Origin of the sequence: uncultured Maribacter sp. (assembly GCF_947500985.1) — a bacterium.
GTDB lineage: Bacteria > Bacteroidota > Bacteroidia > Flavobacteriales > Flavobacteriaceae > Maribacter.
The window spans coordinates 634,384-749,726 of record NZ_CANMTX010000001.1 but is presented as its reverse complement, the minus strand read 5'-3'; the positions used below and the strand labels follow the sequence as shown (position 1 = coordinate 749,726).

Here is a 115,343-nt window from a genome sequence, read left to right as displayed (position 1 = left end):
CATCGCCAATATCCAACAGGTTCGCAGCCAGAATTATATAGCGTTCCTGTAAACGGTGGGCGAGTGGGTCAAGTATTGACCGTGCCTGTAGAAGCTGTACAAGTAAATACCGATGGTAGCAAGATGGTGTATCACGATAAAAAGGGATATGAAGACGAGTTTAGAAAGCATCACACATCTTCCGTAACAAGAGATATTTGGTCGTTTGAGCCATCCACAGGTAAGCATACAAAATTAACTAGTTTTAAGGGAGAAGATCGCAATCCCGTGTTTTCAATAGATGGTACTGTTATTTATTATTTAAGTGAGCAAGAGGGTACTTTTAATGTCTTTTCAATGGCTGAAGAAAATGGTGCTCAACCTAAGAAACTGACCGATTTTAAAACGCATCCGGTACGTTCATTAAGTATTGGTAACAACAAACTGGCATTTGGTTATGATGGTGAAATTTATACCTTATCAGAAGGGGAAACGGCGAAAAAAGTTGATATTATCGTTAGAACACAAGAAGACAGTAACCCTATAGAATATGTGTCCGTTAACGGTGGAGTTCAAGAAATGGATGTTGCACCTAACGGTAAAGAAATCGCTTTTATTAGTAGAGGAGAGGTCTTTGTAACATCGGTAGATGGTTCGTTGACAAAACGTATAACCAATACCCCAGAACAAGAACGTTTTGTAAAGTTTATGCCAGATGGTAAATCGGTCGCCTACTCCAGTGAACGCAATGGTAAATGGAGCATTTTCAAATCATCTAAAGTGCGAAAAGAAGAACCTTATTTCTTTGCGGCAACAGTATTCAAAGAAGATACTTTAGTGACCTCGAAAGAAGATATTTATTTGCCAGAATTCTCACCAGATAGCACCTATGTCGCCTATGTAGAAGGTAGAAGAACTATAAAGGTGAAGAACTTGAAGACGAAAGAAATTACCACCTTAATGACGCCCGATAACGTGATACATATGCGAGACGGTGATCAATATTATCAGTGGAGTCCCGATAGTAAGTGGTTATTGGTAGACTGGAGCGTCTCGTTGAATAATACGGAATTACTTTTGGTCTCTAAAGACGGAAAACAGCGTAAAAACTTGACCCAAAGCGGCTATTACGATTTTTCGCCGAAATGGGTGAATGATGGTAGCCAGATTATCTATTTCTCGAATCGCGACGGACTAAAAAGTTACGCGACCAGTGGTTCTTTTGAAACAGATGTGTATACCATGTTCTTGAACCAAGAGTCGTGGGATAAGTTCAATAATACAAAAGAGGAATACGATTTGTTGAAAATGATTGAAGAGGCAGCCAAAGAAAAAAAGGACGAAGCCAAATCTGAAGATAAAAAGAAGAAAGACGATAAAAAGGAAGAAGCAGCAGTAAAAACTTTAAAATTCGATTTGGAGGATGTAGAGCGTAGAAAAGCACGTTTAACCATACACTCTTCTAAACTGTCGGATGCCGTACTTTCTAAAGACGGAGAAAAACTGTATTACCTAACCAGATTTGAAAAAGGATTGAACCTTTGGGAAACCGAAATACGTACCAAAAGCACCAAAATGCTCATAGCCTTAGATGCGAAATCGGGAAGTTTGCAGTGGGATGACAAAAAGGAGCATCTGTTCTTATTATCCGACGGTAGCATATCTAAAGTTGATGTTGCTACTAGTAAGACAGAACCAGTAAAAGTAAAGGCAGAAATGGTTTTAGATGCCGACGCAGAGCGCAAGTATATGTTCGATCATATTTGGTTGCGTACCAACGGTATTTTCTATACTTCTAGTTTTCACGGTATAGAGTGGAAAGCCATGCGTACCGAATATGAGAAGTATTTACCGCATATCGGTAATGGTTTTGAATTTTCTGAAATGGTTTCAGAAATGTTAGGCGAATTGAATGTGAGTCACGCAGGTGGTCGCTATTCAGACGCTATTGAAAACGGAGACCAAACAGCTTCGCTAGGTGTTTTTATAGATTACAAGCACAAAGGTGCCGGATTAAAAATTACGGAAGTCATTAAAGGCGGACCCTTAGACAAAGCAGGATTCAATATTCAACCAGGTACAATAATTGAGAAAATTAACGGAGTAACCATAGGAGAGTCTACCGATGCCGCTTTCTACTTAAACCGTATTGCGGGCGATTTTACATTGCTAGATATTGTCGATGAAAAAGGCAAGAGAAAACAGCTAACCGTTAAACCTATTTCTTTGCGTGTAGAAAACGGATTGCTATATGACCGTTGGGTGAAAAATAATGAAAAAGAAGTATTGGCAAAAAGTAACGGCACATTGGGTTATGTACACATACCAGGCATGAGCGACGGTCCATACCGTACTATTTATGAAGAAATGCTTGGTAAATTCAATGATAAAAAAGGAGTTATTGTAGATACCCGTTTTAATGGCGGTGGAGACCTGGTAGCAGATTTGGCTATGTTCTTTACCGGTATACCATTTTTATCTTATGAAACAGAAGCTAGGGTAGTAGGTGGCGAACCAACCTCTCGATGGACGAAGCCAACCTTGGCAATGTTCAACGAATCTATGTACAGCGATGGTTCTTGTTTTGCAAGCGGCTATGTAGATTTAAAAATTGGTAAAACCGTAGGTATGCCCGTACCAGGTACCTGTAGCTTTGCTGGTTGGGAGCGTTTACCGAATGGTGGTGTTTGGGGTGTTGTACCTGTTAGTGCTAAAAACAAAGTAGGCGAGTGGATGGAAAACAACGAAACCAACCCCGAAATTATCATTAAAAATCAGCCGGAAGTGATTGCAAAAGGCATTGATGAGCAATTGGAGAAATCTATTGAGGTGTTGATGAAGGAGGTGGAGTAGAAATGCTTTTTTAAAAAAATATAAATATAGAATTAGGATATAGTCGCTGGTGACTATATTCCATTGTTAGGTGCAAATTTTGACTAAACTAATTACCTATTAGAATAATGAAGTTTAATATTAAAAATTGGAAGAAATATACATTTGAATTTATTTCAATATTTATTGCAGTTGTTTCTGCATTTGCACTTAATAATTGGAACGATAATCGTCGAGACCAAAAAGCAGAAACAAAAATATTGAAAGAAATGTCGAGCGGTTTATTGAAGGATATAGCGGATATTGAAAATAATGTAAGCGGGCATGAAACAGGTATAAAAGCATGTAATTATTGGCGTAGAATAATTAATGAACAGGAAAAAAACTTAGATACCTTGTCAGTCTACTACGTTACTTTAACAAGAACTTTTTTTCCAGTTCAGAATAAAGCAGGATATGAAACATTAAAATCTAAGGGGTTGGAATTGATAAAAAACGATTCTTTAAGATTTCAGATAATATCACTTTATGAATATGATTACTATGTATTAAAACGATTAGAAGAGGATTCTCCTGAAATGCAGTTTGAAGACAAATATTCTGAAGAGATAAATAAAATATTATCAAAGAATTTTCAATTTTCCGTAAATGGAGATATTGAAAATTTAAACTTACCATTAAAGTTGACCGATGAAGAAAAACAGTTGTTTTCAACCTACTTGTGGCAAATTCAAATTAATCGAGAGTCTATGATAAATTACTATGATGGTGTCAATAGTAAAATTGAATTACTTAGAAACAAAATTGAAGAAGAGTTAAAACAATAAGAAGTTAAAATTATATGTAATTTCTAGGAATTTTATTCAGATAATTACACTCGAAAGCAATAGTTGTTTTAATGGATTTAGCAAAATTGTAAAATCGAAAAGTGCCAAAAACAAAGCTGACGAGAGTGGATAGAAAACGACGAAACTAACCCAGAAATTATCATTAAAAATCAGCCAGAGGTTATTGTAAAATTCATTGATGAGCAATGGGAGAAGTCAATTGAGGTGTTGATGAAAGAGGTGGAGTAGAATTACTATTTGAATTAAACTTTAATAGCATCTGCAATTAAATCAAACTTATAGTTAAAAGGATATGACAATAGAATATTGGAATGAATTAGCTAAACAAACTATTTTGATAAGCTCGTTACTCAGTGGTTTTTCAATAACGGTAGTAGCGAATATATTAGTTTCAGATAAAAATGATAAACTGACTAATAGAATTTTAAAATCTGCAACATTGTCTGCTGGCTGTTTTCTAGTCTCTGTATTTGCTATGATTCAAATATCAATGATAACAACACCTGGTGGTTACATAAAAGACGTTGTAGCTGACGATTTTTTGGTAGCTAGAATTATCGGAATGATAACATTTATGGTTGGATTATTTTCGTTAACTGCTATGATTTCATTATCCGGATGGACTAAATCAAAAAAAATTGGAATATTTACGACAACTGTGGGAATATTGACATTATTATTGATTTTCATAACAATGACGAGAATAAGCACCTAGAAACTAATTCTAAAGATTTGTGTTTCTTAAGCGCTATGACTTAAAATTTCGTAGCAGAAAGCAAAATCCAATTACGCTCTGTATAATTAGTAAAATAGCAGCTTGCAATACTTTAAAAAAACAAATAGAATGACCACAACCGACCTTTTCAGAGTAATAATTAAAATCTTTGGAATATACTGTTTTACAACTTTAATGTATCGATTACAGCCAAGAATGACGGTCAATTTTGGATTTGTTTTTTTCGACTTTATAATTAATGTAATTTACATGGTTGTTATGGGATTAATTGTTTTCCTTTTTCTGTTCAAAACGGACAGGTTAATTAAACTCTTTAGACTTAATAAGGGGTTTGATTCCCAAATAATTAATATAAAAAATCTAAACGAGGTTGGACTTTTTAAATTTGGAATAATAATAATTGGACTTTTAATGATTGTTGACAATATTGCTCCCTTTTTAAACTTTTGTTATTTAGAGTTTAAAAAGCAAGTTTCAACAAACGGAACTGACGAAAGTTCAGCGATAAACTTGGGCTTATTTATTGACTATAATTGGTGGTTTACCTATGGGCTTAATATTTTTATTGGAATTATATTTTTAACCGCTAACAATAGAATTTCAAAATTATTAATGAAAAAGGAGAAAAACGTTGGGTAAGAATGCCTATTGCAAGAAGAGCTTAAAGGTTTAAATTTAAAATTGGTAATAGGTTTCGCAATTGGTTTTATAATTTATGATGCCTTTGCAAAAGATGAAATCGACTGGGTTAAAGCAATTGTAGTGGCTATTCTGTCAGTGGTTATAATGTTGGTTATTGAGCGGGTAAAAAAATAAAACTATGATTGCCAACTAAGTAGACTAATATTTTAGCTCTGTTCTTTAATAGAAAAGAAGAATTTCTTGTCTCTTAAAAATGCTTAGCTCAATTGTTGGTTGTTATTATAAAATAAATAAATTTTTAATTAAAAGATTATTACAAATTTGATATTCTTTTAATAACAGCTTAAATATATTATCATGAAGAATCTTCAACTTATTAGTTCATTGCTTATTTTAATTTTTCTAAACTCCGCATTTGGGCATACAGTTGAAAAAAAATATAGTTCAAATCCTATTATAGAGCCAATATGTAATAACAAATCGTTGGCTAATTTTAAGACTTTAAGTTCGGGTTTTTCATGTCACAATTTAAAAAATATAGATAATGCTTATATAGTTTCAAATCAACAAGAACTGATTGATGCAAAAGGAATTGTATTAAATATCGAAAACGGCTTAGCGATTCCAAATGCGGAAATTACATTTTTAAAAAATAATAGAAATATTCTCTCTAATCAAAATGGAGAATTTGAGATTTCATTATCAAAAGATTTTATTGATGACAAAATTGTTATATCTGCAATGGGCTTCATAAATGATACCATTAGCATTGAAGAATTAGCAAAAGCTCCAAAAAAAATTCATGAAATTTGGTTACAAACTCAAAGTTTTAATCAAATAAATCTTGATGGAGTTACCGTGACTGCAAGCAACATTAATCTTACAGCAGAAGAGATTATTCAAAAAGCTAGAAAAAATGTTTCATTCAATTATACTCAAAACCCCTACAATCAAAAGTTTTTCTATAACTATATCAAATCTATTGATTCCGATTCAGTATACGGTCTTAAAGCAATTGTAGAAACCTTCAATTCTAAGGGAATGAAGAAATCGTTTAGGACAAGTAAAAATTTATACGGTGAAATAGAACAATTTAAAACGATTGGTAAGAAACAGAATTTAAAAGATAACGAAACCAATTTTGTCGAAATGACAGAGATGTTTAATTGGGATTTATTATTAAGTAAATCAAATGTTTTATATAGAACTAAGTCTTATTCTCTTACTAAGGTGGGAGTTATTGATTATAATAATAAAGAAGTTTATAAAATTAGGTTTGTAGAGAAATCCCCAAATAACCTGGCATCTTATCGCGGTCATTCAGCAATCAAAGAATCTTCAGGATTAATTTACATTGACAAAGGTAATTATGCAGTATTAAGGTATGAACATTGCATTAAAAAAGAGCCTTCAGAATTAAATAACTATCCTGGTAAAATAGTAGAGCAAAATCAGAAAATACTTTTTTCTTGTAAACAAAAGGCAGATAAATCGCATTATATTAGGCATGGTCAGGTGATTGAAGAAATAATTTTAACGTCAAAGAATGATGATGCCATTAAAAATCAAATTATAACAAAACAAGAGATATTATCAATTCATTATAAGCCTTCAAATATTACAAAAATAAAACAACCTCTTTCTTCTATTTCGGTATTAGAAAATTCTAAAAGGAGTTCTAATTTTTGGAGGCGTAACCCTTTCATTCTTCAAGAGAAAAAATTAATTTTTGGAACATGTATGTAATTGATAATATTTTATATACTGAAAGAGCAACAGTATTCTTGAAATTTTGCTATATTTTATAAAAATTAAAGTTACAAGTATTTAAAGGTTTTACCACCCAACCTATAAACAATAAGTACTTATACCTTACTCGAAGATTTGTGTGTGATTAGAATAGTACAAAATCTTTGTGATTTTGCTTTGATAAAAGCAATATCCAAAAGATAGCCCTACGTGCGTGGCGAAAAGCAAATAACAGTGTGCTATCGAACTATGCATTTTTAGCCTTTAGGTGTTAATTATAAAAATAGAAATGACAATTAGAGAAGCTCATAGAAATGAATATACCATTTCAACAGATAAGGATAAGCTAGATATTCTGAGCATTCACAAATTCCTTGCAAATGAAACCGATTGGGCAAATGGAATTCCTATCCATACCTTGAAAACATCAATTGATAACTCATTGAACTTTGGGCTTTATCATAATAACAAGCAAATTGGTTTTGCTAGAATAATTTCAGACTATTCAACTATTGCATATCTAGGAGATGTTTATGTTTTAAATGAATATAGAGGAAAGGGGTTAAGTAAATTGCTAATGAATGAAATTATGGAGCATCCAAATCTTCAGGGGTTAAGGCGCTGGATTTTATTAACTGATACAGCTGAATGGTTGTATAAAAAGTTTGGCTTTACAGAATTACCAAATCCTAAATTTTATATGGAGAAACATAACCCAAATGTATATAAGTTGAAATAATGAAAGAATATCAGTTGGAGATTTTTGCAGATTATTTTCAATTTCATCTTCATGATGAAAATATGATACCCAATTTTGGAGATGCATGGGACCAGTATTCATTTGATAATTTTCTTGCGTATACTAGTGATGGAATCGGAATTGGAACTGTTCGAAATATGGACGTCCCAGTAACTCTTAAAATATATGAATCAGAACCAAAAATAAAAGAAAACTTAAAACAAGTTTTTCAAATTAATGAAGCTGATTTATCTATAATATCTGGAAAGTTGGTGGTAATTGGATGTACAGAATATTTTCCTGATGCAAAACGGATTGAAATAGACAATGGTATCTATAGAGTAAGAGTATATTATTCCAATTTAGATAAACGCTCAGAAGATGGACTTGATGGAGAAGACTATTATGAACTTGATATTTGGAAGACTGACAATGTTCAAGAGTCCAAATTTAACCGATTAAAACCTGTAAGCTAAGCAGCGTATTAAAACGCATTACAAAAGAACGTAAAAATAATAAGTTAGGGACCTAAGACGAATTTATAGAGACTAAATTATCTTTTAAAACATATAGTAATGTAAAAAAATGGAAATGATAATAATACAAACTCCGCTAACTACAGTGTGCATGATTATCAAATTCTAATCAATTGAAATTATTGTTACACGTAAATTTATAAGTAATGAATGATAAAGTATTCAAATATAAAAGCAAGTTTTCGTACTGGGTATTCAATTAACGTATTCTAAAGAAATTATCTATTTAAAAAATAATAAAGTGCTTTCAACATTAGAATTTTCTACGTTTAAATTATACTCCGAAGTATTTAAGCTAATTAAGAAAAAGTGTAAAAAAGCAAAAGCTATGAAAGAAGGGAAGGTATTAAAACCTAATTTTTGGAAAAGCGAATTAGCAATTGTAGAAGTTAATAGTAATGTCAATTTGAAGAACAACAATATAATTTTAGTTTAAATAAACAGTTATATCACCTCATTTGACCGTAAAAGTTCATTTTATACTTGTGGTTTTGAAAATTGCAGATTACCATGAACAACATACTTAAAAAGCTAATTTGGTTATTACTTTATTTACTGTTCAACACGGTATTATTTTTCATTGAAGTAAGTATTTTATTTGATACCAACGACTCAAGTAATAGTGGAGTTTCTGGATTTGATTAAATAGATGCTCTATTGGAAGGTTTTAATGCTTTTTTTGATGTTTTGCAAGGCATGGCACTAATGTTCTTTTTCTATGCATCTATAGCCTCGGCTATTTTTGCTTTACTACTATTTATTCCCGTACAGCTATATTTTATAAATCGGAAATTTAAAAACCATAACAGGAAGTTTTTATACAGTTTATTGGCTTCCTTTGCTTTAGTGATATTGTTAAAATTGCCAAAGTATATTTTTATGTTTATAGAAATGACTTATTCGTAAAACTACTTCAGATTGTTTTTTAGTTTAACTTGTTAGCTAGATAATATTCGTACTTATAAATTACATAGTAATGAACATCACTCAAGACTGGAAGAAGATAAGAACACATTTCAATAAGAGTTTTAGTTCAAATTTTCATATTTCCGTTGCCTCTGTAGATGTAGAGAATAATCCGACTGTTACACCAATTGGTTCTTTGTTTCTAAATGATAATCAGTCCGGATTTTATTTCGAAAAGTTTCCAAAGAAATTACCGTTACATGCAAAAATGAATAAGAATGTATGTCTGCTTGGTGTAAATGGTAGTAGGTTCTTTTGGCTTAGAGCATTGTTCAAAGAAAAATTTTCAGACTATCCCGCAATAAAATTATACGGTGAGCTTGGCGAAAGAAGATTAGCGACCGAACAAGAAACAAAACGACTCAACCGCAGAATGCGAATAACCAAAGGACTTAAAGGGAATGCCTATTTATGGGGCAAGATGGAGTATGTACGCGATATTAACTTCACCAAAGCAGAGAAGATTAATTTAGGAAAAATGACAGCCAGTTTATGATAACCATTTTAAGGGTAGTAAATTAGGACAATCATCAACCAAACAAGAAACCATGGGAAAGAAATTAGATGCTATCACTCCCGCATTACAAGAATTCATAGAAAACCAGAAGATATTTTTTGTAGGCACAGCAGCTGTTGAAGGCAATGTAAATGTCTCGCCCAAAGGCACAGATTCTTTTAGGGTGATTAATCAGAGTAAAATTGTTTGGTTAAATCTTACGGGTAGTGGTAATGAAACTGCAGCTCATTTGTTGAAGAATAATAGAATGACCATCATGTTCTGTGCTTTTGAAGGTAAGCCCATGATTTTAAGATTATATGGCGAAGCCAAAATATATCATAAACGTGACAGTGTTTTTAATCACTTTTCTCAACTGTTTCCTGAAAATATAGGGGCAAGGCAAATTATTGAAATGCAAGTAGATTTGGTTCAGACCTCGTGTGGTTTTGCAGTTCCGTTCATGGATTTTAAAGAAGAGCGAACAACCTTAAATAATTGGTATAAAAAGCAAGGAGAGGATAAGATTGAAGCATATTGGAAAAATAAAAACATCAAAAGTATTGACGGATTTGAAACTAATATTCTTGAAGATTAATGCTTCTATTCGTAATCAATCTATAATTATATAATCCCTAGTTTATAGAACTCCTCTAATTGAGAATTACAGCTAAAATTTACCTCTAAATCTTTTACAATTCCTGTACCTACACCATATACCCAGCCATGTAAAAATAATTCTTGACCTCTTTCCCATGCGTTTTGTACAATAGAAGTTTTAGCAAGATTATAAACCTGTTCCATAGCATTGAACTCAACAAAACGGTCAAAGAGTTGCTCTTCATTTACTATGTCTCCGAGCTCTTTTTGATGTTGTCTGTAGACATCTCTAATATGCCGGATCCAGTTATCTGCTAATCCGTAAGATTTACTTCCCATGGCAGCTTTTACACCACCGCACCCATAATGACCACACACAATAATGTGTTTAATTTTAAGCACATTTACCGCGTAATCTAAAACACTAAGCATATTCATGTCTGAGTGTACCACCATGTTGGCTATGTTTCTATGTACAAAAACCTCTCCTGGTTTACCTCCAATTATTTCGTTGGCAGGTACCCGACTATCAGAACAACCGATCCATAACAAAGGTGGTTGTTGACCTTTCTCTAGTTTCTTAAAAAAATCTGGGTCATCATCTAATTTAGATTCGACCCATTTTTTATTATTTTCAATTAAGCTTTTATAAAAATCTAATTTCATATTCTTTTCTTTGTCCTATTAATGCTCTAAATGGAATACTTGGTATTCGAAATACTTTCTAAAACTTTCCTATTCAGAAATTGTATTCAATATTAATATCACCTTTTTAAGGTGATGATCCTTCTCATAGAAACTTAATTATTAAAGGTAAGCTCTTCTATAGAATTAATATGAAAAATAAACACTGAGTAAAAATGCTAATTCACCAATAATTCATGAGATGGATAATAAGCGGAAAACAAAACTCCAGGTATCCAATAAAACCAGTTTACATCGATAACTAATTTATAAGCGGTATTTTTAATATCCATAAAATAAGAATACTTTGAAACAGACCATAGCACGAGTAGCATTAGTAGTCGGTGATTACGATAAAGCCATTGAATTTTACACCAAGAAATTAGATTTTAACCTTATCGAAGATACCGACTTGGGCGATGGTAAACGTTGGGTAATAGTAGCTCCGCCAGGTTCAAAAGAATGTTCGTTGGTATTGGCAGAAGCAGCTAACGAAAAGCAAATGGCAAGTGTTGGTAACCAGACGGGCGGTCGTGTTTTTCTGTTTCTATACACCGATGATTTTTGGAGGGACTATTACAAAATGATGGAACGTAAAATTAAATTTGTGCGTTCACCAGAAAAAATGCCTTATGGTATGGTAGCAGTTTTTGAGGATTTATACGGCAACATGTGGGATTTACTTCAGCCTATTGAAAATCTAAAACAACAGCAGCAACAGCAACAATAAGTTGGTCATTTTATCACTGCGGAAAGATGTGTAAATCTCTTAAAAAAATATTCAATTTCAAGTATAAAAAACCCTTATCGGATTCTAGTAGTTCATTGAATCTTTTTAATACTAAAAACTTATTATGCGGTATCGGTAAATCTGAAATACGAGAAAGTGAAATTGTAATTACCGACTATCCTTTTGAACCATCGATTGCCTATTCTAAAACACTAATTTCTGCAAGTGATATCGAAGGTATGTCGGTTGATTTCGGAGTGTGTAAAGTCTATACTGAAAGCGATATCATATTTGTTTCGTCAGAACATAAACAAAGATTGAAGCAGTTTTATAAAAGTAACAATATTAGACTTATACCTCAAAGTTGGAACTGGGATTGGATTCTAGAGCCTTATCTAGATACCGAATTTACCAAAGAAAGCGAAGAACGTTGTTTGGCTAGACTCATAGAAAATGGATTTACATCTCTAGAGGTAGATACTATTAGGGCAGAAGTAAAAGACCAGATGTATGCCTATAATTTTGATACTATGTTGTGGGATTGGTGCAGCTTAGGTTTGTCTGATGTTCTTTCTGCTATGCGCGCTAAATATTCTGAAAAGGAGTTTAGAATATTTTATAAAAGAGCATTGGAGATTGAAAAGCGCTCTAAAATAAGTAAGTAGATTTTTTGTAATTAATCTTTATCTTTAAAGAGACTAATTACAGATCATGCAAATTCCTGAAATCCCCAATTTAATTCACTACGCCATTCCGTTTTTTACGGTGACCGTAATTCTAGAAGTTATTCTATCGGTTAAAGTGAAACTCCATGATTATGAGTTTAAAGACGCCGGTACTTCTATTCTTATGGGTTTGGGCAATGTGGCAATTGGTTTGGTAACCAAAGGCATTGCGCTAGGCTTCTTTTATTTGTTATATAACTTTTATCACATGTTTGAAATTCCCTTTGCCTGGTGGTCTTGGTTGATTTTACTTTTTGCAGAAGATTTATGTTATTACTGGTTTCATAGAACTAGCCATGTCAGCCGTTTTTTTTGGGCGAGCCATGTGGTGCATCATTCCTCTAAAAATTATAATTTAAGCACTGCATTACGACAGTCATGGTCTGGCGGATTTTATACCTTCATATTTTGGACTCCGTTAGTGCTTATCGGTTTTCACCCAGTGATGATTTTGGTGCAGATGTCAGTCAGTCTAATCTATCAATATTGGATACATACCGAGTTCATTACTAAAATGCCCAAGTGGTTCGAAGCCATTTTTAATACACCAAGCCATCACAGGGTACACCATGCTACCAATCCGCAGTATTTAGATAGAAATCATGCCGGAGTATTTATTATTTGGGATAGGTTGTTAGGCACCTTCGAGCCAGAAGATGAAAAGCCTGTTTATGGTTTAGTAGCGAATATTAATACCTATAATCCTATTAAAATTGCCTTTGCAGAATGGTACAAGATGCTAGGAGATTTCTTCACATCAAAAACATCATTGGTAAATAGGTTCAAATACCTAACAAAACCACCAGGCTGGAAACATGATGGTACCAGTATTCTTTCTACAGATTTAAGAAGAGAGTGGGAAGAGCATAAAAAGGTAGAAGTATAATTTTTGTGTAACATAAAGGTCTTTTGAGCGTCATATAAAAACCAACCACCAGAAGAATGACCAATAAACTAGTAGCATACATAGGAATTTTAGGAGTAAGTTTATTTGCGATAGCCGCCATCGTTGGTCCATTATTAATAGAAGACTACAGTGTGGTAAGTCAGTACATAAGTGAATCTTTTGCGTCTAATACTGAATATGGTCAGTATTTACAGTACTTCGGATATGTGCCTAGCGGAATTCTCATTACTATCTTTTGCTTTAGTGTTCCTAAATATTTTCCAAGTTCCAAATTGATAGTAGCCGGGTTTTTCGGATTGGCATTATTCTACGGATTGGGTACTGTATTAGTCGGATTTTTTCCGTGTGATGCAGGCTGCCCAACAGATGTCATAGATTCTAGCCTTGCACAACTTATACATAATGCAGTGGCTTCTTTAACTTATATCTTTTTTCCAATTTGTTTAATAGGTATAGGATTAGGGTTAAAGAAGTTTGAAAACTACGAGCGTTTATCTCAAATTGCAATGATCACAGGAATTATAAGTGGCATTTTCATATTCTCCCTATTTTCCGACCCCAATTCAGGTTACCGAGGAGTTCTACAGCGAGTTATAGAAATCTCGTTTATCACTTTTATGGTTTCTAGTGCCTTGCGAATTAATAAGTGTGTGGATTAATACGAAGTACAAAGTAATCTGTAGAAGATATTAAATTTAAAGGTCACTGAGCGTAGCCGAAGTGACCGTGTCTCGAAAAACCAACAACCAACAACTACTCCTTATAAACCACACCATCTTTCATTACAAAAGACACATTTTTCACAGAAGAGATATCTTTTACGGGATTCCCTTTTACTGCAATAATATCAGCTAAAAACCCCTCTTTTAAGCTTCCTAATTGATTTAAATGAAACATACTGGCATTACCAGAGGTAGCAGATTTTAAGACCGCTAAAGGCTTCATTCCGTAATCTACCATCAATTCCATTTCACGATAATTTTCTCCGTGGGTAAAAACACCCACATCACCACCAAATACAATTTGTACACCAGAATCTAACGCCATTTTAAAAGACTTGCGTTTCTGTTTAATACGCTCAGGTTCTAGGTCTGTAGCTTTGTTCCAACCTCGGTATTGCGTAATGGCATCGCCAGCAGCAAGAGTAGGGCATAGACCGATACCTTTATCCTTCATCATCTTAAAAATTTCAGGTGTACCGCCATCACCATGTTCAATAGTTTCAACGCCACCGAGAATGGCTCTTTTCATTCCTTCGGGAGTACCGGCATGTGCGACTACATATTTTCCTGCAGTAGTAGCGGTCGCAACCATTGCATTAATTTCTTCCTGTAAAAATGTCGCCTTAGAATCGGCACCTGGTGTCCAACGATAATCGGCATATATTTTTATTAAATCGGCACCGTTACCCATTTGTCTACGAACGGTTTCAATACACTGATCAACTCCGCTTGCAGCTTCGGCACCTAAGGGCACAGTTACACCGTCGTGAAATCCTTTTGGTCCGTATGCTCCTGTAGCTACAATTGCAGGTCCCGCAACCAATAAACGTGGTCCATCTATAATTCCCTTATCAATAGTTTTCTTTAAATAAACATCCGTATAACCGGCACCTTCAGCGCCCAAATCTCGCATGGTGGTTACACCTGCCATTAAAGAATTCTTTACATGAACGGTACCTCTAACTGCACGTTCAACAGGCGATTCTTTAAGTACCTGATCATTCCAATCGGTTTCGTTGTATGGGTGTAATAAAACATGGGAGTGACCTTCAATAATTCCAGGCATTAAAGTACTGCCAGTCAAATCTATTTCTGTGGTGTTGTTCGGTAGATTTATTCCGTTCGCATTTCCTGCATACGTAATTTGATTTCCTTCGACTAACACCACCCAATTTGTATGTAATTCACTACCGTCGAATACTTGGTCTGGTTTTAAGAGTGTTTGAGCAGAACATAGACTTACAGATAATAGAAATAAAAATAATATTGATTTCATAAAGGTAGTTTGTTTAGTTGGCAATAGCAGAGGTTAATAAGTTGTCTAAGTCAGTTTTGGAATGTTGATTTCGGTTAGAAATTACCATAAAGATGTCTTTGGTACTTTTAATATCTTCTAACGGGTTACTGTTCAGTAAAACGATATCAGCAATTTTACCTTCAGAAATAGTTCCGTAATCAGCATCTTGTTTTAAAAATTTAGCACCATTATAAGCAGATGATTTAAGTGCATCTAAAGGAGAAATTCCGGTAGCGACCATGGCTTCCATTTCTTTATGTAATGATATACCGGGATACGTATAACTGTTATATGCTCCGCTATCTGATCCAGCCAAAAGAGATACTCCGTTTTCATTCAGTTTATAAGCAAGTTTACCGAAAAAAGTATCAAGTGCTTTACGGTCTGTCACTTGCTTTACGGTTGCATTTTTTACACGGTCAATTCTACCTTTATAGGTTTGCTGAATTCCGAAGCTCATATACTTTAAATAGGCATCATTCGTATGATCAACTTCATCTAAATAGCTAAGCACTCCGCCAATATGTAGTGTAGGTACTACAAATACGTCATTCGATTTTAAATGCTCGAATGTTTTTAAAGCGGTGGAGTCAGAAAATGAAGATTGGAGTAGGGGCATGGCATCCCAAAATCCGATTTCTTTATTAATCAATTGTTGTGTGATTTCTTTCTCATAGCTAGAACACCCTTTCATGATATAGTACAAATGTTCTACCGCATCAATGCCAGCATCAATAGTAGCGTCAAGCTCCACTGTAAAAGGCATATGCCCCGATGTAATTAAATTTCGTTTCTCGGCTTCTTGAATCACCTTTAAATAATTCTCTCCCGAAATACGGCTATCATAAATTTTTACAAAGTCAGATGGTATAGCTTGCAAAGAGTCCAAAGCCTTAGAAATATCTTCATCAGTATCTACTTCTAAAGAACCGGCCCAAGTACCACCTGGTCCGTCAATTTTTGGTCCAGATGTAAAAATTGTAGGTCCAACAAGTTCATTTTTTGCAATAGCTTTTCGCCATTCTAAAACAGACGAGGTAAGATCGCCACCCGCATCACGAACTGTGGTAATTCCATTTGCCATAAAGAGTTTCAAGAAGTTCTTATTTGCATTGATTAATGAATCTCCACCTCTAAAATGTGTGTGATTGTCCCAAAAGCCTGGTACTATAAATTTACCTTTTGCATCAATTATAGTTTCAGCTTGAATGTAGGTTAAGTCAGAATCAGATATGATTTTTGTGATTCTATTGTCATTAATAAGAATATTTGAAATTGAAACAGAACCATCTTCTAGATGAATAAGATTACCATTTTTTATGATTACATCGTAGGTTGTTTGCGGTTCAGATTTACATGATAAAAGCATTGTTAAACAGCATAAGACTAGACAAGACTGTTTTAATATAATTGAAATATTCATGTTGTTTTTTTGGTTGGATTAGAAAGGTAAAAATAATTACTTATTTAATAATTGTCTGATTAAGATAAAAACAAAAATTAGTAGGCTATACCCTATGAAAAAGGGAATTATATAGGCTTTTAAACCCAATACTAAAAAGAGCCCAATGAGCAGTAATTGAAAGCCCAGCCCAAAAGTAGAGACTGCGGTCATTAACCATTTGGGTTGATATATTCCTTTAATGGCATTCTTATCAAGACCATAAATAATACGATCATAAGGACCATAACAAAATGAGTAAATGCGATATAGTAAGTCTACAGTTTGTTGATTTTCTCCGCTGAGGGCTTTGGGTGTTTTATTTTCAAATACCCTACTTGTGGTATCACCATCATACTTATTTCTCAAAATTACATAGTAATAATTATAGAGTGTGCCTTGTAATTGTAGTCCTACGAAAGCCACCAATGCAAAGAAAATAGTACTATCATTTATGTACCAAATTGAAAGTATGAATAACAAATTAAGTATGAAATCTGAAATAGAATCAAAGTATCGACCAATATGCGAAGGTATTTTCTTAATACGTGCCAGCTCGCCATCTGCAGCGTCAAGAATAGATTTTAAAACTAGAAAAAGTAAAGCTGACCAATAAAACCCTTCTAAGATAAAGCCAATAGCTAGAAGTCCGCAGACCGTAAATGCCAGCGTAACGTGAATTGGTGTAAAAATGGTTGTTTTTAAACGGTTGGCAATTATAAAGGCAAAAGGGCGACCGTAATCAGATAAATCTAAGAACTGATGTTCTTTAGGTAATTTAGACATTTAATACATCTTCGGGAAAACCAATAACGGAAACACGTTGGCTTGGTACACCACAAAAGCGAATGTAAAAATAAGGTTTAATTGATAATTAGCTAACGTATTAATCGATTGCAGTTTAAATGTTTTTTTCTATTTTATCGTCCGCCACCATTTCTATATTTTATGTTTTCAGCGCAGTGGCATATAATTTCATTTATTCTTTTATTGCGTGTATCTAATCGTTTTGCTTGATTTAACCAATAGAGGTAGCCTTTACGTTGGCTATGGGTAAAGTTCTTAAAGTTGCTAAATGCATCGGGGTTTTTATCGAAAGCAAGTTGTAATTCTTCAGGTATTACTCCGTTTTCCACATCATCTAGAGAAGTCCAAGATCCATTTTCTTTAGCAATTTTAATTGCAGCTAACCCAGCGGCTTGCATTCTGCTATTAGCTTTGAGCTCTTTTATATAGTTCTTATTTACTTTACTCCAAACACTTTTAGGTTTCCTTGGGCAGAAGTACTGTCTTCGTTTACCATTGCCTAAGCTTTTAACCGTACTATCTATCCATCCATAACAAAGTGCTACTTGTACAGCTTCTTCCCATCGCATACTTTCGTTTTCATGTGCTACAGCGTAGAAAATGAGATGAACTCCCGTATGATCAGAATGATTATAGTGTAACCAATTTTTGAATTCACTATCATTTTTAAAATATAACTCGGGTTTGTTTATCATAAATCTATTATAGGGGTATAAATTTATCATAAATGTACAATGATTAACACAGAAAGTATTGGTTAATACAGATGCGCACCCTATTTTTATGCTTTCTAAAATCAACTAAACAACAACAATTTACGTATGAAAAAAATCTTCATTGCGCTGCTTTTGGGTTTTGCGCTTATTATTGTCTCATGTGGTGGCAATAAACGAGAAGGAGAACCTAAAGTTTTAGTTTTCTCAAAAACTATGGGTTTTAAGCATGGGTCAATACCTGCGGGCGTTGCAGCCATTCAAAAGTTAGGAACAGAAAACGGATTTGCAGTCGATACTACCAAGAATGCAGATTTATTTACAGATGAAAACCTAAAACAATATTCAACTATTATATTTTTAAGTACTACTGGTAATGTATTAGATCAGTATCAAGAAGCTGCTTTTGAGCGTTATATTCAAGCTGGTGGTGGTTATGTTGGTGTACATGCTGCGGCAGATACCGAATATGATTGGGGTTGGTACAATGACCTGGCAGGAGCACAATTTTTGAGTCACCCAAAGGGCATGCCAACAGCTGATTTCATCATTAAGGACAAGAACTTTAAGGCTACACAGTTTTTTACCGACTCTGTATGGACTAGAAAAGATGAATTGTATAACTACAAAAACATCAATCCAGATATAAATGTTCTGATGACCTTAGATGAGTCTACCTATGAGGGTGGTGCTAACGGAGATTTTCATCCTATAGCATGGTTTCATGATTTCGATGGCGGACGCGCATTTTATACTGGCGGTGGACATGGAGATGAAAGTTATTCTGAAGATTTATTTTTAAAGCATTTGTTAGGTGGAATTCAATATGCCATAGGTGAGAATTTAAATTTAGATTATTCTAAAGTAACTTCTCAAATACCACCAGATGCAGATCGTTTTGCAAAAGTTACTTTAAGTGAAGGTCAGTTTTTTGAACCTACTGAAATGACTGTTTTGCCTAACGGAAATGTTTTGGTAGCTCAGCGTAGGGGAGAGGTTATGTTATATAATAATGAGACCAAAGAAATTAGTGAAGTATTAAAGCTTGATGTATACAGCAAAACATTGAATACACCGGGTGTAAATGCAGAAGAAGGAATAATGGGTTTACAAAAAGACCCTGATTTTGCCGATAACCATTGGATCTACGTATACTACTCACCAACAGGTGATGAATGGGTAAATCGTTTGTCAAGATTCAAATTTGAGGATGATAAGTTTGATGTAGCTTCTGAGCAGGTAATTATGGATGTAGATAGCCAGAGAGAGATTTGCTGTCATACCGGTGGTTCCATAGCTTTTGGTCCAGATAACTTACTATATCTTTCAACAGGTGATAACTCAACGCCGTTTAATGAGAAAGAAGTAAAATATGTAAATAACGGATTTGCACCTTTGAATGATATACCAGGTCATGAGCAGTACGATGCTCGTCGTTCTTCAGGTAATACGAATGATTTACGAGGTAAAATACTTAGAATTAAAGTAAGGGAAGATGGTACGTATGACATACCCGAAGGAAATTTATTCCCAGTAGGTACAGATAAAACGAGACCAGAAATTTATACTATGGGTCATAGAAATCCGTATAGAATATCTATAGATATGAAGAGAGGGTATTTGTATTGGGGCGACGTTGGTCCTGATGCAAGAGCAGATAGTTTAAGCACTAGAGGTCCAAGAGGATATGATGAAATGAACCAGGCTAAAAAAGCAGGTAATTTTGGATGGCCATTATTTATAGGTAACAATTTTGCTTATAATGCATACGACTATGAAACAGGTAAAACAGGTGCAGCATTTGATCCTAAAAAACCTATAAATAACTCTCGTAATAATACAGGGCTAACAGAATTGCCACCTGCAATGCCAGCATATGTGTATTATCCGTATGACGATTCTCAAGATTTTCCACAAACAGCAACTGGTGGTAGAAATGCAATGGCAGGACCTACTTATTACTCAGATATGTACCAAGGAGATGAGAAACTACCAAGTTACTATGATGGTAAAGTGATTATTTATGATTGGATGCGTGGATGGATGTTCGCCGTACATTTAGATAAAAACGGAGATTTCAGTAAAATGGAACCGTTTGCACCCGAGGTTAATGTCAATAGTTTAATTGATATGGAAGTTGGACCAAATGGTAAAATCTATCTTTTAGAATATGGTAGTGGCTGGTTTTCACAAAACGCAAATTCAGCATTAGGTTATATAGAATATAATGGCGGTAATAGACCACCTGTAATAAGTTCTGTAACCACTAGTGAAACCAATGGTAAGACACCCTTAAAAGTTAGCGCTAAAATAGAAGCAGATGATCGAGATAATGATACTGTTTCTTATTTATGGGATTTTGGTAATGGTGAAAGCAAAGAGACAACAGCACCTTCTGTTGATTATACCTATCTAGATGCAGGGGCTTTTAAATTAAAAGTAACAGTATTTGATAATAAAGGAGCAGAAACAATTAGTGAGGGTACTAGTATTATTGCTGGTAATACTGCACCAGAGGTAAGTATTTCTCTCGCAGATGGTGTTCCTGAATTTTATGTACCTGGACAAAAAATCAAATATGATGTTTCTGTGACCGATGCTGATGGAACTGTCATTGACCCTAGTAATATTTTTGTAAGTGTTGATTATTTGGAGGGAATGGATGAGGTAGCTATGAATTTAGGACATCAACAGGTTTCTGCAGCGGTTACTGGTAAAGCATTAACCCAAGCAATGGATTGTAAAGTGTGCCATAAAGAGGCTGCAGCTTCTATAGGGCCAAATTATAAAGATGTGGCAGCAAAGTATAAAGAGCGTAAAGATGCTTTAAAGTACTTACAGGGTAAAATTAAAACAGGTGGTAATGGTGTTTGGGGAGAAGTTACTATGCCAGCGCATCCTAATGTAACCTCAGATGAAACTAGACAAATAGGATTATACATTCTTTCCTTGAACGGTGATGATAAGAAAGAAAAATCGCTACCATCAAAAGGGGTTATTACTGCAGCAGCATCAGCTCCTGATCATGTAATGGTTATTACAGCAAGTTATACTGATGCAGGTGCTGAAGGTACAATACCTTTAACGGGTTCTAAATCTGTAGTGATACCAGGTAAGTCCAATAAATAAAATAACGATTAATTTGAATTGAAAAGCCCGCGATATAGCGGGCTTTTTTTATTTACATAAGCTAAATAATTAGATCAATTTTTTGCTTATCAATTCACTAATTTCCATTAGTAAATCCATTTCAGGTGCTGTAAAATCATAAGGTACAGGTTTAGCGATACCTATAGTTCCAAAAAGCTTTTCATTGTATAATAATGGTGCGGCTAATGAACCTTCTACTTTTGTATCTTTTGCTGAAGGTCTAGCTACGCCAGAATCATCCGTTTGTAGATTACACATTTCAACAGGTTTTCTACGTTCTGCAGCAATACCCGCCATACCTTTACCGATAGGGATAGTAGACAACTTCGGAATCAAAAACTCAGGAATACCTACTTGCGATTGAAGCTGTAATAAATCGTCTTTATCTAAAAAGTGTAAGGTGCCGGTAGAACAGTCAAAATGCTCTATAACTGTTTTTAAAAGGCTATCCCAATTTGGGGAATCCTTTGATAATTGAGTATGTATAGCTGCTATAATTTCTTTAGAGTTGTTCATTTTATTTCTTTTCTAAGAATTTTTCAATTCAAAATTAATGATTTCGCTGATTTCATTTGCTCGGTCAACTATCATAAAGTGTTCGCCACCCTCAATTAGCTTCATTTTTGTAGTCCCTCTAGGGGGAATCAATTTATCTTTTGTGCCATTAATCTTAATAACGTTTGCTGATTGCTTTAAATTCTGCCAAGTAGTAAATTCTTGTAAAGCCCATTTCACAAAGTTTAAATCGGTATCATCTAATATCTCATAAAATAGTTTAGCGTTATTGGCTCCGATGATATACCTCGCAGGAAACCTTGGTGGATTGAAAAGAGAAGCAGGTACAAGCTTTAAAATTCTTGATTTGCCTACCCATTTATAAATGGGTCTTAATTCACGTTTTGTTTGTGCAGAAGAAATAAGAATTACTTTTTTCGGATGAAGTATTTGATTGATTTCTGTGGCAATTAATCCGCCGAAACTAACTCCGATTAAGCAGAACTCTTCATTGGTGTCTATAACTGCGCTAAGCCTTCTCGAATATTCTTTAATAGATTCGTTGTGGTGGGGAGTAATCCAATCTATAGCTATTAGCTCAAAATCTAGAGTTAAATGATTAAAAACTCTTTGGTCAGCACCTAATCCACTAATAGCGTATATTTTCAAAATAAACTTTTATAGAAATGACTATAATCTCACAAAGCAATAATTTGGAAGATGAAAAATCTAATGATAAAGATACGTTTAATCTCTTTTTTAAAGTAATCTACATTATACTACATTGTCTTTGCCAGGTAGTTCTCTATAGGCATAATATGCCAGAACAGCATAGATAGCTTTTTCTATGGCAATTCTTATCGGAAACAATTCTTCTCCTAAAGATTCATCTATGGAGCGCAGTTGCATATAGTAATTACTAATAAGCGGATATTTTTTATTAGCTGCAATATGAGCATTGGCATTATTAAAAGCTTCTGTTTTTTGTTCCTTAATAGGTTTACAGGTAACCAGAGTAGGAGTTTTGTTCTTGTGTAGCATGGCAGAAAACCCAAATAGTCTACAAATAAGGCCACGGTGTGCATATTCTGAGCAAAAGCCTTTAGAACCCGGAGCAATAACTTTGTTCAAAACAGGACAGAGTTTATCCTCAGTATTATTTTGCAATTGCGCTAACCATTGTTCTGTTTCGCCATTTAGTAAAAGATGATAGGCTAGTGGTAAAAATTCTAATGCAGTAGCGTTGATGTCCGGTTTTAAACAACATAGTCCGCAATTGGCAACACAACTAAGTCCTGTAGATTGTTGAAAGGAGCCTAACTCCTTATCCAATTGGTTGAAAATACGATCTACCGCTTGAACTTTTTGATATATGGTCACTTATGTATTTAAGGTTGTACGAAGGTAGACTATGTTTTAATGCGGTAAACAATTTAAAAAATTAAATAACTAGTTATAATTATAGACTCTAATTTAGAAGTTAACGTTTTGAAATTGAATAATTTAATATGTTGTTATCAACTTAAAACTTTGTTGTCTTCAGACGCAAAGGTTCTTGGTCTGTTTTAAGGTTAATATGAAAACCAATAACACCTAATACCTGTTCTTCTTCAGTAAGTACTTGTACTTCCCATTCACCCGGCATCACATTGGTCTTGTAGGTGTAACCTCTAAATCCGCCATCTCTACCACCTGTAATATCATAACCGATATCATCTACAGTTACCCATTCTTTGGTTTTGTCATTATATCTTCTCCATCGATGAAAAATGGACTTTTTTAAATCTGTAGGAGCGAAGATTGAAGAAAATATATACACCCTTTGGTCTGGAGTATAGTTATATTCTAGTTTGTGTTTTCTCCAAAAAATGAACGATTCTTCAGATTCGTAGGTTACCTCATAGTTACCATTCTTTAATACAACATCATGAGCAACAATACCTTTATCTAATGCTAATGGAACGGGTGGTATTAATCTTAGAAAATAGAATAGATTAATAATGCCATAAATAGCTAAAATTATGACAATCATTTTACCCAGTTTAATTTCTTTACGAGTACTAGGACTTTTTCCATAGATAAAGGTGAGAAGCACTAAGGTACTTACTAGGCTAACCGCACCGGAGATTAAGAATATCGTGGTGTTTAATTCCTTTAAGAAAACAGGAATCATAAACGTGAAAAAAGTAAAACTTATAAAGTAGTACACTCCAAATTGAAGGTATTTATTAGAAATCCTTTTTTTTAAAAACTCATTGGCAATCAACAATAGAACAAGAATTATAAAGAACGATGCTGTTTTAGATAAAGAAACACTTCTAGAGAAGTAGATTACATAAGCACTAGATAATCCGCCGAAAAAGAACTGAATAGCTAAAGGCAAATATTCTTCATACCGTGCTAAAAACGTATTTTTCCATTTGCCATCATCAGCTAAATTATAGAGGTATAGCGCAATAGATAAAGAGGTCATGTGTAGACATAAAACCGTAAGGTCATACGTACGGTCAATACGACCTAAAGTTAAGGTATCAAAAATGAATCCTCCAATAAAGAACAGTATTGGCGCATATTTAGAATGCCTTCGAATAAAACTTCTGAAGGCACTATTTCTATATCTGGCAAGCGTTTTTTTCATGGAGACCTATCAAATAGATGCGGTAAAAATACCATAATTTAAAAAGGAAATTAATCCTATTTAATTTATGATGAACGCTAAAAATTAATATGTTGTAAAGTGAATTTTAAGGGTTAGTCTCAATATAGAAATTTGGATCTACACGTAAGTTTTCAAAGCTGCCTTTCATTTTTTCCGATTGCCATTCGTTACTAGGTTCTAGCCAAACAGGGATTTCATCGATATATACTTTTATGGGCAGGGTGAAGTTCTCTACAGTATTAGTAAAACGATAAGATAGCTTTTTGCCTTTCACTTTATACTCAAAAACAGGAATCTTGGTCGTTCTTAAGTATTGATCAAAAAAGGGTTTTAAATCGCGGTTCATTTCTATACCGATTACCTTCTCAATTTCGTCAGTAGTAACTGTTTTATGATAGAATTCTGAATTTAGACCACGTAAAATAGTCTGCCATTTTCTATCATCATTTACCACCTGGCGTAACGTATGAAGAATATTAGAGCCTTTATAATACATATCGCTACTACCTTCGTGATTTACATTGTAGATACCGATAATGGGCTTATCGTTTTTAATATTATTTCGAATACCTTGTACATATGCATTTGCCGCCTCTGTACCATAATGATAGTCTAAAAACAAACTTTCAGAATAACAGGTGAACCCTTCGTGGATCCACATATCTGCGGCATCTTTATAAGTAATATTATTTGCAAACCATTCGTGCCCAGCTTCATGAATAATAATAAAATCGAATTTTAATCCCCAACCGGTTCCCGATAAATCTCTACCTAAATATCCTTTCTGATATTGATTGCCATACGTAACAGAGCTTTGGTGTTCCATACCTAAATAGGGGACTTCGACCAGTTTAAATGAGTCTTCATAAAAAGGGTAGGGTCCGAACCAATATTCAAAGGCTTGCATCATTTTGGGAGCATCTTTAAAATGGGGCTTTGCTTTCTCTAGATTATCTTTTAAAACATAATAATCCATATCAAGTGCACCTTTTTCTCCTTGATATATTTCATCAAAATGTACATAATCACCGATATTGACATTAACACCATAGTTATTGATTGGGTTAGAAACAAACCAATTGTAGGTATTTGTCTCTTTGTCAACACTTCTAAGGCGACCATTAGAGACATTCATTAATCCTTTTGGTGCTTTTACACTGATTAACATACTATCTACTTCGTCGTACATGTGATCTTTGTTCGGCCACCAAACGCTAGCCCCTAAACCTTGGCAAGAAGTAGCAACGAAATCGTTATCATTAGCATCTTTTTTCCAAGAGAATCCACCATCCCAAGGAGCTTTAACCGCTTCTTTTGGGTGGCCAGAATACGTGACAACAACCTCATTAAAATCACCTACTTGCTGAGGTTTGGTTAATTGTATAAAATGGGCATTAATGTTATGCGTCAATTTAAGTTCGACCCCGTCTTGTGTCACTTTTTTAATTTGCAATGGTGGTTGCAAATCTACCTGTAGAACTTGATGAGGTTTCAGTACTTTGTAGCGAATTGTATTGCTTCCGTTTATAAATTTATCATCAGGATTAACATCAATATCTAAGTGATAATAGTTAAGGTCCCACCATTCACGTTCAGGGGTAATACTACCTCTAAGCGTATCTTGCTCAGTAAAAGTTTGAGCTTGTGAAAAAGTAAATATTCCAAGGGTAAAAGCAACAAGTAATTTGTTCATGTCTAATATGGATTATGCCTATCTAAAAATTCCGTTAGGAAAAACAACCGGACTCTCAAATCCGTTTTCGCCAACAGCAGAAACACCGAAGAAAAAATTATCGATAACGATGCCTTTCAATAAGAATTCAGAAACGTCACCAACATATCTGCTATAATCCCAAGTGGGAGATGTAGTATCTCTCCAGTATATTTTATATCCTTTTGCTCCATCAACCTTGCTCCATTGAAATTTTGCGGCAGGTTCCACAATACCACCTATTTTAACCGTTTCTGGTGCAGGCGGTGCCCAAGCTATAGATGCCAAGTTTATAGCGTTTACAGCAGTTAATTTAGCTGCATACTCAAAGTTTACATGTTCTAGAACATCGCCATAGGCAATACCATCTTCAACACGAATATCTTGATGTTGTTGTGTGTAGTTCTCATGAGCTTCCATAATACGAATACCAGGAAAACCGGCATCGTTAAAAGGTCTATGGTGTCCACCACGACCAAAACGATCCAAACGATAAATCATCATTGGGTTCATTTCTGGCATGTACTGCTTCACGTTTTTATGTACATAACGCGCCAGTTGTCTAGAAATTCCGTCCACTTCACCACCATAAAAACGTCTTGCTTTTCGTTGTTTTTCAGTTTCTGTTGGTGGTACAGGTTCAGAGAAAATTCTAAAATCTACATTACTTACAGTACCATCCACACCAGTAATATTACCGATCATGTCATTATTGAAAATACCAATAACTTCCCAGCCTTTATCTTTAGCGTATTGCGCAATACCGCCACCACCAAAAAGACCTTGTTCTTCACCTGAAAGACCCATATAGATAATGCTGTTCTCGAATTTATATTTTGACAGTACGCGAGCAGCTTCTATGGTACCTGCCATTCCGCTAGCGTTATCATTCGCACCCGGAGAATCATCTGTGAAATTGGTTGGATCGCTTACACGAGAATCGATATCGCCACTCATAATTATATAGCGATTAGGATATTTTGTCCCTTTTTGAATAGCAAGTACATTAACTACTTCTACATCTTTTACAATACGATCGTTTGCACCTTTTTTAACTAAGTCTTTTTGAAAGAAAACATTTAAACACCCATTACATTCAGTAGATGTTTTTTCGAATTCATTTTTGATCCAACGTCTTGCAGCACCAATACCCCTTGTGGTTGAAACCGTATCGCTTAAGGTATGTCTAGTACCAAAATTGACAAGTTTAGTAACATCGTTTTCTATTCGTTCAGCAGAAACCGCATCAATAATATCATAAATACGTTGGTCGGTTTGCGCAGTTAACGTAATGGCTGAGGTTAAAAAGGTAAACAGTAAAATTTTTTTCATTTCAATTTTTTTATGAGTAAAGCTAGTGTGGTTAATACAATTCTAAAATTAAGTAAAATATAGGGTTGAGCATAATTTCAGGCACAAAAGTATAGAAGCATATACTATAGTATTAATAGGATAATAAAGAGATTTCTTTATAAGCAGGACTTATCATCGTCTTTTAATCAATAAATAGTATACACCAAGCAACGGACCTATAGCTAAAGGAATAAATAAAAGATCAATAGAGATGATCGATTGAAGTGATCCTAGAAGTTGAATACTTATAATAGTAATGGCAAAACCAATACAATTTACTAGAGTTAGAGCAGTACCTTTTAATTCGGGTGCTACGGCTGATGCCACCAAGTTTGAGAATTGAGGAGAATCTGCGGTAACGGCAATGCCCCATAAACACCAACCTACCAAGAATAAATAAATAGGGAGAGAAAATAGAAGTGGAGAAATTAAACATAGAAAACCCGATGCTATTAAAGCTATCAATGCTACTTTCTTACTGCCAATGCGTTGCGAAAGAATACCTCCATAGGCACAAGATAATCCGCCAAGGGCAATAACGATTCCTGACCAAAGTGAGACCGAAATATCACTACCTGATTGAATCGCAAAATATTGAATGGCAATAGGTGTAAAAGCCCAAAAGGCATAGAGTTCCCACATGTGACCAAAATACCCAAATGCAGCTTTTTTAAATTCGAAATTTTTGAAAAGCTTCGGTCCCGCATCAAATTTTAAAGTAGTACTTGCCACTCGATAAGGACCGTTTGGCACTAGTAAAAAAAGTATGAGTCCGCCAAAAGCAGTAATGCCAGAAGTTAACATAATAACCTTGTCTGGATGACTTGCTAAAGGGCTTCCTTTAATTAAAAAAGGAAAAGCGGTGCCTAGAACTAATGCTCCGACTAAAAATCCCAATGCTTTTCCGAGTCCTTTTTCGTAATAATCTGCTGCTATTTTCATTCCTACGGGATAAATACCTGCTAAAAAGAAACCTGTACTAAATCTAGCCAATAGTAAACCACCTACGTTTAAATTTGGATAAATTAATGTCAGATTGGAAACGGATGCTAGAAAGGCACAAATCATAAATACTCTCGAAGGAGAAAACCGATCTGCAATCATTAAAACGCCGAATATTAGGGTCCCGATAATGAATCCGAATTGTACTGAAGAAATGACATGGCTTACAATGTCTGCACCAAAATCTAATTTTTTAGTTAGCGATTCTAATATTGCATTCCCAGCAAACCATGTAGAAGTGCAGGCAAATTGCGAGAGAATAATGATGGGGAGAATATGTAGCTTTTGTTTCAATAAATTAGTTAACAAATGTTACTTTAACAATCTCATTATTTTCAACTTCATAAATAGCTACGCCTTTAAAAGTTTTACCATTTGCGGTAATTGATTCTTCGTCTATAACTTTATTTCCGATGACAATTCTGTTAATTATCTCACAATGTAAATCAGGGGCAGAATTAAAGAAGTCAGTGTAGCCTGTTCTTAATGCATCTAAACCATCTGACTGCAATGTTCCTGAATAACTATAAATTTTAGTTTGTTTAGAATACGTGGCCAAAAATCCTTCGATATCTCTATTGTTATAAGCTTCAAGTTGCCTTTGAACAATGACCTCTGGGTCAAAAGTTGTTTTTTCATCTCTAATAAAAGTCATGCTTTTTATGAGTCCGTCAACTTCATAAATAGCCACTTGCTGTTTTTGTTTATCTCCAATAGAAACAAATTCTTGGTCAATTACAGCAGAACCAATTATAATTCTTGAAGAGACTTTAACTTCTACAGCAGGTGTTCTTTTATAAAATGCTTCATAGCCCTCTTTTAATTGTTCCCTGCCAACGGATATGGTATCCTTTGAGAAATTTTTTACTAAGACATCTTCTGAATAACAATTTGCGAACGCTTCTAAATCACGAGCATTGAAGGTTTCTACCTGTTTTTGAACAATCTTATGCGGAGCATCTTTAGAAACGAACGAAATAAACTTTCCGTTAGGACTAATTGCTAGTCTTGATAAGCCATGAATATCAGTTTGTTGAAATTTGAATAATGAATTCCATTCTTTGTCAAGTGATGGCTTGAAGGTTAAAAGGTCACTATTATTAGCAGTTATTAAGCTTCCATCAGCAGTCCAACAAACATCTTCGGTTTCTCCTAAAATTGTAATAATCTTATTTATTTCTCTAGTGCTAGGGTTTAGTGATTTTATAATACTCTTATCTATATCTTTTGAAATAAAACTAATAAGTTTAGAATTCAGAATTTTGTGCAATGACCTACCTACATTTTTCTGAGCGGTGTAGTAGGTATTTTCTTTTAGATTATACACCACTAAATCCATTCGGTTTTCAATTAAAACCGTGCAAACAATAATGTCATTAGAATACCAAACATGGTAGCCTACTTTAAGATTTGGTATTAAAACTTTTGAGTCACCAGTTTTTAAATCATACTCGTATAAACGTTGCAAACCATCTTCGTCTAAACGAACTGAAGAAATGGCATCTCTACCTGGAATTTTCAGAGGAGAATATTCACTACCATTTGGTGTATTTGAAAGCCAAGTTGTTGTTTTATCGTTTATATCATAGAGGGTTATATCGGTTTGCCTATTTCTTGTTGATGCGAATAGAATTTTATCATCAGAAAAAAATGAAGGTTGATTGTCATAACCTTCATTTTGAGATATGTTTATAACTCCATTAATTTTCAAACTGTCATTATTCAAATCTAAATTTGCTAAATAAACTTCTGTGCCATGTTGGGCAAAAGTTGTTAGGCAGCAAAAAACACCTACAAATACAAGGTTGTAAATTTGTTTCATATTGAATAGTTTGTGAGTAACATTATTCTTTGTCGGCAAATCTCTTTAAAATTGCACGAACATTTTTCGTGTTATCAACGAAGTACCTTGCTTGTGTTTTTTGGCGCCCTACTTTTACTGTAATAGATTCCTCTGGAAGTTCTTGAAACATAAATTCATCGGTCCAGTCATCACCAATAGCAAACACAAAATCGTAATCATGTTCAGAATACACGCGCATAGAAGCTCTACCTTTATTCACGTTACTACTTTTAATTTCCATCACCTTGTTGCCATTTAAAACACTGAGGTCATCATTTGCAATAAGGCTTGTTAGTACCGTATTCAGTTCAACAGAACGTTTTTGACCAAAGTCGGGATCTGTTTTTCTGTAATGCCATGCTAAAGAATAATTTTTCTCTTCAATAAAACTACCAGGGGTACGGTCAACAAAAGATTCTAACACTGGTAAAATCTTCTCCATCCAGTCTTTCTTAACGTTTTCTAACATTCTAAATTCTTCACCACCTTGAGAGATCCATACGCCGTGTTCAACGATCATATTATATTTTTTGGGCAAGAACCATTTGGTGAATGTTTCTTTATCTCGTCCGCTAATTAAATACATATCTGTATTTGGTTGAGAAGAAATGGCATCTAACAGTTTATACAGTTCTTCGTCTGGCGATGCTTTTTGAGGATCAGCATGAAAACCTGCCAACGTGCCGTCATAGTCCAAGAATACTAATCTTCTTTTGGCTTTTTTATAGCTATCCATCACTGTATTCATGATGTCTACTGAAAATTTTCTAGACTTATAAGTTTGGTCTTTTTCTTTTTGACCCACTAACGAAGTCATAAAATCATTCGCCCATTTTTCAACGTTATAACGCTCTAATCTCTTTTGTAATAGCGTGTTTCTGGCAATCTGTTCTTCCTTTGGCATATTAATAGCTTCATTCAAAGCATCCGCAATTTGTTCAAAATTGTTAGGGTTGATCAATAGCGATTCGTTCATTTCATTGGCAGAACCCGCCATTTCACTAAGTATTAAAACCCCTGTTTTATCAGTTCTAGTGGCAATATATTCTTTGGCTACCAAATTCATACCATCTCTAATTGGTGTCAACCAAGCAATGTCAGAAGACGTATATAGGTCAATTAGGTTTTCAAAAGGCATAGATCTGTAGAAATACCAAATAGGTGTCCAGCTTACGGTTGAAAGTTCTCCATTAATGCGACCAACTAATTCATCAACTTCACGTTTTAGTAATTGATATTGCGGTACATTGGAGCGCGAAGGCACGGCAAGTATAATAAGTCTAACTTTCTCTTTATACTGCGGGTATTTATTTAAGAAATATTCAAAAGCATTAAGTCGTTTCGCAATACCTTTTGTGTAATCTAAACGGTCAATAGATAAAAAGAACTTAGCATCTGGAGCTGATTTTTTATGAGTATCTAATCGTTTTTGCAATTCAGACTTTTCATCTTCACTTCGTTGTGAATGTTCTTTAGCTGCTTCGCTGAATTTCTTATAATCGATTCCCATGGGGAAAGAGTCAACTTTAATAACTCTATCATCTAAGTAAATATCATTAAAACTAACCTCTAAGCCCAATAGTCTGCGCACAGAGCTTAAAAAGTGACGTTCATAGTCATAGGTATGAAAACCAATTAAATCTGAGCCTAATAAGCCTTGTAATACTTCTTGTCGCCAAGGTAGTGTTCTAAATATTTCATACGATGGAAAAGGAATGTGTAAAAAGAAACCGATTGAAATATCAGGTCTTTGGGCACGAACCATTTGTGGTACTAGCATTAATTGGTAATCGTGTATCCAAATCGTATAATCATTATCAGCTTTTTCAAGAATAGCATCTGCAAATTTCTGATTAACAGCCTTGTAAACTTCCCAACTTTCAAGCTCAAATTCAGAGTATTCTAAAAAATAGTGGAATAAAGGCCATATGGTTCTATTGCTAAATCCGTAATAAAAACCATCAACTTCTTTTTCTGTAAGATTTACTTTAGAAGATCCATGTTCCGCTAGTGCCTTATCAATTTTAGGGATTAACTCTTCTGGTATTTCTTCATCTGTCAATCCGCTCCAGCCAATCCATAGGCTATCTCCACCCGAGTGTACAGATTTCATTCCGGTTGCTAAACCACCAACACTTGGTACCGCAGTAATGTCTCCATTGCTAATTTGTAATTGTACAGGTAGTCTATTTGAGATAATGATAGTTTTCGCCATAAAAGAGATTTTTTTGCTACTTCTTGATAATTATTTCTCTAAATTTCGGGAAAAAGGAGGGTATTACCAATTGAAACCTCATATGAATTAAGATTTTTATTGAATGGATAATTTAGACTACGGAATAATAGGGAATTGTAGAAGTGCAGCATTAATTTCAAAGACAGGAAGCATCGAATGGTGCTGCTTACCAGAATTTGATAGTCCATCTATTTTTGCAAAATTATTAGATGAAGAAATTGGAGGCAGTTTTGAAATTAATGTGGATGACAGTTATATAATTACCCAAAAATATGAGCAATTCACGAATATATTAATCACTTCTTTTAAATCTGGCGACGACCATTTTGAGATTAATGATTTCATGCCACGTTATAGAAAAGAAGGCAATGCTTACCATGCACCACCAGAGTTGATTAGATATTTTAAACATATATCTGGTGCTCCAAAATTTTCGGTAGTATATGACCCCAAGCTTGAGTATGCTATGGGTAAAACAGAATCATTTATAAAAAAAGATTTTATAGCGAGTCTTACACATGACGTAAAATTCGATACTATATTCTTATATTCTTCTTTTGATAAACAGACTATTATAGATAGTGGTGAAATTGAATTAAAAGAAGATGGTTATATTTTGGTAGGTTACAATGAAAAATTATTGCTGCCTACTACAGATAGGGCTTACTTAGATTTACAAAATACAAAAGTATATTGGTTGAATTGGTCTAATTTGACACCTACCTACAAGAAATTTAACGAAGAAATCTCTAGAAGTGCACTTACTTTAAAGCTATTAAGTTATGACAAGACAGGTGCTGTTTTAGCGGCAGCGACCACATCATTACCAGAAACAATAGGCGAAGTACGTAATTGGGATTACCGATTCTGTTGGATCCGCGATGCATCTATGGTAATTAAGGTAGTATCAGAATTGGGTCATAAGAACGTTGCAAGACGTTATTTACAGTTCATTATAGATTTGATACCAGATAAGGCAGAGAAGCTTCAAATCATGTACGGTATTAATAAAGAAAAGAAGTTGACCGAAGTAACCTTAGAACACCTAGCGGGCTATAAAGGTTCTAAGCCAGTAAGAATAGGTAATGCAGCTTATCACCAAAAGCAAAACGATATCTATGGTATACTTATGGATGTTATCTACGAACAGATGGCGAAATTTAGTGTAGATATCGATAATGGTGAAGACTTATGGGCGATTACAAAAGGAATCGTTTGGATTGTAAGTAATAATTGGAAAGATGCCGATAAAGGTATTTGGGAGTTCAGAACAGAGGATAGACATTTTACATTCTCAAAAGTGTTATGTTGGACAGCTTTGGATCGTGCAATCAAGGTTGCCGAGATGTTAGATAAGAAGCACAAAATTGAGAAATGGGAGCCTATTAGAGCAGAAATCTGGAAAGATATATATGACAATGCTTGGAATGAAGAAGTAGGCGCATACACGCAATCTTACGGATCTAAAGAGTTAGATGCATCTGTATTGTTAATGGAGTCCTATGGCTGTATAAAAGCTAAAGACGAAAGATACATAAGTACAGTACATGCCATAGGGAAGGAGTTAAATAATGACGGATTACTTTATCGATATAAAAACGAGGATGATTTTGGTTTGCCTTCATCATCATTTACAGTATGTACATTTTGGTATATAAATAGCTTATTTAAAATAGGAGAACGTAAAAAAGCGTTGGAGTATTTTGAGCGATTATTGAGCTATAGTAATCATTTAGGTCTCTTTAGTGAAGATATTGATTTTAAGACAAAAAGATTATTAGGGAACTTTCCACAAGCCTATTCGCATTTAGCGTTAATAGAGTGTGCAATCAACTTTTCTAAGAAAGAAAGTGAAGATCAAATGCTAGAGTCTTTAAGGGAATAATCAGCGAGTAGCAAGGGACTTAATCTTATTGATTAAGGCTTTAAAATGTTGATCAGTTGTAAACGGATTCATCACCGTTATACGCATGTAATGTGTACCTTTTAATTTCGTTTGTACAATATAAAATTCGCCATCTTCTAAAAGGGATTGGCGAATTTTTACATTAAGAGCATTTATATGTTCTTCATCCATATCAGCAGGGCAAAACCTAAAACAAATTATATTGGACATCGGTTGGAGTGCTAATTCAAAATTATCCTCTTGTTCAATAAGTTTAGCGAATAATGCGCCCGTATCATAAAGTTGGGTAACATTAGCATCAAATACTTCTTCGCCGTATAATTTTAGCAGTGTAAACCAATGGATAGCCATCATATTTTTGGTGCATTCAAACGTACGTTTACCAGAGTTATACCAATCTTCATGTTCAGAATCTGTAAGTAGGTAATCTGCTTTTTGGCTAAAAGTGACGTTAGCATTTTTATCATCTTTATAGAGTAGGGCAGTGGTCAGCGCTGGCATTAGCATCATCTTATGTCCGTCGATAACAACTGAATCAGCCAATTCAATGCCTTTTAGGGTGTGCTTGTATTTTTTGGAGAAAATTCCAGCTCCGCCATGTGCTCCATCAACATGAAACCAAATATTTTGTTTTTTAGCAAATTCTCCAATCACTTCTAAGTCATCAAAAATACCGGTAGCAGTAGAAGGAGCACTACCAATAATAGCGAATATTTCAATTCCCTTTTCCTTTGCTTCTTTAAATTTTGACACCATTAAATCAGTATCCATTCTAAAATCTTTGGTTACAGGGACCTTAATAATTCCTTGATCTCCCAATCCCATTATTCTTGCAGCACGATCAACGCAATAATGCGCTTCTTCACTTACCATAATACCTAATTGATTTTGGTTGCCCTCGTTCCAAATATCTCTTTTGGTAATTGCTTTTCGTGCACTTAATAACGCAGTTAAATTTGCAAGTGTTCCGCCTGAGGTTAAGAATCCTCCAGAAGAGTCATCAAAACCAATTTTCTTGCAAATCAATTCTATAATAATGCGTTCAATAGCATTAGAAGACATACCCATCTCATAAACTGCAGTGCCATTATTTAATAATGAACTAATTAATCCAGTGAGTGCAGTAATTGGGGCTGGCGGACTTACTTGATGTCCCATATACTTAGGATGGTGAACGTAGGTGGTACGTTTTATTATTTCTGGAAAAAGGTCTGTTTCAATACCATCAGCTAAAAATTTCTTCCAGAATTCTAGTTCCTCTTCAGGTTCTTTCCAATTGATTGTATTACGAGAAGAAGCATTCAGTTTATCCTCTAAGTGAGAAGTCAATTGGTCGATTAGAATATGACCATTCGAATTAAATTCGGGAGTATTATAAACCTGTTCAAGTAATTTTTTATGCATGGTTTAAAAGTAGTCGCAATATCAATATTTACCAAACAAAAAAACCGCCCCAATTGGGACGGTTTAGTATTCAAGTTACCAAACAACAAAAGGTAATCTGAATTAGTCAAACGTATAACCGTTATCTGCAGCAACCTTATCGGCAATTTGTGTGCGTAAGGCAACTACATTAGGGTAGTTTGTATATTTAGTGAAACGTTTAAGTCCCATTAACATCATTCTTTGCTCATCACCTTCGGCAAAAGAAACGATAGCTTCTTTACCTTTATTGATGATAGTTTCAGTAGCATTAAACAAATATAGTCTAGACATCGCTATTTGAGTAGCTTGTGCTTCTTCTCCAAATCGTTTTGCATTTTTCTCGGTACGTAATAAAGCAGATTCTGCCATGTATACTTCAATAAGAATATCAGATGCAGCCAACATTAATTGTTGGTGATTTTCTAATTCTGCTCCGTATTTCTGAACCGCAGATCCAGCAACCATCAAGAAAACCTTTTTAAGTCTCTTCAAGATATCTTTTTCTTCAGCGAATAGTTCAGAAAAATCTGGAGTATCGAAAGAAGGAATCCCCATTAATTCTTCACCAACTGCCGTAGCAGGACCTAAAAGATCAACATGACCTTTCATTGCTTTTTTCACTAGCATACCTACTGCCAACATTCTGTTGATTTCGTTTGTACCTTCATAGATACGGGCAATTCTTGAATCTCTCCAAGCAGATTCCATCGGAGTATCAGCACTGAAGCCCATACCTCCAAAAATCTGAATACCTTCATCTGTAGTTTTTTGACAATCTTCAGAAACAGCTACTTTAAGAATAGAACATTCAATAGCATATTCTTCAACACCTTTAAGTTCAGCCTCTTGGTGTGTATTGCCTTCAGCTTCACGCATAGCAATACGATCTTCTATATTTTTTGCAGCACGGTAACTTGCAGATTCATCAACATAAACGCTAGTTGCCATTTCGGCAATTTTAGACTTAATAGCACCAAAGTTCATAATGGGAGTTTTGAACTGAATACGCTCGTTAGCATATTTAGTAGCTTCACCGATAACTCTTCTTTGTGCATCTAAACAAGCAGCCGCTAATTTTATACGACCTACGTTTAATGCATTCATTGCAATTTTGAATCCGTTACCTCTTGTAGATAACATATTCTCAGCTGAAACTTTAGTTTCGTTAAAGAAAACCTGACGCGTAGAAGAGGAGTGAATACCTAATTTCTTTTCTTCATCACCTAAGGTAATACCATTACTTGGATCATTTTCTACAATGAAACCAGTAATGTTTTTATCATCTTCAATACGAGCAAATACGATAAACATATTACAGAAACCTGCGTTTGAAATCCACATTTTCTGACCAGAAATGCTGTATGTTTTTCCGTCATCAGAAAGAACAGCCTTCGTTTTTCCTGAATTTGCATCAGAACCAGCACCTGGCTCAGTAAGGCAGTAAGCACCAAACCATTCTCCAGAAGCTAATCTTGGCACATATTTTTGTTTTTGTTCTTCAGATCCATAAAGCGTAATTGGCATTGTACCAATACCGGTATGTGCACCAAAAGCAGTACTGAAAGAACCAGTTGCTCCAGAAATGTAATCACATACCAACATGGTAGAAACAAAGCCCATTCCCATACCACCATATGATTCTGGTACAGCAACACTCAATAATCCTAACTCACCTGCTTTACGCATAGTTTCTTCAGTGAAAGCATAATCTTTATTTTCAAAACGCTCCCAATGTGCCCAAAGTTCTCTGTCAACGAATTCTCTGGTACTCTCACGCATCATGCGTTGCTCTTCATTCAAATCTTCTAATGTGAAAACATCTTCACAATTGGTTTCTTTAACAAGGAACTGTCCTCCTCTAAGAATGTCTTTTTTTACTGTATCTGTACTCATGTTGTTAATAGTATTTAGTATCAAGTATTAAGTAAACACTGTAATATTAATTAGTAAAAGTTGTTAATTTAAAAATTCAAATATTCCGGCAGCTCCTTGACCTGTACCTACGCACATGGTTACCATACCGTATTTACCTTGCATATTTCTTTTACGCATCTCATCAAATAGCTGTACTGATAATTTTGCTCCTGTACATCCTAATGGATGACCAAGTGCAATTGCACCACCATTTACGTTTACGATGTCTTGATTGATATTCAATTCACGCATTACTGCCAAAGATTGTGAAGCGAAAGCTTCATTCAATTCTATTAAACCAATATCATTTAGTTTTATATCTGCTTGTTTTAATGCCTTTGGTATAGCAGCGATAGGACCAATACCCATTATTCTAGGTGGTACACCAGCGGCTGCATAGTTTACTAAACGAGCAATCGGTTCAAGATTTAATTCTTTCACCATTTCTTCACTCATTATTAAAACGAATGCTGCACCATCACTCATTTGCGATGAGTTACCAGCAGTTACACTTCCGCCAGCAGCAAAAACTGGGCGAAGTTTATTCAAAACCTCTACAGAAGTTCCTTTTCTCGGGCCTTCATCTTTGGTTACTGTATATTTACGATGTGCTTTTTTTCCGTTAGCATCTAAATATGTTTCCTCAACTTCAATTGGTGCTATCTGACTTTGAAAACGGTCTTCTGCTTGTGCTTTTAAAGCTTTCATATGAGAATTGTAAGCAAAATTATCTTGGTCTTCACGAGATACTTTGTACTCATTTGCAACGGCTTCAGCAGTATTACCCATTCCCCAGTAATAATCTTCATGACCAGAATTTGCTAAATCGTAGTTCAGTTCTGGCTTATTACCCGTCATTGGAACAGAGCTCATACTTTCGGCACCACCAGCAATAATACAATCTGCCATACCAGCTTGAATCTTAGCTGCAGCAATACCAATAGTTTCCAATCCTGATGCACAGAATCGATTTACGGTTACGCCCGGTACATCAACAATATCCAATCCCATTAATGAAATTAGTCTTGCCATGTTCAAACCTTGAGAACCCTCAGGCATCGCATTACCTACGATTACATCATCAATACGTTTTTTGTCGAATTGTGGCAATTCCTTCATCATATATTCGATGGTTTCGGCAGCCAATTCATCTGTTCGCTTAAAACGGAAAACACCCTTCGGAGCTTTTCCAACAGCAGTTCTATATCCTTTTACTATATATGCAGTTTTCATTTTTTATGCTTTTGGCTATTAGCTTTTAGCTATTAGCATTTAATTGTTGTTTTATAATAGACCGATAGCTAATTGCTACAGGCTAACAGCTACGTAATTTTAGTTACGTAATGGCTTACCCGTTTTCAACATATGCTGAATACGTTCTAGAGTTTTTCTCTCAGTACATAATGATAAGAAAGCTTCACGCTCTATATCCAATAGATATTGCTCAGATACTAATGTAGGTTCTGATAAATCACCACCTGCCATTACATAAGCAAGCTTGTTTGCTATTTTCTTGTCGTGTTCGCTAATATAGTGGCTAGCTTCCATAGCATCTGTACCTACAACGAACATACCTAAAGCTTGTTTACCTAAAACTTTGATATCGTTTCGGGCTGCTGGCTGTGTGTATCCAGATTCTGCCATTAAAATAGCATGTGCTTTTGCAGTTGCAATTTGACGATCTTTATTAACCACTACTACATCTTTACCTTTTTGAAGTAATCCCAAATCAAAAGCTTCGTAGGCTGAAGTAGATACTTTTGCCATACCTATGGTCAAAAAGTATTCTTGCAATACATTCAATTCAACATCACCTTTCTTAAAGGTATCTTGTGCACGTAATGCCATCTCTTTAGAGCCACCTCCACCAGGAAGAACACCAACTCCAAATTCTACAAGTCCCATATAAGTTTCAGCTGCCGCAACAACCTTATCTGCATGCAGAGAAATTTCACAACCACCACCTAATGCCATACCATGAGGGGCAGAAATTGTTGGAATAGCAGAGTAACGCATACGCATCATGGTATCTTGAAACATTTTAATAGCCATGTTAAGCTCGTCATATTCCTGCTCGACTGCCATCATGAAAATCATACCAATATTTGCACCTACAGAGAAATTCGGAGCTTGGTTACCAACAACCAAACCTTGAAAATCTTTTTCGGCCATGTCTATTGCTTTATTCAAGCCAGCTAAAACATCACCACCAATGGTATTCATTTTAGATTGGAATTCTACATTTAAAATTCCATCACCTAAATCTTCTACAACAACACCGGCATTTTTAAATACTTCTTTAGATTTTCTAATATTATCTAATATGATAAATGAATCTTGTCCAGGAATTTTTTCCATGGATTTTTTCGGAATATCATAGAAATAGGTGCTTCCTTCTTTTACTGAGTAAAAAGATTCTTTACCAGCAGATTTCATTTCTTGAACCCATGCTGCAGCTTCTAAACCTTCAGCTTTAATAAATTCAAGACCTTTATCTAAACCAACAGCATCCCAAATTTGGAATGGACCATGTTCCCAGCCAAAACCAGCTTTCATGGCATCGTCAATTTTATAAAGCTCATCTGTAATTTCAGGTATTCTATGAGAAACGTAAGCGAACAACTGTCCAAAACTCTTACGGTAGAATTCACCTGCTTTATCTTTTCCACCACAAAGAACAGCAAAGCGATCAACTACCTTGTCAACCGTTTTTGTTAATTCTAACGTGGCAAATTTTGCACTCTTTTTGGAACGATAATCCATCGAACCTAAATCAAGCGTTAATATTTCAGTTTTACCTTTTGCGTCTTTCGATTTCTTATAGAAACCTTGTCCTGTTTTACTACCTAACCATTTGTTCTCCATCATGGTATTGATGAAACCTGGTAGTTTAAATAAATCGTGACGCTCATCATCTTTACAGTTATCATAAATACCATTGGCAACATGTACCAAAGTATCTAAACCAACAACGTCAACAGTTCTAAATGTAGCAGATTTTGGTCTACCGATCACAGGACCAGTAAGTTTGTCTACTTCTTCAACGGTCATATCCATATCTTTTACCATATGGAAAAGGCTTTGAATACTAAAGATTCCAATTCTATTACCTATAAATGCCGGAGTATCTTTGGCAACTACAGAAGTCTTACCTAAAAACTTTTCTCCGTAACCATTTAAAAAGTTTAATACATCATCATCTGTTTTTGGACCAGGAATAATCTCAAAAAGTTTTAAGTAACGTGCAGGGTTAAAAAAGTGGGTACCACAAAAATGCTTTTGAAAGTCATCACTTCTGCCTTCAGACATAAATTTGATAGGAATACCAGAAGTGTTAGAAGTAATTAAAGTACCCGGAGTACGGTACTTTTCAATATTTTCAAATACTTGTTTTTTAATATCTAATCTTTCAACAACAACCTCAATAATCCAATCAACTTTAGATATTTTTGAAATATCATCTTCCATATTACCTGTAGTAATACGGTTAGCAAATTTTTGATGATAAATAGGTGATGGTTTTGATTTCAACGCTGCGGTTAAAGAATCATTTACCATTCTATTGCGAACTACCTTGTCTTGCAAGGTTAAACCTTTCGATTTCTCTTTGTCATTTAGTTCTCTAGGAACAATATCTAACAATAAAACCTCTACGCCAATATTTGCAAAATGACAGGCTATACCGCTACCCATAATTCCTGAGCCAATGACCGCTACTTTTTTAATGTGCTTGTTCATGTACTTTATGCTGTATTAATTTGATAAGTTGAATTAAAATAATTTTTTGTCTGCAATGAGTTTATTGATGGCATTTGTAACTTCAAAAAAACTTTCTAATTTTTCATCGGTAACTTCATTTTTTACAGCCTCATTAAATCTAAGAACGGTACTTTTAGAATCGTTCCTTTTCTCAAGTCCGAAGTCTGTTAAATAAATAAGAACACCTCTGCCATCTTTAGGGTTAGGCTTTCTTAATATAAGACCTTTTTGTTCCATACTTTTTAGAATCCTAGAAAGGCTAGTCGCTTCCATTCCCATTTTTGGACCTAGGGAAGTAGATGGTGTGCCCGTTTTTGGATCAATACTTAGTAATGTAAAACCAACAGCCATAGTAGAATCAAAATTCTTTGCTTCTTCATTATACATTCTAGCTACTGCTTGCCATGTAGCTCTCAACGCATAATCTATCGTTGCTTCTTTCATACTCCTTTTAGTTGGTTCCCAAATATAAGAAAATTTATTATGCATGCATAATAAATTTTCTTATATTTTAGTTAATCAGATGTTACTAGCGTAACTATAGGTGTAATTTCTTATCTATTGTTTTTAAGGTCTATTTATTGTGTAGAGGTATGTTTATTAACTAGATAGATGAATAATATATTTTTTTATATTTAGCGACCCTATTAATTATTTTGAAATACCTATATCAAAAACGAAAGCCCAACTAAATATCTTTTGCAATATTTAGTTGGGCTTCATAATTTATTATTCCAAAATTATTTGGTAATATATTATGGATTAATGCTCATAAATATCATTATAAAGAGCAATATATTTTTGCTTAATTATCTTTCTTTTCATTTTCATTGTAGGTGTCAGATGTCCATCTTCCATACTCCAAATATCAGGGGTCAGTCTAAATTGTTTGATTTTCTCCCATTTGGCAAAACTTTCATTTGCTAGACTTACTTCTTCATTAATTCTGGCAATAATTTTTTCGTTAGTTGCGATATCGGAATTATCGCCAACAGGGATATTCTTTCTTTTAGCCCATTCTTTAATATATTCAAAATTTGGCTGTATTAATGCAGCAGGCATTTTTTCGCTTTCACCGACTACCATAATTTGCTCTATGAATTGCGATTGTTTAAAGCGATTTTCTAGAAGTTGAGGAGCGACATATTTACCACCAGAGGTTTTAAACATTTCCTTTTTACGATCCGTAATTTTCAAGAATCCGTCACTATCTAATTCACCAATATCACCAGTTAAGAAATAACCGTCAACAATCACCTCTTTAGTTTTTGCCTCATCTTTATAATAGCCTAGCATAACTTGTGGACCCTTAATGCATATTTCACCATCTGCGGCAATCTTAACTTCAGTGCGGTCTATAGGTTTACCAACGCTACCAATTCTAAATCCGCCTTCGCGCATATCATTAACCGAAATTACAGGTGACGTTTCAGATAATCCGTACCCTTCCATGAGTCCGAATTCCGCAGCATTAAATATTCGCGATAATCTAGGCTGTAAAGCCGCGCTACCAGAGGCAATTAAACCTAGGTTGCCGCCTAAGCCTTCTTTCCACTTACTGAAAATTAATTTTCTGGCAATAGAAAGTTGTGTTTCGTACCACCATCCGTTTTGACCGTATGGTTCGTATCTAAGACCCAAGTCTACAGCCCAAAAGAATAGTTTCTTTTTAATACCGGTAAGCTCTGTTCCTTTGGCATAGATTTTATCATACACCTTTTCTAAAAGACGAGGCACCGCTGTCATAACATGCGGACTAGTTTCTTTTAAGTTGTCACTGATTTTATCTAAAGATTCAGCGTAGTAAATAGAAACACCTCTAAATTGATATAAGTAAATTAACATTCGCTCATATACATGACATAGAGGCAAGAAGCTTAATGCTTTTGTTTTTCCGTCTTCAATAGGGAATCGTTTAGAGCTTTCAATGGCATTAGTTACAAGGTTATTATGCGATAACATAACACCTTTAGGTCTACCTGTAGTACCTGAAGTATAAATTAATGTTGCCAAATCGTTTGGTGTAACGGCATTCATTGATTTTTGAACTTCATCTTGGTTTGAAGTATCTGCACCTAATTCTAAAACCTTGCTCCAATTATCGCAATTAGAAAGTTCTTCAAAAGAATATACATTTTCTAAACTTTTGACCTGGTCTTTAATTGAAAGTACTTTTTCATATACTTCATCGCAAGAAACAAAACAGAATTTCGCTTCAGAATGATTAAGCACATAGGCGTAATCTTCTTCAGATATAGTTGGGTAAATTGGCACATTCTGTGCACCCAGCTGAAGAATACCGATGTCCATAATATTCCACTCAGTTCTATTGGTGAGTGATATTACGGCAATCTTGTCATTAGGTTTGACCCCTAGGCGTAAAAGCCCACGGCTAATGGTATTTGCTTTGTCTATATATTCTTGAGTGGAAGTTTTAATCCACTCTCCATTTTTTTTTGACACCAACGCCTCTTTTAAGGCATGCTTTTCAAGCTGATAATATGGAAAGTCAAAAAGACGGGTTACTTTTTGCATACTTGATTTCTAATAAGTATTGCAAAATAGTGAAAGAACTCCACATTTTAAAATTGTATTGTTAAATAAAATGGCATCTCGTTACAATATCCTTAATTAAAGTATTGCATCATGTAGGTTATCTATTTTTACCATTAAACTACAATAAATTGTATTTGAACGTGTTATGTATACATCTCATTAATTTGTAGGAAAATTCTTTATTTAAATTAATTAGGTTTGAATAATAGATATTAATCCCAAATTGTAGAAAACATGGAAAAAAAATACTTTAAAAACATATTCTTGAACTCAATTGCTGTAGTTTTTATAGCTTTTTTTGGTTGGAATATGAACGCACAAGCAGAACCTTTCAACTGCGATTTTAACGCTTACTTGTTTCAGTATAATGATATATATGCATTAGATCTAGCTTCGGGTAGTTCTTACTTAGTAGCCGAAAATATTACTCCGGGCAATGTAAACGGTGTAGGTTACAACCCAACAGACGGTTATTTATGGGGATATTTATCAACACCATCTAGCACAATAGTAAGAATTGGAAAAAATTATACGGTAGACCAGTATACCATACCAGAATTACCAACAGGAAATAAGTATGTTGGTGATATATCGCCAAATGGTATTTATTATTTTAAAGCAGGAGGTTCCTCTTATTTTAAGGTTGATATTAATCCTGATTCACCAACTTATCTTGAGTATTTAGGTGCTTTTGAATTAAGTCAGAGTTTGTCAATAGCAGATTGGGCATTTAATGCTGCTGACGGTAATTTGTATACTGTAGAAGGTAGAAGTAGAATTTTGTATAAAATTGATCCTGATACTGGTAAAGTTTACAACTTAGGTGAAGTGCCTATTATAGAAGGGTTAAGCTATACTTTTGGCGCAGTCTATTTTGATGTTGATGGTAACTTCTATATTTCTGCCAACCAAACAGGTTCGGTTTATAAAATTGAGAAAGTGCAAAATATTACGGACGGAAACATGAATTCAAATATTTTTGCATTCGGTCCTGCTGCATCTAGTAATGATGGTGCACGTTGCCCCACTGCACCTGTACCACAAGAAGATTGTATGAATGGTGTAGATGATGATGGTGACGGATTAGTAGATTGTGATGATCCTTCGTGTTCAGGTGTTTCTGCTTGTCCTGTAATAGTTACAACTTCAAGTGCCAATAAAGGCGGACTAGAAAGTAATGATAGGTTAGCGAATTTAATTAGCAAAAGAAACTTTAATAGAGCAAAAACGAACTATGTTTTTGATAAATTAAATGCGAAGAAACTTGTTAAAAATGCTTTCTACGGACTGACTTCTAAAACAGAGATCGATGAGATACCTTTAAATAGTTTGGTACCATTAGGTGTAGTAGGTGAGACAAGTACAATAGAGTCATCACCTAGCGATTTGCTAGATTTAACGAATGCATCAGATATCTATTCTGTAGATTATTTAAACGGTTCTGAAAACTTGGGATCCTTAATGGTCATTAAAACAGATAACAAGGTTTATGAGCATAGCAAATTTATTTGCGACCGTTTTCTAGGGGCACAATTACTTTCTGTTTCAAATATTCAGTTACGAGAAAAAGATTTTATCAAGTCCATTATTAAACAACCGGACGGTAGTCTTGAATTTGCTCTTACTTTCTCAGCTAGGGTAAATGCAGATGAAAATTTCACCATAGAATCGCATTGGAATATTGATGCCTATGCAGGGGATACAGCTTATTATAATTTTCAGATATGGTCTAATTCAGTAGATGACTTATTATTACTAGCCGATGAAATTTTAAATCTTTTAGAGGTTAATGCAGATATCACCCAGTATAATGGGTCGACGCCTCCACCAGTATTCGTAAAGTCTGCTAGCTATAAAAATGGTGAAGTTTTATTGAACTTAGTGAACAATAACAATTCAGAAAGTATTAATCTAGAAGGAGGTTTGAAACTTACTGAAACTAGTGATACTGAGGTATTGGGAGTAACCGCAGATATAGATGGATATTTAGATTCTGTAGCTTTAAAAACAGGAACTTTGTTCGATTTAGGTTTTAGAATAAGTGCCGGTTTGGGTACAACACCAGATGATCTTTTTGTAGCCGACGCACCATGGGGTTTAGATGACTCTGCAGAAGAGACAACTGTAGGTAATTATGAAGTTTTACCTGCAGATGGACCATATGTTGGTGAGGGATATCCTATTGAAAGAAATATAAAATTACAAGGTTCTACTAGTAATTATTTAGGGGTGTACCGTGCTTTGAGTCCGAGGTTTACCGCTGTCGATTTAAGTGATTATGGCAAGGTAAGTTTTGAGGCTAAGGGAACAGGTAATTTAAATGTACAGTTGATAAATGGTGATGGTTCAATATTTAAAACTACTATTAGTTTAGAAAGTGAAATGGATGAATACACCTTATCTGCAACCGATTTTAAAAATGACTCAGATGCAGGTACTGATTTCTCTGATATAAAAGTGCTTTCATTTAATCTAGTTGCCGAAAATGGGTATGCAGAAGAGAAGTCTATGGAGTTACAGAATATAGATTTTCATAATCGTGAGTTGGGTCAAGAATTTGTAGATTCTGATTTGAACAAGTCAGTCGTATATCCAAACCCAATGATTGAAAATACTAGTTTATATTTTTATGAAGAAAACGCAAATACCTATCAATTAGATATTTACTCTTTAAGCGGTAGGTTATTAGGTAACCACCATATGGAAGGTGAAAGCGTAGCAGGACAAAATGAAATTATTGTTGAAAGAAAGGATTTAGCTCCTGGTTTATATCTGTATAAACTACAGAACTCCAATGAAAAAAGATGGAGCGGAAGATTATTGGTCCGATAATCCGGTAAGATGTTTTGGTTGCAAAGAAAGCTGTGTATCGTATTTGGGAGTACACAGCTTTCATCTTTGTAAATATTTAGAATAAATCGATTATTTCTGATTAACGACCCATTCTTTAGCATTTTTAAAAGCTTCTAACCAAGGGGAAACTTCATCAGTTCTATCCGTTGGATAATGTGCCCAGTTCCATGGGAAAATAGAACGTTCAATATGTGGCATTGTCACCAGGTGACGACCAGTTTTATCGCAAAGCATAGCGGTGTTGAAATCACTACCGTTAGGGTTTGCCGGATAACCTTCGTAACTATATTTAGCAACAATATCATAATTTTCTTCAGACTGCGGTAATTGGAATTTACCCTCACCATGAGAAATCCAAACGCCAAGTTTACTACCTTCTAAGGAAGAAAGCATTACAGAGTTATTTTTCTGAATTTCTACTGATGTAAAATTACTCTCGTGCTTATGAGAATCGTTGTACGTCATTTTGCCATGAGATTCATGTTCCGGATTAATTAAATCCAACTCCATAAACAACTGACAACCATTACAAATACCTACAGATAATGTATCTGGTCTTCCAAAGAAGTTTTTAATAACTGTATTTGCCTTTTCATTGTATTTAATGGCACCTGCCCAACCTTTTGCACTACCTAACACATCTGAATTAGAAAAGCCGCCTACGGCACCTAGAAATTGAATGTCTTCTAAATTTTCACGACCAGAGATTAAATCGGTCATATGAACATCTTTCACATCAAATCCGGCTAAATACATAGCATTTGCCATTTCACGTTCAGAATTACTTCCTTTTTCTCGTAAAATCGCCGCTTTGGGTCTCACTTCGCCTCCGCTAAGCGATCGACTTGGAAGATGTAAAGGTGTCGAAGAAGTGAAATTATAAGCTAAAGGCTGAATCTTATAATTATCAAATCTATCTTTTGCCAAACCATTTGCAGTTTGCTGATTGTCTAGTAAGTAAGATGTTTTAAACCAAGTATCTCGCAGAGTCTCAATGCTAAGTCCCATTTCCATACCATTATTCTTAACGGCAAGAGTGGCTTTATTTGAAACGTTTCCAATTTTCTTGGCATCGATATTTTTAGACTTCAATATAGCTTCAATACTATCATCTTTAGATTGAAAAACGATACCTGCATTTTCAGAAAACAATACTTTAATAGTATCAGTTTCACCTAAATCAGTTAGATCAAGATTTGCACCTAGATTAGTATCTGCAAAACATAATTCTAAAAGCGTAGTAATTAATCCTCCAGAAGCAACATCATGCCCGGCAACAATTTTATCTTCTTTAATTAAATCTTGAATTGTATTAAAAACAGTTTTAAAGTATGCAGAGTCAGTAATTGTTGGAGTTTCGTTGCCAATACTATTTCTAGTCTGAGCAAACGACGAGCCACCTAATTTAAAGTTGTCTTTTGATAAATTAATATAGTAAATAGAACCAGCGCCTTTCTGTAAAACTGGCTCCACAACCTTGGTAATGTCACTACAGTTACCAGCAGCTGAAATTACTACGGTACCAGGAGAAATAACATCACCATCTTTATATTTTTGTTTCATGGAAAGAGAATCCTTTCCTGTAGGTACGTTGATTCCTAAATCGATAGCAAATTCAGAAACGGCCTGTACAGCTTTGTAAAGACGTGCATCTTCACCTTCGTTTTTACAAGGCCACATCCAGTTGGCAGATAAAGAAACAGAAGCTAATCCATCTTTTAACGGCGCCCAAACTAAGTTGGTCAATGATTCTGCTATACTATTTTTACTACCTGCTGCAGGATCGATCAGAGCTGAAATAGGAGAGTGCCCAATACTAGTAGCAATTCCTTCTTTTCCTTTAAAATCCAAAGCCATTACTCCGCAGTTGTTAAGAGGAATCTGTAACGGACCAACACATTGTTGTTTTGCAACACGACCACCAACACAACGGTCAACTTTGTTCGTAAGCCAATCTTTACTCGCAACAGCTTCAAGTTGAAGCACTGCGTCTAAATAATCATGAAAGAATTCTAAAGAGTATTCTGCATTCTTATAATCACGAATAACCGTCTTATCTGTCATTACAGTTTTAGGAGAACTACCAAACATATCAGACAAAGCCAAATCCATAGGCTTAGCACCGTTGGTTTTAGACTCAAAAGTGAAACGGTCGTCACCAGTAACATCACCAACCTCGTACATAGGCGAACGCTCACGGTCAGCAATACGTTGTAGCAAGTCAATATCTTTCTTACCGATAACAAGACCCATACGTTCTTGAGATTCATTACCTATAATTTCTTTAGCAGATAGGGTAGGGTCACCAACCGGTAATTTATCTAAATCTATTTTCCCACCGGTTTCTTCCACTAGTTCAGATAAACAATTTAAATGTCCGCCAGCACCATGATCATGAATAGAAACAATAGTGTTTACATCACTCTCAACCATACCACGAATAGCATTGGCAGCTCTTTTTTGCATTTCAGGATTAGAACGCTGTACAGCGTTTAGCTCGATAGCAGAGCTAAATTCCCCCGTATCTGCACTAGAAACTGCAGCACCACCCATACCAATTCGGTAATTGTCACCACCTAATATTACTATTTTATTACCTGTTTCAGGTTTGTCTTTTATAGCTTGTTCAACTTTACCGTAGCCAATACCGCCAGCTTGCATAATCACTTTGTCATAACCGAGCCTGCGGTGACTGAGCGAAGCCGAAGTCTTGTCTTCAGAAGATTCAAACGGAGTAGAAGCTTCATCATATTCAAATGTAAGAACAGAACCAGTAATTAATGGTTGTCCGAATTTGTTTCCAAAATCAGAAGCACCATTAGAAGCTTTTATAAGAATGTCCATAGGAGTTTGGTATAACCAATCTCTCTCTTGCATTCCTTTTTCCCAAGGTCTCTCTTTTTCTAGACGAGAGTAAGCTGTCATGTAAACTGCAGTACCAGCAAGAGGTAATGAACCCTTGCCACCAGCCAAACGATCTCTTATTTCTCCACCTGCACCAGTTGCAGCACCATTAAAAGGCTCTACAGTTGTAGGGAAGTTATGTGTTTCTGCTTTTATGGAAATTACGGAGTCAAACTCCTTCTCTTGATAAAAGTCTGGCTTGTCTGCTGTTTTAGGAGCAAATTGCATTACTCTAGGTCCTTTTACAAAAGCAACATTGTCTTTATAGGCAGATACTATTTCGTTAGGAAACTCTTGAGAAGTTTTCTTAATCAATTTAAATAGTGAAGAAGGCATTTCTTCACCGTCAATAACGAAAGTGCCATTGAATATTTTATGTCTACAATGCTCAGAATTTACTTGACTAAAACCAAATACTTCAGAATCGGTTAGTTTTCTATCAATTTTTCTGCTGAGGTTCTCTAAGTAATCTACTTCTTCATCATTAAGGGCCAAGCCTTCTTGTTTATTGAAAGCAGCAATATCTTCAATATTCAATATAGGTTTTGGTGCTACATGAACATCAAAAACTTCTTGATTTAGATTGCTATATTTTTGAGAAATCATAGGATCGAATCCTGTAAATTTTTCTTCTATAGCATTGAATTCCTCAATTCGAATAATTCCAGTAACACCCATATTCTGAGTGATCTCTGTAGCATTCGTACTCCAAGGAGTAATCATAGCGGCTCTTGGACCAACAAAAAAGGCGTCAAGAGACGCCGCATTTATTTTAGGTTGGTTGCCGAACAACCATATAAGTTTACTTATATCTTCAGATGAAAGTTCATTAGCGGTCTGTACCGCAAAAACCTTTTTGCTAGGTTCCCCAAAAAAGTGAATCATTGTAGTGTGTCTGGTATTGATTTTTGAAATACAAAATTAAGACTTTACGGGAAACTATTTACGGTAATCTGAAACACTTTTAAACAGTGATTGTTAATGAAATAAGTGAGATTTTGTTTTACCTTTATAATCTTAATATTTGTTTTACGTAAAGTTTTACTTTATGGTATGAAAACTAGATTTTTACTATAAATATAATTATAGTATGTTTGTTGGACTTTAAAGTGATTGTATAGTATAACCACTTAGGAGGGTTCGAAGATTAAATAAAATAGCATGGCGAAGCAAAATAATGATACCGAAGCACTTGAATATTGTATGGATATGATTGGTGGTAAATGGAAACCAATAATTTTGTATCATATCAATAAGGGTACCAATCGATTTAATAAGCTTTTTTCAGAAATTCAGGGGATAAACCGCCAGATGTTAAGCAAGCAATTAAAGTCTTTGGAGAGAACGGGTATCTTGGATCGTACCTTATATGGTGAAATTCCACCACGAGTAGAATATACGTTAACACCATTAGGTAAATCATTGTTGCCGGTTGTGAAGGCGATGACCGGCTGGGGGCAGAAACAAATAGCTGAGACTGTAGCAATTCCTGAAGTTAAAAAGATTAAAGAGGTTCTAGAAGTGAAAAAAGTACCTAAAATTCAAGAATTACTCGAAGTTAAAGAAACTCCAGAAGTTCCACAAAATCAGCAGTTGCCACTTTTTTAATTTCTCTTTAGAATAATCTCATAAGTTTTCAAATGTGGATTTTAATACCTTAAAAAATACTATTACTTCAATATAGTTAACTCAGGTTTTGAATTAGATAAAAATTGATAGTTTGCGCACGCGTCACAATCAATTTATGTAACTTCTAGCAACTAATTCAAAAAACCAACATGAAACAAAGAAATGCACTACTTACAGTTGCATGCTGTCTATTTATTTTAAGCGGCGTATTTGCACAAAAGAAAAAATCAAACAAGCAAATTGAAAAATTAAAAACTGAAGTATCTACTTTGGTTGAAGAAAATAAAAAACTATCCCAGGTTATGGTAGATAAAGTTTTTAGTTTTTCAGAATTAGGATTCCAAGAAATAGAATCATCTAAATATTTGACAGGTATTCTGGCAGAAAATGGGTTTGAAATAGAGAATTCTATTTCAGGGATTCCTACGGCTTGGTTTGCTACTTGGAGCAATGGCGAAGGGCCTACAATTGCTTTAGGTAGTGATGTAGATTGTATTCCAAAGGCATCTCAATATCCAGGTGTAGCCTATCACAAACCTATAGTAGAGGGAGGTCCGGGACATGGCGAAGGTCATAATTCTGGTATACCTATGAATATTATTTCAGCTTTGGCTGTTAAAGAAATAATGGAACGTGAGAATATTGGAGGCACATTATTAGTATGGCCTGGTATTGCCGAAGAATTACTTGCGGCAAAGGCTTGGTATGTAAGAGATGGTCTTTTTGACGATATCGATATGTGTATTTTTACTCATGTAAGTAATAATTTAAGTGTGTCTTATGGACCAACAACAGGTACAGGGTTAATATCTGTGGAATATGCTTTTGAAGGTGAAGCTGCACATTCTGCAGGATCGCCATGGAGAGGAAAAAGTGCCTTGGATGCTGCAGAACTAATGAATGTTGCTTGGAATTATAAAAGAGAGCATTTGCATCCTTTAAAACGTTCACATTCTATCTTTACCGATTCTGGGGATCAACCTAATGTTGTGCCTTCAAAAGCAGCTATTTGGTTCTATTTTAGAGATATTGAATACGAAGGAATTATGGAAATGTATGATATAGCTAATGATATGGCAAAAGGAGCGGCATTAATGACAGGAACCACAATGAAATCTAAAATTTTAGGTACGGCATGGCCGCGACATTATAATAAGATAATTGCAGAGACCATGTTTTCCAACATTAAAGAAGTGGGATTGCCAGAATGGTCAGAAGCTGATCAAAACCTAGCAAAAGCAGTGCAAACAGAAGTCAATTCAAAGAAAATAGAAGGTCTATCGGTTGAATTAGCCGAATTAGGACTTCCTGTTGTTGAACCAATTAGTGGAGGTTCTGATGACGTTGGCGATGTTTCATGGAAAGTACCTACAGTTACTTTGCGTTACCCTTCTAACATACCTGGGCTACAAGGTCATCATTGGAGTAATTCAATAGCTATGGCAACACCAATAGCTCACAAAGGGGTTATTGCTGGAGCAAAGGTAGAGGCAATGACAATTATGGACTTTTTGTTGAAGCCGGAGTTGTTAAAAGGTGCTTGGGATTATTTCAATAATGAACAACAAAAAGAAACAAAGTATCAACCAATGCTTTCCGAAAGTGATATGCCACCAATTTATTTAAATAAAGACAAGCAAGACAAGTTTAGACCAGAATTAGAAAAGTTCTATTACGATGAAACCAAATACGATACATATTTAGAACAACTGGGTATCGAGTATCCTACTTTGAAAGATTAGGTTATTGAATACTATCCATTAAAAAAAGCCTTTCAGTTCATTTTGAACTGAAAGGCTTTTTAAATTGTAAAAAGAGTATTTAGATTTTCTTCTCTAGCAATGCCATATAGAATCCGTCAAAACCACTTTTAGAAGCGTATATTTTTTTGTCTTTGACCAAGCTAAAGTCTTTACCTTCTTCTGATTTTAAGAAAGACTGAACCTGATGACTATTTTCTCTAGGTAGGATAGAACATGTAGCATAAACCATTTTACCGCCTGGTTTAACAATTTTACTGTAGCTTCTAATAATTTCGTGTTGCGTTTTTACAATTTTATCAAGAAATTCTGGTTGCATTTTCCATTTAGAATCTGGGTTTCTTCTAAGAACCCCCAATCCGGTACAAGGTGCATCAATTAATACTCTGTCTGCACTTCCGTAAAGTTTTTTATAAACTTTAGAAGAATCTATTTCACGTACTTCAATATTATGAGCACCGTTACGTCTGGCACGTCTTTTAAGTTCTTTCAATTTACTTACGTAAATATCCATAGAAATCAATTGACCTTTATTTTCCATTAACGCTGCTAAGTGTAAAGATTTACCACCAGCACCGGCACATGTATCAACCACGCGTTGCCCTGGTTCAACATCTAAAAACTCGGCAACTAACTGAGAAGAGGCATCTTGAACTTCGAACATTCCGTTTTTAAAAGCTTGGGTAACAAAAACATTTGCTCTCTCAACCAATTTCAATGCAGAAGGATGACCTTTTACAGGTTCGGCAACGATATTCTCGTCTAAAAGTGCTTTACGTAATTCTTCTTTGTTCGTTTTTAATGTATTTGTACGTAAAATAACATCTGCAGGTACATTAAGTTTGGCTAACTCTTCGGTCCATAATTTTTCACCCAAAGCTTTTTCGCATAACTCATCGATCCAATCTGGCACAGCTTCTCTATATTTTCTTATTTGAGAGAGCTCGTCGAATTTACCTTTAATTCTTCTTTCTGGTGTAGGTTCTATCTGTTTCCAATCTGGTAAACTAATACCTTTTAGTACGGCCCAAACGGCCCACATACGAAATAGATCTGGTCTGCTAAAAGGAGCTTTAACTTCAGCTATTTCAGTATATAAACGCTTATAACGTACCATTTCATAGGTAGTTTCGGCAATAAAGCCGCGGTCGCGAGCGCCCCAACGTTTGTCGTATCGTAGTACTTTTTGAACCACCTTATCGGCATATTCGTTTTCGTTAAATATTAGGTTTAAGGCGTCGATTACGGCAAACACCAAATTTCTGTGTAATTTCATTAGAAGTGATATTATTTTACATGGTCAGAAGATTTGAAGCCGTCATTGTATTGATTATCGATTAGATAGGCTTTAGTCCTCCAAAAAATTATGGCTGCAAAGGTATTGTTTTAGAAGCGATTCCATTTATTTTTGATCAACTTTATACCATAATCCTATGCGTTATACTTTTCTTTTGATTGTTTTAATGGTTTCATGTTCAGAAAGTGTGCAACCAACTACATTTAATTCGGTAACTATCGAAACAATATATTCAGATTCTTTAAGTATTAGAGCTATAGAACTTATGGGTAATAGTTTGGCCTTTGCTGCTAATAAAGGTACTTTTGGTACTGTAGATTTGGCTACTGCCAAAGTGCGTGCGAATGTTGAAAAATACCATACGAGTGTACCAGCATTTAGAGCAGTGGCACATACATCTACCGATTTTTTTATGCTTTCTATAGAATCGCCCGCGCTGTTATATAAAACAGGAGATAACGGTAGAATGGAATTGGTGTATAAAGAAGAGGGAGAAGGCGTGTTTTATGATGCTATGACCTTTTTGAATGATAAAGACGGAATTGCAATAGGAGATTCTGTTGACGGATGTTTAAGTGTTATAATAACTTCGGATGGTGGAAACACGTGGTCTAAGCTACCATGTTCACAATTACCAGAAGGTATAGAAGGTGAAGGAGCTTTTGCTGCAAGTAATACAAATATCAAGATAATAGGTGATAACATTTGGATGGCAACCACATCTGGAAGAATTCTGTTTTCTTCGGATAAAGGGAGGTCATGGGAAACTTATCAAACTCCCATCAAAAATGCCGAAGCAACAGAGGGTATTTATTCCATTGATTTCTATGATGAAAATTTAGGATTTGCCATTGGCGGAGATTACACTAATCCAGATAATGCTATGGCTAACAAAGCAATCACAAAAGATGGTGGACAAACTTGGAGCTTGGTAGCTGACGGCAATGCCCCAGGTTATAAAAGTTGTGTGCAATTTGTTCCGGGTACAAACGGAACTGGGCTTGTAGCTATTGGTTTTACAGGAATATCATATTCATCAGATATGGGAATTAATTGGAAAGAACTATCAAAAGAGCCTTTCTTTACCATACGTTTTCAAAACGATTCTATTGCCTATGCTGCTGGTAAGAATCGTATATCTAAATTAACCTTTAAGTAGTTATTTACCGCCCTTGTTTTGACGATATTGCTTCATTAATTGACGCTTGAATTCTTCTTCTGATCGTAATAGTAAAAGTGTCTTCTTTGCGGAAATAACTTTACTGATTTTTTTAAGAAAATCGTTGTCCAATACTTCTTCTTCCTCTTCTATTTGCATATGAAGCGCTAGAAGTTTTTGAGCTTCTTTTTCAGAAAGCGTGTCAGCATCTTTTATTTTGCTTTTAATTTCTTGATGACCTTTTTTACGTAAAGCATTTCTTTTCTCTTGGTACTCATTGTACACGGGCCAAAACTCTTGAGCTTCTTTTGTATTTAAAGAAAGCTTTTCAGTAATGAAAGCTACTTTTAAGGTATTTATTTTCTCCCAATCTTGGTTTCTCTGTCCAAAAGAAAGGGTAGTTACAAGTAAGAATATTGTAATTATAAATTTATTCATTGTAGTCAATATTTAGTTCATCAAAATCACTAACATTTTCATTTAAGTAATCGAGAAGGTTATCGCTCTCAATAGGAGAGCTTAAAAAATCTGAATATTCAGTATTCGTTACTGGCAAAACTTCAGCAATCTCATAAGGTGAAAGCTCAAAATCGTTATTTTCAAAATAAGCTTCAATATCAGTATTGGCTAAATCACTAAAACTTAATTCACTTGATGAGTTCCAATTGTAATTTAAAGCTATAATTGCAATAGCGGCAATTGAAGCAGCTACAGCTATTATTTTTTTAATTGGAAAAAACGAAATTACCTTTGGTTCATTTTCAAGTTTTCCTTTAAGAGATTCATTGAACGACTCAAAATAATTATCAGGTACCTTAAATGCGCTATCCTTAGGGATAGTACTTTCGGTTTTAGATAATTTATCCATTAGTTTATCCTCAAAACTATCGAAATAGCCTTCTGGAGTTTTAAACGGAATTTTGTTCTTTTTGTTCATGATACTAGTTTGACAATCAATTGTATAAAAGGTTTAATCTTCTTTTAAATACTGTTCTAATTTTTTTACTGCTAAGTGATAAGAGGCTTTTAAGCCACCTACTGAAGTATCTAGAATTTTAGAGATTTCTTCATATTTCAACTCTTGAAAATACTTCATATTGAAAACCAATTTTTGCTTCTCGGGTAAAGTTGCAATCGCTTTCTGAAGTTGAAGTTGAATTTCATCTCCCTCAAAATAAACATCAGCTTCTAGATTAGATACTAATTTATTTTGATAGTCTGTATCAGATACGCCCTGTAATTTTGCTCGTTGCTTTATATAATTCAAAGCCTCATTAGTTGCAATACGGTACATCCAAGAAAAGAGTTTGCTATCTCCTTTAAATCCGTCTATGTTTTTATAGACTTTAATAAAAGTGTTCTGTAAAACATCATCAGCATCGTCATGGCTTAATACAATACTTCGTATCTGCCAATACAAGCGTTCTTTATAGGTATTAACTAATACCTCAAAAGCATGTGCTTGCTTGCTTTTAGTTTTTAAATCTAATACTAATGTTTCCTCTTCAATCACCTATAAATGAGGTTTGTTTATTCTTAGACAATGAAATTAGGGAAAGGTTTAATCATTCCGAATGATATTTGATGCTTTTTAATAGGTATCCTAATAATTATATAATCTATCCGTTGTAAAATAAACCAAAACTTATTTTTATGATTTTAAAGAAGAATTTTTTATTGATTTGCCTTTTTATAACTGCATTTTCTGTAATCTCATGTAGTGATGATAATGAAGATGTAATTATCGAAGACTTAACTGAACAAACAGATGAAGAAGAGATAGTAGTAGAGGAAGAGGAGGCTGAGGAGGAAGCTGAAGAAGAAACCGAAGAGGAAGTAGAAGAAGAGGAAGCTGAAGAATTGTCAAGTTATGTTTTATATGAAAATGTGGAGTTCATAGTTGATACTGATGGGTTGGATACTAAGCGTTTCTTTTCTACAAGCACTGGAAATTTATACACTTACAATGAAATCGATGCAGAAATAGCACCATCTATTGATTTAGCTTGGTATGATATGAGTCCATCAAATCCTGGATTCTTATTTTGGATGAGTCCTGATGATTTGTTCATAGATGAGCAAATAGAAGGAGGTACAACGACAAAAATGGAAAATACTGCAGACCAAATGACAGTTGCAGAATTTGATGCTATAAGCGATGAAAGTTCACTTGTTGACTTAGTAATTGAGAATGAAGACGAGGCAATGGGACCACAAGATTATCCGGTTGTTGTTTTATTTGAGAATGCAGCGGGACATAAAGGTGCTATTAAAATGAAGAGTAACGATGGTCAAATTATGATTGTTGATATTAAAGTGGCTCGATAGTTTAAGCCTTATTCGTAAAAAAATTAAAAATAATTAGATATAAAACTTATACCAACGATTGCATTTGCACTAGTTTCTTATACGTGCCATTGAGTTCTAAAAGTTCAGCATGAGTTCCTTGTTCTACAATCTCACCTTTTAGAAGTACTACAATCGTATCTGCATTTTGAATGGTAGAAAGACGGTGAGCAATGACAATAGACGTTCTGTTTTTCATCATTTTTTCAAGCGCATCTTGAACCAGACGTTCGCTTTCAGTATCTAAAGCAGATGTAGCTTCGTCTAATATCATTATAGGCGGATTCTTTAAAACCGCTCTAGAAATAGACAATCGCTGTTTTTGTCCTCCACTTAGCTTATTACCGCTATCACCAATGTTAGTTTCGTAGCCTTTAGGTAAATCCATTATAAAATCATGTGCATTTGCAATTTTAGCGGCTGCAATAATTTCTTCGTCGGTAGCATTTTCTTTTCCTAATCCGATGTTGTTTTTAACAGTGTCATTAAATAAAATAGAATCTTGAGTAACCAAGCCTAATAAACCACGAAGCGATTTTTTACTGAGGTTTTTAATGTTATTTCCGTCAATACTAATATCTCCTTCATTAACGTCGTAAAAACGAGTAACAAGATTAGCAATGGTACTTTTTCCACTACCAGATTGCCCGACTAGGGCAACTGTTTTGCCTTTTTCAACGGTTAAGTTGAAATTCTTCAACACGTAATCATCTTCATATTTGAATGAGATGTTGTTAATGTTAACAGCTGTAGTAAAAGTTTCTTGATTTATAGGATTTTCAATTTCAGAAATCGGATTTTCTGTCTCTAATATTTCTAATACACGTTCTGCTGCTGCATTTCCTTTCTTAACACTATAAGAAGCTTTGCTAATTGCTTTTGCAGGCGTTAGTATTTGATATGACAATGTCATATAAGTAATGAATAAACTGCCTTCAAGCGTTTTATCTACAAGTACCATTTGCCCTCCATACCAAAGAATGACTCCGATAGCAGCAATACCAAAAAATTCACTTGTAGGTGAAGCTAAGTTTTGTCTGTTAAGTAAGCTGTTAGAAAAATTGAAAAATCTTTTAGTGGAAGCTTGAAATTTTTTGGCAAAAACAGACTCGGCATTAAATGCTTTTATAACTCGTAATCCGCCTAATGTTTCTTCTAAAATGGATAAGAAGTAGCCTTGTTCTTGTTGAACCTTATCTGACTTTCGTTTTAATGATTTTCCGATTAAGGAGATTAGAAATCCTGAAAGTGGTAGAAATAGAAATACGAACAATGTTAGTTTCGGACTAATAGCCAGCATAGCTATTATCGTAAATACAATCGTCAAAGGTTCTCTAACAATTAATTCTAAAATAGATAAAAATGAATGTTGGATTTCTAGTACATCTGAAGTAATACGCGCAATCGTATCACCTTTTCTTTTTTCAGAATAATACGAAATAGGTAGTTCTACAGTTTTGTCATAGAGCTCATTACGTAAATCTTTAAGTACACCATTACGTAAAAACGTTATGAAATACATGGCTAAATAATTAAACAAATTCTTTAAAAGGAACATGGTGATAATTAAACCAACCATGAACATAAGCACTTCGCCAGGGTCATTATCTTTACTTCTTTCCGTAACGAAATAGTTTAAATAATCTGTACCATAATCCTTTAAATCAGAAAAGCCATTCCATTTTGGTTTGGAGAATACCTCCTCTGTTTTACCAAAAAGAACTGTCAACATTGGAAATAATGAAATCATCGCCAATGTTGAAAACAGTGCATAAAAGATGTTAGATATGATGTTTAAAATCGCATATAGCTTGTAAGGCTTCGCAAAGCGAAGAATCTTTTTGAAATAGTTCATTAAGCTAAATTAAGCTCAGCAAGAATGCTCTTAACTTTGTTGTCAAGTTCTGCTGCCACTTTTTTATAATCTTCAGTTTTTTCTAATTTCGTGTTTGTACTTATGTAGAATTTCACTTTAGGCTCTGTTCCACTAGGTCTAGCTGCTATTCTAGTTCCGTCTTCTGTTTCGTAAATTAAAACGTTGGATTTTGGAATATCAATAGTTTTCTCTTCGCCAGTCAATACATTTTTAGCAATTGAAGTGTTGTAATCTTCAATCCACTTTACTTTAGAGCCAGCAACAGACTCCACCGGATTTTCCTTGAAATCTTTTAGCATTTGCTTGATTTCTTCAGCACCGGTAATACCTTTTTTGGTAATAGAAACTAAATGCTCTTTGTAGAAGCCATAATCAACATAACATTGAATTAAGTCTTTGTAAAAAGAACTACCATTAGCTTTCGCCTGGCTGGCAATTTCACAAGCCAATAGGGTAGAGGTAACCGCGTCTTTATCACGAACAAAATCACCAACCATATAACCGAAGCTTTCTTCACCACCACCAATAAAATCTGATTGTGGAAAATCTTTAATCATTTTACCGATCCATTTAAAGCCTGTAAGTGCAGTTTTGAATTCAACGCCATATGCTTTCGCCATAGCTTCCATCATAGGAGTAGAAACTATAGTGGTTGCAATAAACTCATTGCCTTTGAATCCTTTTTCTTTTCTTTTTTCAAGAAGAAATTTTGTCATTAAAACCATTGCTTGGTTTCCGTTAACAATTTCCATTTCTCCATCAAGATTACGAACGGCAATACCTAAACGATCACTATCAGGATCTGTGCCTACAACCATATCGGCACCAATTTCTTCAGCCTTTTTAACAGCCATAGAAAGCGCTTCGGGTTCCTCTGGATTCGGAGACTTCACCGTTGGGAAGTTTCCGTCAGGCTTAGCTTGTTCTTCTATAATAGTTACGTTTTCATATCCGCCACGTTTCAATACTTCTGGTATAGCCGTGATTGAAGTTCCATGTAGTGATGTGAAAACAATTTTGAAATCATCTTTACCGGCAGCATTAAAGTTTCCTGCAGCTACAGACTGTGAAATAAAAGCTTCATCAACTTCCTTATCAATTACTTGAATAAGGCTATCATTTGCATCAAACTTTATATCTTCAAAGTCAAGAGAGTTAATTTCAGAAATTATAGCTCCGTCTTGCGGTGGTACAATTTGTCCGCCATCTGTCCAATATACTTTATACCCATTATATTCTGGTGGGTTATGAGATGCTGTAAGTACAATACCGGCATGGCAGTTTAAATGTCTTACTGCAAACGAAAGTTCTGGAGTAGTACGCAAATCTGAAAAAAGGTATACTTTAATATTGTTTGCAGAGAATACTTCAGCTACAATTCTAGCTAGCGTATCACTATTATGACGACAGTCAAAAGCAATAACCACTTTAATATCTTCGCCTTTGTATACTTTATTGAGGTAATTACTAAGTCCCTGTGTGCTTTTGCCCAATGTATATTTGTTAATACGATTGGTGCCTACGCCCATAACGCCTCTCATACCACCAGTACCGAATTCCATATTTTTATAGAAACGGTCGTTAAGCTCTTCTTTATCGTTGGCGATAAGATGTTCAATTTCTTTCTTTACAGCTGGGTCGAAAAAATCGGTTAGCCAGCTTTTTGCTGTATCTAGGATGTTATCCATTGGTTTATAGTTTTATGTGCAATTAAGTTAGTGAGAATTTTACTATTCTAAAAGTGCGGTGTTTATTTCTTCAGAGACAATATATCTTTTTTCTTCTTTCTTAGAACGTATTAATATTTCGCCAAGAAAACCAGCTAAGAATAACTGAGTTCCTATAACCATGGCTATCAGTGAAATATAAAATTGAGGTCGGTCTGTAATTAATCTTCCAAACTTGTTGATGAATAATTTATCTATGCCTAAATAGATAGCAAATCCGAATCCGATCAAAAACATTAAAACGCCCAATGCACCGAATAAGTGCATAGGTCGTTTACCGAATCTAGATACGAACCAAATGGTCAGTAAATCTAGAAAGCCATTTATGAAACGTTCCATTCCGAATTTTGTTTTACCGTATTTACGAGCTTGGTGTTGAACTACCTTTTCTCCAATGTTAGAAAAACCAGCATTTTTGGCAAGGACAGGAATATATCTGTGCATTTCGCCAGATACTTCAATGTTCTTTACAACATCATGCGCGTATGCTTTTAGACCACAGTTAAAATCATGCAATCGAACACCAGATGTTCTTCTAGCTGCCCAATTGAATAATTTTGAAGGGGTATTTTTAAAGACGATAGAATCGTACCGTTTCTTTTTCCAGCCAGATACCAATTCGTAACCTTCGTTAGTTATCATATTATATAACTCCGGAATTTCTTCTGGGTTATCTTGCAGATCGGCATCCATGGTGATGATAACATCGCCGCTTACAGCTTTAAATCCGGCATGTAGTGCTTGCGATTTACCGAAGTTACGTAAAAAATGAATTCCTTTAACAGCGGGGTTTTTCTCAGATAATGCGGTGATAATCTTCCATGAGGCATCTGTGCTGCCATCATCAACAAATAGTATTTCATAAGAAAAATGATTGGCTTGCATCACAGATACAATCCAATCATGAAGTTCTTTAAGTGACTCTTCTTCGTTAAGTAAAGGAATTACTATTGATAATTGCATGCGCGACTTGTGGTATTGCCTCCAAAAATACTACAATTACTTAGCATTAATAAGCAGCTTCTTCTTTTTTCAGAATTAATCCTGTAATTAAGCTGATGATTAAAGCAATAAGAACATTTATTATTAAACCTACTGGGTACATAATCCATGCAAGACCTTTTTGCATTTCAATGCCTTGGTCAATTTGTTCTTCAGTAAGACTAGGGTTGTCTTTCATTGCTTTTATCTTACCTATTTCATACACTTTATCTAAATAATCGGGTTCTATTAGGTTAGATTGTATGAAAAACCATAGCAGTCCAACAATTCCAGCTATCAACGCCACACCTGCACCAACTTTTAAAGCTTCAGAAATGGACAATAATCCGCCACCTGCTTTTTTAAATTGTAGTATTGCGAGTACAATTCCGGCAGCCAATATTATTATTTGAATAATTTGTACAGAAGTCACTTGCTCGTAATGCATGTCCATTACAAAAAGCATAACTGCAAATATAACACCTACAAGACCTGTAAGTAAGCCGTAATTCATTGCAAATTTTCCTGTTTTTGGTTCGTTTTCTTCCATGATGTATAGTGATTATAGGTTGTTTTGTATATTAGTATGGCAATAATTGATAATGTTACAAATGTGGTAAAATTAATTTTCAATATTTTTTTAGATTTCTAATTGTGCATTTGTAGAATTTCACTATTTTTGCAGCCTTAAAATGAGTGCCCGTCGGAATGGGTGCGTTAAAGTTTTTAAAATGAAAAAAGATATACACCCAGAAAATTATAGGATAGTGGCCTTTAAGGACATGTCTAATGAAGAAGTATTTTTAACTAAATCAACAGCTGACACTAAAGAGACTTTAGAAGTTGAAGGTGTTGAGTATCCTTTAGTAAAATTGGAGATTTCAAGAACCTCTCACCCGTTTTACACTGGTAAAGCTAAATTCTTGGATACAGCAGGTCGTATCGACAAGTTCAAGAACAAGTACAAGAAATTTGTTAAGGAAGAGCCAAAAGAAGAGACAAAAGAACAAGAATAGTACTTTTATTTCTTTATATTATATAACGCCTTCGAAATTTTCGAAGGCGTTTCTTTTGCATTTAACTTTTAAGTAAAGGAAGTTGTCTATTAAATATAGATGCTCTACGGATATTTGTTAATTTTGAAAAAAAATCATCTTGTATGAACTTTATTCTTTTTGATGGTCCTCGTAGGAATCATCTTTTGCCCTTCACTTTTACTCGTCCCGTTTCAGAAATTCGAGTGGGTATTATGACCTTGAAAGAGCGTTGGGAAGCATTTTTAAAAGTTTCGGTTACATCTTTAACCGAAGAATATTTAAGTGTAAAATACCCTGTTAATTTAGAAGAATCTAATGTTTTTATAGATGCATCGGTATTACCATCTAACGAGTTGCTAAAAGCGGTAAAAGCTTTGCGATCGGGCGAAAGGTTAATGTCGGGCGAATTGGTATTAGCTTATTTAGCTGCGACTTCTAAAAATGTAGATGAATTAAGTGATTTCAATATAGTTGAATTTAAAGATGATATTGTTCAAATTAATAACACCTGGGATATTTTCGATAAAAATGCAGATATCTTACAGTTTGATTTTGATTTCATTACAAAAGGTAGAAAAAGTCAACCTATTTCAGACACTAATCGATTAATACATCCTGAACGCATATTTCTGGAAGAAGGAGCAAAAGTTGAATTTAGTATTCTAAATGCTACTGAAGGACCTATTTACCTAGGTAAGAACTCTGAAATTTGGGAAGGTAGCCTAATACGAGGGGGCTTGGCACTTTGTAACAATGCTATCATAAAAATGGGAGGTAAGCTTTATGGAGCTACAACTATTGGTCCGTTTAGTAAGGTTTGTGGAGAAGTTAGTAACTCGGTTATTTTTGGATATTCAAGTAAAGGCCATGAAGGTTATTTGGGTAATGCCGTATTAGGAGAATGGTGTAATATAGGTGCAGATTCCAATAATTCAAACCTTAAAAATAACTATGCTAAAGTCCGTTTGTGGGATTACGCAACGGAGCGTTTTGAACAAACAGGATTACAATTTTGTGGTCTGATGATGGGTGACCATAGTAAGACGGCTATTAATACGATGTTTAATACAGGTACTGTAATTGGAGTAAATTCTAATATTTATGTCCCTGGGTTTCCTAGAAATTTTGTTCCAAGTTTTAGCTGGGGTGGGGCATCTGGATTTACGGCATATCAACCTGTAAAAGCATTTGATGCAGCTAAGGTAATGATGGCTAGAAGGGGAGTAGGGTTTAATGATGTTGAGGCAGATATTCTTACTCATGTATTTGAATTAACCAAAAAATGGAGAAAGTATTAAGTACTTAAGGCTGTAATACAGATAGTTGTGTTTTTAAGCCAAATTAAGATTAAGTATTTTTACAATCTCAAAAGAGATTATTAGATGAAGAAGAAAGTGGCCTTTTACACTTTAGGATGTAAGTTGAATTTTTCAGAAACATCTACCATAGCCCGCAGCTTTGCAGACGAGGGATTCGATAGGGTAGATTTTTCAGAAAAAGCAGATATGTATGTTATAAATACATGTTCTGTAACCGATAATGCTGATAAAAAATTTAAGACTATAGTTAAAAAAGCGCAGAAGGTAAATCCCGATGCTTTTGTTGCGGCTGTAGGTTGCTATGCTCAATTAAAACCAGAAGAACTTGCTGATGTAGATGGCGTAGATTTGGTTTTGGGGGCTACAGAAAAATTCAAGATTACCGATTACATAAATGACTTAACCAAAAATGATCATGGTAAGGTTCATTCTTGTGAAATAGCAGATGCCGATTTTTATGTAGGTAGTTATGCTATTGGAGATAGAACAAGGGCATTCTTAAAGGTTCAAGATGGTTGTGATTATAAATGCACGTATTGTACAATACCTTTAGCACGTGGTATTTCTAGAAGCGATACTTTAGAAAACGTTTTAAAGAATGCAGCTGATATATCTGAGCAGGGTATTAAGGAAATTGTTCTAACTGGGGTAAATATTGGAGATTACGGTAAAGGGGAGTTTGGTAATAAAAAGCATGAGCATACTTTTTTGGATCTTGTTACCGCTTTAGATGATGTAGATGGTATTCATCGTTTAAGAATTTCATCAATTGAGCCAAACCTTTTAAAGAATGAAACAATTGAGTTTGTTTCTCAAAGTAAAAACTTTGTACCTCATTTTCATATTCCTTTGCAGAGTGGTAGTGATGATCTTCTTAAGTTAATGAAGCGTCGTTATATGACGAATCTTTATAAAGAACGAGTAGCGAAGATTAGAGGGGTAATGCCTAATTGTTGTATTGGGGTTGATGTAATCGTTGGTTTCCCTGGTGAGACCGAAGCACATTTTTTAGAAACGTATCACTTTTTGAATGATTTAGATATTTCTTATTTACACGTTTTTACGTATTCGGAAAGAGATAATACGCCAGCTGCTACAATGGGTGGAGTGGTTCCTAATAAAGTAAGGAGTAAAAGGAGTAAAATGTTGCGCGGATTGTCTGTAAAGAAGAGACGAGCGTTCTATGAGAGTCAGTTGGGTAATAATTTAACGGTGTTGTTCGAGGGAGAGAATAAAGAAGGATATATTCATGGGTTTACTGAGAATTACGTGAAAGTAAAATCACCTTGGAATCCCGAACTGGTAAATACTTTGCATCAAGTAAAGTTGACCGAAATTGATAAGGATGGTCTGGTTCGGTTTAATTTTGTAAATGAAAAAGTAGAAGCATAAAAAAAAGCCTTTCAATTGAAAGGCTTTTTAATTTATTAGATACGAATACCGATAGGTAGCATTTCTTTGTATTGTCTTCTGTTCTTTCTAAGAAATCCTGCGATATGAGGACTAGTAGGAACAACTCTAAGATTTCTATCTTGAATAATACTCAAAACAGCTTTTATGAAGTTTTCTCTAAAATCTTCATCTGTAATTTCCTCTGGAACGACTAATTTGGTAAGGAATATCTTTCTTTCTTGAGAAGAATATTCAATTCTGGCAAGATGACCATCTACAGTAGTTTCAAATTGTCGCAGAAAAGAATTGTCATTAATGATAACATCGTTCATATAGAAAATTTTAGTTTTGTTGTTAGACAAAAAAATTACGATGTTCTCATATCGTAATTAATCATTCGAGAATGCTGTACAAAATATAACATATCAAATTGCGTATGTTTTTCACATTCTCTTACAAAAGTAGTTAAAAAATACTTAATTTCCTAGTTTTTACTACGCTTCGTGACTATGACAGATAATGTAATTCATGTGTATTGTATGCCTGGTATGGCAGCAGGTCCTGCTATTTTTGAGTATATAAAACTACCTAAAGAAACCTTTGAGCTTCATTTTTTGGAATGGAGTATTCCTGAAAAGGGTATTTCATTTGTTGATTATGCAAAAAACATGTATAGTAAAATACAACATGAAAATGTGGTATTGTTGGGGGTTTCGTTAGGCGGGCTCCTAGTCCAAGAAATGTCTAAATATATTGAAGTAAGAAAAGTGATAATTGTGTCGAGTGTAAAAACTAGATATGAGTTGCCAAAACGTATGATTTTTGCGAGGTATACCAGTGTACATAAACTGCTACCTACTGGTTTGGTTAACAATGTAGAATTATTAGCTAAATATGCATTTGGCGAAAGTGTAACGAAACGCCTTTCGTTATATGAAAAGTATTTATCTGTTAGAGATAAAAGCTATATAGATTGGTGTATAAATGAGCTAGTAAATTGGAAGCAAGAGGTGCCGTGTGAGAAATTGGTACATATACAAGGTGAGAAGGACCCTGTGTTCCCAATTGAAAATTGTGGTAAATGTATACATGTGCCCAATGGAACCCACACCATGATAATACATAGGGCAAAGTGGTTTAACGAGAACTTGCCAACAATTATTTTGGAATAAGATAGTTCTATATATACCTTTGGTAGCGTAAAGTGTTGATAGAAATAATTTAAAATATAAAATTCATGAAAACTATTAAGAATATATTGATGTTGTTAGGTGTTGTGTTCGTTGCGGGTACGTTGATATTTGCTGTGGGAAACACTGATGGTATTGTAAATAATGATAGGGTAGTTGCAAATGATAGTGTTCAGAAAAACGTATCCAAGTCATATAAGATTTCATCTATTGATATACCTGCTGATTTAAATTTTGCAGGAGAAATAGTTCCTCAGGCAGATCCAGAAATTATGGAGCGCATAGATCGTGAATTTTTGGTTAATACCTATTGGCAGTCAAACGCAGTATTACTTATTAAAAGAGCTAATAAGTATTTTCCTGTAATTGAGCCAATTTTGGCTAAAAATGGAATTCCTGATGATTTTAAATATTTAGCTGTAGCTGAAAGCGGATTGACGAATGTTGTTTCACCAGCAGGAGCAACTGGTTTTTGGCAGATAATGAGAGAAACAGGTAGAGAATATGGTTTAGAGGTGAACTCAAATGTAGATGAGCGTTACCATTTAGAAAAGTCTACAGAGGTTGCCTGTAAGTACTTGAACAGATGGAAAGATAAATATGGTAGTTGGGCATTAACTGCTGCTGCTTATAATGCAGGACCAGGAGCAATCAATAAGTACATGGGTATTCAACAAGTCGATAACTACTGGGATTTATTGCTTGGTAGTGAAACAGGTAGGTATGTGTTTAGAATTATGGCTATTAAAGAAATTCTTTCTAATCCAGAAAAGTATGGTTTTCATATCGAAAAGGAAGATATGTACGAAGCGGTACCGACCTTTACGGTAGAAATAGATAAGCCAGTAAGTGACTTCGCTAATTTTGCACAAGAATATGAAATTAACTACAAAATATTAAAGCGCCACAATCCTTGGTTGAGAGAGGCGCATTTAAATAATAATTCTCGTAAAAAGTATACTGTAGAAATTCCTAATAAAGGATATTATAGAGAAACTAAATAAGATTAGATTTTCTTCATTTGTTGTTGCATCATTTTAATTTGATCCGTCAACATATTGTTTTTGTCTAATTTTTTGGCTTCGTTAAGTAGCATAGTAGCTTCTCTCTTGCGACGTTTTTGCATAGAAATACCTGCTAGGCTCAATTTTGCCATAGCAACATCATAATCCATTGTTAAGCCAAGCTTTAATGCTTTTTTAAAGTATTTCTCAGCTTGGGTTAAATTGGTTTGAGAAAATATAATACCATGTAGGTAATTATAGTAGCCTTGTTGTTTAAGGGTTAGTGCCCCTTCAGGATTTTTAATTTTATCTAACCAATTCTTTGTTCCGGTTAAATCTTGCTTACGCATTCTTAAAAAAGCTAAAAGAATAATTTCATTTCTAAAATAAAGAAAGATAAAAATTAAGGATAGTAGGATTAAAAATATGCCATTTCCTATGTTGCCTTCTATAAATTGGTACACAGAAAAAGCAATTATGAGTCCTGCAATGATTAATTTTAAATTTTTATTGAACATATTTTAAGTTTTTGTTTGTCGATGATTGTTTGATTGTAATTTTGAAATTAATCGTAACCCTATTAAAATAAAGCGATTTCGGCGCTAAATTTCGATTCGGGCAAAATTAATCAAAAGCTTCGTTTTGTGACGTACGGATTTATAAAAATATTTTTTTCATATCACTTGTTAAAGAAAAAACTCTTTGTATATTTGCGCCCAGTTTCACAGAGAAATCTGAATAATTCAATTTAAATAGAAAAGGTTTAAGAGATGCCCGGACAAAAAAGAACATATCAGCCGTCAAAAAGAAAGAGAAAGAACAAACATGGTTTTCGTGAGCGTATGGCTTCCGTAAATGGTAGAAAGGTTCTTGCAAGAAGAAGAGCAAAAGGAAGAAAGAAATTGACTGTTTCCTCTGAAACTAGACATAAGAAATAATGATTGTATAGTTTTTATAATATATAGGTGTTACTTTTCCGAAAGTAGCACCTTTTTTTTGTCCAATTCCCAAAATACAAAAATTTAAAAATGCCAAAAAGAAAAGATTTAAACTCAATTTTATTAATAGGTTCAGGTCCTATTGTTATCGGTCAAGCATGTGAATTTGATTACGCAGGTAGCCAATCTTTACGTTCGCTACGTGAAGACGGTATTGAAACTATTTTGATTAATAGTAATCCGGCAACCATTATGACGGATCCATCGATGGCGGATCATGTTTATTTAAAACCGTTAACTACGAAGTCTATTGTAGAGATTTTAAAAGCTCATCCACAAATAGATGCAGTTTTACCTACAATGGGTGGTCAGACCGCATTAAATCTTTGTATAGAAGCTGATAAAAAAGGTATTTGGGAAGATTTTGGTGTAGAATTAATAGGTGTAGATATTGATGCCATTAATATTACCGAAGATAGAGAGCAGTTTAGAGAATTAATGCTGAAGATAGGTGTTGGCATGGCGCCACAAGCTACGGCGACCTCTTTCTTAAAGGGTAAAGAAATCGCTCAAGAGTTCGGTTTTCCGCTAGTAATACGTGCTTCTTATACACTTGGTGGGGCAGGAGCATCGATAGTTTATAAGCCAGAAGATTTTGACGAGCAATTAAGTTACGGTTTAGAGATTTCGCCAATTCATGAGGTAATGATTGATAAAGCCTTGATTGGGTGGAAAGAATATGAATTAGAGCTTCTAAGAGATAAAAACGATAATGTTGTTATTATCTGTGCTATAGAGAATATGGATCCAATGGGTATACATACCGGAGATTCTATAACTGTAGCGCCTGCAATGACATTATCTGATAGAACATATCAGAAAATGCGTGATATGGCAATACATATGATGCGTAGTATAGGAGATTTTGAAGGTGGATGTAATGTTCAATTTGCTGTTAGCCCAGATGAGAAAGAAGATATTATAGCAATTGAAATTAATCCAAGAGTATCAAGATCTTCTGCTTTAGCTTCAAAAGCAACCGGGTATCCTATTGCAAAAGTGGCAACTAAATTGGCTATAGGTTACACTTTGGACGAATTAGATAATCAGATTACAAAATCAACATCGGCTTTATTTGAGCCAACATTAGATTATGTGATAGTAAAAATACCACGATGGAACTTCGATAAATTTGAAGGATCTGATCGTACTTTAGGTCTGCAGATGAAGTCTGTGGGAGAAGTTATGGGTATTGGTCGCTCGTTTCAAGAAGCATTGCATAAAGCAACTCAATCTTTAGAAATCAAACGAAATGGGTTAGGTGCTGATGGTAAAGGTTATAAAGATTATGATCAAATAATAAGTAAACTAACCATACCTAGTTGGGATCGTGTTTTTGTAATATACGATGCAATACAAATAGGTATTCCTTTAAGTAGAATACATGAAATCACAAAAATAGATATGTGGTTTCTTAAGCAGTATGAAGAGCTTTATGTTTTAGAAAAAGAAATATCTAAATATACTATTGCAACAATTTCAAAAGAATTATTATTAGAGGCTAAGCAAAAAGGATTTGCAGATAGGCAAATAGCGCACATGGTAGATTCTTATGAAAGTGAAGTGTATAACAAGCGTACCGAGCTTAATATAAATAGAGTATATAAGTTGGTTGATACTTGTGCTGCGGAGTTTAAGGCGATGACGCCTTATTATTATTCCACTTTTGAAGCAGAAATAGAAAAACCAGATGGAACACGTTATGTTGAAAATGATAGTATAGTTTCTGATAAGAAGAAAATAGTAGTTCTTGGATCAGGACCGAATAGAATAGGTCAAGGTATAGAATTTGACTACTGCTGTGTTCATGGGGTTTTGGCTGCAGCTGAATGTGGATATGAAACTATTATGATCAACTGTAATCCTGAGACGGTTTCAACAGATTTTGATACGGCAGATAAATTGTATTTTGAACCAGTTTTTTGGGAACATATATATGACATTATTCGTCATGAAAAGCCTGAAGGAGTAATTGTTCAATTAGGTGGACAAACGGCATTAAAATTAGCGGAGAAGTTATCTAAATATGGTATAAAGATTATCGGAACAAGTTTTGATGCTTTAGATTTAGCAGAAGATAGAGGTAGGTTCTCAGAAATGCTATTAGAGAATGATATTCCTTTTCCAAAATACGGAATTGCAGAAACTGCAGATGAAGCTTCTGAGTTAGCAGATACTTTAGATTTTCCATTATTAGTTAGACCTTCATATGTTTTGGGTGGACAAGGAATGAAAATTGTAATTAATAAGGAAGAATTAGAAGAGCATGTTGTTAATCTTCTTAGAAAAATACCAAATAACAAATTACTATTAGATCATTATTTAGATGGAGCCATAGAGGCAGAAGCAGATGCTATTTGTGATGGTGAAGATGTGTATATCATTGGTATCATGGAGCATATAGAACCTTGTGGAATTCACTCAGGAGATTCAAATGCCACATTACCACCATTTAATCTAGGTGAATTGGTAATGCAGCAAATCAAAGATCACACGAAGAAAATTGCGTTAGCTTTAAATACAGTGGGTCTTATTAATATTCAATTTGCTATAAAGGACGAGGTAGTTTATATCATTGAAGCTAACCCTAGAGCATCTCGTACAGTGCCTTTTATAGCGAAAGCTTACAAGGAGCCTTATGTAAATTATGCTACTAAAGTCATGTTAGGTGAGAAGAAGGTAAAAGATTTTAACTTCAATCCGCAATTAGAAGGCTTTGCAATTAAGCAACCGGTATTCTCTTTCAACAAATTCCCGAATGTAAATAAGAATTTGGGTCCTGAGATGAAGAGTACAGGTGAAAGTATTCTGTTCATTGATAGTCTTAAGGACGATGATTTTTACAACCTTTATGCAAGACGTAAAATGTACTTAAGTAAATAGTCTTTTTATTAGACTTATAATATAGTAGAAGGGGAACTTTGATTTTTTAAAGTTTCCCTTCTGCATATAATCTTCTAATCTCTTTCTTGTCAAATTTGCCAACACTTGTTTTTGGCACTTCATCTATTACTACGTAATTATCAGGTATTTGATAACTAGCAAATTCTTTTGATAAAAATTCTTTCAATTCTTCGGTAGATACATGTTTATTTTTATCTGCTAAAACTAATGTTGCCAAAGGTCTTTCGGACCATTTTTCATCAGGTATTGCAATTACCGCAGCTTCCTTAATATTCGCATGCGACATCAACGCTAATTCGAGTGCAACGCTAGATATCCATTCACCACCACTTTTTATCAAGTCTTTTGTGCGATCGGTAATTTCCATATACCCATTTGCATCTATTGTACTTACATCACCTGTTCTAAACCAACCATCTTTTGTAAAATTATCCCGGCTATTAGTCTTAAAATAAGACTTAATGACCCAGGCTCCTTTAACCTGTAATTCTCCCATTGTTTTTCCGTCTCGTGGGGCTACTTTTCCGTTATCGCCAATGATTCGCATTTCTATTCCTGGAAATTCAATTCCTTGTTTTGCACGTACTTTAATTTGTTCTTTATAGCTAAGGCTTTCGTGTTTTCTTTGAAGTCTACTAGCTGTACCAAGTGGAGAGGTTTCTGTCATACCCCATGCTTGAACTCCTTTAATACCGAAATCCTTTTCAAAATTTTCTATAAGACTACCAGATAATGCAGAGCCACCAACTAAATACTCTTCTAAGGCTAGCTTTGTTTTCGGCGGATTCTTTTTCATTTCTTCATACACACCTCTCCATATAGACGGTACTCCGTTAGCTTTGTTGATATTTTCACTTTCAAGAATTCTAATAATGGCATCTGGGCGCAAGTGTAATGAGGGCATAACCATGTCTGAGCCCGTTAACAGGCACATATAAGGAAAACCCCATGCCATAACATGAAATTGAGGAACGACAAGTAAAATTATATCGTTATTACTATAGTTACCCGCGTTTGGCGATAAAATGGTCATAGCGTGTAAGTACGTTGATCTATGGCTATATAAAACTCCTTTTGGCATACCTGTAGTGCCACTTGTGTAGCACATGCCGCTTGCATCATTTTCATTTATGGTCGGCCATTCAATAGCATCTAATTGTTCTCCTATTAAATCTTCGTAATGTATAGTGTTAGGTAGGGTAGTTGTAAAGCCTTTTGGAGCATTGATGATTATATATTTTTCTACAGTCTCTAGTTTAGGGTCTATTTTTTCTAAAAGAGGAACTAATGTGGCGTCAACAAAGATTACTTTGTCTTCGGAATGATTGATAATAAACTCTGTTTGCTGAGATGATAATCTTATATTGATGGTATGGCAAACAGCCCCTATACCTGGTATTCCGTAATATAGTTCTACATGTTGATAATGGTTCCAAGCAAATGTGCCAACCATATCACCTTTAGTAATTCCTAATTTATTTTTTAGGGCATTAGCAAGCTGACAACAACGCTTATATAATTTCCCGTAGGTGTATTCATGTCTACTTCCGTCAGGTAAGTATGAGATTAATTTTTTATCAGGAAAAGCACTATTCGCATATTTTAAGATGGTATTTGTGGTAAGTGGGTAATCCATTATTAATCCGTTCATAAAAACATATTTTAAATTTAAATAATTGCTTGACCCTTAAATTTAATCAATTTATTATGAGATATCAGCACAATTTTAACATTTGCTGATGTAAATAACCGTAGATGTCTTATAACCTGTATAATCCTCTTTTAAGGTTAAAAAATTATTTTATCAGGTAATTTAATAAGTATGATCTTTGAATACTGTATGTAGATTTTTAATAAATTAAATCACAGAATGGAAGATGAACTTTTAGATGCTTTAACGTCTTTACCTAAATATGAATATTAGTTAAACCAAACAGCATATTTTTTGCGTCGAAGTTCAAGAGCTAATTGCTCTTCCATTTTTAAAGCTTCGGTTCTTGACTTTATTTTATCAATATGATTAAAAAGACTACCGCGCAGATATAAACCGTATTTCTGTACAATTTTTGAAGATATATTATGTCCTTTTTTACTCAAGGTTCCGTTTTTATGCTGATCAAAGCGCTCTTTAGGAGTTTTACTTGTCATGCCAACATAAAGACATTCTAAAACACCATTAAATTGCGGATTAGCTTCTCTAAATTTTCTATTCTCGGTGAACACTTTTTTAGATAATTCGATAACGTAAATAGAGTACATAAAAAAGTATGAATTATAGACTATAATTAGCTATTGGTAATTTAAAGAAAATAAGACAGTTACTCAATTATCTCAATACCCTCTGTAGTAAAAGAAAACGCTTGTGCTCCTAGTCCACCAACCATGACTGCTTGAAACAACGGATTCAATTGTTTCTTCGAGTACCAGTCAATCAAAAAATTAGCGCCACTACCGCCAGAAGTATCTTGTTGTTCAATGACATAGTCAATAGACTCCATTGGAGTTAGATAAATTGGGGTGTCGATATAACTTCTAACCAAATCGCCTTCTGTATTGTAGTAATCAATCTTACTTACAAATAGACTATCCTTTAAGCTGGTATTTCTTATACTTAAGGTAGCGGTAAGTAATGTTCTTGTATCTCTGGTCTGGTTATATATATCAGAATATATAGGTACGTATACTTGCCTAACAAGAGAATCTATTAAAATAGTATTTGCCTTTCTGTCAAGAGTATGGTTGTCTAAAATCTCAACCGGAACTTCTTCTTTCGAAACTTCTTTACACGACATAATTGTCGTAGCCACAATCAGTGAAAGGCAAATATTATTTAAAACAATTTTATATTTTTTCAAATGTTGATTTTTAATCTTCCCATTCTGTATGAAAAATACCTTCACGGTCTAAACGCTCATAAGTGTGAGAACCAAAGTAATCTCGTTGTGCCTGAATTAAGTTTAAAGGTAATTTACTTGAGGTGTAGGCATCAAAATACGTAAGTGAATTTGATAGACCAGGTAACGGAATTCCGTTCTGTGCACCAAAAGCAACCAATTCCCTTGCAGCACCAACCGTTTCTTTTACTTTGCTTACAAAATTTGGAGAAAGTAAAAGGTTAGGTAAATTTGGTTCAGCTTTAAAAGCTTCAGTAATATCTGCTAACAAACCAGCGCGTATAATACAACCAGCTCTCCATATTTTAGCGATTTCAGAAATATCTAAATCGTAACCATATTCTCTAGAAGCATCAGCTAATTGGTGTAACCCTTGAGAGTAAGTGATTATAAATGAAAAGTATAAAGCTTTTTCTGTAAGCGCTTCTAGCTTCTCTTTATCCATATGTGCTACAGTTGGTCTGTCATATAAAGCATCAGCCTTAATTCTTTCATCTTTTAAAGCAGAAAGTTCACGCATGCTAACGGCTACATCAATTGAAGGTACAGGTATGCCCAAGTCCATTGCATTTTGGCTAGTCCATTTACCGGTTCCTTTTTGTTTTGCTTTATCTAAAATTTGATCAACTAAGCGTCCTTTAACTAAATCATCTTCTTGCTCGAATATTTCAGATGTAATTTGAACTAAGAACGATTGTAATCTACCTTCGTTCCATTTTGCAAAAGTGCTGTGCAATTCATCATTGTTGTAGTCACCACCTTTTTTAAGGACATCATAAATTTCAGAAGTAAGTTGCATCAATCCGTATTCAATACCGTTGTGAACCATTTTTACATAGTTACCGGCAGATTTTGGACCTAAATAAGCAACACAAGGTTCGCCGTTATATTTGGCAGATACTGCTTCAAAAATTGGTTTAATATGTTCGTAAGCAGATTTTGAGCCACCAGGCATAATACTTGGACCTTTACGAGCACCTTTTGCACCACCCGAAACTCCTGCACCAAAAAAGTTAATACCTTTCTCTTGTAAATATGCTTCTCTTCTGTCCGTATCTGTAAAGAAAGAGTTTCCTCCATCAATAATAATGTCACCTTTGTCAATATGTGGCAAAAGAGATTCTATAACACCGTCAACAATTTTACCGGCAGGTACCAATAACATTATTTTACGTGGTTGCTTTAAGTTTTTAACGAAGGTTTTTATATTACTTGATGCACTTACTTTGTCTTCATCTCCACCTAAAGTCTTAAGAGCTTCTACCTTTTCATCATCTAAATCATATCCGAAGGCAGAAAATCCGTTGTCGGCTACATTGAGAATAAAATTTTGTCCCATTACTCCAAGACCTACTAAACCAAAATCGTACATAAATTGAATGTTTTATAATTAGAATACATCAAAATGTTACAATTTTTAATTATTTATTGTTAGTAACATAATGTGAACCAAAAATAATTTAAAATATTGACTTTAAATCCAAATTGTATCTTAATAACGCCCGATAATGGCTTACTTTTTAAGATATTTGAATAATAAAGAATATCAACCCATAATGAAAAAGACAGAAAATCAAATGCTCGTAATTTTTGGAGCATCTGGAGATTTAACAGCAAGAAAATTAATACCCGCAATTTTCAATTTATATAAAGGCAATGACCTCCCTGATAATTTTGTGGTTCTTGGTGTGAGTAGAAGTGATTTGGGCGATTTACAATTTAGAAGTAAAGTGGTTCTAGAAAGTCCTTATTTAAAAAAAGAAAGAGAGGAGTTTGATGAGGATTATATTCAGAAATTTGCTGATAAACTGTTTTATGAAGATTTAGGCTCAGATTATGATACATCATACGAACGTTTAGAAAAACGTATATCAGATTTAGATCAGAAATATGGTACAGATGGTAATCATATGTTTTACCTATCTACACCGCCAAGTTTGTATGAGCCAATTGCAAAGAACTTATCTGAACAAGGTTTAAATAATGAATCTACGGGTTGGAGAAGAATTATAGTTGAAAAACCGTTCGGATACAGTTTGGAGTCTGCTAAAGAATTGAACGATGGTTTACATACCTATTTTAAAGAAGGGCAGATATTTAGAATTGATCATTATTTAGGAAAAGAAACAGTACAAAACTTATTGGTAACACGTTTTGCCAATAGTATTTTTGAACCACTTTGGAACAGAAATTATATTCACCACGTAGAAATTACAAATGCCGAAAGCGTGGGTGTTGAAAAAAGAGGTGGATATTATGATAAATCTGGCGCATTGAGAGATATGTTTCAGAGTCATTTATTACAGATAGTTGCTCTTATTGTTATGGAGCCGCCATTGAGTGCCGATGCGGAAGAAATTCGTAATGAGAAGCTGAAAGCATTAAAGTCGCTTAGGATTATGAATGACGAAAAGACACTTTTTGAAAATACAATTAGAGCTCAATATGTGTCTTCTAAGATTGATGGACAAGAAGTTAATGGTTATCGAGAAGAGGAGGGAGTTGATAAAAACTCAACTACTGAAACCTTTGCAGCGGTTAAATTCTTTGTAGATAACTGGCGTTGGGCAGATGTTCCTTTTTATGTAAGAACGGCAAAACGTATGCCTACAAAAGTTACAGAGGTAGTAATTCATTTTAAAACTCCACATCATCAAATATTTAAGGAATCGGGTATAAGTAATAAGGATAATAAATTGGTTATTCGTATTCAACCAGATGAAGGTATTTTAATAAAATTCGGAGTAAAAGTTCCAGGGCAAGGTTTTGAAGTAGAACGCGCAAATATGGATTTTTACTATTCTAGTTTAACAGAGACTCACGTGATGGAAGCTTATGAGCGTCTATTGTTAGATGCAATGCAAGGTGATGCTACTTTATATGCAAGAGCAGATGAAGTGGAGGCTGCTTGGGCATTTGTCGATCCTATTTTAGATTATTGGAAAAATGGTAAGGATGTAAAAATGTACGGTTATGCAGCCGGAGTTTGGGGTCCTGAAAATGCCAATGAACTTATAGAAGGAGTAGGAGAATGGAGAAACCCCAGTGAGAATTTAGCTGATGAATCTGGTTACTGTGTAATTTGCTAGTTAATTAGAAGGATAATAAAAGATTGAAGTGAAGATGGAAGTAAAGGTTTATCAAAATAAAACAAAGGTTGCAGAAGAGTTTTCTAAATATATGATTGAAAAGTCAGCTAAACAGAAAACCTTTCATATAGCATTATCAGGTGGTAGTACGCCCAAAATTGTATTTGATGTTTTGGCGGAAGAGTTTGCTAATGAAGTAGACTGGAGTACTATTCACTTATATTGGGGTGATGAAAGATGTGTAGCGCCAGATGATGCCGAGAGCAATTATAAAATGACCGTAGAGCATTTAATATCTAAAGTTGATATACCTGAGCAAAACATTCATAGAATAAAAGGTGAAAATGATCCTAAGGCAGAAGCTAAGCGTTATGGTGATTTATTGGATAAAGAATTACCAAAAGAACTAGGCTTGCCTCAATTTGATTTAGTTATTCTTGGTATGGGTGATGACGGTCATACGGCATCTATTTTTCCACATGAGATTAACCTTTGGGTTTCTCCCGATAACTGTGAAGTAGCTATTCATCCAGAATCTGGTCAAAGAAGAGTTTCTTTAACAGGAAGAATAATAAATAATGCAAAAACTGTTGCTTTTTTAGTAACAGGGGAAAGCAAGGCAGAAAAGGTCAAGATTATTATAGATAGAGAAGAGGGGTATTTAGAATACCCTGCAAGTCACGTAGCACCTAAAACAAAAGACTTGGTCTGGTTTTTAGATGCTGCCGCGGCAAAGCTTCTTACTTCATCTCAATCATAATATTTTCAGATTGTAGTTCTTTAATATAATCTTCTGAATTAAAGGTTTTAGATTCAAATTTGGTGTCTCTTTCTTGAGCCTCTAACTTGCGGTATTTGCTACGCGCAAATCTTCTAATACCTTGGTCGTCAGAAATTATCAATCCTGGTACGGGAACATTTTTACCATCTGTTCCCTTTGCTACCATGGTAAAGTAAGATGAATTACAGTGCTTTTTAGTGCCAGATGTAATATTCTCTGATTCTACACGAACACCAACTACCATAGAAGTTCTACCCGTATAGTTTATACTAGCTTTCAAGGTCACTAGTTCACCAACTTCAATAGGGTTTAGAAAGTTTACTCGGTTAACAGATGCGGTTACACAATACTGTTGAGAGTGTTTAGATGCACATGCAAAGGCAATTTGATCCATTAGGTTCAATATATGGCCGCCATGTACCTTTCCTCCAAAATTAGAATGGGAGGGAAGCATTAATTCGGTGATAGAAACTCTAGACTCTCTTACGCTTTTGAACTTTTCCATAGACTTGATAATTTCTTTCTTAGTTTCTGACATGTGGTGATTTTTCGGCGTGTACCTCAGTAACAAAGTATTTAGAATCACCTAACCAGAAGAAAGTAGAATATCTTTCAACATAGCTTATTTTTACATATCGACCTTGATACTCTTGCAGTTTTTCGATTACTTCTTTGTCTTTGTCCAATACAGAAAAAGAGAATATTTGAGCTCCAGAAATCCCTTGGCTTATTTCACCTTCCCAAGTTTTCGCCATGACACCTTTGTGACTAATTTTAATGAGTTCTCCAGAGCGTACACCTTCACTAAAGGTTACGAAGTATATAAAGGCATAATACAGCGCACCAATAACGACTACGCTTAATAAAAGTAATGATACTATCTTTTTCATGTGTTTAGATTTAATATATAATTAATGGTTGGTATTATAATTTTAATTTAGGTTCCTCTTCGAAATCGTCATCTTCAATGGCGCGATTAATTAATGATTCGGGTATGGATTTTTTCGCTTTAGCACCCATTTTTTTAAGCTTTTCTATACTAGTGATAATATTACCACGACCATCGACTAATTTGTTCATCGCACCCCGGTATTCTCCTTTAGCTTCGTCGATCTTTTTGCCTACTTTCATTAAGTCGCCAACAAAGCCTTCAAATTTATCATAAAGAGCACCAGCTTGCCGTGCTATTTCAATAGCATTTCGTTGTTGCTTCTCACTGTTCCACATGCTATCAATGGTGCGCAAGGTAGCAAGAAGTGTTGAAGGAGTAACAATAATAATATTTTGTTCAAAAGCTTTATTGTATAAAGAACTATCTTGATTGATAGCTATGGCAAATGCTGGTTCTATCGGGACAAACATCAATACAAAATCGGGACTCTCCATTTCATACAAATCCTCATATTTCTTGGCAGATAATTGATCTACGTGTCTTCTAAGGGAGTTGATATGGTCTTTTAAGAACTTCTCTCTGAGTTCATCTTCAGCATTTACATAGCGCTCGTAATCGGTTAAAGATACTTTGGAATCCACCACCATTTTCTTACCGTCGGGTAAGTTGATGATAACATCTGGTAGCACGCGGCTACCATCTTCTCGAGTAAAGCTTTGTTGAACGGTATATTCACGGTCTTTCTCTAAACCAGATTTCTCTAACACACGCTCCAATACCAGCTCGCCCCAGTTACCTTGCATTTTACTGTCACCTTTTAAAGCTTTGGTCAAGTTCTCTGCTTCTTGGGTAATTTTAATGTTCTGAGTCTGCAGGTTCAGTAATTGTTCTTTTAAAGCAGAATGTATACTGATGTTTTCTTTCTGACTTTCTTCAACCTTCTTTTCAAAAAGAAGTATTTTTTCATTTAACGGAGTAAGAATGTTTTTGATATTCTTCTCGTTTCGCTCAGTAAATTTTAAACTCTTTTCCTCTAGAATTTTATTGGCAAGGTTCTCGAATTCTTTAGTGAATTTTTCTTGAAGCTTTTCAACCTCTTGTTTCTGTTCAATATTCTTTTCTTGCAAGTTTTCTAAATCTGCTTGATAGCGAACAATTTGATTACCTAATTTTTCTTTATCTGATTGAAGTTGTAGTTTATGATTCTCACTCTCTTTTAATCTATTCTGAAAAACAGAAAGGTTGTTCAGCATTTGCTGCTCTCTTTCTTCCAAAGTGCTTTGACGAGATTTTGTTTTTAGAAGCTGAATATAGTTACCCAAAAAAAATCCGATGGCAAGACAAAGGATTCCAATGATTAAGTAAATATAAATTTCGTTCATTATTGTATTAAAGTAATCTGGTAAAGATACTTGATTGGGTAGTAAAGTTTAAATGAGCTGGTCTGTTTTTAATTAACATACCTAATTGAATTTCTGATAAATGTTAAAATTTCTATTTCATAATCCTGAAAGAGCCGGTATTGGCATCAAAAGAAATAGTATCGGCAGGGAAGAGGGAATCAAAATTTTTGTTCTTTATTAATTTACATGGCTCATTGAATGCATTCTCTCTTCCGTCTAAAATAAGCATCTTATCACATAATTGAATAGCTAGTTCAATTTCATGACTAGTGAATAATATTACTTTATTTGTTTTATGGGCAATAGATTTTAAAAGCTTTAAGATTTGAACCTTGTGGTACAAATCTAAGTGAGTAGTAGGTTCATCAAGTAGAATAATATCGGTATCTTGAATTAAAGCTCTTGCAATGAGTGCCCGTTGTAACTGACCGTCACTTAACTGAAAACATTTTTTATCTAAGAAAGGTTCTAGTTCTAATAATGCAATACTTTTATTAATGATGAAAACATCGGTATCAGCCAATTTACCTAGCCAGTTTGTGTAGGGTTGTCTACCTAATGCCAAAAGCTCGTAAACCGATAGATTTTTAGAAGCAATAGATTCTGTAAGTACCACACTTACTTTTGAAGCCATTTGCAAATCGTTATAAGTTGACGATTCTTTTCCTTCAATTTTTATTGATCCGGATATCAAGGGTTGAAATCTACCTAATGTTTTTAGAAACGTCGATTTTCCAATTCCATTGATACCAACAATCGCCGCAAGTTCTCCTTTCTGTAGTTGAAATGAGATAGCAGAAGCGATGACGGTTTCATCATAACCAATAGAAAGGTTTTCTATGTTTAATACGCTATTTAGATTATTAGGCTCGATGTCTCTTGTTTTACAATTAAAATATCATTTTTTGTTTACGTACCAATAACCAAATAACTACAGGAGCACCTAATATACTAGTTATGGCATTAATAGGTAAAACACTAACAGAACCTGGTAGTTGGGCTATGGTATCGCATATCAACATTAAAATTGCCCCACAGCAAAGTACAGCGGGAATTTGAATTTTATGATCAGTAGTGTGTAATATTTGTTTGGTGATGTGAGGTACTGCTAAACCCACAAAGGCAATAGGACCGGCAAAGGCGGTAATGGACCCAGCCAGTAACCCTGTGGCAATTATAATAATGTATCGCGATTTTTGTAAACCTATACCTAAACTCTTAGCGTAATTCTCGCCGAGCAAAAAAGCATTTAAAGGTTTAATGGATATGATGCTTAGAAAAATTCCTATTATCGTACATAGCGCGACTATGAGTAATTGTCCCCATGATAAATTACCTAAACTACCAAAAGACCAAAAGATATACTGTTGTAATTTTTCAGCTTTAGAGAAATAAGAAAGTACGCTAACAATAGCCGCTGTTATACTGCCAAACATGAGTCCGATAATCAATAGAGCCATGGTATCTTTTACTTTAGCTGCAACTATAAGAACTAGTGATAATACTAGAAAACTACCAAGACTAGATGCAATAGCAAGTGTAATGTCATTATAGGCAGAAAAGGTGAATGCGCCAGAAAATACCGAAGTTCCCATAATTAATAAAGCAGCGCCTAAACTAGCCCCAGAGCTAATACCAAGTACATACGGTCCTGCCAAGGGGTTTCTGAACAAGGTCTGCATCAATAATCCGCTAAGTGAGAGTCCGCCACCGACCAATATAGCTGTTATTGCTTTTGGTAGTCTATACTCCCAAATGATATAGTAGCTAGAAGAACCTTTAGTTGCTATTCCAATTAACGCTTTTAGAGTATCTACAAATGAAATATTTACAGAGCCTAAACAAATATTAATAATAAAGCATAGAAGCAATACCATCAGTAAGGCTATAAAATGAAAGCTATATGTAGATTGTTTTGACAATTAAAGAAGTGGTTTAAAAAAGTAGGGTTCGTAATTAGGTAGTAACCCAGGGTGTAAAATATGGATTAAATCTTTCAACACAAGGTCTGGTCTTTGTGGACCTAATTCATAATATAAAGTGCCACCAGTTTCCCCTAAAGTATTTGCTGTGGAAAATACTTTTCTATTCTGGAAGGCATCGAACTGTGTATAATGCTGACTTGATGCTTCCATTTCTTGGTAAGTAGCTAATTGTGCTGGTCCAATCCAATATTCGGCATGTTGCCCAATATCAAGAACACTCTCCCAACTTAAAGAGAGGCTTCCGTTTTCATCCGTTGAGCTCCAAAGGTAATCAGCATTGGCATCTTCTAGAAAATTCGCTGCCCAACTTTTTCCGCCAGGTAAATACCAAACATCTTTAAACATAGCTCCACTCATTACGGTAGGTTTGTTTTCAGCTTTAGAAGCTAGCGTTTTGGCTTCTAAGTAAGATTTTTCAATTTTATTAAAAACAGCATCAGCTTCTTTGGTTTTATTGAAAAAAGGAGCAAAGAATTTAATCCACTCCGCTTTTCCTAAAGGTGTTTCTTCAACCCAATCGCCATTATAAACTACAGGAATATTAGCGCGTTCAATAGTTTCGTAGGTGCTGTTACCGTCATTTATGGCAAAGCCGATAATAAGATCTGGTTGAAGATTTAAGACCGCTTCGGTATTCAGACTTTCATTGACTCCTAATTCTACAATAGCTCCAGAATTAATTTTTTTTCTCGTGGCTTTAGATGAAATATATTTGGTATCGGGAAAGCCAATAAGATTGTTTAAAACTTCTAATTCTTCTAAAGCAGGTATATGAGTTGTTGAGGTTACCACAATATTTTCTACAGGAGTTGAAATTATGGCGTCATATTCACTTTTGTTTAGGGTTATTTTAGCTTGATTTTTTTTTGGAACTAACGCATATGTATAAGTAGTTTCTGAATTTGCCCAAGGTTTTAAGACTTTGATGATCGTAATTCCGTTGCTTTGATTTTCGATTGAAAAACCACTGGCGTACCGTATAGGTGTAATACTGGTAGTGTTTTGATCTTGTGTTATATCTTTTTTCTGCTGTTTGCATCCACATAACAAAAGAAGGTAACTAATAATAAGTAAGCGTTTAAACATGGTTATATCTAGTCTGTTTTTCAAAAGTAGTATTATAAAAGTTTAGCGAGAAAGATTAAACTAAATGTTTACTTTCGCCGTGAATTTTGGTTTTCATTGCTTTTGGTGATGAAATTAAAAGGGAATCTAGTGAAAATCTAGAGCTGTTCCCGCAACTGTAAGTTTATTTCAAACCTATCTATTGGCGAATAGATTTTGTTTGATACTTCTTTTTAAGAAGGTGCTGTTTACTTCAAAGCCACTTTGAAATCTGAACCGGTTCAGAAATCATGGGAAGGCAGAATAGTATTAAACAAGTCAGGAGACCTGCCTTATTCAAACAAATATTGTTAAACTTTCGGGATAAAAGTTTGCGTATGGGTACAGACATACTACGCTCCCGTTTATGAATTTAAACGAATGAAAAATTATTTATTGTGGCCAGCGGTCACTGTATTACTATGTGCTAAAGTAGGAGCACAGCAAGAACAAGATTCTACCAAAACGTTACAATTAGATGAGGTTGTAGTTAGTGATTCGCGTTTTGAATTAAAGCGTGAAAATTCGGGTAAGGCCGTAATTACTATTTCTCAAAAAGAATTGGAGCAGAATCAGGGACGTTCGGTTGCTGAAATTATCAACACGAAAAGCGGAATTGAAATTAACGGTACCAGAAGTTATGCCGGTCAGAACCTTTCTACTTTTGTTAGAGGTGGTAATAATCGTCAAGTTTTGGTTGTTATCGATGGTATTCAAGTATCGGATCCATCGGGTACAAGCGCAGAGTATGATTTAAGATTGTTGAATACGGCACAAATTGAAAGTATCGAAATTTTAAAAGGTGCTGCGAGTACACTTTATGGAAATTCAGCAGCAACGGCAGTAATAAATATTACAACGAAGAAAGCCAAGAAAGAAGGCCTTGCACTTGATGTTATTTCAAGTTTTGGAACCAACCAAACGGAAGGCGATCAGAATTATAATATTTCTGATATTTCGAATACAGTGAACCTAACGGCTAAGCATGGAAAATTATCTGTTTTAGGCTCAGGAGGGCATCAATTTACAGATGGATTATCGGCTGCAATAGGTACAGAATTAGATGTAGTTTCTAGGATCGACGGTAATCTAAAATTAGGATATCAATTTTCTGATCGCTTTGTGGTAAATGCATCGGCATTCTATAACAAATTAAATAGCGATTTCGATAATGGTTTCCCGATTGAAGATGCAGATTACTATTTTACAAGTGAACAATCTAGATTTGGGTTAAGTTCTAAATATGGGTATGAAAGCGGAAGTATTAATGTGAATACAGCATTTAATCAGATTACGAGATCGTTTGAATCTAGCTTTCCGGCAACTTTCGATTCACAATCTTATGTATTAGATGTTTTTAATAAGTACACGTTTTCAGATAATATTCATACTATAGTTGGTGTGAACTATATAGACAACAAAACCCTATTCTCTGAGGAATACAACTCTAATACGATTGATCCTTATTTAAATGCGGTGTATGTTGGTGAGCAGGGTATTAATGTAAATGCTGGTGTACGATTAAACAACCATAGTGACTATGGTTCTAATTTCATTTATAATATAAATCCGTCATACAGAATTAGTATTAACGACGGATATTTAAAGTTTATGGGTAGTTATGCAACTTCATACATTTCACCTAATTTATCGCAGTTATATGGTCCGTTTGGGGCGAATCCTGATTTAGATCCAGAAGAAGATTCTACTTTAGAAGGAGGTTTGGAATATAAAATTTCAGATGCCTTTACAATCAATGCAGTGTATTTTAATAGAACTGAAGATGACAGAATAGTATTTGAAACTATTGATCCAGTTACATTTGAAAGTCAATATAGAAACGCTGCTGAAACAGCACATTTTAATGGAGTAGAAGTAGGTTTAAATTCAGAACTAGCTAAAGGACTAACGTTTGATGCTAATTACACCTATACCAATTCTAAAGAAGAATTGGCATTGAGAGTGCCTAAAAGTAAAATCAATGCAACTATTGGTTACGTTATAAAAGAGAAAACCTTTGTAGGGCTATCTTATCAATATGTATCAGATAGAACCGATACCGATTTTGCTACTTTTTCAAACGTGACTTTAGATAGTTTTAGTTTGGCTAATTTACAATTGAGGCATCAGTTTTGTACAAATTTATCAGCGTTCTTAGCTGTGGATAATATTTTAAACGAAGAATATACCGAGATAGTTTCATTTACTACGAAGGGTAGAAATGTTCGACTTGGTTTTAAGTTAAGTTTATAATCAAAAAAAGGACAGCCAATTGGCTGTCCTTTTTTTCTTTTATGATTAGGTGTGTTTTAGAAATCCAAATCATAAACAGTATCATCTACCATTTTATCGTTCATCAAACTATTTTCTTTAGAGCTGCTTATAATATTGATAGGGTATTTAACAGTGAAATCGCGTTTACCTGTAGCGCCTGTTATCAATTCTATTGCTTTTGCTAGTAATGGCTCATTTTCTTCACCTAAAATACCAAGGTTGCTATAATCCTCCAGTAATTCATAATCTGGCTGTAGACCGCTTGTAAAGTCGAAAAAACCATCGGCATTTTCGTTTCTACCTATTAAGGGTTGAATAGCCCATTGATTATCTGGATTAATATTGTTTACCCTTGATGGAGTATATAAATAAGAATTATCGCGATCATCAACTAGCGTTGTGGAGAATTCATTTTTTCCTCTAGTAACATCACCAATTTGAATTACATCCATATACGGTTCTAGGCTGTTAATCAATAATTCACTTGCAGAGGCAGAACTAGAAGAAGTTAACACATATACTTTTGTCAATTCTAAAGAATTGATACTATTGCCATTCACGTTATCTGCAAAATTAATTTCTAATTGGCTATCATTAAATTGCTCTTGAAGTTTATCGTTATATCTTTTTCTTAAAAATAAATCAGACGTATTGGTACTATAAATCATGCTAGCCAATAAGCGAGTAGTATTTACAGATCCACCAGGGTTGTAACGTAAGTCCATTACAAGATTTGTTATTCCTGCAGCTTTCAGATCTTCAACCGCTGAATATAAATCATCATCATATTCATTTGTAAACTGGTTATACATGATGTACCCAATATTTTCACCTGCAATTGTAAAAGACTTAGATATAAATACCGGGTTTTCAGCAAGACCTTCTTGCTTGGTAAGTGGAACTTCAACATCATTCGGCGTTATATTTCCATTGTCAAAATCTGCCATATTCAAGATGTAGGTATCGTTCTCACCAAAAAGCAAATCGATATAGTTAGATGTGGTTAATGTTTGCCCATCAACACCGGTAAAAAGATCACCACGTTGAATTTCTACTGTTGACGCATTTGAGTTAGGCACAATGTAACGAACGAATCCAAAAATATCTTCGCTGTCTTGAAAACGTACGAGTCCGAATTCCAATCCGTTGCTTTTTGAAATACCAGCAAGCGAATTTGTAAGCTCTCTATAATCCTCATTATAAAAACTAAAACGATCTTCTATGTACTGTAATTTATTTTCAAAAAATGCAGCAGGGTCATCTTCAGAGTCAAGAAACGTAGTATATTCAGCACTGCCTTCTTCGGTGCTTTCAAAACGGTCGTCTGCTAAATCATCTACATTTGCCTGCCAGAAATACCAAAAATTCATGGCTTTCCACATAAAGTCCTGGACTTCGACATCTGCAGAGCCATCTGGATCAACCGTATTCGGTAAAGATAAATCATCATCTTTAGAACATGAGAATGCGATTACTGCAACTAATAATATTAATATCTTCTTCATAAATAGGGAAACTGAGATGTTTTAGATTTATTTCTTTTCAGCAACAGGAATTTTAGAAACAGGAATACTATTGTTTAATAACAGTACCGTATTTCTTGGATTATACAGCTTAGAACTAGAAACTACGTTTGCAGGCATAAGTACGTCAAAATTTCTTTTGCCGCTGACACCTGTAATTTCTTGAATAGCTCTAGCAAATAAAGGTTCATCAGCATTACCCAGTACACCTAGGTTGGTAACATCTTCAGAAAGTTCAATATCAGGCACTAAACCATCTACATAATCAGTAAATCCTGCGCTATTTTCAACTTGACTAATAATAGGCTGTAATCCCCATTGTACATTTGGGTTGATATTTTCAACTCTCTCAGCATCATAAACATTACCGCCTTCTGGATCATCCACAAATAAAACCGAGCCTTGATTTTTACCAACAGTAGTACCACCGATATGAACAACGTTCATATAAGGAGCCAAACCAACCATTACTAACTCACTGGCAGAAGCAGAACTTTCTGTAGCAATGATATAAACAGTGCTAAGGTTTAAGGTGTTTAAAGGTGCATCAGAATTTCCGTCAAAAGCTCCAGTTGTGTTAACAAAATAATTTTCTGTAGAACTACCGAACTCTGCTTGTAATTTTGCATTATAAACAGTTTTGTAAAGTAAGTCTGATGTATTTGTACCTTTTATCAAACTGGAAAGAACAGCAGCTGTAGAACCTCTACCGCCTGGGTTATATCTTAAATCTAATACCAAGTCATTAACGCCTTGCGCAATAAAATCTGCAAATACTGCATTCATAGCATCCTCAGAACCAGACACAAATTGATTATACATTAAATACCCAATCTTTCTATCGCCTGAAGTAATCACATTACTTACGTGAATTGGGTCTTCAACCAAGCCTTCAGATTTTGTCAATGTAACTTTTCTGTCACTGGCACTAATACCGCCCTCTACAATTTCGGCCATATTCAGGGCATAAGTGTCATTATCACCAAATAGTAAATCAATATAATTATCTACGGTTAACGTTTGTCCGTCAACACCAATAAACAGGTCGCCTCTTTTTATATCTTGACCAGATGCATTAGAGTTTTTAACAATATATTCCACAAAGCCAAATAAATCGTCAGTACCTGTAATACGACCTAGACCAAATTGTAGACCATTACTTTTAGAAACACCGGCAGAACTATTTACAAGTTGGGTATAATCTTCGTTGTAAAAAGTGAATCGATCTTCAGAAAATAATAATTTGTTTTCTAAAAAGTCTATAGGCTCAGAGTTTTCAGTTAAATATTCTTCATAGGCAGTTTGTGTATCAAAACGATCATCTGCTAAATCTGGCACATCACCTTGCCAGAAATAATAAAGATTAAGTGTTTGCCAAAAAAAGTTTTGGACTTCAATATCTACTACGACAGGTACTTCTTCTTCGGGTGTTTCAACTACTTCTTCTTCAATAACAGTATCGTCATCATTATTACAAGAGGTAATAACAAATCCTAAGCAAAGGAGGGACAAGAAAAATTTTTTCATAACTTTTTTTAAATTATAATTTATGTTTTTGAACATTCAAGTATTATTATGCTCATTAGTACACTGAAAATATACATTCTAAGTAAGTACGTATATAATTAGTATAAGGATGTTAAATTTACTTACAACACATTAAAATAAAAATTAATTGTAACAAAAATCGTTATGCATCGTCTTCTTTTTGTAAACCAATAAGAAAGTTTACGAACAGCCAAACCAAAATGAAACAAACGGAGTTTTTAAATATTGTATTACCCTTTAGGGATAAGTTATTCCGTATGGCCAAGAGATTATTGGTGTCTACAGAAGAAGCTGAAGATGCAACACAAGAGATTTTAATTAAGTTATGGTCCAAGAAGAATAAAATGGAAAGCTATAATAATGTAGAAGCTTTTGCTATGACAATGACCAAAAATTTTTGTTTAGATAGGTTAAAATCTAAACAGGCTGGTAACTTGAAATTGGTACATACTAATTATACAGATGCTAGTTCATCATTACAAAGTGAATTAGAAGCAAAAGATAGTATTAGTTGGGTAGAACGCATTATGGCAGAATTACCCGAACAACAAAAGATGGTATTACAATTGCGAGATGTAGAACAATATGAATATGAAGAAATAGAGAAATTATTGGATATGAAACCTACAGCCATACGAGTTGCTTTGTCCAGAGCGCGAAAAACCGTAAGGGAAAAATTAATGGAAAAGCATAATTATGGAATTGCATAACATAGAAAAATTAATAGAAAAGTATTTTGAAGCGACCACTACGGTTGCCGAAGAAGAAAAGCTGAGAAAGTATTTTTCAGAAGATGAAGTTGCCCCTCATTTAGAGCAGCATGCACCTTTGTTCAATTACTTTACAAAAGCAAAAGAAGAACGCTTTACAAAGCAGGTGCCATTAAAACCTAGAAGAAATTATTTAAAATGGGTATCCGTTGCTGCGATAGCAGTCTTTATGGTCGGGCTTTATTTTTATCAGCCTACACCACCTCCCGTTACTTTAGCAGATGAGTATACACCAGAGGAAATAGAATCTGCAAAAGAGGCTTTGGCCTTACTAGCAATGAATTTTAATAAAGGTACAGAGCAATTGTATTATTTAGATGAATTTGAGAAAACAACAAATAAATTTTTAACGAAAAATAATTAAAATGAAAAAGATACTTGTATTAACGCTTTTGGTGTTAGCCCCCGTAATAATCAACGCTCAAGATATTTTTGAGAAGTATGAAGATAACGATAAGGTAACTTTTGTTGCCATGCAGCCTAAAATGTTTCAAATGCTAGGTAAAATGAGCGTAAGTTCAGATGATCCCGAAGCAAAAGAGTTTTTTGAGTTGGTTAATTCTATTACCAGTTTTAAGGTGATTACCACTGAAGACGCAGCAATTTCTAAAGATGTAGATAGGTGGGTAACAAACAGACTTAACAGCTCTTCTTTTGAAGAACTAATGAGGGTGCGTGATGGTAGCTCTAATGTGAAATTTTACGTAAAAGAGGGTAAAGATAGCGACCATGTAAAAGAACTATTAATGTTTGTAACCGGTATGAAAGATATGGATATAGACTTCAATGGTAAAAAGTTAGAAACTGTTCTTTTGTCTTTGACCGGAGATATTAATTTACGATCAGTTTCGAAATTGACCGATAAAATGGATTTACCAGGTGGTGATCAATTAGGTAAAGCAGCTAAGAAGGGAAACTAAATAGTATTCAAAAGTGTTGACTCTTTAATTTTAGCACTTTTTCGAAAATAATTATTCATCAATTCATCAATCGCCAAAACCTAAATAGGGTAGCGGCACTAAAACAACAATCATGAAAAAAGTAGCAGTAGTATTTTTAATGGCAATTTTACCCGTATTAGGTTTTTCACAATCCGTATTTGATAAATATGAAAATATGGATAAAGTAGGATCTGTAATTGTAAACAAAGGTATGATCGACCTCGTTTCTAAACTAGGCGGCATGAGCGACGACGCAGAGGCGAAGGAATTTATGGATATAGCAAGCGGACTAAGAAATGTAAAGGTGTTCATGACAGAAGACGCTTCGGTTTCTTCAGATATGGCTTCAACCGTGAAGAAATATCTTAAGTCTTCGAAGCTAGAAGAGTTAATGCGTGTAAAAGATCAAGATGTAAATGTTAAGTTTTACGTGAAAGACGGTAAAAAGAAAGATCACGTATCAGAATTATTAATGTTCGTTAGTGGTTTGGAAAATGTAGAAGTTGGGCATAATGGTCGAAAACTAGAAACGGTTTTAGTTAGCCTTACAGGTGATATAGACTTAAATAAAATAGGTACATTGACTAATAAAATGGATTTGCCTAAAGATTTAAATAAAGCATCGGGTAAATAAAATATTTTAAAAAAGGTCTTCCATTTAACAGGGGGATCTTTTTTGTAATTTAAAAAGAATAGTATGAAAAAAGTATATTTAATGGTGATGTTGGTACTAGGTTTTACCATATCATCATGCTCGTCAGAACAGAGTTTACAAGAGTATTATATTTCTAGTGCAGAGAACCCCAATTTTATGTCTTTTGATTTGCCTTCTAGTCTTTTAGATTTAGAAAAGGCAAATTTGAGTGAATCAGAGAAAGAGGCAGCTTCATCTTTAAAGAAGTTGAACATTTTAGCATTTCAGAAAAAACCAGAAAACGAGGAAGATTATTTAGTTCAAAAAAATGCAATAAAATCAATACTTAAAAGTGATGATTTTAGTGAGCTAATAAAAATGAATACTCCTTTTGGAAAAGCTACCATACAATTAAAGGGCGATGATGATATCATCGACGAACTTGTTTTATATGGCGACAACGATGAAAAAGGTTTGGTTTTAGTTAGGATTTTAGGAGATGATATGAACCCGGCGAGTTTAATGCAATTAGTTAAGGCAGTAGAAAAATCGGATTTTGAAGGTAAAGGATTGGAACAACTTGGAGATTTAATAAAAGGTTAAGTTTATTATCTATTTAATTTAAATACAGCCCGTTACATTATTGTAACGGGTTTTTTGTATCATAAAATTGAAGTTTACCTCCTTATTAATGTGACCAATCGAGAAAATTGGTGTCATAATAAGTGAGAGTTATATACAAACAACCTAAACAAACATTTTAAAATGGAAAACGCACAAGTATGGATTGACAAAGGAATAGGAATGGCAATGGAATATGGACCAAAGGTTCTGATGGCCATCTTAATATATATAATCGGTTCTTGGGTTATAAAAAAGTTGATCGGTGTCACTAGAAAAGGGATGACCAAACAACAATATGATGAATCGCTTCAAAAATTTTTATTGAGCTTAGTAAAATGGGCACTAACTATATTTTTAATCATTACGGTTATTTCAACCTTAGGTGTTGAAACTACAAGTTTTGCGGCAGTTATAGCGGCGGCAGGTTTAGCTATTGGCCTTGCATTACAAGGGTCTCTTTCAAATTTTGCAGGTGGTGTGTTACTTATCATATTCAAACCTTATAAAATTGGAGATTTAATAGAAGCACAAGGTGTTCTTGGTAATGTAAAAGAAATCGAGATTTTTACAACTAAATTGGTAACACCAGAAAATAAGTTAGCAATTGTTCCTAATGGTGCAATGGCAAATGGTAACATTGTAAACTATACTGCAGAAGGTAAAATTAGAGTTGATACTACAGTTGGTGTAGATTACGGTTCTGATTTGCAAAAAACTAAAGATGTTTTATTGGCTATGTTGAAGGCAAATCCACAAGTATTACAAGATCCTGCTCCATCAGTTAATGTATCTGAATTGGCAGATAGCTCTGTAAACCTAGCTGTACGTCCTTTCTGTAAGCCAGAAGATTACTGGGATGTATACTTTGCAACAATTGAAGGAACTAAGAATGCATTGGATAGTGCAGGTATTGAAATTCCTTACCCACACGAAGTTAATATTAGTAAATAATATTTAGTCTAGTTAGTTAGTAAAAGCCCGTTGAACTTGCTCAACGGGCTTTTTTAATTTTATTCGATAATTGAAATTATAATACTCTGAGGCTTTCCTTAAAGTATTTTACTCTTTTGCAATTTGTAGATTGTTTTTCCCAAAGTCCAATGTTCTAATTGGAAACGGAATATTGATATCGCGATCATCAAAATAATTCTTAATAATCTTAATTGCTTTATGTCTTGCGACATGTTCTTGTTTCACATTAACACAGTCTGCCCAAAAACGGACCATAAAGTTGATAGAGCTATCGCCAAACTCCGTAAAAAAGAATTCTACGTTTTCGTCATCATTCTGCTTAAAATTATCTGTAATAATTTTCACGGTCAAGTCTTCCACCATCTGTAAGTCACTTTCATAACCCACACCACAGTTTACAAAAATTCTATTTCTTTTGTTCATGGAGTAATTAGTAAAAGATCCATCTATAAATTTAGAATTAGGTCTAACCACTACATTATTATCTGGCTGTTTAAGAATGATGTTTCGTAGACTTATCTCGGTAACAAAACCTGACACGCCATCTGCATTAATAAAATCATTGATTTTAAGCTGTGGCATAAAAGAAAGTATAAGACCGCCAAAGGTATTGCTAAGTGTTCCTTGTAATGCCAAACCTACTGCAAGACCAACAACACCTGCACCTGCCAATATACTTGTTAATACCTTGTCAAGGTCTAAAACACCTAGGGATATAAAAAAGCCAATTAAAATAATAACCACAAATACAACTTTGGCGATTATTTCTTGAATAGAGACTTGTGATATTTTTCTAAGAATGGTTCGTTTAAGTAATTTACGTATTCCTCTTGCTAGAAAATAAAATAAGAACATTACCAAAACTGCCATGGCTAAATTTGGTAATTTCAAGATGATTGATTCTAGCCAACCGTCTAATTTATCCCATAAATTACTTACTGATTTTTCAACTGAGAAATTTGCTTGCATACAATTTTAGTTTTGTGTTCACCCGAAATATATATGATGTGAGCCACAATCTAAAATGCATATCGCCCTAAACGGGCGATATGAAGTATATGAACTAAAGAAAAGTTTTAATGCATTAAAACAGTCCTAAATACCTGTATAATTACTAGGTGAAATTTGTTTCAGTTCTTTTTTAATTTCGTCAGATACTTCTAAGGTATCTATGAAATTTGCAATAGAATCTTTGTTGATTTTCTCGTTGGTACGTGTAAGTCCTTTTAACGCTTCGTAAGGGTTAGGGTAGCTTTCACGTCTTAATATAGTTTGAATAGCTTCTGCAACAACAGCCCAGTTATTCTCTAAATCTTGCTCAAACTTCACTTTGTTTAAAAGTAGTTTGTTCAATCCTTTTAAAGTAGATTGAAGTGCAATAATCGTATGAGCAAATGGCACGCCAACATTTCTAAGAACTGTACTGTCGGTTAAATCTCTTTGCAGTCTAGAAACTGGGAGCTTAGCCGACAAGTGCTCAAAAATGGCATTTGCAATACCAAGGTTACCTTCAGAGTTTTCAAAATCTATAGGGTTAACTTTATGTGGCATAGCTGATGAGCCAACTTCACCTGCTTTGATTTTTTGTTTGAAATAATCCATAGACACATATGTCCAGAAATCGCGGTCTAGGTCTAAAATAATAGTGTTGATTCGCTTAAGGCCATCAAACAAAGCAGCCAAATGGTCGTAATGTTCTATTTGAGTAGTAGGGAATGAATGTTGAAGTCCTAATTTCTCTTGCACGAATTCTTGACCAAAAGCTTTCCAATCTATCGAAGGGTAAGCCACTAAATGAGCATTGAAATTACCGGTAGCTCCACCAAATTTTGCAGCACTTGGTATATCGTTCAATAAATTAAACTGCTCTTTTAAACGAACTACGAAAACCATAATTTCCTTTCCTAGGCGAGTAGGTGAAGCGGGTTGACCGTGTGTTCTTGCCAACATAGGTATATCTGACCATTCTAAAGTTAATACATCTAACTTTTCAAGTAACTCAAAATATTGAGGTACATATACTTCGTTCATTGCCTCTTTAATTGAAAGCGGAATCGCAGTATTGTTGATATCTTGAGAAGTTAATCCGAAATGAATAAACTCTTTAAATTCTGATAAATTTAAAGCATCGAAAGCCTTTTTAATAAAGTACTCAACCGCCTTAACGTCATGATTGGTAGTTCTCTCTATCTCTTTTATTTCTTCGGCATCTTCAGTAGAAAAATCAAGGTAAATTTTTCTAAGGGTATCAAATTTTGACGTATCAAAAGAAGAAAGTTGTGGTAAAGGAATTTCACAAAGTGCAATAAAGTACTCAATTTCTACTCTAACTCTATATTTTATTAGTGCTTCTTCAGAAAAGTAAGCAGATAAAGATTTGGTTTTAGAGCTATAACGACCGTCAATTGGTGAAATGGCATTTAGTGCATTAAGAGACATAATGAATGGTTAAATTAATAAGGGGCAAATATACCTAATCGTATCAAAGTTTAAAACCATTAGTACTTTAAGTTATGGTCAAATACATTGATTTAATGAACAATTATAGAAGGTTCTTAAATGCGCTGCTTTTTTCTAGAACTTTTAAGGTCATTCTTGCTCTTGCCTTATATGCAGCACTGCCGCTCTCGTAGTTTTGTTTTAGTATTTGTTGCAATTCTGGATGGATCCACTTTATTCTTCTTCCTATGAGTAGAAGTGTGGTCATGGAATATGCTTTTGGGGCAACTTTATAATCACCAATCAACCAATCAAAAGCAGCTTCGGTAATGATATTTAAATGATTTGTAGTTAAATTTTGTTTTGGCTTTTCTTTCTTTTTTGAAAATTCGTTTATTACTAATAACTGACAAATTTTTGAAGCCGGACGAACAGACGATTCTAGTGAAATATGTTTTAACGATTCGGTAAATACATCGATGTTCGTTATTATAGGGGATAGATTAATTTTCGAAATGCTTTCTAAAACCCAGCCAGCCTTGCATGATATAGGATCTGCATCTCCTTTAATTATTTCAATAAGAATAGGAATTAAATGAAGATTACCTTCAATTTTAGATGCCATTTTAGTACGATTTTCTCTTGAAGCACTTACATAATTCAATGCTTCATAAAGTTCTTCCTTAGTCATAAAATTGTATCTTTAATTTTCATTTCCCCCAAATATGAAATTACTAAAAAAAATTAGCCTAGGTGTTGTAGTTGTGTTTGTGGCCATGCAGTTTTTCAGTCCTACAAAAAATATAGCTGCAGGTAACCATACAGAAGCTTTTATAAAGCAGACTAATCCTTCGCTTGAACTTAAGAGTTTATTTGAAACTTCTTGTTATGATTGTCATAGCAACAATACAGAGTACCCGTGGTATAATAATATTGCCCCAATTTCATTTTTACTGGCAGATCACGTGAAGGAGGGTAAAGAGCATTTAAATTTTTCTGAATGGGAAAATTATTCTTTAGATAAAAAAGATCATTTGCTAGAAGAGATAGAAGAAGAAGTGGTTAATGGAAACATGCCATTATCTCAATACACCTTATTTCATAAAGACACAGAGCTTACAGCCAATGAAGTTAATAAATTGGTAGAGTGGGTAAGGCAGACTCGAATTATTTATCAATTAGGGAAGCAACCAAAGTAGGAGTTCCGGTTACTGCAGTTTTGGTAATAATAGTCAAATTTTTTTTTTGAGAATTTGTTATAGCAGGCTTTGGGTCGATAAAATATATTGGCGTAGAAAAATTCACAAAATCTATTAAGCTTGCAGCCGGGTATACTTGCATAGATGTGCCAATTATGATTAAATAATCAGCTTCTTCGGTAATAGCTATCGCTTCTTCTAATAATGGTACAGCCTCGCCGAACCAAACAATGTGCGGTCTCATTTGATATCCATTTTTACAAGTATCACCTAATAAAATATCCTGCTTACAATCAAATATTTCATTTGTAGAATTACTACTTCTTGATTTTAATAATTCGCCATGCAGATGTAGTACTTGTGAACTGCCGGCACGTTCATGTAAATCATCTACATTTTGCGTGATAATATGAACATTGAAGTGTTTTTCAAGATCAACCAATGCCTGGTGTGCAGCATTGGGTTCAACGGTTAGCAATTGCCTTCTTCTTTGATTGTAAAATTCCAATACCAATTCCGGATTGTTTTGAAATCCTTCAGGTGTGGCAACTTCCATAACATCATGACCTTCCCATAGGCCATCAGCATCTCTAAACGTTTTTAATCCGCTTTCAGCAGAAATTCCAGCACCCGTTAATACAACAATGTTTTTCATGAGCTTTTGATAATATGTATAAAAATATACTTTTCTTATCTTGGGGGCATGATTGATTTGAAGCTTTTAGGTTATTTAGAAGAATTTATTTCAGAAAATAGAAAACAGCGTTTTGTTGATATTTTAGCTGAACGAACAAATTACTTGACCGTTGCGGTAGAAGATGTATTTCAAATGCACAATACCAGTGCAGTTGTAAGAAGCTGCGAATCTTTTGGTGTACAGACTGCGCATTTAATAGAGGATAGAAACGGTCAACATTTAGATGAGGAAATTGCCATGGGAGCTCAGAAATGGGTAGATATTAAACGGTATCAAAATTCAAAACAAGTAATTGATTCGTTGCGAGAAAAAGGATATAAAATTGTAGCTACTAGTCCGCATGCAGATAGTTCATTATTACAAGATTTTAAGTTAGATGGTAAAACAGCATTGTTTTTTGGCACAGAAAAAAGTGGGTTAAGCGATTATGTGCTAGAAAATGCGGATGCCTATTTAAAAATACCGATGGTAGGTTTTACTGAGAGTCTTAATATTTCTGTTTCTGCTGCTATTATTCTACAACATTTAACCTCGCAATTAAAAGCTTCAGATGCTGCATGGAGACTAACAGAAGAAGAAATGTTGGAAAGACGGCTAGATTGGACAAAAAAGTCTATTAAGAGTATTGACGACATTTTAGAAAGATATAAGTCTGATAATTAATTTTTGTTTAACTTGTTCATCAACAACTAATTAACTAAAAGATGTATACCGTATTAATAATTCTCGGAATAATTGTAGTATTGATTATTTTACTGGCATTAATAGCTCCCAAAAGTTATCAAGTTTCTAGAAGTATAGAATTAGAACATCCGCCGGAACAAGTATGGAGTCATTTAAAGTTTTTAAAGAAACAGCAAGAATGGTCGCCATGGGCTAAAAAAGACCCAAATATGAAGCTTAGTTTTACTGGAGTTGATGGTGAGGTAGGTGCTACTAGCCACTGGAACGGTAATAAGGATGTAGGTGAAGGGGAACAAGAGATAACGAGAATTATAGAAGGTGAGCGTATTGAACAAGATTTACGCTTTTTAAAGCCCTATAAGTCTCAATCGGATTGTTTTATGACTCTTGAAGAACATGAAGTAAATAAAAGTAAAGTTACATGGGGTTTTACCGGAAAGAACAAGTTCCCAATGAGTATAATGATGTTGTTCATGTCAATGGATAAAATGGTAGGGAAGGATTTTGAAGCGGGACTGGAGAATCTAAAAACTAATTTAAATAAATAGTTATGATAGCATGGTTTGAAATTCCCGTAGCAAATATGGAGCGAGCACAAAAGTTTTACAATTCTATTTTAGATGTCTCCATTACGGTTAATAATTTCGGGGAATTTATAATGGGTTTGTTTCCAGATAAACAAAGTATTGGTCAGGCGAACGGTGCTTTGGTGCAGCACGAGCATTACGTGCCTAGTGCTACAGCCGGCGTCCTGGTTTATTTTACATGCGAAGATGCTGCTACGGTTTTGGGAAAGGTTGAAAAAGCAGGCGGACAAGTATTGCAGCCTAAAACCGAAATAGGCGAAGGACACGGATTCATGGGGCTTTTAAAAGATACTGAAGGCAATAGAATTTCGGTTCATTCTAATGCCTAATATAAATCTTAATTGCTAAGCTCTAACAAGACAACGTCAAAATCATTATCTAACATAACTTTGTTTTTGTCAACCGTTACTTCAGTTTCAGAAAAGCGATCGTATAGTTTTGTCCCATCACCAAAAATACCTTTTACTGAAATAGATTTTTTTCCTTTCGGTGCATCTAAAGCGATAACTACTTTATCCACATAATCCTCTTTAGTGAAGTGTCTGCTAAAAACATATGGGGCTTTCGAAATTCTTTTGTGAATACCAGCGCCTATTGAAGGATGGTCATTTCTAAAGGTTCCTAATTTCTGCCAATAGCTTAAGGTTTCTTTTGTTTGTGGTAAACTGTCCAACTCATTCCAATTCATAAACGAGCGCAATGTGGCGTCACCTTGCGTGCCTTCTATTACTAGACTACGAGCAGTTTCATCACCATAATAGATTTGAGAAGCTCCAGGAGTAAGCAATAATACATTTGCAGCTCTTTTGGGGTCGGTTCTTTCTTGATCGAAAGGTTGACCGTCGTCATGAGAAGTAAGGTAATTTAAAACACTCTTATCTTTAAAAGTAGTATGTAATAGTTTGCTGTACTTGGTAAAAATAGTTTCATAATCCTTTTTGGCATCAGTCTTTAATTCAAAATTGATTAAGCTTTTAAATCCGTTATCGAAATAGTTTACTTTTTTATCGCCAAGGTCAAATTCTTGTCCGCCAGAAATTCCGTAATTATAAACTTCGCCAACCATGTAGAAAGGGTTGTTGTCTAATATCTTGTCGCTATTCTTCTTTTTCCAAAGTTCAAAAGCAATAGATGCCTCTTTGTATAATTCAGCCCAAGAATTTTCATTGGCATGTTTAACAGTGTCAACTCTAAATCCGTCAACACCATACTTATTAACGTAGTCGGTTAGCCATTTAATTATATAAAAGCGAGGTGCTCTAGGGTAGCCGGTGCGGTCAAAAAATATTTCTAACTCATCTAATTCTTGACTAAGTCTACCTTCGAATTTCCACTTTGCAAGAAGGGCATCTGGTAAATTTACGGTGGCATCAGATTCGGTTAAAATATCAGGAAGATTCGCAACTAATGTGCAAGCAGTAGTGTTCTCGTATGTAGTAAAATCGCAAGTAGGAGAGGTGCGTACCCACTCTTCAGGCCACACAGGGTCTTTTTCGGTTACAGGACCAGTATGATTTAAAACAACATCCAATAAAATTCGAATACCATTTTCATGGGCAGTTTTTATTAGTGTATCTAAGTCTTTATCGGTTCCGAAATTAGGATCAAGAGCTGTCCAGTCTTTTGCCCAATAACCATGATAACCATATGTATTACCTGTGCCTTCATCAGTAGCGCCATGAATTTGTTCAACAACGGGGGTAAACCAAATAGCGTTTACACCAAGATCTGTGAAATATCCGTCTTTAATTTTCTCTGTAATACCTTGAATGTCTCCGCCTAAAAAGCCTCTGAGTTCTCCGGTTTCTTCGTCACGCTCAAAATTTAGATCGTTAGCTGTATTTCCGTTTTTAAATCGGTCGGTTAGAAGAAAATAAACGGTAGCAGCTTCCCATTGAAAATTGGGATTCTTTTTAGGGGCTTCAACTGAATCTTTAACTACAGCAATAGTTTCTGATTTTTCTTTGCTCTTAGGTTGGCAAGAAATCAATGCTATAAATAATAGCCCTAGTAAGAATACGTTTTTCATTTCCCTGTTATTTGCAATAAAACTATAACAAGGATTTCACTTTAAAAAATATTATTTCTTTCTATTTAAAACTTTATACTCTTCATAACAGCTACTAATAGCATCAAGTATCTGAAGGTCATTGGCTGTAGTGATAAAAGATTTGGAGTAATTGCAGTTATTTAGAATATCTTGAATATCAACTTTTTCTAATTGAAGAAATTCTGTAAGTGTTTCTCTATCAAATTTAGAAGCGAGTAGGTTACGAATATCATCATCTTCTCTCATTTGTCTAAGCTTACGCATTTGCGCAGGTTTTTTACCAAAGAGGTTACGCAACAAATCTGCTGGGTTTAGAATGGCACCCAATACTTTTGTAACAGCGCTAGGATTTTTATTACCGCCTTCATAGCTAACGCCTAAGCCTGATATGCTGTATTGGTAAGCATTGTTGATTGGAAGGTTTTTTACGTCGATTTCTAAGTACCCAGTTAGCTGATAAGGTCTAACAATAACTTCTTCTAGAGCATAAGCAAGCTCTGTTAGTGCTATTTCTGTATTTTCAAATTTGAACATATCATTGGTTACTCTAATTTTTTGTGATTTAAAACCTAGAAAGGAAAAATATAAGGTGTCATTTACTGCTGCGGTAATTGAAAACTCACCCTTTTCGTTGGTAATTGTTCCAAAAACCTGGTTCAAGTTAACAACGTGTACGCTCTCAAGAGGTTCATCAGATTGGGCGTTTATGACAACGGCATTAAGGCGTTGACCTTCTTCTGTTTCTTGCGAGAAACCTATTAATGAAAGAAAAATAAATATAAGCGATAAAAAATATTTCATTGTACTGACAGCATAATTAAGTTGCAAACAAAACAAAAAAAATACGCCGAAGCGTATTTTTAATATACAATTAACTAAAAGAAATCTCCCTTTCTTTTGGTGCTACGTCTTTTTCCCGAGTTAGGACTGCTAGATTCGCTGCGGTCTCGTCTTCTTCCTTTAGACTCGCCGCCACCATCTTTTCTACCTCTTCCGCCACGGTCATCATCTCTTCTGCCACCGCTTCTTTTTCCTCTGAAGCCTCCGCCACCGCTTCTGCGATTTCCGCCACCGCCACCGCCGGGGTTTTTAGAAACTTCTACATTAACAAATCTTCCATCAACTTTAAATTCAGTGAATTTTTCAAGAATTTGTTGGGTAGATTCACTTTCTGTATTAAAAAATGAAAAACTTTCCTTTACATCAACTTTAAAGACATCTTCTTGTCCAAGTCCTACTGTATCTCTAATAAAGTCTTTAAGAGACATCCAATCATAACCATCTTTTTCACCAACGTTTATAAAATAACGAACAGCACCACTAGTTGGTATTTCGCCACCTCTTCGAACATCACTTCTTTCTCTATCTCTACCGCTGTCAGAAGAATTTAAATCTTTAGATTTATTATAGTAGTTAGAAAACCTTGTAAATTCGGCAGATATTAATTTCTTTATTAATTCTTCACGATCGATACCTTCTAAAATCTCATTGATTTCAGGTAAATAAGGGTCAACATCAGAATTAGTTTCAGTATCCTTTATTTTATTTGCTAAGTGGTGTAATTGAATACCACAAATTTCCATTCCCGAAGGAACTTTTTTCAATTCAAACTTTTGATTGATTTTGTTCTCTATAGCTCTAATCTTACGTTGTTCGCCACGAGTAACAAGAACCATAGATATACCTGATTTACCAGCTCTACCTGTTCTACCACTACGGTGTGTATAGGTTTCGATTTCATCTGGTAATTGGTAATTGATAACATGTGTAATGTCATCAACATCAATACCACGTGCAGCAACATCAGTTGCTACAAGCATTTGAATTTGTCTTTTACGAAAAGAGTTCATCACCAAATCTCTTTGGTTCTGACTTAAATCTCCATGTAATGCTCCTGCGTTATAACCGTCTTCAATTAAATTTTCGGCAACCTTTTGTGTATCACGTTTTGTTCTACAGAAAATAACTGCAAATATATCTGGGTTTGTATCAGCTAATCTTTTTAAAGCTGGGTAACGATCTCTTCCACCAACAACATAATATTCATGTTGTACGGTTGATGCTCCAGAGTTTTTTGCACCTACTGTAATTTCTTGTGGAGAATGCATGAATTTTTTAGCAATAGTAGCTACTTCTCTAGGCATAGTTGCAGAGAACAACCATGTAGATTTTTCATCGGGCGTACCAGAAAGAATATCTTTGATGTCTTCCATGAAGCCCATGTTCAGCATTTCATCAGCTTCATCAAGAATACAATAGTCTATGCTAGAGATATCTACAAGACGTCTGCTAATCATATCTTTCATTCGACCAGGGGTAGCAACAATAATTTGTGCACCACGTTTAATTTGTCTTGCTTGGTCTGTAATACTTGCACCACCATATATAGCGACTACATTGATATTACGTTCGTATTTTGAATACGCTTGCATTTCTTTCGTGATCTGTAAGCATAGCTCACGAGTTGGTGATAATATTAAACCTTGTGTGGTTCTACTGTTACTATCAATTTTTTGAATTAATGGAAAACCGAATGCGGCAGTTTTACCTGTACCTGTTTGCGCTAGGGCAACTAGATCGGTTTCACTTTCCAGTAAAATTGGAATTGCTTTTTCTTGTACTTCTGAAGGGGTTTCAAAACCCATATCAGTAATAGCATCTAATAAGGACTTCTGCAGTCCCAGTGCTTCAAACTTTGTCATAAATATGTATACTAAATCGCAAATATGAATGTTGCATAGAGCGATTATCGTATATAACCTATTTAGACTCAGGGCAACACATGCTATACCAGCGGCGTTAATTAAGCGGCAAAGGTACTGCTAATAATTGAATCAGTATAATTTATTAGAAAGTAATACTACGGAGCTAGCGTATAGCCATATATAGATAGGAAAGTGCCCGTAATACCAAAGATAATCATAAGCACAATTAGCCCTTTTTGTAGCGTTGGGCTATCATAAATAATGATACATACGGCGCCAAGTACTATACAAATTTGATAAAATAGTAATGCATAGTCGAATTTTTTGGTTGCGTAATCATAGGTTTTGGTCAATTTTTCCCACTGTTTAACTCCGGTAATAATACCCATTTCACCCTCTATGTCTTGAACCCAGTTTTCTTCGCCTACTTGTTCTGATCCTAGTAGAATTTCTGTTTTTTCTGACTCGTACTTTACTATTTTATCTTTTACAATAGCTATTCTTTGTTCAATTACCGGTCTGTTTTCTTCTGTAACAATACCGCTTTCAACTAAAGTGCTTAAGTAGTCAAGTTCACTTTCTTTCAAACTTTCTTTAATACTTTTAGATTGGTACCAACTAGAATAGCTTACCACATTGTTGTGGGCAATCATCATTTCTTCTTCTAATTCGCCATTTACCATTTGTGATATTGCCATAAGCGCGGCAAATAAAGCAATTAGTACACCGCCAATAGCTTCTGCTCTTTCTGAAGCAATTGAAACGACTACTGTTTCGCCGTTATCTTTTTTATTTATCATGAATACTATTTAAGTAGGTAATCAATTTTTTAAATGCTAGTGCTCTATGGCTTATTTCGTTTTTAAGGGATAATGGCAATTGCGCAAAAGTTTCTTTATAACCGTTTGGTTGAAATATAGGGTCATAACCAAAACCGTTATCTCCTTTTCTTGTTTCTATAATTTCCCCGTGTATGCTTCCATCAAATATATGGGTTTTACCATGTAAGTTTAAGGCAATTACGGTTTTGAAATAAGCATTTCGATTCTTTATATCACTTAAGTTGGCTAATAGTTTGTCCATATTAGCGTTTGAATCGTTTTCAGCACCTGCATATCTTGCCGAATATACGCCCGGTTCACCATTGAGAGAATCTACAATGAGCCCCGTGTCATCTGCAAAGCAAGGTAGTTGATACGTATTTGTTATAAAATCTGCTTTTATTCTTGCATTACCCTCTAGGGTGGTAGCAGTTTCAGGTATATCGGTAGTACAACCAATCATATCTAAACTAACCAGCTCGATATATGATGGTACCAATTGCTGAATCTCTTTTAATTTGTTTGCGTTGTGGGTGGCAAATACAAGCTTCATGGGAACATTTTGAAATCTAGTTTGTCAATTTACATCAACAAAAGTAGTAATTTTATAAAATGGAGTTAAAAGTACCACCGGCTTTAGTGTTTTTGTGTTTCGGATTGATGATGTATCTATTGGCAGAATTTTTACCGATAGGTTATTTTGATTTTTATGGAAGAATGTTGCTTGTCAAAATTTTAGTGGGTATTGGTATTATAATTGGCGTACTGGCATTGTTTCAGTTTAAAAGAGCAAGTACGACCATAGATCCAACAAAACCAGATAAAGCTTCTAATTTAGTTGTTGGCGGAATTTTTAAGTTTTCTCGAAATCCTATGTATTTGGCGCTGCTTCTTGTGCTATTGGCTCTAGGTGTTTTTTTAGGAAATGCTTTCAATACACTGATCGCTGCAGGGTTTGTAGGGTATATGAATCGATTTCAAATTATACCTGAAGAACGAATTCTCTTAGAAAAATTTGGGCGTTCTTTTAAAGATTATTGTATATTAACAAGGCGTTGGTTTTAAGTTATTTTTATTTATCTGTATTAATGACTACGTTAATATCGATAAATATTAATCAATTAGCTTATAATTTAATATATTAGCGTTTTAACTAATAATCATGATAGCCATAATTACCGGAGATATTATTAATTCTGAAAATCATCCTAGCTCGCAATGGATTGATTTGTTAAAGAATTACTTTAACCAATTTGGTGCTTCACCAATGAATTGGGAGATATACCGTGGCGATGAGTTTCAATTGAAAGTCACAGAGAGAAATGCTTTGTTTACTGCCATACGAATAAAAGCAATGCTTAAAACCATAAAAGGTTTGGATGTGAGAATGGGGATCGGTATAGGTTTGGAAACCTATATTGGTACGGGAGTAACCGAATCTAACGGACCTGCATACCAGCGGTCTGGTCGTAATTTTGAAACACTTAAAGAGAGTAAAATAAATCTTAGTATTGCAACAGGAGAAGCTGAAAATGATCGAACGTTAAATTTAATGTTACGCTTAGCGTTAGATTTTATGGATGATTGGAGTGTTGTTTCTGCAGAAATAGTAACATTGTCATTAGACTATCCGCATTATTCACAAAAAGAAATTGCGCAACAATTAGGTATAAAACAGTCTGCCGTAAGTCAGCGTTTAAAAAGAGCAAGATTAGATTTGGTTTTAGATGTATTGTCATATTACAAAGAATTAATTACCAGTAAATAAATATGTTGATTTTTATAAAACTAGTATTGGCTCATTTAATCGGAGACTTTGTGTTACAACCTACGAGATGGGTGCTTCACAAGCAATCGAATAAAATAAAATCTAAGTTTCTATACCTGCATGTACTATTGCATTTTGCTTTGTACATGCTTTTTCTTTGGGATTTGTCTTTATGGAAAATTGCTCTAATAGTAACCATAGCTCATTTTGTCATTGATGTATTGAAATTATATTCAAATGATTTATTTAAGAATAAAAGCATTCCGTTTTTTATAGATCAAATCTTACATATACTAGTCATATATTGCTGTGCTTTTTACACAGATCTATACACTCACACTATATCTTTATTCGAAAATTTAGACTGGTATTTAGTTACTGCCATCGTATTTGTAACCTATCCGGCGGCAATTATAATGGGGATGATTTTAGAGGGAATGTCTAATCAAATCGAGACAGATCATAAATCGCTACCAAATGCGGGTAAGTATATTGGTATGATAGAGCGACTATTCGTTTTAATTTTTATAGTAATAGGCAGGTGGGAAGTTATTGGCTTATTAATAGCGGCAAAATCTGTATTTAGATTCAATGATCTTAAAGAGCGCAATAATAGAAAACTAACAGAGTATATTTTAATAGGTACTTTAGTAAGTTTTGGGTTAGCAATCTTGGCGGGGCTTCTGTATATCTCTTAAATAAAGCATAATGTCATCACGGTATTTTTTATTCTTTTTGTTGCTGGTCATCTTATCTCAAACAGCTATTTCCCAATCAAACAAATTTGAATCATTTGACGGCGTACAAATCGCTTATACGGATGAGGGTAGTGGAGAGGCGATATTATTACTACACGGATTTATAAATTCTAGAAAATCTTGGGATAAAACTGCTTTAAAGAAAGGGTTGCTAAACGCTGGTTATCGCGTAATCATTCCAGATTTACGTGGTAATGGAGATTCAGATAACCCTCAAAGTGAAAAAGCGTATAAAGACAATGCCGAAGTAAAAGATGTGTTGTTGTTGATGAATCATTTAAATATTGAGAAGTACAAAGCTGTCGGTTATTCAAGAGGAAGTATTGTTTTGGCAAAATTACTGACAAAAGATGAAAGCATAGAGAAAGCAGTTTTAGGTGGTATGGGTATAGATTTTACAAATGCCGATTGGGATAGAAGAATTATGTTCGCAAAAGCTTTTGATGGCGAAGTAAATGAGATAACCAAAGGTGCGGTAGACTATGCTAAATCAATAAATGCAGATTTACGATCATTACATTTGCAGCAAAAATTTCAACCTATTACTTCTATAGATGACTTAAATAAAATTAAAATTGATGTATTAGTAATTTGTGGAGATCAAGATTCAGACAATGGAAATGCAGAGGAATTAAGTAAAACCTTTAAAAACGGCAGTTTAAAAAGAGTGCCAGGAGATCATAATGGCACTTATAAGACTGAAGGCTTCTCATTATCTGTTCTTCAATTTTTAGATTAAAAGATTGTCATTTTGTCAATTTGCATCATAACATAACCTTTTTGTTTTATTTACAGGATATCATTTATCAGGATAAATTAAATTTTTACTTTTGCTTCTTATTTTAATAACAAAAATTCTTATCCAATCAAAAGAGAATAATGGTAGAAGCTAGTAGAAAATACGTTTTTGATTTCGATAGTACGTTGACTAGGGTAGAAGCATTAGATGTTCTTGCCGAAATGACCTTAGAAGGAAGGTCTAACAAAGACGAGGTTATTAAAGAAATACAGAAAATCACCAATTTAGGAATAGATGGCGATATTTCCTTTACTGAGTCTTTAGAGCGTCGAATAAAGTTATTACATGCCAAAAAGGAAGATTTAGACGGATTGGTAGATAACCTTAGAAATAAAATATCTAAGTCTATAGCTGCGAATAAAGATTTTTTTGAAAAGTATGCAGATGATATTTATGTAATATCCTGTGGTTTTAAAGAGTTTATTGATCCTATTGTCAAAGAATATAATATACCATCTGATCGAGTGTATGCAAATACGTTTAAATTCGACGAAGAAGGGAATATCATCGGTTTCGATGAAAAGAACGTGCTATCTCAGCATAACGGCAAAATTGATTGCTTGAAGCAAATGAATTTGGACGGAGAAGTTCAGGTGATTGGAGATGGTTACAGTGATTATGTAATGCGCGAAGCAGGTATTGCACATAAGTTTTTTGCATATACCGAAAACGTGCATAGAGAAAAAGCCGCTAGTAATGCGGATTATGTTACACCAAGTTTAGATGAATTTTTATTTGTGAACAAATTGCCAAGAAATATCTCGTACCCAAAAAATAGAATTAAGGTTCTATTATTAGAAAATGTGCACACAGCTGCATTCGATAATTTGTCAGAAGACGGTTTTTCCGTTGAATTGATTAAACATAGCTTGTCTGAGGAAGAGCTGCTAGAAAAAATCAAGGGCGTTCACGTGCTTGGTATCCGCTCTAAAACACAAGTTACCCAAACTGTTTTGGATGCTGCCGATAAATTATTGGTAGTAGGTGCTTTTTGTATTGGTACTACCCAAATAGATTTAGAAACTGCTAAGAAGAAAGGTGTTGTAGTTTTCAATGCCCCATATAGTAATACAAGATCTGTAGTAGAATTGGCTATTGGTGAGATTATTATGTTAATGCGTAGTGTGTTTGATCGTAGTAGAGAAATTCATGAAGGGCAGTGGCAAAAAACGGCTGCTGGATCAAGAGAAGTTCGTGGTAAAAACTTGGGTATTGTTGGTTATGGTAACATTGGTAAGCAATTATCAGTTTTGGCAGAAGCCATGGGTATGCGTGTTTATTACTACGATGTAGATGATAAATTAGCTTTGGGTAATGCGGTAAAATGTAATTCGTTAGAAGATTTATTAAATGTATCTGATGTGGTTACACTACACATAGATGATAATAAAGCAAACAAAAACTTCATTGGTGAGCGTGAAATAAAGCAAATGAAGAAAGGTGTTATGTTAATTAACCTTTCTAGAGGTTTTGTGGTTGATATTGATGCTCTTGCAGAAGGATTAAAAGATGGTCATGTTGGTGGGGCTGCAATAGATGTTTATCCGGATGAGCCTGCTAGTAATGGAGATTTCCATACAAAATTACAAGGCTTTGCCAATGTGATTTTGACTCCGCATGTTGGTGGTAGTACAGAAGAGGCACAGCGCGATATAGCAGATTTTGTACCTAATAAAATAATGGATTATATTAATTCAGGTAATACGGTTGATGCCGTTAATTTCCCAAATATTCGTTTGCCAAAACAGAATAAATCGCACCGATTCTTACATATACATAAGAACGTGCCGGGTATTATGGCTAAAATAAATAAAGTATTAGCTGAGTACGAGTTAAATATCAACAGTCAATATCTTTCTACTGATAATGAAGTAGGTTACGTTATTACAGATTTAGATAAAGAGTATAATAAAGACGTAATAAAGGCTTTAAGAAAAGTTGAGAATACTATCAAATTTAGAGTTCTTTATTAGATTACTGCACAGCAGTTGAAATCAGTAGGAGAAAAATTCTTTTATATCGAAAGTGCAAGTTGAAGAACTTGCACTTTTTTTATTTAATTTTTACTATTTACTACAACATTTCTAATTCTACAAGGTTATGGTATTTATACAATTACATTTTGTAGGAAATATCTTTGATTATGTGGAAAAAGATTTTATCGAAATTAAAATCTGGTAAGAGTTTTAATAACTACTACCTATTGGTTTTTACTGTAATTATATTGACGATTGTGATACAGTCTATAATACAATTTTCCTTAGCTAGACAGCGGCAGGATGCATTAAGAATTAATGTGGCGGGTAGGCAAAGAATGCTGTCTCAGTCAATTGTAAAAAGTGTTTATGAATGCAGGTATGGCAATTGTGATTATGGAAAATTAAGATTAGCGATGAATAAATTTTCTAATTCAAATATTTCGTTGCAAAGAGGTAATGATGTGACAGGAATACCAAAATTAGATAATGAAGAAATTCAAAAAAACTTTGATAGATTACAACCACATCTAAATTTTATTTTAGAAACAACTAATGATTTTAATCAATTAAAATCTATTGATTTAGAAAAATTATCAACTTCAGCAGATCAGTTTTTAATAATTATGGATACCATTGTGGGGCAATTGCAAAAAGCATCAGAGGAAGATGTTGAAACGTTAATGGTTATAGAATTAGAACTTGCAGTGTTTTCTTTATTGATTTTAATAATAGAGATTTTCTTTTTCATTAATCCATCTATAAAAAAGATGGCAATTCAGAATCAGAAATTAAAAGAAATTGCATGGCATCAAACACATGCTTTTAATTCTCACATGAAAAATATAAAGAATTATAATCATGTTCTCAAGATTGAAAAAAATGTAGAGCATAAAGAAGAGCTCATTTCTTTTTTAATGGAAGAACTTACGGATTTGGAGGGTGTGTCTGAAAACATGGTGAAATCACTTGAAAAGCAGGCTTAGCAGGTTTTAAAGGATCTTATTGATTTATTGATGGTGGTATGGTTCGTTTTTTAAAATAGTGTATGCCCTATAAACTTGTTCGGTTATAAATAAGCGCACCATTTGATGAGAAAAGGTCATTTTCGATAAACTTATTTTTCCAGTCGCTTTAGAGTAGATTTCATTGCTAAAGCCGTAAGGTCCACCAATTAAAAAAACTAATTGTTTAATACCAGAATTCATCTTCTTTTGTAAAAAGGTTGAAAATTCAACAGAAGTATACTGTTTTCCTTTTTCATCAAAAAGAATTAAAACATCTGTAGGTGCTAATCTCTTAAGAATAAGTTCACCTTCTTTATCTTTCTGCTGGTCCTCAGATAAGTTTTTGGTCTTCTTTAAATCTGGTATGAGTTCAATTTCAAAATTGACATAATGCTGTAATCGCTTTTGATATACCTCAATGAGTTCTTGTAGTTGAGAGCTATCAGTTTTACCAATAGCTAAAAGTTTTATAGTCATATGCCAAAAGTAAATCAATTTCGCAAATGGATTTGTAAATTAGCAACACAATAGATTTAATACATATGATTTCAGAAGAACAATTTAAAGAAGAGATTACATTAATCATAGCAAATGCCATTCGTGAAGATGTTGGTGATGGTGATCATAGTTCGTTGGCATGCATTCCTGATACAGCTACTGGTAAAGCAAAATTATTGGTAAAAGATGAAGGAATCATTGCCGGAGTAGATTTTGCTGAGCTTGTATTTTATTTTGTTGATCCTAATTTAAAGATAGAAGTTCTAATTAAAGACGGTACACCAGTAAGTCACGGTGATATTGTATTTTATGTAGAAGGTAGTTCTCAAAGCATACTAAAAGCTGAGCGTTTAGTATTGAATGCAATGCAAAGAATGAGTGCAATAGCTACCAAAACCCATATGTTCGTTAATCTGTTGAAGGGTACTGGTACAAAAATTCTGGATACCAGAAAAACAACCCCAGGTATTCGTGCCCTAGAGAAATGGGCGGTTAAAATTGGTGGTGGAGAAAATCACAGATTCGCATTGTACGATATGATTATGCTAAAGGATAATCATATTGATTTTGCTGGCGGAATTGCAAAAGCAATCAATAAGACTAAAAACTACTTAAAAGAAACGGGTCGCGATTTAAAGATTATCGTTGAGGCAAGAAACTTAGGCGAAATCAAAGAAATATTAGAGACAGAAGGAGTGTATCGAATATTGATTGATAATTTTAATTATGAAGATACTCGCGAAGCTGTAAGATTAATTGGTAATACGTGTTTGACAGAATCTTCGGGTGGGATCAATGAAAAAACGATTAGGGATTATGCAGAATGCGGTGTAGATTATATTTCTTCGGGTGCATTAACACATTCGGTTTATAATTTAGATTTGAGTTTAAAAGCGGTGTAGATGTCTTTAGAGGTCGAAGAAAAGCTAGCAAAAATTCCTATTGTAAATTGGTTTGTCAGATTTCTAAAACAAATTAGGCTACCTGGTTTTGAGGGGCTTTCTATTTATGACCTAATAGAAATGTATGTACTTGGTATTTTAAGAGGTACTTTGTCTACTCGTGCCAGTGCTATTGCCTTTAGTCTATTTATGGCACTATTTCCATTGATAATTTTCATGGTGACTTTGGTTCCGTTTATGGTGTCTTATATTAGTATTGAGCACGGAGATTTCGATGTGCAATTCCAGTTATTTTTAGAGTCTTTTTTGCCAAGTGCAACTGGTGATTATTTTGGAGAGGTGTTTCAGCAAATAAAAGACCAAAAACGCGGTGGCTTACTCTCATCGGCATTTTTGCTTTCAATATTTCTAATTGCTAACGGTGTAAACTCCATCTTTGGCGGTTTCGAAACATCGTATCATATCGATCTAACACGACATTTTTTTAGGCAGTATTTATATGCCTTGATGGTGGGTCTGATTTTGGCAATATTAATTATAGTGGGGTTTGTAGCGTATATATATTTTGAATTTTATGTGCTTGGTTATTTATCTGAATTCGCTGCAAAACAAGGCGGGTATATATTGGGTGAAGATGAAGTAGTAGGGGTGCAAATAGCAAAAGTGTTATTCTTTATAATTCTATCTTATTTTACTACTGCAATACTTTATTATTTTGGTACAAGAGAAGGAAAGCAAGCAAAGTTTTTTTCTTTTGGAGCCTTAATGACAACTACCCTGTTTTTATTAACATCATATCTCTTCGGAATTTATGTTGAAAAGTTCGCCAGATATAATGAATTATATGGTGCGTTAGGAGGATTATTAATTTTAATGGTCTACATATGGTTAAATTCTAATATATTGCTACTTGGGTTCGAGCTGAACGCATCGCTGAATACATTACGTAAAATCACAAAAAAGAATGATAAATAAGAGCATACAGTTAACTATTCTATTCACAGTATTTATTACAATGAGCATTTCTGCTCAGTCCGTTTTTGGTAAGTGGAAAACAATTGATGACCGCACAGGTTTGCCAAAAGGTGTAATAGAAATCTATAAGAAAGAAGGAAAAATGTATGGTAAGGTCGTTAAGATTTTAGAAGAAGGGCAAGAAGGAAGAATTTGTGATAAATGCGATGGAGAGTTAAAAGATAAACCCGTAACCGGTATGGAAATTATTACAGACGGTGAGTTGCATGATGATGGAGAATGGAAGGGTAAGCGACTATTTGATCCAGAACAAGCAATGACTTTTCGTTTTAAGATATGGTTAAATCCAGAAAATGAAGATGAGTTAAAAGTGCGAGGGTATTTGGCATTTATCTACAGAACCCAAACATGGATACGTGTGGAGGGATAACTATGGCGAACTTTATTAACGTAATATTACCTATTCCGCTAGAGAAAAGTTTTACTTACAGTATAACCGAAGAAGAGGCGGCATTACTGCAGCCAGGTATGCGTGTAGCGGTACCTTTTGGTAAATCTAAAATTTATACGGGGCTAGTTCAGAGCATTCACAATAATCCACCAGAAGTCTACGAGGCAAAAGAAATTCATGAGTTATTAGACGAATACCCCATAGTAAATGAGACCCAGCTTAAACATTGGGAATGGATAGCTTCCTATTACATGTGTACTTTGGGCGAAGTGGTGCGAAGTGCTCTACCTAGTGCTTTTTTATTAGAAAGTGAAACCTTAGTTCTTAGAAATACGGCATACGAAATAGATGAAAATGAACTTTTAGATGATGAGTTTTTAGTATTTGAAGCATTACAACATCAATCTATACTAAAGGTTCAAGAAGTTTCTTCAATAATAGAGCGTAAAAATGTACTGCCTATACTTCAACGGTTATTAAAGAAAAAAGTAATTGTTTTAAAAGAAGAAGTATATGATCAATACAAACCAAAGTTGGTTAGGTATGTTAAATTGGGTACAGAGCATACATCTGATGAAAAATTAGAAGAGTTATTAAATTCACTTACGAGAGCACCTAAGCAAAGTCAAGTTGTACTTTCATTATTTCAATTGCAGGGAAAAAGTCAAAATCCGATTAAGGTTTCTGAACTTGAAAAATCTAGCAACAGCTCTAAAGCAGTTATAAAGTCGCTGGTCGATAAGGGAATTTTAGAGGAGTATTTTATTAAGACCGATCGAGTCAATTATGATGGTGATCCAGATAATTCTGATACTAAGGATTTAAATGAATATCAAGAAACAGCCTTACTTGATATAAAAGCTTCTTTCGAAGCCAATAAAGTTACCTTGCTAAAAGGGGTAACATCTTCGGGTAAAACAGAGGTTTACGTAAAGCTAATTGAAGAATGTTTAGAAAAAGGGCTGCAAGCTTTGTATTTATTGCCAGAAATTGCCTTAACAACGCAGCTTATTAGTAGACTTCAAGAATATTTTGGAGAAAGAATAGCCATATACCATT

The 115,343-nt window shown here is 34.5% G+C and carries 103 protein-coding genes and 1 riboswitch (2 of these 104 only partly in view); of the genes, 50 read left to right on the top strand and 53 right to left on the bottom strand.

Annotation, left to right across the window (positions count from 1 at the left end):
* From Q0871_RS03425 to Q0871_RS03385, 9 genes are all read left to right on the top strand, one after another.
* Positions 1–2,832, top strand: partial view of a S41 family peptidase gene (locus Q0871_RS03425; RefSeq protein WP_299317880.1) — the 3' portion only. It extends 399 nt beyond the left edge of the window; only the last 2,832 of its 3,231 coding nucleotides appear in the window; its start codon lies beyond the left edge, outside the window; it ends in the stop codon at positions 2,830–2,832.
* 107 nt (positions 2,833–2,939) lie between these two features.
* Positions 2,940–3,638, top strand: coding sequence for a hypothetical protein (locus Q0871_RS03420; RefSeq protein ID WP_299317877.1), 699 nt, complete (start codon positions 2,940–2,942; stop codon positions 3,636–3,638).
* Positions 3,639–3,951: 313 nt separating this feature from the next.
* Positions 3,952–4,374, top strand: coding sequence for a hypothetical protein (locus Q0871_RS03415; protein WP_299317876.1), 423 nt, complete (start codon positions 3,952–3,954; stop codon positions 4,372–4,374).
* A gap of 129 nt (positions 4,375–4,503) precedes the next feature.
* Positions 4,504–5,034, top strand: a complete 531-nt coding sequence (locus Q0871_RS03410; protein ID WP_299317873.1) for a hypothetical protein — start codon at positions 4,504–4,506, stop codon at positions 5,032–5,034.
* Between the two features lie 360 nt (positions 5,035–5,394).
* Entirely contained in the window at positions 5,395–6,783 is a 1,389-nt protein-coding gene (locus tag Q0871_RS03405) for a hypothetical protein (RefSeq protein ID WP_299317871.1), read from the top strand.
* Positions 6,784–7,075: 292 nt separating this feature from the next.
* Positions 7,076–7,525, top strand: a complete 450-nt coding sequence (locus Q0871_RS03400; protein WP_299317868.1) for a GNAT family N-acetyltransferase — start codon at positions 7,076–7,078, stop codon at positions 7,523–7,525.
* The gene (locus Q0871_RS03395) at positions 7,525–8,001 is read left to right on the top strand and encodes a hypothetical protein (protein ID WP_299317866.1); all 477 of its coding nucleotides are present in this window, start codon (positions 7,525–7,527) and stop codon (positions 7,999–8,001) included. Before Q0871_RS03400 ends, Q0871_RS03395 begins: the two co-directional genes overlap by 1 nt.
* A 1,036-nt stretch (positions 8,002–9,037) precedes the next feature.
* On the top strand, positions 9,038–9,523 hold the full coding sequence (locus Q0871_RS03390; RefSeq protein ID WP_299317864.1) for a hypothetical protein: 486 nt from the start codon (positions 9,038–9,040) through the stop codon (positions 9,521–9,523).
* 52 nt (positions 9,524–9,575) lie between these two features.
* The gene (locus Q0871_RS03385; protein ID WP_299317862.1) at positions 9,576–10,121 is read left to right on the top strand and encodes a pyridoxamine 5'-phosphate oxidase family protein; all 546 of its coding nucleotides are present in this window, start codon (positions 9,576–9,578) and stop codon (positions 10,119–10,121) included.
* A 26-nt stretch (positions 10,122–10,147) separates the two neighbouring features.
* On the opposite strand, the gene can is transcribed toward Q0871_RS03385, so the two are convergent.
* Positions 10,148–10,789, bottom strand: a complete 642-nt coding sequence (gene can, locus Q0871_RS03380; RefSeq protein ID WP_299317860.1) for a carbonate dehydratase — start codon at positions 10,787–10,789, stop codon at positions 10,148–10,150.
* Positions 10,790–11,114: 325 nt separating this feature from the next.
* On the opposite strand from can, the gene Q0871_RS03375 reads away from it, so the two are divergent.
* The 4 genes from Q0871_RS03375 to Q0871_RS03360 are packed head-to-tail and all read left to right on the top strand — an operon-like array spanning position 11,115 to position 13,828.
* Positions 11,115–11,537, top strand: coding sequence for a VOC family protein (locus Q0871_RS03375; protein ID WP_299317859.1), 423 nt, complete (start codon positions 11,115–11,117; stop codon positions 11,535–11,537).
* 26 nt (positions 11,538–11,563) lie between these two features.
* Positions 11,564–12,202: a hypothetical protein gene (locus tag Q0871_RS03370; protein WP_299317857.1), complete on the top strand. Its 639-nt coding sequence runs from the start codon at positions 11,564–11,566 to the stop codon at positions 12,200–12,202.
* A gap of 46 nt (positions 12,203–12,248) precedes the next feature.
* Positions 12,249–13,148: a sterol desaturase family protein gene (locus Q0871_RS03365; protein WP_299317855.1), complete on the top strand. Its 900-nt coding sequence runs from the start codon at positions 12,249–12,251 to the stop codon at positions 13,146–13,148.
* A gap of 56 nt (positions 13,149–13,204) precedes the next feature.
* The gene (locus tag Q0871_RS03360) at positions 13,205–13,828 is read left to right on the top strand and encodes a DUF998 domain-containing protein (RefSeq protein ID WP_299317853.1); all 624 of its coding nucleotides are present in this window, start codon (positions 13,205–13,207) and stop codon (positions 13,826–13,828) included.
* Positions 13,829–13,922: 94 nt separating this feature from the next.
* Here the strand turns inward: Q0871_RS03360 and Q0871_RS03355 are convergent, their stop codons facing one another.
* The 4 genes from Q0871_RS03355 to Q0871_RS03340 form a co-directional block, all read right to left on the bottom strand.
* Positions 13,923–15,167: an amidohydrolase family protein gene (locus Q0871_RS03355; protein ID WP_299317849.1), complete on the bottom strand. Its 1,245-nt coding sequence runs from the start codon at positions 15,165–15,167 to the stop codon at positions 13,923–13,925.
* Positions 15,168–15,180: 13 nt separating this feature from the next.
* Positions 15,181–16,557: an amidohydrolase family protein gene (locus Q0871_RS03350; RefSeq protein ID WP_299317847.1), complete on the bottom strand. Its 1,377-nt coding sequence runs from the start codon at positions 16,555–16,557 to the stop codon at positions 15,181–15,183.
* 90 nt (positions 16,558–16,647) lie between these two features.
* Positions 16,648–17,415, bottom strand: a complete 768-nt coding sequence (locus Q0871_RS03345; protein WP_299317846.1) for a CDP-alcohol phosphatidyltransferase family protein — start codon at positions 17,413–17,415, stop codon at positions 16,648–16,650.
* A 134-nt stretch (positions 17,416–17,549) separates the two neighbouring features.
* A complete protein-coding gene (locus tag Q0871_RS03340) occupies positions 17,550–18,131 on the bottom strand; it encodes a YdeI family protein (protein ID WP_299317844.1) in 582 nt (193 codons plus the stop codon).
* A gap of 126 nt (positions 18,132–18,257) precedes the next feature.
* On the opposite strand from Q0871_RS03340, the gene Q0871_RS03335 reads away from it, so the two are divergent.
* The gene (locus tag Q0871_RS03335) at positions 18,258–21,278 is read left to right on the top strand and encodes a ThuA domain-containing protein (RefSeq protein ID WP_299317841.1); all 3,021 of its coding nucleotides are present in this window, start codon (positions 18,258–18,260) and stop codon (positions 21,276–21,278) included.
* 69 nt (positions 21,279–21,347) lie between these two features.
* Here the strand turns inward: Q0871_RS03335 and Q0871_RS03330 are convergent, their stop codons facing one another.
* The 9 genes from Q0871_RS03330 to Q0871_RS03290 all read right to left on the bottom strand — a co-directional run bounded on the left by Q0871_RS03330 (position 21,348) and on the right by Q0871_RS03290 (position 32,577).
* Positions 21,348–21,815: a GAF domain-containing protein gene (locus Q0871_RS03330; RefSeq protein ID WP_299317838.1), complete on the bottom strand. Its 468-nt coding sequence runs from the start codon at positions 21,813–21,815 to the stop codon at positions 21,348–21,350.
* A 12-nt stretch (positions 21,816–21,827) separates the two neighbouring features.
* Positions 21,828–22,463 (bottom strand): alpha/beta hydrolase, encoded by a 636-nt coding sequence (locus tag Q0871_RS03325; protein ID WP_299317835.1) that lies wholly within the window; start codon positions 22,461–22,463, stop codon positions 21,828–21,830.
* A 105-nt stretch (positions 22,464–22,568) separates the two neighbouring features.
* A complete protein-coding gene (locus Q0871_RS03320) occupies positions 22,569–23,174 on the bottom strand; it encodes a YkgJ family cysteine cluster protein (protein ID WP_299317833.1) in 606 nt (201 codons plus the stop codon).
* A gap of 142 nt (positions 23,175–23,316) precedes the next feature.
* The gene (locus tag Q0871_RS03315) at positions 23,317–24,432 is read right to left on the bottom strand and encodes a DUF2914 domain-containing protein (RefSeq protein WP_299317831.1); all 1,116 of its coding nucleotides are present in this window, start codon (positions 24,430–24,432) and stop codon (positions 23,317–23,319) included.
* 106 nt (positions 24,433–24,538) lie between these two features.
* Positions 24,539–26,146, bottom strand: a complete 1,608-nt coding sequence (locus Q0871_RS03310; RefSeq protein WP_299317829.1) for a M1 family metallopeptidase — start codon at positions 26,144–26,146, stop codon at positions 24,539–24,541.
* A gap of 18 nt (positions 26,147–26,164) precedes the next feature.
* Complete coding sequence (locus Q0871_RS03305) at positions 26,165–27,496, bottom strand: M28 family peptidase (RefSeq protein WP_299317827.1); 1,332 nt, start codon at positions 27,494–27,496, stop codon at positions 26,165–26,167.
* A 153-nt stretch (positions 27,497–27,649) separates the two neighbouring features.
* Positions 27,650–28,813: a nitrate/nitrite transporter gene (locus Q0871_RS03300; RefSeq protein WP_299317825.1), complete on the bottom strand. Its 1,164-nt coding sequence runs from the start codon at positions 28,811–28,813 to the stop codon at positions 27,650–27,652.
* A 4-nt stretch (positions 28,814–28,817) separates the two neighbouring features.
* Complete coding sequence (locus tag Q0871_RS03295; protein ID WP_299317823.1) at positions 28,818–30,341, bottom strand: nuclear transport factor 2 family protein; 1,524 nt, start codon at positions 30,339–30,341, stop codon at positions 28,818–28,820.
* A gap of 22 nt (positions 30,342–30,363) precedes the next feature.
* Complete coding sequence (locus Q0871_RS03290) at positions 30,364–32,577, bottom strand: bifunctional alpha,alpha-trehalose-phosphate synthase (UDP-forming)/trehalose-phosphatase (RefSeq protein WP_299317820.1); 2,214 nt, start codon at positions 32,575–32,577, stop codon at positions 30,364–30,366.
* Positions 32,578–32,680: 103 nt separating this feature from the next.
* On the opposite strand from Q0871_RS03290, the gene Q0871_RS03285 reads away from it, so the two are divergent.
* Positions 32,681–34,483: a glycoside hydrolase family 15 protein gene (locus Q0871_RS03285; RefSeq protein WP_299317818.1), complete on the top strand. Its 1,803-nt coding sequence runs from the start codon at positions 32,681–32,683 to the stop codon at positions 34,481–34,483.
* On the opposite strand, the gene Q0871_RS03280 is transcribed toward Q0871_RS03285, so the two are convergent.
* From Q0871_RS03280 to Q0871_RS03255, 6 genes are all read right to left on the bottom strand, one after another.
* Complete coding sequence (locus Q0871_RS03280; RefSeq protein ID WP_299317816.1) at positions 34,484–35,908, bottom strand: aminotransferase class V-fold PLP-dependent enzyme; 1,425 nt, start codon at positions 35,906–35,908, stop codon at positions 34,484–34,486.
* A 102-nt stretch (positions 35,909–36,010) separates the two neighbouring features.
* Entirely contained in the window at positions 36,011–37,822 is a 1,812-nt protein-coding gene (locus Q0871_RS03275; protein WP_299317813.1) for an acyl-CoA dehydrogenase family protein, read from the bottom strand.
* Between the two features lie 63 nt (positions 37,823–37,885).
* Entirely contained in the window at positions 37,886–39,076 is a 1,191-nt protein-coding gene (locus Q0871_RS03270) for an acetyl-CoA C-acyltransferase (protein WP_299317811.1), read from the bottom strand.
* Between the two features lie 99 nt (positions 39,077–39,175).
* Positions 39,176–41,581, bottom strand: a complete 2,406-nt coding sequence (locus tag Q0871_RS03265) for a 3-hydroxyacyl-CoA dehydrogenase/enoyl-CoA hydratase family protein (protein ID WP_299317808.1) — start codon at positions 41,579–41,581, stop codon at positions 39,176–39,178.
* Between the two features lie 33 nt (positions 41,582–41,614).
* On the bottom strand, positions 41,615–42,046 hold the full coding sequence (locus Q0871_RS03260; protein ID WP_299317807.1) for a MarR family transcriptional regulator: 432 nt from the start codon (positions 42,044–42,046) through the stop codon (positions 41,615–41,617).
* Between the two features lie 318 nt (positions 42,047–42,364).
* Positions 42,365–44,137: a long-chain fatty acid--CoA ligase gene (locus Q0871_RS03255; RefSeq protein WP_299317795.1), complete on the bottom strand. Its 1,773-nt coding sequence runs from the start codon at positions 44,135–44,137 to the stop codon at positions 42,365–42,367.
* Positions 44,138–44,392: 255 nt separating this feature from the next.
* Here Q0871_RS03255 and Q0871_RS03250 point away from each other — a divergent pair, with 255 nt between their 5' ends.
* On the top strand, positions 44,393–46,990 hold the full coding sequence (locus Q0871_RS03250; protein WP_299317793.1) for a T9SS type A sorting domain-containing protein: 2,598 nt from the start codon (positions 44,393–44,395) through the stop codon (positions 46,988–46,990).
* A gap of 90 nt (positions 46,991–47,080) precedes the next feature.
* On the opposite strand, the gene purL is transcribed toward Q0871_RS03250, so the two are convergent.
* The gene (gene purL / locus Q0871_RS03245) at positions 47,081–50,800 is read right to left on the bottom strand and encodes a phosphoribosylformylglycinamidine synthase (RefSeq protein WP_299317791.1); all 3,720 of its coding nucleotides are present in this window, start codon (positions 50,798–50,800) and stop codon (positions 47,081–47,083) included.
* Between the two features lie 276 nt (positions 50,801–51,076).
* Between purL and Q0871_RS03240 the strand changes: the two genes are divergently transcribed.
* Both Q0871_RS03240 and Q0871_RS03235 read left to right on the top strand, forming a co-directional pair.
* Positions 51,077–51,523: a helix-turn-helix domain-containing protein gene (locus Q0871_RS03240; protein WP_299317789.1), complete on the top strand. Its 447-nt coding sequence runs from the start codon at positions 51,077–51,079 to the stop codon at positions 51,521–51,523.
* Between the two features lie 170 nt (positions 51,524–51,693).
* Positions 51,694–53,286: an amidohydrolase gene (locus tag Q0871_RS03235; protein ID WP_299317788.1), complete on the top strand. Its 1,593-nt coding sequence runs from the start codon at positions 51,694–51,696 to the stop codon at positions 53,284–53,286.
* A gap of 79 nt (positions 53,287–53,365) precedes the next feature.
* Here Q0871_RS03235 and Q0871_RS03230 read toward each other — a convergent pair whose 3' ends face one another.
* Entirely contained in the window at positions 53,366–54,580 is a 1,215-nt protein-coding gene (locus tag Q0871_RS03230; RefSeq protein WP_299317786.1) for a methyltransferase domain-containing protein, read from the bottom strand.
* Positions 54,581–54,737: 157 nt separating this feature from the next.
* Between Q0871_RS03230 and Q0871_RS03225 the strand changes: the two genes are divergently transcribed.
* Positions 54,738–55,760 (top strand): oxidoreductase, encoded by a 1,023-nt coding sequence (locus tag Q0871_RS03225; RefSeq protein ID WP_299317784.1) that lies wholly within the window; start codon positions 54,738–54,740, stop codon positions 55,758–55,760.
* Here the strand turns inward: Q0871_RS03225 and Q0871_RS03220 are convergent, their stop codons facing one another.
* Genes Q0871_RS03220 through Q0871_RS03210 form a run of 3 tightly spaced genes read right to left on the bottom strand, consistent with a single transcriptional unit; the run spans position 55,761 to position 57,273 of the window.
* On the bottom strand, positions 55,761–56,198 hold the full coding sequence (locus tag Q0871_RS03220; protein ID WP_299317782.1) for a hypothetical protein: 438 nt from the start codon (positions 56,196–56,198) through the stop codon (positions 55,761–55,763). It lies immediately after the preceding gene.
* A complete protein-coding gene (locus Q0871_RS03215; protein ID WP_299317781.1) occupies positions 56,191–56,697 on the bottom strand; it encodes a hypothetical protein in 507 nt (168 codons plus the stop codon). The genes Q0871_RS03220 and Q0871_RS03215 overlap by 8 nt, the downstream gene beginning before the upstream one ends.
* 33 nt (positions 56,698–56,730) lie before the next feature.
* Positions 56,731–57,273 (bottom strand): RNA polymerase sigma factor, encoded by a 543-nt coding sequence (locus Q0871_RS03210; RefSeq protein ID WP_299317780.1) that lies wholly within the window; start codon positions 57,271–57,273, stop codon positions 56,731–56,733.
* Between the two features lie 140 nt (positions 57,274–57,413).
* On the opposite strand from Q0871_RS03210, the gene Q0871_RS03205 reads away from it, so the two are divergent.
* The gene (locus Q0871_RS03205; RefSeq protein WP_299317779.1) at positions 57,414–58,088 is read left to right on the top strand and encodes a hypothetical protein; all 675 of its coding nucleotides are present in this window, start codon (positions 57,414–57,416) and stop codon (positions 58,086–58,088) included.
* A 46-nt stretch (positions 58,089–58,134) separates the two neighbouring features.
* On the opposite strand, the gene Q0871_RS03200 is transcribed toward Q0871_RS03205, so the two are convergent.
* The 4 genes from Q0871_RS03200 to Q0871_RS03185 are packed head-to-tail and all read right to left on the bottom strand — an operon-like array spanning position 58,135 to position 63,240.
* The gene (locus tag Q0871_RS03200; RefSeq protein ID WP_299317778.1) at positions 58,135–59,961 is read right to left on the bottom strand and encodes an ABC transporter ATP-binding protein; all 1,827 of its coding nucleotides are present in this window, start codon (positions 59,959–59,961) and stop codon (positions 58,135–58,137) included.
* Positions 59,961–61,670 carry a phospho-sugar mutase gene (locus Q0871_RS03195; RefSeq protein WP_299317777.1) on the bottom strand — a complete coding sequence of 570 codons (1,710 nt, stop codon included), beginning with the start codon at positions 61,668–61,670 and terminating at the stop codon, positions 59,961–59,963. Before Q0871_RS03195 ends, Q0871_RS03200 begins: the two co-directional genes overlap by 1 nt.
* Before the next feature lie 42 nt (positions 61,671–61,712).
* A complete protein-coding gene (locus tag Q0871_RS03190) occupies positions 61,713–62,672 on the bottom strand; it encodes a glycosyltransferase family 2 protein (RefSeq protein WP_299317776.1) in 960 nt (319 codons plus the stop codon).
* A 46-nt stretch (positions 62,673–62,718) separates the two neighbouring features.
* Complete coding sequence (locus Q0871_RS03185; protein ID WP_299317775.1) at positions 62,719–63,240, bottom strand: DUF4199 domain-containing protein; 522 nt, start codon at positions 63,238–63,240, stop codon at positions 62,719–62,721.
* 181 nt (positions 63,241–63,421) lie between these two features.
* Here Q0871_RS03185 and Q0871_RS03180 point away from each other — a divergent pair, with 181 nt between their 5' ends.
* The 3 genes from Q0871_RS03180 to mtaB all read left to right on the top strand — a co-directional run bounded on the left by Q0871_RS03180 (position 63,422) and on the right by mtaB (position 66,438).
* Positions 63,422–63,706 (top strand): type B 50S ribosomal protein L31, encoded by a 285-nt coding sequence (locus Q0871_RS03180; protein WP_299317772.1) that lies wholly within the window; start codon positions 63,422–63,424, stop codon positions 63,704–63,706.
* A 143-nt stretch (positions 63,707–63,849) separates the two neighbouring features.
* Positions 63,850–65,025, top strand: coding sequence for a GlmU family protein (locus tag Q0871_RS03175; protein ID WP_299317770.1), 1,176 nt, complete (start codon positions 63,850–63,852; stop codon positions 65,023–65,025).
* A gap of 84 nt (positions 65,026–65,109) precedes the next feature.
* Complete coding sequence (gene mtaB, locus Q0871_RS03170) at positions 65,110–66,438, top strand: tRNA (N(6)-L-threonylcarbamoyladenosine(37)-C(2))-methylthiotransferase MtaB (protein WP_299317768.1); 1,329 nt, start codon at positions 65,110–65,112, stop codon at positions 66,436–66,438.
* 35 nt (positions 66,439–66,473) lie between these two features.
* Here the strand turns inward: mtaB and Q0871_RS03165 are convergent, their stop codons facing one another.
* On the bottom strand, positions 66,474–66,770 hold the full coding sequence (locus Q0871_RS03165; RefSeq protein ID WP_073244921.1) for an N-acetyltransferase: 297 nt from the start codon (positions 66,768–66,770) through the stop codon (positions 66,474–66,476).
* A 177-nt stretch (positions 66,771–66,947) separates the two neighbouring features.
* Here Q0871_RS03165 and Q0871_RS03160 point away from each other — a divergent pair, with 177 nt between their 5' ends.
* Together Q0871_RS03160 and Q0871_RS03155 are read left to right on the top strand one after the other, a co-directional pair.
* On the top strand, positions 66,948–67,610 hold the full coding sequence (locus tag Q0871_RS03160; protein ID WP_299317764.1) for an alpha/beta hydrolase: 663 nt from the start codon (positions 66,948–66,950) through the stop codon (positions 67,608–67,610).
* Positions 67,611–67,675: 65 nt separating this feature from the next.
* Positions 67,676–68,632 (top strand): lytic transglycosylase domain-containing protein, encoded by a 957-nt coding sequence (locus tag Q0871_RS03155; protein WP_299317762.1) that lies wholly within the window; start codon positions 67,676–67,678, stop codon positions 68,630–68,632.
* A gap of 2 nt (positions 68,633–68,634) precedes the next feature.
* On the opposite strand, the gene Q0871_RS03150 is transcribed toward Q0871_RS03155, so the two are convergent.
* Positions 68,635–69,150: a DUF2892 domain-containing protein gene (locus tag Q0871_RS03150; RefSeq protein WP_299317760.1), complete on the bottom strand. Its 516-nt coding sequence runs from the start codon at positions 69,148–69,150 to the stop codon at positions 68,635–68,637.
* Between the two features lie 252 nt (positions 69,151–69,402).
* Between Q0871_RS03150 and rpmH the strand changes: the two genes are divergently transcribed.
* Both rpmH and carB read left to right on the top strand, forming a co-directional pair.
* Entirely contained in the window at positions 69,403–69,570 is a 168-nt protein-coding gene (rpmH, locus tag Q0871_RS03145) for a 50S ribosomal protein L34 (protein WP_027067351.1), read from the top strand.
* Between the two features lie 90 nt (positions 69,571–69,660).
* Positions 69,661–72,513, top strand: coding sequence for a carbamoyl-phosphate synthase large subunit (gene carB / locus Q0871_RS03140; RefSeq protein ID WP_299317756.1), 2,853 nt, complete (start codon positions 69,661–69,663; stop codon positions 72,511–72,513).
* 46 nt (positions 72,514–72,559) lie between these two features.
* Here the strand turns inward: carB and Q0871_RS03135 are convergent, their stop codons facing one another.
* The 4 genes from Q0871_RS03135 to gndA form a co-directional block, all read right to left on the bottom strand.
* On the bottom strand, positions 72,560–74,185 hold the full coding sequence (locus tag Q0871_RS03135; RefSeq protein ID WP_299317754.1) for a long-chain fatty acid--CoA ligase: 1,626 nt from the start codon (positions 74,183–74,185) through the stop codon (positions 72,560–72,562).
* A 269-nt stretch (positions 74,186–74,454) separates the two neighbouring features.
* A complete protein-coding gene (locus Q0871_RS03130) occupies positions 74,455–74,793 on the bottom strand; it encodes a GIY-YIG nuclease family protein (RefSeq protein ID WP_282050087.1) in 339 nt (112 codons plus the stop codon).
* A 59-nt stretch (positions 74,794–74,852) separates the two neighbouring features.
* Positions 74,853–75,389 (bottom strand): DUF3124 domain-containing protein, encoded by a 537-nt coding sequence (locus tag Q0871_RS03125; RefSeq protein WP_299317748.1) that lies wholly within the window; start codon positions 75,387–75,389, stop codon positions 74,853–74,855.
* Between the two features lie 10 nt (positions 75,390–75,399).
* Positions 75,400–76,800, bottom strand: coding sequence for an NADP-dependent phosphogluconate dehydrogenase (gene gndA, locus Q0871_RS03120; protein WP_299317746.1), 1,401 nt, complete (start codon positions 76,798–76,800; stop codon positions 75,400–75,402).
* A gap of 184 nt (positions 76,801–76,984) precedes the next feature.
* Here gndA and zwf point away from each other — a divergent pair, with 184 nt between their 5' ends.
* Positions 76,985–78,517, top strand: a complete 1,533-nt coding sequence (gene zwf / locus Q0871_RS03115; RefSeq protein ID WP_299317744.1) for a glucose-6-phosphate dehydrogenase — start codon at positions 76,985–76,987, stop codon at positions 78,515–78,517.
* 34 nt (positions 78,518–78,551) lie between these two features.
* The gene (pgl, locus tag Q0871_RS03110; RefSeq protein ID WP_299317741.1) at positions 78,552–79,277 is read left to right on the top strand and encodes a 6-phosphogluconolactonase; all 726 of its coding nucleotides are present in this window, start codon (positions 78,552–78,554) and stop codon (positions 79,275–79,277) included.
* Here the strand turns inward: pgl and Q0871_RS03105 are convergent.
* The 6 genes from Q0871_RS03105 to Q0871_RS03080 all read right to left on the bottom strand — a co-directional run bounded on the left by Q0871_RS03105 (position 79,258) and on the right by Q0871_RS03080 (position 84,688).
* Positions 79,258–79,803 (bottom strand): acyl-CoA thioesterase, encoded by a 546-nt coding sequence (locus Q0871_RS03105; RefSeq protein ID WP_299317952.1) that lies wholly within the window; start codon positions 79,801–79,803, stop codon positions 79,258–79,260. The two genes, pgl and Q0871_RS03105, sit on opposite strands and share 20 nt — an antisense overlap.
* A gap of 19 nt (positions 79,804–79,822) precedes the next feature.
* A complete protein-coding gene (locus Q0871_RS03100; protein ID WP_299317739.1) occupies positions 79,823–80,188 on the bottom strand; it encodes a 6-phosphogluconate dehydrogenase in 366 nt (121 codons plus the stop codon).
* A gap of 34 nt (positions 80,189–80,222) precedes the next feature.
* The gene (rmuC, locus tag Q0871_RS03095) at positions 80,223–81,572 is read right to left on the bottom strand and encodes a DNA recombination protein RmuC (RefSeq protein WP_299317737.1); all 1,350 of its coding nucleotides are present in this window, start codon (positions 81,570–81,572) and stop codon (positions 80,223–80,225) included.
* A gap of 112 nt (positions 81,573–81,684) precedes the next feature.
* On the bottom strand, positions 81,685–82,386 hold the full coding sequence (locus tag Q0871_RS03090) for an ABC transporter ATP-binding protein (protein WP_367275119.1): 702 nt from the start codon (positions 82,384–82,386) through the stop codon (positions 81,685–81,687).
* A gap of 97 nt (positions 82,387–82,483) precedes the next feature.
* Positions 82,484–83,515 (bottom strand): iron ABC transporter permease, encoded by a 1,032-nt coding sequence (locus Q0871_RS03085; RefSeq protein WP_299317735.1) that lies wholly within the window; start codon positions 83,513–83,515, stop codon positions 82,484–82,486.
* Complete coding sequence (locus Q0871_RS03080) at positions 83,516–84,688, bottom strand: ABC transporter substrate-binding protein (protein ID WP_299317733.1); 1,173 nt, start codon at positions 84,686–84,688, stop codon at positions 83,516–83,518.
* 46 nt (positions 84,689–84,734) lie between these two features.
* A riboswitch (cobalamin riboswitch) is annotated at positions 84,735–84,993 on the top strand.
* 70 nt (positions 84,994–85,063) lie between these two features.
* On the opposite strand from Q0871_RS03080, the gene Q0871_RS03075 reads away from it, so the two are divergent.
* Positions 85,064–86,935, top strand: coding sequence for a TonB-dependent siderophore receptor (locus Q0871_RS03075; RefSeq protein WP_299317730.1), 1,872 nt, complete (start codon positions 85,064–85,066; stop codon positions 86,933–86,935).
* A 56-nt stretch (positions 86,936–86,991) separates the two neighbouring features.
* Here Q0871_RS03075 and Q0871_RS03070 read toward each other — a convergent pair whose 3' ends face one another.
* Positions 86,992–88,461 (bottom strand): S41 family peptidase, encoded by a 1,470-nt coding sequence (locus Q0871_RS03070; RefSeq protein ID WP_299317728.1) that lies wholly within the window; start codon positions 88,459–88,461, stop codon positions 86,992–86,994.
* Positions 88,462–88,488: 27 nt separating this feature from the next.
* Positions 88,489–90,006 carry a S41 family peptidase gene (locus tag Q0871_RS03065; protein ID WP_299317727.1) on the bottom strand — a complete coding sequence of 506 codons (1,518 nt, stop codon included), beginning with the start codon at positions 90,004–90,006 and terminating at the stop codon, positions 88,489–88,491.
* 221 nt (positions 90,007–90,227) lie between these two features.
* On the opposite strand from Q0871_RS03065, the gene Q0871_RS03060 reads away from it, so the two are divergent.
* The 6 genes from Q0871_RS03060 to Q0871_RS03035 all read left to right on the top strand — a co-directional run bounded on the left by Q0871_RS03060 (position 90,228) and on the right by Q0871_RS03035 (position 93,947).
* On the top strand, positions 90,228–90,737 hold the full coding sequence (locus Q0871_RS03060; protein ID WP_299317725.1) for a sigma-70 family RNA polymerase sigma factor: 510 nt from the start codon (positions 90,228–90,230) through the stop codon (positions 90,735–90,737).
* Positions 90,724–91,161 carry a hypothetical protein gene (locus Q0871_RS03055; protein ID WP_299317724.1) on the top strand — a complete coding sequence of 146 codons (438 nt, stop codon included), beginning with the start codon at positions 90,724–90,726 and terminating at the stop codon, positions 91,159–91,161. Before Q0871_RS03060 ends, Q0871_RS03055 begins: the two co-directional genes overlap by 14 nt.
* Before the next feature lies 1 nt (position 91,162).
* Positions 91,163–91,717, top strand: a complete 555-nt coding sequence (locus tag Q0871_RS03050; RefSeq protein ID WP_299317722.1) for a DUF4252 domain-containing protein — start codon at positions 91,163–91,165, stop codon at positions 91,715–91,717.
* A 112-nt stretch (positions 91,718–91,829) separates the two neighbouring features.
* Positions 91,830–92,372, top strand: a complete 543-nt coding sequence (locus tag Q0871_RS03045; RefSeq protein ID WP_299317720.1) for a DUF4252 domain-containing protein — start codon at positions 91,830–91,832, stop codon at positions 92,370–92,372.
* Positions 92,373–92,435: 63 nt separating this feature from the next.
* Complete coding sequence (locus tag Q0871_RS03040) at positions 92,436–92,975, top strand: DUF4252 domain-containing protein (RefSeq protein WP_299317718.1); 540 nt, start codon at positions 92,436–92,438, stop codon at positions 92,973–92,975.
* Positions 92,976–93,137: 162 nt separating this feature from the next.
* A complete protein-coding gene (locus tag Q0871_RS03035; RefSeq protein ID WP_299317716.1) occupies positions 93,138–93,947 on the top strand; it encodes a mechanosensitive ion channel domain-containing protein in 810 nt (269 codons plus the stop codon).
* 108 nt (positions 93,948–94,055) lie between these two features.
* Here the strand turns inward: Q0871_RS03035 and Q0871_RS03030 are convergent, their stop codons facing one another.
* From Q0871_RS03030 to Q0871_RS03020, 3 genes are all read right to left on the bottom strand, one after another.
* A complete protein-coding gene (locus tag Q0871_RS03030; RefSeq protein WP_299317714.1) occupies positions 94,056–94,937 on the bottom strand; it encodes a mechanosensitive ion channel family protein in 882 nt (293 codons plus the stop codon).
* Positions 94,938–95,063: 126 nt separating this feature from the next.
* Positions 95,064–96,407, bottom strand: coding sequence for an adenylosuccinate lyase (purB, locus tag Q0871_RS03025; protein ID WP_299317713.1), 1,344 nt, complete (start codon positions 96,405–96,407; stop codon positions 95,064–95,066).
* A gap of 103 nt (positions 96,408–96,510) precedes the next feature.
* A complete protein-coding gene (locus tag Q0871_RS03020) occupies positions 96,511–97,098 on the bottom strand; it encodes an adenylosuccinate lyase (RefSeq protein ID WP_299317711.1) in 588 nt (195 codons plus the stop codon).
* 34 nt (positions 97,099–97,132) lie between these two features.
* Between Q0871_RS03020 and Q0871_RS03015 the strand changes: the two genes are divergently transcribed.
* Entirely contained in the window at positions 97,133–97,606 is a 474-nt protein-coding gene (locus Q0871_RS03015) for a heme-binding domain-containing protein (protein ID WP_299317708.1), read from the top strand.
* Here the strand turns inward: Q0871_RS03015 and Q0871_RS03010 are convergent.
* Positions 97,575–98,261 carry an NAD-dependent deacylase gene (locus Q0871_RS03010; RefSeq protein WP_299317706.1) on the bottom strand — a complete coding sequence of 229 codons (687 nt, stop codon included), beginning with the start codon at positions 98,259–98,261 and terminating at the stop codon, positions 97,575–97,577. The genes Q0871_RS03015 and Q0871_RS03010 overlap by 32 nt on opposite strands.
* Before the next feature lie 48 nt (positions 98,262–98,309).
* Here Q0871_RS03010 and Q0871_RS03005 point away from each other — a divergent pair, with 48 nt between their 5' ends.
* The 3 genes from Q0871_RS03005 to Q0871_RS02995 are packed head-to-tail and all read left to right on the top strand — an operon-like array spanning position 98,310 to position 99,903.
* Positions 98,310–98,966: an RNA methyltransferase gene (locus Q0871_RS03005; protein WP_299317704.1), complete on the top strand. Its 657-nt coding sequence runs from the start codon at positions 98,310–98,312 to the stop codon at positions 98,964–98,966.
* A gap of 41 nt (positions 98,967–99,007) precedes the next feature.
* A complete protein-coding gene (locus Q0871_RS03000; RefSeq protein ID WP_299317702.1) occupies positions 99,008–99,535 on the top strand; it encodes an SRPBCC family protein in 528 nt (175 codons plus the stop codon).
* Between the two features lie 2 nt (positions 99,536–99,537).
* On the top strand, positions 99,538–99,903 hold the full coding sequence (locus Q0871_RS02995; protein WP_299317698.1) for a VOC family protein: 366 nt from the start codon (positions 99,538–99,540) through the stop codon (positions 99,901–99,903).
* Positions 99,904–99,911: 8 nt separating this feature from the next.
* On the opposite strand, the gene Q0871_RS02990 is transcribed toward Q0871_RS02995, so the two are convergent.
* The 5 genes from Q0871_RS02990 to Q0871_RS02970 all read right to left on the bottom strand — a co-directional run bounded on the left by Q0871_RS02990 (position 99,912) and on the right by Q0871_RS02970 (position 105,703).
* On the bottom strand, positions 99,912–101,603 hold the full coding sequence (locus tag Q0871_RS02990) for an alpha-amylase family glycosyl hydrolase (protein WP_299317697.1): 1,692 nt from the start codon (positions 101,601–101,603) through the stop codon (positions 99,912–99,914).
* A gap of 51 nt (positions 101,604–101,654) precedes the next feature.
* Complete coding sequence (locus Q0871_RS02985) at positions 101,655–102,425, bottom strand: carboxypeptidase-like regulatory domain-containing protein (RefSeq protein ID WP_299317695.1); 771 nt, start codon at positions 102,423–102,425, stop codon at positions 101,655–101,657.
* 74 nt (positions 102,426–102,499) lie between these two features.
* Entirely contained in the window at positions 102,500–104,326 is a 1,827-nt protein-coding gene (locus Q0871_RS02980; protein WP_299317692.1) for a DEAD/DEAH box helicase, read from the bottom strand.
* Between the two features lie 158 nt (positions 104,327–104,484).
* Positions 104,485–105,129 (bottom strand): DUF4337 domain-containing protein, encoded by a 645-nt coding sequence (locus tag Q0871_RS02975; protein ID WP_299317690.1) that lies wholly within the window; start codon positions 105,127–105,129, stop codon positions 104,485–104,487.
* On the bottom strand, positions 105,119–105,703 hold the full coding sequence (locus Q0871_RS02970) for a non-canonical purine NTP diphosphatase (RefSeq protein WP_299317687.1): 585 nt from the start codon (positions 105,701–105,703) through the stop codon (positions 105,119–105,121). The genes Q0871_RS02975 and Q0871_RS02970 overlap by 11 nt, the downstream gene beginning before the upstream one ends.
* A 59-nt stretch (positions 105,704–105,762) precedes the next feature.
* Here Q0871_RS02970 and Q0871_RS02965 point away from each other — a divergent pair, with 59 nt between their 5' ends.
* The 6 genes from Q0871_RS02965 to Q0871_RS02940 all read left to right on the top strand — a co-directional run bounded on the left by Q0871_RS02965 (position 105,763) and on the right by Q0871_RS02940 (position 111,437).
* Positions 105,763–106,215 (top strand): isoprenylcysteine carboxylmethyltransferase family protein, encoded by a 453-nt coding sequence (locus Q0871_RS02965; RefSeq protein ID WP_299317684.1) that lies wholly within the window; start codon positions 105,763–105,765, stop codon positions 106,213–106,215.
* 97 nt (positions 106,216–106,312) lie between these two features.
* Positions 106,313–106,918 (top strand): SatD family protein, encoded by a 606-nt coding sequence (locus Q0871_RS02960; protein ID WP_299317681.1) that lies wholly within the window; start codon positions 106,313–106,315, stop codon positions 106,916–106,918.
* Positions 106,919–106,920: 2 nt separating this feature from the next.
* On the top strand, positions 106,921–107,616 hold the full coding sequence (locus tag Q0871_RS02955) for a DUF3307 domain-containing protein (RefSeq protein ID WP_299317679.1): 696 nt from the start codon (positions 106,921–106,923) through the stop codon (positions 107,614–107,616).
* A gap of 10 nt (positions 107,617–107,626) precedes the next feature.
* Positions 107,627–108,415 carry an alpha/beta fold hydrolase gene (locus Q0871_RS02950; RefSeq protein WP_299317676.1) on the top strand — a complete coding sequence of 263 codons (789 nt, stop codon included), beginning with the start codon at positions 107,627–107,629 and terminating at the stop codon, positions 108,413–108,415.
* A gap of 140 nt (positions 108,416–108,555) precedes the next feature.
* Positions 108,556–110,448 carry a phosphoglycerate dehydrogenase gene (gene serA / locus Q0871_RS02945; RefSeq protein ID WP_299317673.1) on the top strand — a complete coding sequence of 631 codons (1,893 nt, stop codon included), beginning with the start codon at positions 108,556–108,558 and terminating at the stop codon, positions 110,446–110,448.
* Positions 110,449–110,618: 170 nt separating this feature from the next.
* Positions 110,619–111,437, top strand: a complete 819-nt coding sequence (locus Q0871_RS02940) for a type IV pili methyl-accepting chemotaxis transducer N-terminal domain-containing protein (RefSeq protein WP_299317670.1) — start codon at positions 110,619–110,621, stop codon at positions 111,435–111,437.
* Positions 111,438–111,461: 24 nt separating this feature from the next.
* Here Q0871_RS02940 and rlmH read toward each other — a convergent pair whose 3' ends face one another.
* A complete protein-coding gene (gene rlmH / locus Q0871_RS02935) occupies positions 111,462–111,935 on the bottom strand; it encodes a 23S rRNA (pseudouridine(1915)-N(3))-methyltransferase RlmH (RefSeq protein WP_299317667.1) in 474 nt (157 codons plus the stop codon).
* 65 nt (positions 111,936–112,000) lie between these two features.
* Here rlmH and nadC point away from each other — a divergent pair, with 65 nt between their 5' ends.
* The 4 genes in view from nadC to priA are tightly spaced (at most 2 nt apart) and all read left to right on the top strand, a layout consistent with a single transcriptional unit that may run on beyond the window.
* On the top strand, positions 112,001–112,858 hold the full coding sequence (gene nadC / locus Q0871_RS02930) for a carboxylating nicotinate-nucleotide diphosphorylase (protein WP_299317664.1): 858 nt from the start codon (positions 112,001–112,003) through the stop codon (positions 112,856–112,858).
* A complete protein-coding gene (locus tag Q0871_RS02925) occupies positions 112,859–113,833 on the top strand; it encodes a YihY/virulence factor BrkB family protein (RefSeq protein WP_299317662.1) in 975 nt (324 codons plus the stop codon). It abuts the gene before it with no gap.
* On the top strand, positions 113,823–114,263 hold the full coding sequence (locus Q0871_RS02920; RefSeq protein WP_073244830.1) for a DUF2147 domain-containing protein: 441 nt from the start codon (positions 113,823–113,825) through the stop codon (positions 114,261–114,263). The genes Q0871_RS02925 and Q0871_RS02920 overlap by 11 nt, the downstream gene beginning before the upstream one ends.
* A gap of 2 nt (positions 114,264–114,265) precedes the next feature.
* Positions 114,266–115,343 carry the 5' portion of a primosomal protein N' gene (gene priA / locus Q0871_RS02915; protein ID WP_299317948.1) on the top strand. It continues 1,379 nt past the right edge of the window, so only the first 1,078 of its 2,457 coding nucleotides appear in the window; the start codon lies at positions 114,266–114,268; the stop codon falls past the right edge of the window.

What these genes read in the sequence shown, in the direction of transcription:
- Q0871_RS03420 (WP_299317877.1), top strand. Translation starts at nt 2,940, where the DNA reads ATGAAGTTTAATATTAAAAATTGGAAGAAATATACATTTGAATTTATT.
- Q0871_RS03415 (WP_299317876.1), top strand. Translation starts at nt 3,952, where the DNA reads ATGACAATAGAATATTGGAATGAATTAGCTAAACAAACTATTTTGATA.
- Q0871_RS03410 (WP_299317873.1), top strand. Translation starts at nt 4,504, where the DNA reads ATGACCACAACCGACCTTTTCAGAGTAATAATTAAAATCTTTGGAATA.
- Q0871_RS03405 (WP_299317871.1), top strand. Translation starts at nt 5,395, where the DNA reads ATGAAGAATCTTCAACTTATTAGTTCATTGCTTATTTTAATTTTTCTA.
- Q0871_RS03400 (WP_299317868.1), top strand. Translation starts at nt 7,076, where the DNA reads ATGACAATTAGAGAAGCTCATAGAAATGAATATACCATTTCAACAGAT.
- Q0871_RS03395 (WP_299317866.1), top strand. Translation starts at nt 7,525, where the DNA reads ATGAAAGAATATCAGTTGGAGATTTTTGCAGATTATTTTCAATTTCAT.
- Q0871_RS03390 (WP_299317864.1), top strand. Translation starts at nt 9,038, where the DNA reads ATGAACATCACTCAAGACTGGAAGAAGATAAGAACACATTTCAATAAG.
- Q0871_RS03385 (WP_299317862.1), top strand. Translation starts at nt 9,576, where the DNA reads ATGGGAAAGAAATTAGATGCTATCACTCCCGCATTACAAGAATTCATA.
- can (WP_299317860.1), bottom strand. Translation starts at nt 10,789, where the DNA reads ATGAAATTAGATTTTTATAAAAGCTTAATTGAAAATAATAAAAAATGG.
- Q0871_RS03370 (WP_299317857.1), top strand. Translation starts at nt 11,564, where the DNA reads ATGTGTAAATCTCTTAAAAAAATATTCAATTTCAAGTATAAAAAACCC.
- Q0871_RS03365 (WP_299317855.1), top strand. Translation starts at nt 12,249, where the DNA reads ATGCAAATTCCTGAAATCCCCAATTTAATTCACTACGCCATTCCGTTT.
- Q0871_RS03360 (WP_299317853.1), top strand. Translation starts at nt 13,205, where the DNA reads ATGACCAATAAACTAGTAGCATACATAGGAATTTTAGGAGTAAGTTTA.
- Q0871_RS03355 (WP_299317849.1), bottom strand. Translation starts at nt 15,167, where the DNA reads ATGAAATCAATATTATTTTTATTTCTATTATCTGTAAGTCTATGTTCT.
- Q0871_RS03350 (WP_299317847.1), bottom strand. Translation starts at nt 16,557, where the DNA reads ATGCTTTTATCATGTAAATCTGAACCGCAAACAACCTACGATGTAATC.
- Q0871_RS03345 (WP_299317846.1), bottom strand. Translation starts at nt 17,415, where the DNA reads ATGTCTAAATTACCTAAAGAACATCAGTTCTTAGATTTATCTGATTAC.
- Q0871_RS03340 (WP_299317844.1), bottom strand. Translation starts at nt 18,131, where the DNA reads ATGATAAACAAACCCGAGTTATATTTTAAAAATGATAGTGAATTCAAA.
- Q0871_RS03335 (WP_299317841.1), top strand. Translation starts at nt 18,258, where the DNA reads ATGAAAAAAATCTTCATTGCGCTGCTTTTGGGTTTTGCGCTTATTATT.
- Q0871_RS03330 (WP_299317838.1), bottom strand. Translation starts at nt 21,815, where the DNA reads ATGAACAACTCTAAAGAAATTATAGCAGCTATACATACTCAATTATCA.
- Q0871_RS03315 (WP_299317831.1), bottom strand. Translation starts at nt 24,432, where the DNA reads ATGAAAAAAACGCTTGCCAGATATAGAAATAGTGCCTTCAGAAGTTTT.
- Q0871_RS03310 (WP_299317829.1), bottom strand. Translation starts at nt 26,146, where the DNA reads ATGAACAAATTACTTGTTGCTTTTACCCTTGGAATATTTACTTTTTCA.
- Q0871_RS03305 (WP_299317827.1), bottom strand. Translation starts at nt 27,496, where the DNA reads ATGAAAAAAATTTTACTGTTTACCTTTTTAACCTCAGCCATTACGTTA.
- Q0871_RS03295 (WP_299317823.1), bottom strand. Translation starts at nt 30,341, where the DNA reads ATGAAACAAATTTACAACCTTGTATTTGTAGGTGTTTTTTGCTGCCTA.
- Q0871_RS03290 (WP_299317820.1), bottom strand. Translation starts at nt 32,577, where the DNA reads ATGGCGAAAACTATCATTATCTCAAATAGACTACCTGTACAATTACAA.
- Q0871_RS03285 (WP_299317818.1), top strand. Translation starts at nt 32,681, where the DNA reads ATGGATAATTTAGACTACGGAATAATAGGGAATTGTAGAAGTGCAGCA.
- Q0871_RS03280 (WP_299317816.1), bottom strand. Translation starts at nt 35,908, where the DNA reads ATGCATAAAAAATTACTTGAACAGGTTTATAATACTCCCGAATTTAAT.
- Q0871_RS03275 (WP_299317813.1), bottom strand. Translation starts at nt 37,822, where the DNA reads ATGAGTACAGATACAGTAAAAAAAGACATTCTTAGAGGAGGACAGTTC.
- Q0871_RS03270 (WP_299317811.1), bottom strand. Translation starts at nt 39,076, where the DNA reads ATGAAAACTGCATATATAGTAAAAGGATATAGAACTGCTGTTGGAAAA.
- Q0871_RS03265 (WP_299317808.1), bottom strand. Translation starts at nt 41,581, where the DNA reads ATGAACAAGCACATTAAAAAAGTAGCGGTCATTGGCTCAGGAATTATG.
- Q0871_RS03260 (WP_299317807.1), bottom strand. Translation starts at nt 42,046, where the DNA reads ATGAAAGAAGCAACGATAGATTATGCGTTGAGAGCTACATGGCAAGCA.
- Q0871_RS03255 (WP_299317795.1), bottom strand. Translation starts at nt 44,137, where the DNA reads ATGCAAAAAGTAACCCGTCTTTTTGACTTTCCATATTATCAGCTTGAA.
- Q0871_RS03250 (WP_299317793.1), top strand. Translation starts at nt 44,393, where the DNA reads ATGGAAAAAAAATACTTTAAAAACATATTCTTGAACTCAATTGCTGTA.
- purL (WP_299317791.1), bottom strand. Translation starts at nt 50,800, where the DNA reads ATGATTCACTTTTTTGGGGAACCTAGCAAAAAGGTTTTTGCGGTACAG.
- Q0871_RS03240 (WP_299317789.1), top strand. Translation starts at nt 51,077, where the DNA reads ATGGCGAAGCAAAATAATGATACCGAAGCACTTGAATATTGTATGGAT.
- Q0871_RS03235 (WP_299317788.1), top strand. Translation starts at nt 51,694, where the DNA reads ATGAAACAAAGAAATGCACTACTTACAGTTGCATGCTGTCTATTTATT.
- Q0871_RS03230 (WP_299317786.1), bottom strand. Translation starts at nt 54,580, where the DNA reads ATGAAATTACACAGAAATTTGGTGTTTGCCGTAATCGACGCCTTAAAC.
- Q0871_RS03225 (WP_299317784.1), top strand. Translation starts at nt 54,738, where the DNA reads ATGCGTTATACTTTTCTTTTGATTGTTTTAATGGTTTCATGTTCAGAA.
- Q0871_RS03220 (WP_299317782.1), bottom strand. Translation starts at nt 56,198, where the DNA reads ATGAATAAATTTATAATTACAATATTCTTACTTGTAACTACCCTTTCT.
- Q0871_RS03215 (WP_299317781.1), bottom strand. Translation starts at nt 56,697, where the DNA reads ATGAACAAAAAGAACAAAATTCCGTTTAAAACTCCAGAAGGCTATTTC.
- Q0871_RS03205 (WP_299317779.1), top strand. Translation starts at nt 57,414, where the DNA reads ATGATTTTAAAGAAGAATTTTTTATTGATTTGCCTTTTTATAACTGCA.
- Q0871_RS03200 (WP_299317778.1), bottom strand. Translation starts at nt 59,961, where the DNA reads ATGAACTATTTCAAAAAGATTCTTCGCTTTGCGAAGCCTTACAAGCTA.
- Q0871_RS03195 (WP_299317777.1), bottom strand. Translation starts at nt 61,670, where the DNA reads ATGGATAACATCCTAGATACAGCAAAAAGCTGGCTAACCGATTTTTTC.
- Q0871_RS03190 (WP_299317776.1), bottom strand. Translation starts at nt 62,672, where the DNA reads ATGCAATTATCAATAGTAATTCCTTTACTTAACGAAGAAGAGTCACTT.
- Q0871_RS03185 (WP_299317775.1), bottom strand. Translation starts at nt 63,240, where the DNA reads ATGGAAGAAAACGAACCAAAAACAGGAAAATTTGCAATGAATTACGGC.
- Q0871_RS03180 (WP_299317772.1), top strand. Translation starts at nt 63,422, where the DNA reads ATGAAAAAAGATATACACCCAGAAAATTATAGGATAGTGGCCTTTAAG.
- Q0871_RS03175 (WP_299317770.1), top strand. Translation starts at nt 63,850, where the DNA reads ATGAACTTTATTCTTTTTGATGGTCCTCGTAGGAATCATCTTTTGCCC.
- mtaB (WP_299317768.1), top strand. Translation starts at nt 65,110, where the DNA reads ATGAAGAAGAAAGTGGCCTTTTACACTTTAGGATGTAAGTTGAATTTT.
- Q0871_RS03165 (WP_073244921.1), bottom strand. Translation starts at nt 66,770, where the DNA reads ATGAACGATGTTATCATTAATGACAATTCTTTTCTGCGACAATTTGAA.
- Q0871_RS03160 (WP_299317764.1), top strand. Translation starts at nt 66,948, where the DNA reads ATGACAGATAATGTAATTCATGTGTATTGTATGCCTGGTATGGCAGCA.
- Q0871_RS03155 (WP_299317762.1), top strand. Translation starts at nt 67,676, where the DNA reads ATGAAAACTATTAAGAATATATTGATGTTGTTAGGTGTTGTGTTCGTT.
- Q0871_RS03150 (WP_299317760.1), bottom strand. Translation starts at nt 69,150, where the DNA reads ATGTTCAATAAAAATTTAAAATTAATCATTGCAGGACTCATAATTGCT.
- rpmH (WP_027067351.1), top strand. Translation starts at nt 69,403, where the DNA reads ATGCCCGGACAAAAAAGAACATATCAGCCGTCAAAAAGAAAGAGAAAG.
- carB (WP_299317756.1), top strand. Translation starts at nt 69,661, where the DNA reads ATGCCAAAAAGAAAAGATTTAAACTCAATTTTATTAATAGGTTCAGGT.
- Q0871_RS03135 (WP_299317754.1), bottom strand. Translation starts at nt 74,185, where the DNA reads ATGAACGGATTAATAATGGATTACCCACTTACCACAAATACCATCTTA.
- Q0871_RS03130 (WP_282050087.1), bottom strand. Translation starts at nt 74,793, where the DNA reads ATGTACTCTATTTACGTTATCGAATTATCTAAAAAAGTGTTCACCGAG.
- gndA (WP_299317746.1), bottom strand. Translation starts at nt 76,800, where the DNA reads ATGTACGATTTTGGTTTAGTAGGTCTTGGAGTAATGGGACAAAATTTT.
- zwf (WP_299317744.1), top strand. Translation starts at nt 76,985, where the DNA reads ATGAAAAAGACAGAAAATCAAATGCTCGTAATTTTTGGAGCATCTGGA.
- pgl (WP_299317741.1), top strand. Translation starts at nt 78,552, where the DNA reads ATGGAAGTAAAGGTTTATCAAAATAAAACAAAGGTTGCAGAAGAGTTT.
- Q0871_RS03105 (WP_299317952.1), bottom strand. Translation starts at nt 79,803, where the DNA reads ATGGAAAAGTTCAAAAGCGTAAGAGAGTCTAGAGTTTCTATCACCGAA.
- Q0871_RS03100 (WP_299317739.1), bottom strand. Translation starts at nt 80,188, where the DNA reads ATGAAAAAGATAGTATCATTACTTTTATTAAGCGTAGTCGTTATTGGT.
- rmuC (WP_299317737.1), bottom strand. Translation starts at nt 81,572, where the DNA reads ATGAACGAAATTTATATTTACTTAATCATTGGAATCCTTTGTCTTGCC.
- Q0871_RS03075 (WP_299317730.1), top strand. Translation starts at nt 85,064, where the DNA reads ATGAAAAATTATTTATTGTGGCCAGCGGTCACTGTATTACTATGTGCT.
- Q0871_RS03070 (WP_299317728.1), bottom strand. Translation starts at nt 88,461, where the DNA reads ATGAAGAAGATATTAATATTATTAGTTGCAGTAATCGCATTCTCATGT.
- Q0871_RS03065 (WP_299317727.1), bottom strand. Translation starts at nt 90,006, where the DNA reads ATGAAAAAATTTTTCTTGTCCCTCCTTTGCTTAGGATTTGTTATTACC.
- Q0871_RS03060 (WP_299317725.1), top strand. Translation starts at nt 90,228, where the DNA reads ATGAAACAAACGGAGTTTTTAAATATTGTATTACCCTTTAGGGATAAG.
- Q0871_RS03055 (WP_299317724.1), top strand. Translation starts at nt 90,724, where the DNA reads ATGGAATTGCATAACATAGAAAAATTAATAGAAAAGTATTTTGAAGCG.
- Q0871_RS03050 (WP_299317722.1), top strand. Translation starts at nt 91,163, where the DNA reads ATGAAAAAGATACTTGTATTAACGCTTTTGGTGTTAGCCCCCGTAATA.
- Q0871_RS03045 (WP_299317720.1), top strand. Translation starts at nt 91,830, where the DNA reads ATGAAAAAAGTAGCAGTAGTATTTTTAATGGCAATTTTACCCGTATTA.
- Q0871_RS03040 (WP_299317718.1), top strand. Translation starts at nt 92,436, where the DNA reads ATGAAAAAAGTATATTTAATGGTGATGTTGGTACTAGGTTTTACCATA.
- Q0871_RS03035 (WP_299317716.1), top strand. Translation starts at nt 93,138, where the DNA reads ATGGAAAACGCACAAGTATGGATTGACAAAGGAATAGGAATGGCAATG.
- Q0871_RS03030 (WP_299317714.1), bottom strand. Translation starts at nt 94,937, where the DNA reads ATGCAAGCAAATTTCTCAGTTGAAAAATCAGTAAGTAATTTATGGGAT.
- purB (WP_299317713.1), bottom strand. Translation starts at nt 96,407, where the DNA reads ATGTCTCTTAATGCACTAAATGCCATTTCACCAATTGACGGTCGTTAT.
- Q0871_RS03020 (WP_299317711.1), bottom strand. Translation starts at nt 97,098, where the DNA reads ATGACTAAGGAAGAACTTTATGAAGCATTGAATTATGTAAGTGCTTCA.
- Q0871_RS03015 (WP_299317708.1), top strand. Translation starts at nt 97,133, where the DNA reads ATGAAATTACTAAAAAAAATTAGCCTAGGTGTTGTAGTTGTGTTTGTG.
- Q0871_RS03010 (WP_299317706.1), bottom strand. Translation starts at nt 98,261, where the DNA reads ATGAAAAACATTGTTGTATTAACGGGTGCTGGAATTTCTGCTGAAAGC.
- Q0871_RS03005 (WP_299317704.1), top strand. Translation starts at nt 98,310, where the DNA reads ATGATTGATTTGAAGCTTTTAGGTTATTTAGAAGAATTTATTTCAGAA.
- Q0871_RS03000 (WP_299317702.1), top strand. Translation starts at nt 99,008, where the DNA reads ATGTATACCGTATTAATAATTCTCGGAATAATTGTAGTATTGATTATT.
- Q0871_RS02995 (WP_299317698.1), top strand. Translation starts at nt 99,538, where the DNA reads ATGATAGCATGGTTTGAAATTCCCGTAGCAAATATGGAGCGAGCACAA.
- Q0871_RS02990 (WP_299317697.1), bottom strand. Translation starts at nt 101,603, where the DNA reads ATGAAAAACGTATTCTTACTAGGGCTATTATTTATAGCATTGATTTCT.
- Q0871_RS02985 (WP_299317695.1), bottom strand. Translation starts at nt 102,425, where the DNA reads ATGAAATATTTTTTATCGCTTATATTTATTTTTCTTTCATTAATAGGT.
- Q0871_RS02980 (WP_299317692.1), bottom strand. Translation starts at nt 104,326, where the DNA reads ATGACAAAGTTTGAAGCACTGGGACTGCAGAAGTCCTTATTAGATGCT.
- Q0871_RS02975 (WP_299317690.1), bottom strand. Translation starts at nt 105,129, where the DNA reads ATGATAAATAAAAAAGATAACGGCGAAACAGTAGTCGTTTCAATTGCT.
- Q0871_RS02970 (WP_299317687.1), bottom strand. Translation starts at nt 105,703, where the DNA reads ATGAAGCTTGTATTTGCCACCCACAACGCAAACAAATTAAAAGAGATT.
- Q0871_RS02965 (WP_299317684.1), top strand. Translation starts at nt 105,763, where the DNA reads ATGGAGTTAAAAGTACCACCGGCTTTAGTGTTTTTGTGTTTCGGATTG.
- Q0871_RS02960 (WP_299317681.1), top strand. Translation starts at nt 106,313, where the DNA reads ATGATAGCCATAATTACCGGAGATATTATTAATTCTGAAAATCATCCT.
- Q0871_RS02955 (WP_299317679.1), top strand. Translation starts at nt 106,921, where the DNA reads ATGTTGATTTTTATAAAACTAGTATTGGCTCATTTAATCGGAGACTTT.
- Q0871_RS02950 (WP_299317676.1), top strand. Translation starts at nt 107,627, where the DNA reads ATGTCATCACGGTATTTTTTATTCTTTTTGTTGCTGGTCATCTTATCT.
- serA (WP_299317673.1), top strand. Translation starts at nt 108,556, where the DNA reads ATGGTAGAAGCTAGTAGAAAATACGTTTTTGATTTCGATAGTACGTTG.
- Q0871_RS02940 (WP_299317670.1), top strand. Translation starts at nt 110,619, where the DNA reads ATGTGGAAAAAGATTTTATCGAAATTAAAATCTGGTAAGAGTTTTAAT.
- rlmH (WP_299317667.1), bottom strand. Translation starts at nt 111,935, where the DNA reads ATGACTATAAAACTTTTAGCTATTGGTAAAACTGATAGCTCTCAACTA.
- nadC (WP_299317664.1), top strand. Translation starts at nt 112,001, where the DNA reads ATGATTTCAGAAGAACAATTTAAAGAAGAGATTACATTAATCATAGCA.
- Q0871_RS02925 (WP_299317662.1), top strand. Translation starts at nt 112,859, where the DNA reads ATGTCTTTAGAGGTCGAAGAAAAGCTAGCAAAAATTCCTATTGTAAAT.
- Q0871_RS02920 (WP_073244830.1), top strand. Translation starts at nt 113,823, where the DNA reads ATGATAAATAAGAGCATACAGTTAACTATTCTATTCACAGTATTTATT.